This window comes from Cryobacterium sp. CG_9.6, assembly GCF_029893365.1.
Lineage (GTDB): Bacteria > Actinomycetota > Actinomycetes > Actinomycetales > Microbacteriaceae > Cryobacterium.
Genome location: NZ_JARXUZ010000001.1, coordinates 2,935,659 through 3,046,264, shown reverse-complemented (window position 1 = coordinate 3,046,264; position 110,606 = coordinate 2,935,659). Strand labels below are relative to the sequence as shown.

General features: G+C 63.4%; 121 protein-coding genes and 4 pseudogenes (1 of these 125 only partly in view). 103 read left to right on the top strand and 22 right to left on the bottom strand.

From position 1 onward, the window contains the following. Positions 1-501: 501 nt before the first annotated feature. Positions 502-1,305, bottom strand: a complete 804-nt coding sequence (locus H4V99_RS14095) for a LysR family substrate-binding domain-containing protein (protein ID WP_280679318.1) — start codon at positions 1,303-1,305, stop codon at positions 502-504. Between the two features lie 64 nt (positions 1,306-1,369). Here H4V99_RS14095 and H4V99_RS14090 point away from each other — a divergent pair, with 64 nt between their 5' ends. Then, complete coding sequence (locus H4V99_RS14090; protein ID WP_280679317.1) at positions 1,370-1,813, top strand: DUF5997 family protein; 444 nt, start codon at positions 1,370-1,372, stop codon at positions 1,811-1,813. Positions 1,814-2,093: 280 nt separating this feature from the next. Here the strand turns inward: H4V99_RS14090 and H4V99_RS14085 are convergent, their stop codons facing one another. Further along, complete coding sequence (locus H4V99_RS14085; protein ID WP_280679316.1) at positions 2,094-2,744, bottom strand: alpha/beta hydrolase-fold protein; 651 nt, start codon at positions 2,742-2,744, stop codon at positions 2,094-2,096. Between the two features lie 206 nt (positions 2,745-2,950). On the opposite strand from H4V99_RS14085, the gene H4V99_RS14080 reads away from it, so the two are divergent. Beyond that, positions 2,951-3,535 (top strand): NUDIX hydrolase family protein, encoded by a 585-nt coding sequence (locus tag H4V99_RS14080; protein WP_280679314.1) that lies wholly within the window; start codon positions 2,951-2,953, stop codon positions 3,533-3,535. 593 nt (positions 3,536-4,128) lie between these two features. On the opposite strand, the pseudogene H4V99_RS14075 reads toward H4V99_RS14080, so the two are convergent. The 7 genes and pseudogenes from H4V99_RS14075 to H4V99_RS14045 form a co-directional block, all read right to left on the bottom strand. Beyond that, positions 4,129-5,094, bottom strand: a pseudogene (locus H4V99_RS14075) (nucleoside hydrolase). Positions 5,095-5,126: 32 nt separating this feature from the next. Then, complete coding sequence (locus H4V99_RS14070) at positions 5,127-5,621, bottom strand: GNAT family N-acetyltransferase (RefSeq protein ID WP_280679312.1); 495 nt, start codon at positions 5,619-5,621, stop codon at positions 5,127-5,129. Between the two features lie 171 nt (positions 5,622-5,792). Beyond that, on the bottom strand, positions 5,793-7,388 hold the full coding sequence (locus H4V99_RS14065) for a DEAD/DEAH box helicase (protein WP_280679311.1): 1,596 nt from the start codon (positions 7,386-7,388) through the stop codon (positions 5,793-5,795). A gap of 269 nt (positions 7,389-7,657) precedes the next feature. Further along, positions 7,658-9,109 (bottom strand): annotated as a pseudogene (locus tag H4V99_RS14060) (multicopper oxidase family protein). Further along, positions 9,109-9,336, bottom strand: a complete 228-nt coding sequence (locus tag H4V99_RS14055) for an SHOCT domain-containing protein (protein WP_280679310.1) — start codon at positions 9,334-9,336, stop codon at positions 9,109-9,111. Before H4V99_RS14055 ends, H4V99_RS14060 begins: the two are co-directional and overlap by 1 nt. A 142-nt stretch (positions 9,337-9,478) precedes the next feature. Continuing rightward, positions 9,479-10,144: a DUF1684 domain-containing protein gene (locus H4V99_RS14050; protein WP_280679309.1), complete on the bottom strand. Its 666-nt coding sequence runs from the start codon at positions 10,142-10,144 to the stop codon at positions 9,479-9,481. A gap of 51 nt (positions 10,145-10,195) precedes the next feature. After that, positions 10,196-10,717 carry a hypothetical protein gene (locus H4V99_RS14045; protein WP_280679307.1) on the bottom strand — a complete coding sequence of 174 codons (522 nt, stop codon included), beginning with the start codon at positions 10,715-10,717 and terminating at the stop codon, positions 10,196-10,198. A gap of 40 nt (positions 10,718-10,757) precedes the next feature. Between H4V99_RS14045 and H4V99_RS14040 the strand changes: the two genes are divergently transcribed. The 4 genes from H4V99_RS14040 (at position 10,758) to H4V99_RS14025 (ending at position 14,211) form a co-directional block, all read left to right on the top strand. Then, the gene (locus H4V99_RS14040) at positions 10,758-11,198 is read left to right on the top strand and encodes an EVE domain-containing protein (protein WP_280679305.1); all 441 of its coding nucleotides are present in this window, start codon (positions 10,758-10,760) and stop codon (positions 11,196-11,198) included. A 56-nt stretch (positions 11,199-11,254) separates the two neighbouring features. After that, positions 11,255-12,505, top strand: coding sequence for a hypothetical protein (locus H4V99_RS14035; protein WP_280679303.1), 1,251 nt, complete (start codon positions 11,255-11,257; stop codon positions 12,503-12,505). A gap of 330 nt (positions 12,506-12,835) precedes the next feature. Then, a complete protein-coding gene (locus tag H4V99_RS14030; protein WP_280674508.1) occupies positions 12,836-13,198 on the top strand; it encodes a hypothetical protein in 363 nt (120 codons plus the stop codon). Further along, positions 13,171-14,211, top strand: coding sequence for an IS3 family transposase (locus H4V99_RS14025; RefSeq protein ID WP_280674510.1), 1,041 nt, complete (start codon positions 13,171-13,173; stop codon positions 14,209-14,211). The genes H4V99_RS14030 and H4V99_RS14025 overlap by 28 nt, the downstream gene beginning before the upstream one ends. A gap of 91 nt (positions 14,212-14,302) precedes the next feature. Here the strand turns inward: H4V99_RS14025 and H4V99_RS14020 are convergent, their stop codons facing one another. Beyond that, complete coding sequence (locus H4V99_RS14020; protein WP_280679301.1) at positions 14,303-14,971, bottom strand: GAP family protein; 669 nt, start codon at positions 14,969-14,971, stop codon at positions 14,303-14,305. A gap of 123 nt (positions 14,972-15,094) precedes the next feature. Here H4V99_RS14020 and H4V99_RS14015 point away from each other — a divergent pair, with 123 nt between their 5' ends. The 5 genes from H4V99_RS14015 to H4V99_RS13995 all read left to right on the top strand — a co-directional run bounded on the left by H4V99_RS14015 (position 15,095) and on the right by H4V99_RS13995 (position 18,284). Then, a complete protein-coding gene (locus H4V99_RS14015) occupies positions 15,095-15,478 on the top strand; it encodes a YccF domain-containing protein (protein ID WP_280679300.1) in 384 nt (127 codons plus the stop codon). Between the two features lie 227 nt (positions 15,479-15,705). Further along, entirely contained in the window at positions 15,706-16,143 is a 438-nt protein-coding gene (locus tag H4V99_RS14010; RefSeq protein WP_280679299.1) for a hypothetical protein, read from the top strand. Positions 16,144-16,154: 11 nt separating this feature from the next. Further along, entirely contained in the window at positions 16,155-17,297 is a 1,143-nt protein-coding gene (locus tag H4V99_RS14005) for a PQQ-dependent sugar dehydrogenase (RefSeq protein ID WP_280679298.1), read from the top strand. Continuing rightward, the gene (locus H4V99_RS14000; protein WP_280679296.1) at positions 17,290-17,784 is read left to right on the top strand and encodes a SprT-like domain-containing protein; all 495 of its coding nucleotides are present in this window, start codon (positions 17,290-17,292) and stop codon (positions 17,782-17,784) included. Before H4V99_RS14005 ends, H4V99_RS14000 begins: the two co-directional genes overlap by 8 nt. A 113-nt stretch (positions 17,785-17,897) precedes the next feature. After that, positions 17,898-18,284: a RidA family protein gene (locus H4V99_RS13995; RefSeq protein WP_280679294.1), complete on the top strand. Its 387-nt coding sequence runs from the start codon at positions 17,898-17,900 to the stop codon at positions 18,282-18,284. Positions 18,285-18,287: 3 nt separating this feature from the next. Here H4V99_RS13995 and H4V99_RS13990 read toward each other — a convergent pair whose 3' ends face one another. The 4 genes from H4V99_RS13990 to H4V99_RS13975 all read right to left on the bottom strand — a co-directional run bounded on the left by H4V99_RS13990 (position 18,288) and on the right by H4V99_RS13975 (position 21,452). Beyond that, positions 18,288-18,821 (bottom strand): 2-phosphosulfolactate phosphatase, encoded by a 534-nt coding sequence (locus H4V99_RS13990; RefSeq protein ID WP_280679292.1) that lies wholly within the window; start codon positions 18,819-18,821, stop codon positions 18,288-18,290. Positions 18,822-18,961: 140 nt separating this feature from the next. Then, positions 18,962-20,002 carry an IS3 family transposase gene (locus H4V99_RS13985; RefSeq protein ID WP_280674510.1) on the bottom strand — a complete coding sequence of 347 codons (1,041 nt, stop codon included), beginning with the start codon at positions 20,000-20,002 and terminating at the stop codon, positions 18,962-18,964. Continuing rightward, entirely contained in the window at positions 19,975-20,337 is a 363-nt protein-coding gene (locus H4V99_RS13980) for a hypothetical protein (RefSeq protein WP_280674508.1), read from the bottom strand. Before H4V99_RS13980 ends, H4V99_RS13985 begins: the two co-directional genes overlap by 28 nt. A gap of 245 nt (positions 20,338-20,582) precedes the next feature. After that, a complete protein-coding gene (locus H4V99_RS13975) occupies positions 20,583-21,452 on the bottom strand; it encodes a fused MFS/spermidine synthase (RefSeq protein WP_280679290.1) in 870 nt (289 codons plus the stop codon). Between the two features lie 289 nt (positions 21,453-21,741). On the opposite strand from H4V99_RS13975, the gene rpoB reads away from it, so the two are divergent. The 51 genes from rpoB to map all read left to right on the top strand — a co-directional run bounded on the left by rpoB (position 21,742) and on the right by map (position 66,097). Beyond that, complete coding sequence (gene rpoB, locus H4V99_RS13970; protein ID WP_280679288.1) at positions 21,742-25,233, top strand: DNA-directed RNA polymerase subunit beta; 3,492 nt, start codon at positions 21,742-21,744, stop codon at positions 25,231-25,233. Between the two features lie 41 nt (positions 25,234-25,274). Further along, positions 25,275-29,171 (top strand): DNA-directed RNA polymerase subunit beta', encoded by a 3,897-nt coding sequence (locus H4V99_RS13965; RefSeq protein ID WP_280679286.1) that lies wholly within the window; start codon positions 25,275-25,277, stop codon positions 29,169-29,171. 201 nt (positions 29,172-29,372) lie between these two features. After that, positions 29,373-29,783 (top strand): prepilin-type N-terminal cleavage/methylation domain-containing protein, encoded by a 411-nt coding sequence (locus H4V99_RS13960; protein WP_280679284.1) that lies wholly within the window; start codon positions 29,373-29,375, stop codon positions 29,781-29,783. Between the two features lie 138 nt (positions 29,784-29,921). Next, positions 29,922-30,338, top strand: a complete 417-nt coding sequence (locus H4V99_RS13955) for a prepilin-type N-terminal cleavage/methylation domain-containing protein (protein ID WP_280679282.1) — start codon at positions 29,922-29,924, stop codon at positions 30,336-30,338. Position 30,339: 1 nt separating this feature from the next. After that, positions 30,340-30,909, top strand: a complete 570-nt coding sequence (locus H4V99_RS13950) for a hypothetical protein (protein WP_280679280.1) — start codon at positions 30,340-30,342, stop codon at positions 30,907-30,909. Further along, the gene (locus H4V99_RS13945) at positions 30,900-32,354 is read left to right on the top strand and encodes a hypothetical protein (RefSeq protein WP_280679278.1); all 1,455 of its coding nucleotides are present in this window, start codon (positions 30,900-30,902) and stop codon (positions 32,352-32,354) included. Before H4V99_RS13950 ends, H4V99_RS13945 begins: the two co-directional genes overlap by 10 nt. A 16-nt stretch (positions 32,355-32,370) precedes the next feature. Beyond that, positions 32,371-33,414: a type IV pilus assembly protein PilM gene (pilM, locus tag H4V99_RS13940; RefSeq protein ID WP_280679276.1), complete on the top strand. Its 1,044-nt coding sequence runs from the start codon at positions 32,371-32,373 to the stop codon at positions 33,412-33,414. Continuing rightward, positions 33,411-34,076 (top strand): hypothetical protein, encoded by a 666-nt coding sequence (locus H4V99_RS13935; RefSeq protein WP_280679275.1) that lies wholly within the window; start codon positions 33,411-33,413, stop codon positions 34,074-34,076. Before pilM (H4V99_RS13940) ends, H4V99_RS13935 begins: the two co-directional genes overlap by 4 nt. Before the next feature lie 2 nt (positions 34,077-34,078). After that, a complete protein-coding gene (locus H4V99_RS13930) occupies positions 34,079-34,780 on the top strand; it encodes a hypothetical protein (RefSeq protein WP_280679274.1) in 702 nt (233 codons plus the stop codon). 166 nt (positions 34,781-34,946) lie between these two features. Then, a complete protein-coding gene (locus H4V99_RS13925; RefSeq protein WP_280679273.1) occupies positions 34,947-36,617 on the top strand; it encodes an ATPase, T2SS/T4P/T4SS family in 1,671 nt (556 codons plus the stop codon). Positions 36,618-36,633: 16 nt separating this feature from the next. Beyond that, a complete protein-coding gene (locus H4V99_RS13920; protein ID WP_280679272.1) occupies positions 36,634-37,935 on the top strand; it encodes a type IV pilus twitching motility protein PilT in 1,302 nt (433 codons plus the stop codon). A gap of 3 nt (positions 37,936-37,938) precedes the next feature. Then, a complete protein-coding gene (locus H4V99_RS13915; RefSeq protein ID WP_280679271.1) occupies positions 37,939-39,168 on the top strand; it encodes a type II secretion system F family protein in 1,230 nt (409 codons plus the stop codon). 121 nt (positions 39,169-39,289) lie between these two features. Beyond that, positions 39,290-39,712 carry a prepilin-type N-terminal cleavage/methylation domain-containing protein gene (locus H4V99_RS13910; protein ID WP_280679270.1) on the top strand — a complete coding sequence of 141 codons (423 nt, stop codon included), beginning with the start codon at positions 39,290-39,292 and terminating at the stop codon, positions 39,710-39,712. A 133-nt stretch (positions 39,713-39,845) separates the two neighbouring features. After that, entirely contained in the window at positions 39,846-40,280 is a 435-nt protein-coding gene (locus H4V99_RS13905) for a hypothetical protein (RefSeq protein ID WP_280679269.1), read from the top strand. A gap of 1 nt (position 40,281) precedes the next feature. Next, positions 40,282-40,851: a hypothetical protein gene (locus H4V99_RS13900; RefSeq protein ID WP_280679268.1), complete on the top strand. Its 570-nt coding sequence runs from the start codon at positions 40,282-40,284 to the stop codon at positions 40,849-40,851. Further along, complete coding sequence (locus H4V99_RS13895) at positions 40,842-42,305, top strand: hypothetical protein (protein WP_280679267.1); 1,464 nt, start codon at positions 40,842-40,844, stop codon at positions 42,303-42,305. The genes H4V99_RS13900 and H4V99_RS13895 overlap by 10 nt, the downstream gene beginning before the upstream one ends. Before the next feature lie 16 nt (positions 42,306-42,321). Beyond that, a complete protein-coding gene (gene pilM / locus H4V99_RS13890; protein ID WP_280679266.1) occupies positions 42,322-43,365 on the top strand; it encodes a type IV pilus assembly protein PilM in 1,044 nt (347 codons plus the stop codon). Continuing rightward, the gene (locus H4V99_RS13885) at positions 43,362-44,027 is read left to right on the top strand and encodes a hypothetical protein (protein WP_280679265.1); all 666 of its coding nucleotides are present in this window, start codon (positions 43,362-43,364) and stop codon (positions 44,025-44,027) included. Before pilM (H4V99_RS13890) ends, H4V99_RS13885 begins: the two co-directional genes overlap by 4 nt. Then, positions 44,024-44,713 carry a hypothetical protein gene (locus H4V99_RS13880; protein ID WP_280679264.1) on the top strand — a complete coding sequence of 230 codons (690 nt, stop codon included), beginning with the start codon at positions 44,024-44,026 and terminating at the stop codon, positions 44,711-44,713. Before H4V99_RS13885 ends, H4V99_RS13880 begins: the two co-directional genes overlap by 4 nt. A gap of 94 nt (positions 44,714-44,807) precedes the next feature. Beyond that, positions 44,808-45,023, top strand: a complete 216-nt coding sequence (locus H4V99_RS13875; protein ID WP_280679263.1) for a hypothetical protein — start codon at positions 44,808-44,810, stop codon at positions 45,021-45,023. Between the two features lie 79 nt (positions 45,024-45,102). Continuing rightward, positions 45,103-45,933 (top strand): prepilin peptidase, encoded by an 831-nt coding sequence (locus H4V99_RS13870; RefSeq protein WP_280679262.1) that lies wholly within the window; start codon positions 45,103-45,105, stop codon positions 45,931-45,933. 84 nt (positions 45,934-46,017) lie between these two features. Continuing rightward, entirely contained in the window at positions 46,018-47,085 is a 1,068-nt protein-coding gene (locus H4V99_RS13865; protein WP_280679261.1) for a hypothetical protein, read from the top strand. Between the two features lie 59 nt (positions 47,086-47,144). Continuing rightward, positions 47,145-47,633 carry a DUF6121 family protein gene (locus tag H4V99_RS13860; protein ID WP_280679260.1) on the top strand — a complete coding sequence of 163 codons (489 nt, stop codon included), beginning with the start codon at positions 47,145-47,147 and terminating at the stop codon, positions 47,631-47,633. Between the two features lie 26 nt (positions 47,634-47,659). Beyond that, the gene (locus H4V99_RS13855) at positions 47,660-48,331 is read left to right on the top strand and encodes a spermidine/putrescine ABC transporter substrate-binding protein (RefSeq protein WP_280679259.1); all 672 of its coding nucleotides are present in this window, start codon (positions 47,660-47,662) and stop codon (positions 48,329-48,331) included. A 313-nt stretch (positions 48,332-48,644) separates the two neighbouring features. Continuing rightward, a complete protein-coding gene (gene rpsL / locus H4V99_RS13850) occupies positions 48,645-49,019 on the top strand; it encodes a 30S ribosomal protein S12 (protein ID WP_035834602.1) in 375 nt (124 codons plus the stop codon). After that, on the top strand, positions 49,019-49,489 hold the full coding sequence (gene rpsG, locus H4V99_RS13845) for a 30S ribosomal protein S7 (protein WP_035834603.1): 471 nt from the start codon (positions 49,019-49,021) through the stop codon (positions 49,487-49,489). Before rpsL ends, rpsG begins: the two co-directional genes overlap by 1 nt. A 104-nt stretch (positions 49,490-49,593) precedes the next feature. Continuing rightward, positions 49,594-51,708 carry an elongation factor G gene (fusA, locus tag H4V99_RS13840; RefSeq protein WP_280679258.1) on the top strand — a complete coding sequence of 705 codons (2,115 nt, stop codon included), beginning with the start codon at positions 49,594-49,596 and terminating at the stop codon, positions 51,706-51,708. Positions 51,709-51,843: 135 nt separating this feature from the next. After that, positions 51,844-53,037, top strand: coding sequence for an elongation factor Tu (tuf, locus tag H4V99_RS13835; RefSeq protein ID WP_280679257.1), 1,194 nt, complete (start codon positions 51,844-51,846; stop codon positions 53,035-53,037). Between the two features lie 505 nt (positions 53,038-53,542). Then, positions 53,543-53,851: a 30S ribosomal protein S10 gene (gene rpsJ / locus H4V99_RS13830; protein ID WP_035834607.1), complete on the top strand. Its 309-nt coding sequence runs from the start codon at positions 53,543-53,545 to the stop codon at positions 53,849-53,851. Positions 53,852-53,859: 8 nt separating this feature from the next. Beyond that, the gene (gene rplC / locus H4V99_RS13825) at positions 53,860-54,519 is read left to right on the top strand and encodes a 50S ribosomal protein L3 (protein ID WP_280679256.1); all 660 of its coding nucleotides are present in this window, start codon (positions 53,860-53,862) and stop codon (positions 54,517-54,519) included. Positions 54,520-54,524: 5 nt separating this feature from the next. Next, the gene (rplD, locus tag H4V99_RS13820) at positions 54,525-55,175 is read left to right on the top strand and encodes a 50S ribosomal protein L4 (RefSeq protein ID WP_280679254.1); all 651 of its coding nucleotides are present in this window, start codon (positions 54,525-54,527) and stop codon (positions 55,173-55,175) included. After that, on the top strand, positions 55,175-55,477 hold the full coding sequence (gene rplW, locus H4V99_RS13815; protein ID WP_134172620.1) for a 50S ribosomal protein L23: 303 nt from the start codon (positions 55,175-55,177) through the stop codon (positions 55,475-55,477). Before rplD ends, rplW begins: the two co-directional genes overlap by 1 nt. Positions 55,478-55,501: 24 nt before the next feature. Then, positions 55,502-56,341 (top strand): 50S ribosomal protein L2, encoded by an 840-nt coding sequence (gene rplB, locus H4V99_RS13810; RefSeq protein WP_280679252.1) that lies wholly within the window; start codon positions 55,502-55,504, stop codon positions 56,339-56,341. A gap of 9 nt (positions 56,342-56,350) precedes the next feature. Continuing rightward, positions 56,351-56,632, top strand: coding sequence for a 30S ribosomal protein S19 (gene rpsS, locus H4V99_RS13805; protein ID WP_035834613.1), 282 nt, complete (start codon positions 56,351-56,353; stop codon positions 56,630-56,632). 26 nt (positions 56,633-56,658) lie between these two features. Then, positions 56,659-57,024, top strand: coding sequence for a 50S ribosomal protein L22 (rplV, locus tag H4V99_RS13800; RefSeq protein WP_035834614.1), 366 nt, complete (start codon positions 56,659-56,661; stop codon positions 57,022-57,024). Further along, on the top strand, positions 57,024-57,800 hold the full coding sequence (gene rpsC / locus H4V99_RS13795) for a 30S ribosomal protein S3 (protein WP_280679248.1): 777 nt from the start codon (positions 57,024-57,026) through the stop codon (positions 57,798-57,800). Before rplV ends, rpsC begins: the two co-directional genes overlap by 1 nt. A gap of 2 nt (positions 57,801-57,802) precedes the next feature. After that, positions 57,803-58,222 carry a 50S ribosomal protein L16 gene (rplP, locus tag H4V99_RS13790; RefSeq protein WP_280679246.1) on the top strand — a complete coding sequence of 140 codons (420 nt, stop codon included), beginning with the start codon at positions 57,803-57,805 and terminating at the stop codon, positions 58,220-58,222. Next, positions 58,222-58,566 (top strand): 50S ribosomal protein L29, encoded by a 345-nt coding sequence (rpmC, locus tag H4V99_RS13785; RefSeq protein ID WP_280679244.1) that lies wholly within the window; start codon positions 58,222-58,224, stop codon positions 58,564-58,566. The genes rplP and rpmC overlap by 1 nt, the downstream gene beginning before the upstream one ends. A gap of 2 nt (positions 58,567-58,568) precedes the next feature. Beyond that, entirely contained in the window at positions 58,569-58,868 is a 300-nt protein-coding gene (gene rpsQ / locus H4V99_RS13780; RefSeq protein ID WP_280679242.1) for a 30S ribosomal protein S17, read from the top strand. A 35-nt stretch (positions 58,869-58,903) separates the two neighbouring features. After that, positions 58,904-59,272 (top strand): 50S ribosomal protein L14, encoded by a 369-nt coding sequence (rplN, locus tag H4V99_RS13775; protein ID WP_035834620.1) that lies wholly within the window; start codon positions 58,904-58,906, stop codon positions 59,270-59,272. Positions 59,273-59,274: 2 nt separating this feature from the next. After that, positions 59,275-59,634, top strand: a complete 360-nt coding sequence (rplX, locus tag H4V99_RS13770) for a 50S ribosomal protein L24 (RefSeq protein ID WP_280679239.1) — start codon at positions 59,275-59,277, stop codon at positions 59,632-59,634. Continuing rightward, positions 59,634-60,236 carry a 50S ribosomal protein L5 gene (gene rplE / locus H4V99_RS13765; protein ID WP_280679237.1) on the top strand — a complete coding sequence of 201 codons (603 nt, stop codon included), beginning with the start codon at positions 59,634-59,636 and terminating at the stop codon, positions 60,234-60,236. Before rplX ends, rplE begins: the two co-directional genes overlap by 1 nt. Before the next feature lie 190 nt (positions 60,237-60,426). Then, on the top strand, positions 60,427-60,825 hold the full coding sequence (gene rpsH / locus H4V99_RS13760) for a 30S ribosomal protein S8 (protein WP_280679234.1): 399 nt from the start codon (positions 60,427-60,429) through the stop codon (positions 60,823-60,825). Positions 60,826-60,831: 6 nt separating this feature from the next. Next, positions 60,832-61,368, top strand: coding sequence for a 50S ribosomal protein L6 (rplF, locus tag H4V99_RS13755; RefSeq protein ID WP_280679233.1), 537 nt, complete (start codon positions 60,832-60,834; stop codon positions 61,366-61,368). Positions 61,369-61,370: 2 nt separating this feature from the next. Continuing rightward, positions 61,371-61,742, top strand: coding sequence for a 50S ribosomal protein L18 (gene rplR / locus H4V99_RS13750; protein WP_134172609.1), 372 nt, complete (start codon positions 61,371-61,373; stop codon positions 61,740-61,742). Between the two features lie 56 nt (positions 61,743-61,798). Then, positions 61,799-62,449, top strand: a complete 651-nt coding sequence (gene rpsE, locus H4V99_RS13745) for a 30S ribosomal protein S5 (protein ID WP_280680141.1) — start codon at positions 61,799-61,801, stop codon at positions 62,447-62,449. Next, the gene (rpmD, locus tag H4V99_RS13740; RefSeq protein WP_066597599.1) at positions 62,449-62,631 is read left to right on the top strand and encodes a 50S ribosomal protein L30; all 183 of its coding nucleotides are present in this window, start codon (positions 62,449-62,451) and stop codon (positions 62,629-62,631) included. Before rpsE ends, rpmD begins: the two co-directional genes overlap by 1 nt. After that, positions 62,631-63,200, top strand: coding sequence for a 50S ribosomal protein L15 (gene rplO, locus H4V99_RS13735; protein WP_280679229.1), 570 nt, complete (start codon positions 62,631-62,633; stop codon positions 63,198-63,200). The genes rpmD and rplO overlap by 1 nt, the downstream gene beginning before the upstream one ends. A 114-nt stretch (positions 63,201-63,314) precedes the next feature. Continuing rightward, complete coding sequence (secY, locus tag H4V99_RS13730; protein ID WP_280679227.1) at positions 63,315-64,637, top strand: preprotein translocase subunit SecY; 1,323 nt, start codon at positions 63,315-63,317, stop codon at positions 64,635-64,637. Continuing rightward, positions 64,634-65,248 carry an adenylate kinase gene (locus tag H4V99_RS13725; protein WP_280679225.1) on the top strand — a complete coding sequence of 205 codons (615 nt, stop codon included), beginning with the start codon at positions 64,634-64,636 and terminating at the stop codon, positions 65,246-65,248. Before secY ends, H4V99_RS13725 begins: the two co-directional genes overlap by 4 nt. An 18-nt stretch (positions 65,249-65,266) precedes the next feature. After that, the gene (map, locus tag H4V99_RS13720) at positions 65,267-66,097 is read left to right on the top strand and encodes a type I methionyl aminopeptidase (protein WP_280679223.1); all 831 of its coding nucleotides are present in this window, start codon (positions 65,267-65,269) and stop codon (positions 66,095-66,097) included. Between the two features lie 127 nt (positions 66,098-66,224). On the opposite strand, the gene H4V99_RS13715 is transcribed toward map, so the two are convergent. After that, a complete protein-coding gene (locus H4V99_RS13715; protein ID WP_280679221.1) occupies positions 66,225-68,183 on the bottom strand; it encodes a BglG family transcription antiterminator in 1,959 nt (652 codons plus the stop codon). 204 nt (positions 68,184-68,387) lie between these two features. Between H4V99_RS13715 and H4V99_RS13710 the strand changes: the two are divergent. From H4V99_RS13710 to H4V99_RS13650, 13 genes and pseudogenes are all read left to right on the top strand, one after another. Further along, positions 68,388-68,648, top strand: a pseudogene (locus H4V99_RS13710) (hypothetical protein); the annotation flags it as partial. Positions 68,649-68,729: 81 nt separating this feature from the next. After that, positions 68,730-68,996, top strand: a complete 267-nt coding sequence (locus tag H4V99_RS13705; protein ID WP_280680139.1) for an HPr family phosphocarrier protein — start codon at positions 68,730-68,732, stop codon at positions 68,994-68,996. A gap of 7 nt (positions 68,997-69,003) precedes the next feature. Continuing rightward, on the top strand, positions 69,004-70,749 hold the full coding sequence (ptsP, locus tag H4V99_RS13700; protein WP_280679219.1) for a phosphoenolpyruvate--protein phosphotransferase: 1,746 nt from the start codon (positions 69,004-69,006) through the stop codon (positions 70,747-70,749). Next, on the top strand, positions 70,746-72,224 hold the full coding sequence (locus tag H4V99_RS13695; RefSeq protein ID WP_280679217.1) for a PTS mannitol transporter subunit IICB: 1,479 nt from the start codon (positions 70,746-70,748) through the stop codon (positions 72,222-72,224). Before ptsP ends, H4V99_RS13695 begins: the two co-directional genes overlap by 4 nt. After that, the gene (locus H4V99_RS13690) at positions 72,221-72,658 is read left to right on the top strand and encodes a PTS sugar transporter subunit IIA (protein ID WP_280679215.1); all 438 of its coding nucleotides are present in this window, start codon (positions 72,221-72,223) and stop codon (positions 72,656-72,658) included. The genes H4V99_RS13695 and H4V99_RS13690 overlap by 4 nt, the downstream gene beginning before the upstream one ends. Next, complete coding sequence (locus H4V99_RS13685) at positions 72,655-73,803, top strand: mannitol-1-phosphate 5-dehydrogenase (RefSeq protein ID WP_280679213.1); 1,149 nt, start codon at positions 72,655-72,657, stop codon at positions 73,801-73,803. Before H4V99_RS13690 ends, H4V99_RS13685 begins: the two co-directional genes overlap by 4 nt. A gap of 130 nt (positions 73,804-73,933) precedes the next feature. After that, positions 73,934-74,155, top strand: a complete 222-nt coding sequence (gene infA / locus H4V99_RS13680) for a translation initiation factor IF-1 (protein WP_035834638.1) — start codon at positions 73,934-73,936, stop codon at positions 74,153-74,155. 66 nt (positions 74,156-74,221) lie between these two features. Beyond that, positions 74,222-74,335 carry a 50S ribosomal protein L36 gene (rpmJ, locus tag H4V99_RS13675; RefSeq protein WP_035834639.1) on the top strand — a complete coding sequence of 38 codons (114 nt, stop codon included), beginning with the start codon at positions 74,222-74,224 and terminating at the stop codon, positions 74,333-74,335. 148 nt (positions 74,336-74,483) lie between these two features. Next, positions 74,484-74,858 carry a 30S ribosomal protein S13 gene (gene rpsM / locus H4V99_RS13670; RefSeq protein WP_280679184.1) on the top strand — a complete coding sequence of 125 codons (375 nt, stop codon included), beginning with the start codon at positions 74,484-74,486 and terminating at the stop codon, positions 74,856-74,858. A 45-nt stretch (positions 74,859-74,903) separates the two neighbouring features. Further along, positions 74,904-75,302, top strand: a complete 399-nt coding sequence (gene rpsK, locus H4V99_RS13665) for a 30S ribosomal protein S11 (RefSeq protein ID WP_092107270.1) — start codon at positions 74,904-74,906, stop codon at positions 75,300-75,302. 159 nt (positions 75,303-75,461) lie between these two features. After that, positions 75,462-76,451 carry a DNA-directed RNA polymerase subunit alpha gene (locus H4V99_RS13660; RefSeq protein WP_280679181.1) on the top strand — a complete coding sequence of 330 codons (990 nt, stop codon included), beginning with the start codon at positions 75,462-75,464 and terminating at the stop codon, positions 76,449-76,451. A gap of 48 nt (positions 76,452-76,499) precedes the next feature. Next, positions 76,500-77,012, top strand: a complete 513-nt coding sequence (gene rplQ, locus H4V99_RS13655) for a 50S ribosomal protein L17 (protein ID WP_280679179.1) — start codon at positions 76,500-76,502, stop codon at positions 77,010-77,012. A 92-nt stretch (positions 77,013-77,104) separates the two neighbouring features. Further along, complete coding sequence (locus tag H4V99_RS13650; protein WP_280679177.1) at positions 77,105-78,148, top strand: GNAT family N-acetyltransferase; 1,044 nt, start codon at positions 77,105-77,107, stop codon at positions 78,146-78,148. A gap of 3 nt (positions 78,149-78,151) precedes the next feature. Here H4V99_RS13650 and H4V99_RS13645 read toward each other — a convergent pair whose 3' ends face one another. Continuing rightward, the gene (locus H4V99_RS13645) at positions 78,152-80,038 is read right to left on the bottom strand and encodes an acyltransferase family protein (RefSeq protein ID WP_280679175.1); all 1,887 of its coding nucleotides are present in this window, start codon (positions 80,036-80,038) and stop codon (positions 78,152-78,154) included. Positions 80,039-80,107: 69 nt separating this feature from the next. On the opposite strand from H4V99_RS13645, the gene H4V99_RS13640 reads away from it, so the two are divergent. The 4 genes from H4V99_RS13640 (at position 80,108) to glmM (ending at position 83,561) form a co-directional block, all read left to right on the top strand. After that, on the top strand, positions 80,108-81,022 hold the full coding sequence (locus tag H4V99_RS13640; RefSeq protein WP_280679173.1) for a tRNA pseudouridine synthase A: 915 nt from the start codon (positions 80,108-80,110) through the stop codon (positions 81,020-81,022). A gap of 171 nt (positions 81,023-81,193) precedes the next feature. Continuing rightward, positions 81,194-81,640 carry a 50S ribosomal protein L13 gene (gene rplM / locus H4V99_RS13635; protein ID WP_280679171.1) on the top strand — a complete coding sequence of 149 codons (447 nt, stop codon included), beginning with the start codon at positions 81,194-81,196 and terminating at the stop codon, positions 81,638-81,640. A 48-nt stretch (positions 81,641-81,688) separates the two neighbouring features. Then, positions 81,689-82,174, top strand: a complete 486-nt coding sequence (rpsI, locus tag H4V99_RS13630) for a 30S ribosomal protein S9 (RefSeq protein ID WP_052542615.1) — start codon at positions 81,689-81,691, stop codon at positions 82,172-82,174. Positions 82,175-82,199: 25 nt separating this feature from the next. Next, positions 82,200-83,561 (top strand): phosphoglucosamine mutase, encoded by a 1,362-nt coding sequence (gene glmM, locus H4V99_RS13625; RefSeq protein ID WP_280679167.1) that lies wholly within the window; start codon positions 82,200-82,202, stop codon positions 83,559-83,561. Positions 83,562-84,249: 688 nt separating this feature from the next. Here glmM and H4V99_RS13620 read toward each other — a convergent pair. Further along, positions 84,250-84,909, bottom strand: a complete 660-nt coding sequence (locus tag H4V99_RS13620; protein ID WP_280679165.1) for a class I SAM-dependent methyltransferase — start codon at positions 84,907-84,909, stop codon at positions 84,250-84,252. 718 nt (positions 84,910-85,627) lie between these two features. On the opposite strand from H4V99_RS13620, the pseudogene H4V99_RS13615 reads away from it, so the two are divergent. From H4V99_RS13615 to H4V99_RS13605, 3 genes and pseudogenes are all read left to right on the top strand, one after another. Further along, positions 85,628-86,944: pseudogene (locus tag H4V99_RS13615) on the top strand (IS1380 family transposase); the annotation flags it as partial. Positions 86,945-87,120: 176 nt separating this feature from the next. Continuing rightward, on the top strand, positions 87,121-87,813 hold the full coding sequence (locus H4V99_RS13610) for an SDR family oxidoreductase (RefSeq protein WP_280679163.1): 693 nt from the start codon (positions 87,121-87,123) through the stop codon (positions 87,811-87,813). A 23-nt stretch (positions 87,814-87,836) separates the two neighbouring features. After that, positions 87,837-88,838, top strand: a complete 1,002-nt coding sequence (locus tag H4V99_RS13605) for an acetamidase/formamidase family protein (protein WP_280679161.1) — start codon at positions 87,837-87,839, stop codon at positions 88,836-88,838. Positions 88,839-88,944: 106 nt separating this feature from the next. On the opposite strand, the gene H4V99_RS13600 is transcribed toward H4V99_RS13605, so the two are convergent. Further along, positions 88,945-89,544 carry a MarR family transcriptional regulator gene (locus H4V99_RS13600; RefSeq protein ID WP_280679159.1) on the bottom strand — a complete coding sequence of 200 codons (600 nt, stop codon included), beginning with the start codon at positions 89,542-89,544 and terminating at the stop codon, positions 88,945-88,947. Positions 89,545-89,632: 88 nt separating this feature from the next. On the opposite strand from H4V99_RS13600, the gene idi reads away from it, so the two are divergent. From idi to H4V99_RS13565, 7 genes are read left to right on the top strand one after another with little or no spacing between them, the layout of a single operon-like run. Beyond that, on the top strand, positions 89,633-90,190 hold the full coding sequence (gene idi, locus H4V99_RS13595) for an isopentenyl-diphosphate Delta-isomerase (RefSeq protein ID WP_280680137.1): 558 nt from the start codon (positions 89,633-89,635) through the stop codon (positions 90,188-90,190). Continuing rightward, positions 90,187-91,257: a polyprenyl synthetase family protein gene (locus H4V99_RS13590; protein WP_280679157.1), complete on the top strand. Its 1,071-nt coding sequence runs from the start codon at positions 90,187-90,189 to the stop codon at positions 91,255-91,257. The genes idi and H4V99_RS13590 overlap by 4 nt, the downstream gene beginning before the upstream one ends. After that, positions 91,254-92,141, top strand: coding sequence for a squalene/phytoene synthase family protein (locus H4V99_RS13585; protein ID WP_280679155.1), 888 nt, complete (start codon positions 91,254-91,256; stop codon positions 92,139-92,141). The genes H4V99_RS13590 and H4V99_RS13585 overlap by 4 nt, the downstream gene beginning before the upstream one ends. Before the next feature lie 4 nt (positions 92,142-92,145). Further along, a complete protein-coding gene (crtI, locus tag H4V99_RS13580; protein ID WP_280679152.1) occupies positions 92,146-93,717 on the top strand; it encodes a phytoene desaturase family protein in 1,572 nt (523 codons plus the stop codon). After that, entirely contained in the window at positions 93,714-94,043 is a 330-nt protein-coding gene (locus tag H4V99_RS13575) for a lycopene cyclase domain-containing protein (protein ID WP_280679150.1), read from the top strand. The genes crtI and H4V99_RS13575 overlap by 4 nt, the downstream gene beginning before the upstream one ends. Beyond that, positions 94,040-94,369 carry a lycopene cyclase domain-containing protein gene (locus H4V99_RS13570; protein ID WP_280679149.1) on the top strand — a complete coding sequence of 110 codons (330 nt, stop codon included), beginning with the start codon at positions 94,040-94,042 and terminating at the stop codon, positions 94,367-94,369. The genes H4V99_RS13575 and H4V99_RS13570 overlap by 4 nt, the downstream gene beginning before the upstream one ends. Further along, entirely contained in the window at positions 94,359-95,243 is an 885-nt protein-coding gene (locus tag H4V99_RS13565) for a prenyltransferase (RefSeq protein ID WP_280679147.1), read from the top strand. Before H4V99_RS13570 ends, H4V99_RS13565 begins: the two co-directional genes overlap by 11 nt. 53 nt (positions 95,244-95,296) lie before the next feature. Here the strand turns inward: H4V99_RS13565 and coaA are convergent, their stop codons facing one another. Beyond that, a complete protein-coding gene (gene coaA / locus H4V99_RS13560) occupies positions 95,297-96,253 on the bottom strand; it encodes a type I pantothenate kinase (protein ID WP_280679145.1) in 957 nt (318 codons plus the stop codon). 33 nt (positions 96,254-96,286) lie between these two features. Between coaA and glmS the strand changes: the two genes are divergently transcribed. The 10 genes from glmS to H4V99_RS13510 all read left to right on the top strand — a co-directional run bounded on the left by glmS (position 96,287) and on the right by H4V99_RS13510 (position 103,546). Further along, complete coding sequence (gene glmS, locus H4V99_RS13555) at positions 96,287-98,137, top strand: glutamine--fructose-6-phosphate transaminase (isomerizing) (protein WP_280679143.1); 1,851 nt, start codon at positions 96,287-96,289, stop codon at positions 98,135-98,137. 9 nt (positions 98,138-98,146) lie between these two features. Then, positions 98,147-98,500: a holo-ACP synthase gene (locus H4V99_RS13550; RefSeq protein ID WP_280679140.1), complete on the top strand. Its 354-nt coding sequence runs from the start codon at positions 98,147-98,149 to the stop codon at positions 98,498-98,500. After that, positions 98,497-99,027 carry a tRNA (adenosine(37)-N6)-threonylcarbamoyltransferase complex ATPase subunit type 1 TsaE gene (gene tsaE / locus H4V99_RS13545; protein WP_280679138.1) on the top strand — a complete coding sequence of 177 codons (531 nt, stop codon included), beginning with the start codon at positions 98,497-98,499 and terminating at the stop codon, positions 99,025-99,027. Before H4V99_RS13550 ends, tsaE begins: the two co-directional genes overlap by 4 nt. A 9-nt stretch (positions 99,028-99,036) precedes the next feature. Continuing rightward, complete coding sequence (locus tag H4V99_RS13540; RefSeq protein ID WP_280679136.1) at positions 99,037-99,918, top strand: sulfite exporter TauE/SafE family protein; 882 nt, start codon at positions 99,037-99,039, stop codon at positions 99,916-99,918. Between the two features lie 2 nt (positions 99,919-99,920). Further along, complete coding sequence (tsaB, locus tag H4V99_RS13535; protein ID WP_280679135.1) at positions 99,921-100,553, top strand: tRNA (adenosine(37)-N6)-threonylcarbamoyltransferase complex dimerization subunit type 1 TsaB; 633 nt, start codon at positions 99,921-99,923, stop codon at positions 100,551-100,553. Continuing rightward, positions 100,554-101,057: a ribosomal protein S18-alanine N-acetyltransferase gene (gene rimI / locus H4V99_RS13530; RefSeq protein ID WP_280679133.1), complete on the top strand. Its 504-nt coding sequence runs from the start codon at positions 100,554-100,556 to the stop codon at positions 101,055-101,057. Between the two features lies 1 nt (position 101,058). Beyond that, positions 101,059-102,126 carry a tRNA (adenosine(37)-N6)-threonylcarbamoyltransferase complex transferase subunit TsaD gene (gene tsaD, locus H4V99_RS13525; RefSeq protein ID WP_280679131.1) on the top strand — a complete coding sequence of 356 codons (1,068 nt, stop codon included), beginning with the start codon at positions 101,059-101,061 and terminating at the stop codon, positions 102,124-102,126. 82 nt (positions 102,127-102,208) lie between these two features. Then, positions 102,209-102,589, top strand: coding sequence for a DUF4190 domain-containing protein (locus H4V99_RS13520; protein ID WP_280679129.1), 381 nt, complete (start codon positions 102,209-102,211; stop codon positions 102,587-102,589). A gap of 63 nt (positions 102,590-102,652) precedes the next feature. After that, positions 102,653-103,111, top strand: coding sequence for a DUF4190 domain-containing protein (locus H4V99_RS13515; RefSeq protein ID WP_280679127.1), 459 nt, complete (start codon positions 102,653-102,655; stop codon positions 103,109-103,111). 30 nt (positions 103,112-103,141) lie between these two features. Next, a complete protein-coding gene (locus H4V99_RS13510; RefSeq protein WP_280679125.1) occupies positions 103,142-103,546 on the top strand; it encodes a hypothetical protein in 405 nt (134 codons plus the stop codon). Positions 103,547-103,561: 15 nt separating this feature from the next. Here the strand turns inward: H4V99_RS13510 and H4V99_RS13505 are convergent, their stop codons facing one another. Next, positions 103,562-104,764 carry a class I SAM-dependent methyltransferase gene (locus H4V99_RS13505; RefSeq protein ID WP_280679123.1) on the bottom strand — a complete coding sequence of 401 codons (1,203 nt, stop codon included), beginning with the start codon at positions 104,762-104,764 and terminating at the stop codon, positions 103,562-103,564. Positions 104,765-104,893: 129 nt separating this feature from the next. Here H4V99_RS13505 and groES point away from each other — a divergent pair, with 129 nt between their 5' ends. From groES to H4V99_RS13485, 4 genes are all read left to right on the top strand, one after another. Next, positions 104,894-105,190 carry a co-chaperone GroES gene (groES, locus tag H4V99_RS13500; protein ID WP_035840685.1) on the top strand — a complete coding sequence of 99 codons (297 nt, stop codon included), beginning with the start codon at positions 104,894-104,896 and terminating at the stop codon, positions 105,188-105,190. A 141-nt stretch (positions 105,191-105,331) separates the two neighbouring features. Further along, on the top strand, positions 105,332-106,294 hold the full coding sequence (gene rarD / locus H4V99_RS13495) for an EamA family transporter RarD (protein WP_280679120.1): 963 nt from the start codon (positions 105,332-105,334) through the stop codon (positions 106,292-106,294). A gap of 41 nt (positions 106,295-106,335) precedes the next feature. Further along, the gene (locus H4V99_RS13490) at positions 106,336-107,046 is read left to right on the top strand and encodes an ABC transporter substrate-binding protein (protein ID WP_280679118.1); all 711 of its coding nucleotides are present in this window, start codon (positions 106,336-106,338) and stop codon (positions 107,044-107,046) included. 134 nt (positions 107,047-107,180) lie between these two features. After that, complete coding sequence (locus H4V99_RS13485) at positions 107,181-108,479, top strand: ABC transporter substrate-binding protein (RefSeq protein ID WP_280679116.1); 1,299 nt, start codon at positions 107,181-107,183, stop codon at positions 108,477-108,479. A 216-nt stretch (positions 108,480-108,695) separates the two neighbouring features. Here the strand turns inward: H4V99_RS13485 and H4V99_RS13480 are convergent, their stop codons facing one another. Together H4V99_RS13480 and H4V99_RS13475 are read right to left on the bottom strand one after the other, a co-directional pair. Further along, positions 108,696-110,444, bottom strand: coding sequence for a glycerol-3-phosphate dehydrogenase/oxidase (locus tag H4V99_RS13480; protein WP_280679114.1), 1,749 nt, complete (start codon positions 110,442-110,444; stop codon positions 108,696-108,698). A 102-nt stretch (positions 110,445-110,546) separates the two neighbouring features. Further along, on the bottom strand, positions 110,547-110,606 hold the final stretch of the coding sequence (locus H4V99_RS13475; protein WP_280680136.1) for a GuaB3 family IMP dehydrogenase-related protein. Its footprint extends 1,059 nt past the window's final position; the window shows 60 of its 1,119 coding nt (coding positions 1,060-1,119); its start codon lies beyond the right edge, outside the window — the gene reads right to left on this strand; the stop codon is at positions 110,547-110,549.

Below are 110,606 nucleotides of genomic sequence, written 5' to 3'. Positions count from 1 at the left end.
ACAAAACGAGTGCCGCGAGCGTGCCTGGCATCCTGCGGAGTACTGCTGCACAGCTGGCGCGGCTGCACCTGGGCCGCTCCATCTGGGCCGCGGCACTCGTTTGACTGCCCGGCACGTGTTCAAACGAGTGCCGGCCCACTGAACGAGTGCCGCGAGTGTGCCGCGTCCACAAAACGAGTGCCGCGAGAGTGCCGGGCATCCTGCGGAGTGCCGCTGCGCAGCGTGGACGGCTGCACCTGTGCCGCCCCATCTGTGCCGCGGCACTTGTTTGACTGACCGGCACGTGTCCAACCGAGTGCCGGTCCGCTAAACAAGTGCCGCGAAAGGGCCGCGTCCACTAAACGAGTGCCGCGAGCGTGCCGTGCATCCCGCGGAGTACTGCCGCACAGCCGGCGCGGCTACACCTGGGCCGCTCCACCTGGCTCGCGGCACTCGTTTGCCTGCCTGGCACGTGTCCAACCGAGTGCCGGCCCGCTAAACGAGTGCCGCGAGGCCGAGCAGTCAGCGACCGCGGCGCTTACCGCTCTTGGGGTTGCGGGTGGGGCGCGTGCGTCCGGGCGCCGACTCGGACTTCTTCTTCACGGCCGGCTTAGCCTGCGCTGCAGCCACGCGTAGGGCCTTCGCCGCAGCCTTGGCCTTATCGGTTTTCTTGGGCTTGCGCGGCGGTCGCGCACCCGCTTCGGTCACCTCTTCAGGCACCGTGGCGCGGGACGACGCACTCGAGCGCCCCCGCACGATGCCAATGAACTCCTCCACATCGTCGGTCGTCTCCGCGGTGATCCACGCCAGCGCAATCTGCGTCTCGGGAACCCCGTCAACCGGCCGCGAAATCACATCTTTGCGACCATACAACCGCGCAATCGAGTGCGGCACAATGATGATGCCCACGCCGGCCGCCACCTGTTCCATCACCTCGTCCATGTCCTTCATCACGGGCAATGCCCGGCGGATGCCGCTGGCCACCTCGGTGGCAACGTCGCGCCACGCGGGCACCTCGTCGGGATCCTGCAGGAGGTGCTCGTCGGCGAGGTCTGCGAGGGACACGAGTTCGGCATCCGCTATGGCATGGCCCTTGGCGGCGACGACCACCGGCACCTCGCTGTAGAGTCCGATGACGCTGAGCTGGGTCTCGTCGATGGGCAGACGCACGAGGCTGACCTCGGCGCGACCGTCGAGGAGAACGCTCACCTGCTCGTGGGTTTCGGTGCGAAAAACCTCGAGTGGAACGTCGGGTCGACGTTCGGCCCAGATGCGCGTCCACTTGGTGGGCGTCACACCGGCGACGAAGGCAATGGAAAAGCTCACGGCATCCTCTTCTAGAGCACGGAAAAGCCCCAAAGGGGGTGCTCTCAGGCTATACGCTTAGAAGATGACGTCCGTAAAGAAGCCCCAGACCATGAAGCCTGCCACGGCGGCCCAGAAACTCGGGATTCTGCTCGACGCGGCACCCGCTGAGTTTCAGACCGCGCTGGTGACCCGCACCGAGCTCGCCGCCCTGATGGAGACCCCGCCCGAGTGGCTTGTGGAGCTGCGCGCCAACGGACCGCACCCCAAGCAGGTTGTCGCCGCCAAGCTCGGCGTGTCGATTTCGGGACTCGCTCGCAGCGGCGCCACCGAACCCCTCACCACCGCTGAGATCAGCGCGCTGCTGCAGGCACCGCCCGCGTGGCTCGTGCTTGAGCGTTCGACTCAGGCCGGCGTTCGCGCCGACCAGATCGTGGTGAAAGAGCGCGATGCGCAGCGCGCCGCGAAGAAGGCGCACGTTGAGCGTCAGGCCGCGCAGGAACTCGCGAAGGAAAACCGCAAGAACTAGCCGGTTGTGCGCGGGCGACGCGCTGCCCCGGATGCCGAGCAGATGTCGCACCTGACGCGTCCGGCCACGCAAGAGCAGCCAGTCGCACGCGAACGGGCCAACCGCGATGCCCAGCGTGCCGCGAACATGGCGCAGGTGACGCGGTAAACAGCGCAGCAACTTGCGAAAAAGCTGCAAGACGCGGCCGGTTGTGCGGGTTCGACGCGTGCACCGACGCAGTGACGGCATCCGTGCGCCGGGGCTGGGTGAGGGCGTCTGTCGAGGTGCGCCGCGGCATCCGCTAGTAATGGGTGCGGAGGAACGCCACCACATCGCCGAGCTCGGCCTGCGAAACGGTGTGGCCCATGCCCTCGTAAATGCGTTCGGTGAGCGTGCTGTGGCCCGGAAGCCAGGCCTGAGTGCGGTTGACGTCGGCGGCGGGAATGATGGGGTCGGCCGTGCCGCGCCCCCAAAACACCGGCGGACGTCGCTCGGCCAGGCGCTCATCACCCGCGGCCTCGCCCGTGGATACGAATCCGGAGAGCTGCACGGCAAACGTGAAGCGGTCGGGTGCGCGACGCAGCAATTGCAAGGCCATCGCGCCGCCCTGCGAAAAGCCAAGAAGCCCCACGGATGCCGGTGGCTCCGCCAGCGCATCCAGCCACGTCAGGATGGCGGTCGCCGCCGCGTTCACGGCGGCATCGACCGCGGCAGGGTCGGCGTTCGGGTCGCGCATCGGGAACCACGCCCAGCCGCCGCCGACCGGGATCGGCGCACGGAGGGCAGCGATCACCGGCTGGAGCGGCAGATGCGGGGCGAGCGAGAAGAGGTCGCCTTCGTGCGAGCCGTAGCCATGCAGGATGAGCAGGAGCGGTCGGCCCACGCGGTCGGCGCCGGCGGCGGACCAGAGTACGGCGTTGGCGTCAATCGGCGCGACGTTATTATTCTCCATTGATAGCCTCCCGCTGTAAATGCCGCATGTGCGGCACTGCTGGAGTCAATCCTTTCATTGCCGGCGCGGGTGCGCGGCATCCGCTCGGGGGAGGTGGCGGACTTTGCACGTTTGTGGCGCCGGGGAAGGTGCGTTTGGTGCCAGCCGAACCGCGCTGGCCGACGGTGCCGTGCGCAATGTGCTCTCGGGTGCGCAAGAATGAAACTATGAGCGTGCGCACACCTGACCCCGATCCGGACTGGCTGCCCAAGGGTGACTCCAGTGTTCCGAATAGCAACCCCGCGTGGTTGAAAGACGTGGAACTTGCCGAAATTCGGCGCCGCCTGCCCATTCTTTATATCGAGGCTGTGCCCGTGCGGGTTGATGGCCTCGGGCAGGTTGTCGAGGTCGGCGTGCTCCTGCGGGCGCGCTCCACCGGCGAAATGACGCGAACTCTCGTGTCGGGGCGGGTCATGTTTGGCGAGACGCTGCGCGATGCGCTGTTCCGCCACCTCGAAAAGGACCTCGGGCCGATGGCGTTCCCGCAACTTCCCGCGAGCCCGGTGCCGTTCACCATCGCAGAGTATTTTCCGATGCCGGGAATCTCCGCTTTCACCGACGACCGGCAGCACGCGGTGTCACTCGCCTACGTCGTGCCGGTCACTGGCACGTGCGATCCCCGCCAGGACGCCCTCGAAATCACCTGGATGACGCCGGACGAAGCCGTTTCCCCGGGCGTTTCCGCTGAGATGGAGGGCGGTCGTGGCGCGCTCCTCCGCTCCGCCATGGCTTCTGTGGGCCTGCTGCGCTGACTCGGTTTCGTGCTGAGTGGCGCCAAGCGTAGGTCGGCACTCATCTGCTCGGTCGGCACTGATTCACACGAGTGCCGCGCCTGCAGACGAGTGCCGGCCGGTGGTTCGGTGGCGCATGCCGGGCGTCGGCCTGCGGGTCGTGCGTGTGGCGGCACTCATTTGGCCGCGCGGCACTCATTCAGACGAGTCCCGGGCAAACAAACGAGTGCCGGGCGCGCAAACTAGTGCCGCGAGGCGGAGCCCGCACGCAGACGAGTGCCGGGCTTGCAGACGAGTGCCGGGCTTGCAGACGAGTGCCGGGCTTGCAGACGAGTGCCGGGCGCGCAAACGAGGGCCGGTCGTGTGAACGAGTGCCGGCCGCCTAAACGCGTGCCAGCCGGTGGTCATTGGCGGTGTGCCGGGGGTGGCCAGGAGGGGTGCACGTGTGGTGGCACTCATTTGGTTGACTGGCACTCATTCAGACGCGTGCCGGGCGTGCAGACGAGTGCCGCGAGGCGGAACCCGCGCGCAGCTGAGTGCCGGGCGCGCAAACGAGGGCCGCGAGGTGGAACCCGCGCGCAGGCGAGCGCGGCGAGGGCGCCGGACGGCCCGCGTCAGCGGAGGCCGAGGGTGTTGAGGAACAGGCGCTCGTAGCGCGCGGCATCCACGTCGAGAGCCACCTCGACGGCGGCCCACTCCTCGTGCAGCCCGTGCACGATGTCCTCGCCCGGGTGCTGGCGCAGGTCAACCAGAGTCTGGCCGCGACCGTACCCGGCGAGTTGCACGCGCACCGGACGCAGCTCGGTGCGGAGGGCACCCGGATCCACGAGGGCACACACCGCGCCCGCGTCGCCGATCAGCCCGGAGTATTCGCTGGCCCGGTCGGCTCCGAGCACGATGCGGTTGGTGAGCAACGCCCCCACCACCTGGCCCAGCGGCGAGTCGCCTTTCGCCAGAGCGGATGCCGTGGACTCGGCAATCCCCACCTGGTTGAACACGTCCAGGCCGTACATGAACGTGGGGATGCCGGCATCCAGCACGATCGCAGCGGCCTCGGGGTCGTGCCACACGTTGAATTCGGCGACGGCGGTGGCGTTGCCGACACTTGCCGAACCTCCCATGAACAGGATGCGCTCGATGTTGTTGGCCAGATCGGGGTACTGACGCAGCAGCAGCGCAAGGTTGGTCTGCGGAGCGAGTGCCACGAGCGTGACCGGGCGGGGGCTCGCCTCGATGAGGGAACGCATCAGCTCGATGGAGCTGCCTGCCACCGCGGTGCGGTCGCTCGGGGGGAGGCGCAGCGTGCCGAGTCAGCCCTCGCCGTGCACGTGCGAGGCCGAGCGTGCCGGCTCCAGCAGCGGGCGGCGCGCTCCGGCAGCCACGGGAATGTCGGGTGCACCGGCCACGTCGAGGATGCGCAGCGTGTTCTCGACCACCCGCTCGAGCGAGGCGTTGCCGGCGACGCAACTGATTCCGAGCACGTCGATACCCGGGTGGGCGACGGCAAACAGAATGGCGAGGGCGTCGTCAACGCCGGTGTCAACGTCGAGGATGACCGGGATGGTGGGTGCGGTAGGCATCCGTTCAGCCTAGTTCGCACCCGCCCCCACGGTTAGCGAACGAGGCGGACCTCGTGCAGCTGCTCGCCGAGCACCTCTTCAACCTTTTCGTGCCCATCGGGTGCGTAGCCGTTGCGGGCGTAAAAGGCGTGCGCTCGGGGATTGTCGGCGGCCACCCAGAGAATGGACGTGCCGGGATCGACGACGGCATCAAAGAGACGCTGGCCCACGCCGGTGCCCTGATATTTCTTGAGGAGGTACATGGTCTTGAGTTCACGCGTACCGGCAGGCTGGTCCTGATCATCAGTGGGAGAGCTGCCGGCGAAGCCCACAATCTCGCCGTCATCAATGGCCACAACCTGGCGGTAATCCGGTCCGCGCTTGGTGATGCCGTGCCACATGGTGGCGAGGCGCTCGGGCCGTAGCTTCGACAGGGCTGCGGCGGTCAGCAGGTGATCGTAGGTCTCGTGCCAGCAGGCCGCGTGCACGCGACCCAGGCTGTCGGCATCCGCTTCTTCGACGGGCCGAACGACAACAGTGGTGTTCATAAAAGCGACCCTACCGGCGTTTGGGCAGGGCCTTTTACCCGGGCATGCAAAACGGGCCGGCCTCGTGAGAGACCGACCCGTTGATAGGTAGCGAAGCGGATGCCTACGCGAAGCGGATGCCTACGCGAAGCGGATGCCTACGCCGCGCGGATGCCTAGGGCAAGCGGATGCTTAGCCCTGCGACCGACGCGGAGCCGAGCGACCTGCTCCACCGGTGCTGGAACCGCGAACGAGTCCGCCCACCTGGAGGCTGCCCACGCGGGGCCCGCCGGAGCGTCCGGCTGCGGTGCCGGCGGGAGCGTTCTGGCTGCGGCCGGCCGAGGCCGGACGCGAGGAGCGACGAGCGCCACCGGCCGAGGCCGAGTCGCTGCTGGAGCGTGCGCCGTCGCGTCCACCCGAGTCACGGGCGCCGTCGCGTGAACCGCGGCCGCCACCATCGCGGTCACTGCGCTGACCGTGACCGCCTTCTGAACGCCCACCCTCTGAGCGCCCGCCTGAGCGGCCACCCTGCGAACGGCCGCCCTGTGAGCGACCACCCTGCGACTGGCGCTGCTGCTGCGGCTGCTCAACGCGCGGCGCCGGCTTCACATACGCGGCCACGTCGCCCACGAGGGCGTCCACGGCGGCCGAACCAGCATCAACGCGCTGCGGGGTCACCTTGATGGCGGCCTTGCGCAGCAGAGCGTCGGTGTCGCGCTTCTGCTCGGGGAGAACCACGGTCACCACGTCACCGGCGCTGCCGGCACGGGCGGTACGGCCCGAACGGTGCAGGTACGCCTTGTGCTCGGCGGGCGGGTCAACGTGAATCACGAGCTCAATGTCGTCCACGTGCACGCCGCGAGCCGCGACATCTGTTGCTACGAGCACCTTCACGTCGCCGGCGCTGAACGCGGCGAGGTTACGGTCACGCGCAACCTGCGAGAGGTTACCGTGCAGGTCGACGGCGGGAATGCCCGAGTCGGTGAGGCTTTTGGCGAGCTTCTTGGCCTGGTGCTTGGTGCGCATGAAGAGGATGCGTCGTCCGCTGCCCGAGGCCAGCTTCTGAACGAGGTCCTTCTTCGCGTCGGTGCCGGTGACCTCGAACACATGGTGGGTCATGGCCGACACGTGGCTGTTGGCCTCGTCGACGGAGTGCATCACCGGGTCGTGCAGGAAGCGGCGAACGATCTTGTCCACGCCGTTGTCGAGCGTTGCGGAGAAGAGCATGCGCTGGCCGTCGCCGGGCGTCTTGTCCATGATGCGCGTCACGACGGGGAGGAAGCCGAGGTCGGCCATGTGGTCGGCCTCGTCGAGCACGGTGATCTCGATGGAGTCGAGGTTCACGAAGCCCTGCTTCATGAGGTCTTCGAGGCGGCCGGGGCACGCCACCACAATGTCGACGCCGCTCTTGAGGGCGGACACCTGACGGTTCTGCGAGACGCCACCGAAGATGGTGGTCGTGTTGAGGCCGTAGGCCTCGGCGAGCGGGGTGATGGCATTGGTGATCTGCGTGGCGAGCTCGCGGGTGGGCGCAAGAATCAGGCCGAGCGGGCGACCCGGGCGGCGCTTGCCACCGGCGAGCTTGCCGCCGAGGCGGGACACCATGGGGATGGAGAAGGCGAGGGTCTTGCCCGAGCCGGTCTTTCCGCGGCCGAGAACGTCGCGGCCCTTGAGGGTGTCGGGCAGCGTGTCCACCTGAATGGGGAAGGCGCTGTCAATGCCCTGCGACGAGAGAACCGTTACGAGGGGGGTGGGCACGCCGAGCGCGCTAAATGCAATTTCAGTCAAGAGTGGTGCCTTTCAGGCATCAGACTCCTCGCCCGAACCGAGGCCGCGCATGCGGCTGCCGGAACCAGGAGGATTCACATGGCGAAGGTGCCGAAGGGCACATCCGTTCGCCGTAAGAATGTTTCATTCCGAAATCGGGCTAGCCCTGGGGGCTGCCGCGATAAGAAGAGGGCGTTCTACGACGCAGCAAGCGCAACTACGCACTCGCAAGTACCCTCACTGTACCGTACGAATGGCTTTCCGGTGTCGCGGGCCAGTCAAACAGGGGTTTAGCGTGCCTGAATGATGCCCATCATGCCGGCATCCTCGTGATCGAGAATGTGGCAGTGATACACGGTTCGTCCGCTGAAATCGTCGAAGGCAATGCGCACGCGCGTCGTGCTGCGAGCGGGAATGTTCACGACGTCCTGTTAGATCACGCTGTCCACAGCCTGGCCGTTCTGCTCCACAATTTGCATGGGCCACACGTGCAGGTGAAGCGGATGATCAAGGTTGCTCGTATTGGTCAGCAGCCACTCCTCCACGCTCCCGAACTGAACCGTCTCATCGTCTCGCGACGCATCAAACGCGCGCCCGTTAATGGTCGGTGACATCATTCCGCCACCCATGCCGCCCATACCCATGGCGAAAACGAGCTCGCGCCGCGCGGTCACGGCGGCGCTCCGCAGGTCCCGCGGCGTGCGTTGACGAGGAATTGCACCCGACTCTGCCGCCACCTCACCGGCCACGTTCAGTGTGGCCAGGGTCGTGTCGGCCGTGCTGGTGGACCCTCCGCCCATCATTCCGCCGGCGTTTCCGCGGTCATACGCGAGCGTGTGTAGAGCGGATGTCCCCTCGGCTGCGGTCACGAGAACATCGGCTCGGTTTCCGGGGGCCAGCACAATCTCCGCCACCTCGCGAGGGGAAGCGAAGCGGCCGGAGTCGATGCCGAGGAGAGACATCTGCTGCCCGTCGAGGCGTAATCGCAGGTAGCGGGAGACGCAGGCGTTCACGATGCGCCAGCGTTCGCGGTCGCCGGGTTGAGCCGTGAGGCGGGGGCTGAGCTGTCCGTTCACCAGAACGAGTTCGCCTTCGCGGCCGGACATTTTTTGCATGGCTGTTGCGGTGGCAACGGTTCCGCCTGCGGTGAGGGTGACGTCGGAGATGATGAGAACGCGCTCGCGGGTGGCGGGGATGGGGTCGGGATCGTCCACGATGATCGCACCGAATAGGCCGCCGAACACCTGATCAGTGACGAAACCGTGGTGGTGCGGGTGATACCAGAATACGCCCGGGGGGTGGTCGGCCGGCAGGGTGTATTCGTAGTCGAAGGAGTCGCCGGCCGGCACGGTGACGAACATGTTGTCGCCGTTATTTTCGGGGGAGACGTGCAGTCCGTGCACGTGCAGATTGCTGGGGTCGGTCAGGCCGTTGCGGAGGCTCACGTTCACGGTGTCGCCCGCTCGCATGCGCAGGGTGGGCCCGGGTGTGCCGCCGTTGTAGCCGAGGGCCTGCACGGTTCGTCCCGCCACGCTTAGCTGGCCGGCCGTCGCCTCGAGATCAACGGTGAGTGCGCCGCCGGAGCTTCTCAGCTCGGTCGGCTCTGTGAGTTCTGCGCCGCCGTTCAGCTCCGCGGGCAGCAGCGTGGATGCCTGCAGAGTCAGACCCGTCGCACCCACGGCCACACTGGCTGCCCCCACTCCGCCAAGGAGGAGGGCCGTGCGGCGGGTGATCGGGCGCATTATCGATCGTCCGCCAGTGTTCGCCGGTGTTCGCGATACTGTTCCTCGGTGAGTTCCCCCCGAGCAAAGCGTTCATCGAGAATGAGCCGCGCGCCCGACTGCGGGGCGGCCTTCGTGGGGCGACCCGAGAACACCCGCACGAGCACGTAGATAATGAGGGCCACGCCGACGATCACGAGCAGTCCGAATCCCCAGGTCCACCCCATGCTTGACGCGCCCCACATCATGACAGTCTCCATTCGCCGGCCGAATCAGTCGGTCGGCCGTTTCTTCCAGCCTAACCCCTTTATACCCGGTGGGGTATCAGCAGTGCCGGGAGTTCGCCGGGAGCACAGCGGGAGCGCACCGGTAACCACACGCGGACGCGCGTCAGAACCCGGCAGAGTCGGACCCCTCGCCGAAGCTGTCACCGTTGTAGAGCTCGCCCACCGGCACCTCCACGTCGATGGTGTTGCCCGGTTGGGCGAGCGGGCAGGCCCACATGGGGTCATAGGCGCACGACGGGTTATAGGCAAAGTTGAAGTCGAGAATGAGGGTGTCGTCGTCGACGCCGGGGCCCAGATCGGCGCCCTTCACCGTGTCGAGCAGGTAGCGGCCACCCCCGTAGGTGCCGCCGGGCTGACCGGCGAGTGCGTCTTTCACCGGGAGAAACAGGCCGCCGCCGTAGTTGCCGAGGTGCCACACGTCGAGCGAGCCGAGGTAGGGGAGTCGCACGGTGCCCACCAGGTCGAAGGGCACGGTGCCGTCGGTTCCGGTGTCCACGCTGATGCGCAGCGGGTGCTCCGCGCGGTGCACCTCCACCTCGAAGCGCCAGTCCGGGTCGTACGCTGCGATCGGCAGCCCGGTGAAGGCGGCCCGATCGTCCGGCAGCAGCGGCGACGACGGATGTCCCGCAAACAGTTCGTCCCGTCCCGACCGCCACAGTTCGTGCCCGGACTCCGGACTCTGCACGCTGAGCTGACGCACGCCCGCATAGAGTCCGAACACTCGACGACGCCAGTCAGCGATCTGTAATGCTCCAAGGGAAGAAGTCATGCCAACAGAGTAGCGCCGACAACCGACAGACTCCCCTCGCCGCGACCGTTCTTACGCCGCGGTGTCCGAAGATGCAGGCGCATCGACGCCCACATCGTGACGCCAGGTGGGTGCGAGCTGCTGGAGGCGCAGCATCCGGATCTGCCAAAACGCCCAAAAGCTGGGCCAGAGGGCGATCGTGCCGAGTCCCGCCTTGAAAATGAGCTGGTCGCGGTAGAGCGTCTTGCCCGTGCCGGCGGGATCGGGTGCAATGGCCATGCGGTGGTCCCAGAGCGTCACGGCCGCGAGGGCACCCGACACGCCGTAACCGGTGTCCCGCAGAATACGCACCCCATCAGCACGTTCGTTCTCCTCAGCGAGTCGAATCACCTGTGTGCCCATCGGAACGAGTCCCAGCATGCGAAACGTCGCCGGGTGGTCGCCGGGCGCCCACATGGTGGGAAACCCATTGGATTCGAGGGAATCCACCGCGAGGAGCGGCGAACTGACCTCTCGAAAAACCGCGGGGCTTCGAATGGCCCGCCAGGCGGCATCCGGTTCACAATCAAGGACTTTCTTCAGTAATACGCGCATACTCCCAGTCTGGACCACGCGCATGTTGTACAACTGAAGAGTGGCAATTCGTTTCTGGCTGGGGGTCGCCCAGCGCGAGCAGGTGCTGCGCAGCGTTCACCAGGGCATGGCCCAGGCGAGCCAGGCCGCGCGCGCGACGCTCGCTGGCATGGGCGAATCTGACGGCCTCGTGTATTACTCGCCGAAGACCGCATTCGAGGGTGAGGTGTTGCGCGAGTTCACCGCGATTGCCCGCATCACGGATGCCGCCCTCGCCCCCATCGGTGACCCTGGCAGCGAGTTCCAACCCTGGCGCCGGCGGGCCGACTACGACCCGCACGCTGTGGCCACGTCGATTCGGCCGCTGCTGTCGGTGCTGGAACTCACCCGGGGCAACCCGAACTGGGGATATCAGCTGCGCCGTGGCCTGATCGAGATCTCCCGTCACGACTTCGAGATGATCCGCCAGCAGATGCGTCGTCCCAGCGCCGACGACCTCTAGCGCGCTTCCCGGCGCCGCGCACAGATCGCCCAGCGTGCGGTCAGTAGACTCAGAGAATGGACGCGTTCTTGCCCTCGCTGGTGGTTTTAGGAATCGTCGTTGCCGGCATCCTCGTGCTCGTTGGGCTGAGTCGCCGTCGCACCCGGGCGCGTCTGAAGATCGAAACCGATGCTGCCAGAGCGCTCGCCCAGCAGGCCGCGGTCAGTCTCGTTCGAGCGGATGACCTCGTGCAAGACGCGACCGACGAACTTGACTTCGCCAGCGCGCAGTTTGGCGAGAATTCCACGCGGGAGTTTGCCAAGGCCCTCACGTTGTCGCGGCGCCAGCTCACCGAGGCGTTTGCGCTGCAGCAGAAACTCGATGACACGGTGCCGGATTCGGCCGAGGAGATTCGCCGCTGGAACGAGCAGATTCGAGCCATTGCCGACGAGGCCACGCAGCGCCTCGAGGCTCAGACCCGGAACTTTGACAAGAAGCGTGGCGTGGAACGCACCGCCCCGCAGATGCTCGAGCAGCTCATGCGCCGCCTCGACCGCACCGCCGACCGGGTGGTGGGCGGCACCCGCACCCTGGACCGGCTGGCCCTCAGCTACACCGCACACGCTCTCGCGCCCATCAGCACCAACGTCACCCGCGCTCAGGTCGCCCTCGAAAACGCCCGCCGCGCTGGCGCTGAGGCCGCCGCCCGTCTCGCCGCCTCAGAACCGGTGGGCGAGCAGATGAGCGCTGCCGAACACGGTCTGTTCACCGCCACGCAGCTGCTCGACGCGATCGAGAGCGGTGAAGACGAACTGCATATTGGATTCGCGAACCTCGGGCGCGCAACCGATGCTGCCGCCGCCGAACTCGCCGAGGCCCGGGGGCTGCGCGACGCGCACGACGAGGCCGACACCAGCGCCAACCTGAACAGCGTGATCGTGGCGGCCAGCACGGAGCTTGCCCAGTTGCGTGAACCCCAGCGCCTCAGTGACCCGGCCGTCGATCTCGCTCATCTGCGCGAGGTGATGGACGGCCTCGATGTGATGCGCTCCGAAGCCCGCAATCGGCAGTTGCGCCTGGAGAATGCGCGCACCGCTCTGGCTGGTGCGCTGCTGACCGCGCGCAGTCAGCTCTCGATCACCCGGGATTTCATCGCCGCACATCGTGGTCGCGTGCAGGCTGGTGCTCGTACTCGGCTGTCCGAGGCCGAGCGGCAGTTGTCTCTGGCCGAGGTGGAGGCCGACCCGGTCATCGCCCTCGACAATGCTCGCCGGGCCATGACGCACGCCACGGATGCCGACGCCCTGGCTCACTACGACGCCCGCTGAGCCGCTCCCGTTCCGCCCCGCATTGCCCCCTCTCGTTGGTCGGCGCCCCTCTCGCTGGTCGAGGCCCGTCGAGACCTAGTGACCCTGCCCTGAAAGCGCCCGCATCTCGCTGGTCGAGCCCCGTCGAGACCCCGTGACCCCTCGTCGCGCCCCAGATGGGGCGGCGCTACGGTAACCCGTTAGTTGCCATGATGGTCGTGAGACATCGTGGTGACGGACGCTGAATCGGAGCAGGACATGAATGATATGGCGATAGGTCGAACGAGAAATGGTGGGCGGTCGTTTCCGTTGGCGTTTCGGATTGAGTACATACGCCGCTGGGATGAGTGCGTGGAACGAGGCGCGAAGGTGCGGTTACTGCGCGAGTTCGACTTGGCAAAGGGCACGGTGAATCGTTGGCTGAGGGCTCGCGACGATGGAGAATGGACGGCATCGATGGTCGCAACGTCAGAGAGGTCACCACAAAGAATGGACAATCGCGATCGTGCGGAGTTGGCGCGGCTGCGGATGGAAAACGAGGCTTTGAAGAAGAAGGTCGCGCAGTCCGAAGCAGCACAACAAATCTTGGGAAAAGCATTCGAGCTCTTGGACGGGATCACCACCCGCTCGAACGAGGAACAAACACCGATCCCACCAGCGTTGATGAGCGCGGGCGAGTACGCGGCGTGGCTGAAACGAAGCAAGCTGTCCTGACCTTGACGGTCACGGCACTGGCCCAAGAAATGGCGATGCCGATCGTGGACGCATGTCGTCTGGTCGGGATGCCACGGTCAACGTATTACCGGCTCAGCCGTGGCTACCAGCACTACCGCCCCGTGGCTGAGGCGATCCCGCACCGCGAACGCCGGCAACCCGCAGCCTTGGACACGCACGAGCGCGCCACGATACTCTCCGTGCTCTGCGAGCCGAAATATGAAGACAAATCGGTGGTGCAAACGTACTGGCACGCCTTCGACGCCGGGACTCTCGCGTGTTCGCAGCGCACGTTCTACCGGGTCGCCAACGCTCACCGCCTGGTCGGGGATCGTCGACGCACCCGAACCCCGCGCTCCCCGTCACCGCGCACTCCGGCCGTCGCGACGCTCAAGCCCGGGGATTTGTGGTCGTGGGACATCACCGAATTGAACGGACCCAGCTACCACGATCGGTACTACCTTTACCTGATCATTGACGTGTTCTCGCGTTACCCCATTGGCTGGTGCATCGAGACTTACATCTCGAAGAAACGCGCTGTGACACTGTTCACCGACGCGATCGCCACCCACGGCGCCCCCACAGTCGTGCACTCCGACAACGGGTCCTCCATGCGCTCCACAGACCTCATCAACGCCCTCGAGAGCAACGGCATCATCACCTCGTACTCTCGCCCCCGGGTCAGCGACGACAACCCCTTCTCAGAATCACTGTTCAAGACCATCAAGTACGACCCCAGCTCCCCGGACCGATTCGATCACCGCGATCACGCCCGCCAATGGACCAAGGACTTCTTGGACCTGTATGCCACCCAACACCGCCACAGCGGTCTCGGCCGGCACACCCCAGCATCCGTCTTTGACGGCACCGCCCACCTCATCCACGCGCAACGACAACGGGCACTGGACGCCTACTACGCCCAGCACCCCACACGCTTCCGCCAACCACCCACAGCACCACCACTACCCCAACCCACAGGCATCAACACCCACCTACTGTCTCAAGCAGGTTGACAACTACCGAACGGGCGTAGCGGCCCCCGAATTCGGGCGCGACGACGGATGCCGCGGCGAGTTCAGCCGGGCGGGGCAGCGGATGCGTGCGCTACAGCAGCGCGCCGAGGCCCGCGGAGAGGACCAGCAGCCCGAGCAGCAGCAGAACGGCGGCGATGATGAGGTCGCTGTGGCGCGCGAACCAGTCCACGAAGCTGTGCAGCGGAGCGGCCGCGCGATCACCCCGCATGCGAAGTGCTACCGCGGGCGCCACCACACCGAGACTGGCCACCACCACGAAAACGAAAAGGCCCACGAACTGCTCCACGACGGCGCTGCTCGCATTCACGATGGCCGCCACGGCCGCCAGCACGATCAGAGCGTTCTTGGGATTGATGGAGCCGAGCAGAAACGCCACCCCGAAGGCGCGACCCGGGCGAATGTTCTGCATCACGGGCACCCACTTTGGCTCCGTTCGTTCCTCGCCGCGGCGTGCACGGGTCACGAAACGGCGCACGCCCAGTGCGACCAGCGCGGCGCCGAGAACGACGCGCAACCACGAGGCCCAGGCGACGGAGTCCGTGGCGAGAGTGACGGCACCCGTGAGAACAAGCGCGAGCACCCCCGTGGTGAGAAGCCCCGCAAGCCAGCCCGCTGTGAAGCTTCGCAGCACGGGTCGAAAGTTGAGGGTGGCGATCACGGCCGCCATGGCGACGACCGGAAGAGAGGCGACGAGCGCTCCGAGCGCGAACGGCAGCACGGCAACGAGAACATCGAGCATGGGCAGGCGACCTCTCCGAATGGCGTTCGCCGAAAGCTGCACGAACTGGCGCCCAGAGTAGCCTGACCGCGGCGCTCAGGGAGGCCTCGTCAACCTCGCAACAGGCTGGCATGATGGAACATTATGAAGACGATCCTCAACATCATTTGGCTCGTGCTCTCCGGTTTTTGGCTCTTCCTCGGATACATGCTTGCCGCCGTCATTATGTGTGTTCTCATTGTCACGATTCCGTGGGGGATCGCGGCGGCGCGCATCGGTATTTATGCGCTCTGGCCGTTCGGGAAGACGATTGTGGACAAGCCGACCGCCGGCATCGGCTCGGCCCTCGGCAATGTGGTGTGGGTGATTCTGGCCGGCTGGTGGATTGCGCTCGAGCATATTCTGAGCGGCATTGCGCTGTGCCTCACGATCATCGGCATTCCGTTTGGAATCGCAAACTTCAAAATGGTGCCAGTGGCTCTGCTGCCGCTCGGTAAGGAGATTGTCGATACGTCGGGGCGCGGGTAGGGCCGCGCGAGGCATCCGTTCTGGGGTGGCGAATTCCACTCACGCCGAGGGATCTCACGCACAGGGACCGGCGACGGGGATAGGCTGAAGAGTCCGAATTTCCCGCGGCTTCGGCCGCCGTCTGTCAGGAACACCCCCTGAGCATCATCATCGGTTACGACGCACTCACGCTGCGTGAAAAAGTCGACCTGCCCGCCGCCAGCGAGCGTCTCGACGCCCTCGGCAACATGCGCAGCCTGTCTGCGCTTAACGAAAAGGTGAGTCTGCTGCGTCTGCTCGGGCGCCTGGACGAAGCCTGGGAAATCGCGAACGAGGCTTGGCGTTTGTCGCGCTTCACCGGGGATCGCGAGCAGGCCGTGGCCAGCCGCATTCGGCGCGCGCAGGTTCTGCAGTATCAGGGCAAGCTCGACGAGGCTCAGGCCGAGCTGAACCACTGCATTCTCGACGCCGAGACGCACGAGTGGACGACGTCCGCCGCCGAGGCCCGCCAGAATCGCGGCAAGGTTCACTTCGATCGGGGCGAGCTCGACGCCGCTCTCACCGACTTCACCGCCGCAGTTTTTCTGCGCGAGAAAGACGGGGCCACCGCCAAGGAGCTCGAAGGCTGCCTCGTTGCCGTGGCCGTGGTCGAATCCTTCATCGCTGAGCGCAAGCCGCGCATCTGAGCGAGACGCCGATGACTGCACGCACGCGACTGGCCACCGGCAGCCTCGCCCTGGCGGCTGTGCTCCTGCTCGGCGCCTGTTCCGGCACGGGCGGAAACGACCCGCGGGCGGCACCACCCACGTCGACTCCCGGGTCTGACACCTCCGCCGCGCCCACCGGCACCGTGCGCCTGGTGGGAGACCCGGTCGCGATCACCAGCGGCCTCGACGCACCGTGGTCGATTCTGCGCGTGCCGGGCGGCGGCACCCTTATCAGCGAGCGCGACACCACGCGGGTGCGCGAATTACTCCCCGACGGCGGACTGCGAAACGTGGGCACGGTCACCGACGCTCGCCCCTCCGGCGAGGGCGGCCTGCTGGGCCTCGCCTACTCCGACGACTGGGTGTACGCCTACCTCACCACGGCCACCGACAACCGCATCGAACGGATGCCGCTGCTCGGCTCCGCGGGCGGCCACACCCTCGGGGCGGCCGAGACCGTGCTGGACGCCATCCCGCGGGCATCAAACCACAACGGCGGACGCATCGCGTTCGGCCCCGACGGCATGCTCTACGCCACCGTGGGAGATGCCGGCAACACGGCCCAGTCGCAAAACCTCGATGCGCTCGGCGGCAAGATTCTGCGCCTGACCCCCACCGGTGCTGTTCCGGCCGACAACCCCTTCGGCACTCTCGTGTATTCCTACGGCCACCGTAACCCGCAGGGCATCTCGTGGGACTCGAGCGGACGCCTATGGGCAAGCGAGTTTGGCCAGAACACCTGGGACGAACTCAACCTGATTGAGCCCGGCAACAACTACGGCTGGCCGGTGGTGGAGGGACGCGGCGACAACCCCGACTACACGGACCCCGTGCAGGAATGGGCGACCTCCGACGCCAGCCCCAGTGGAATCGCGATCGTGGGCGACACGCTCTTCATGGCCGGTCTGCGCGGCGAGCGCCTCTGGAGCGTTGATGTCTCGCCCAACATCGACTCCTCCACAGTGACCCCCATCGCCTATTTTGTGCGCGACTATGGCCGCCTCCGTGACGTAGTGCCCGGACCTGGTGGCACAGTGTGGTTCATGACAAACAACACGGATGGACGAGGTACTCCCAGCGCCGGCGATGACCGGCTTTTTGAAGTTCGCGTCGAAAGTGCCGCCGGTGGCTGATCTCGTGCGGGTGCGACACTGGGCCCACGCGCTCATGGCGCTTCACCTCGACCCGAGCTGGTCGTTCGCCTTTGACAACGCTAAGAAGCGGGCGGGGCAGTGCAACTTCACGCACAAACGCATTAGCGTGTCTCGGTACCTCGCCTCCCGGTATGACGACGACGATGTGCACCAGATTCTGCTGCACGAGGTGGCGCATGCCATGGCGGGTCCGCGCGCGGGGCACGGCCCGCGCTGGAAGAAGCTGGCGCACGACCTCGGCTACGACGGCAAGCGCACCCACGACGGCGAGATCGCCGACGAACTCGCTCCGTGGGTAGGGTCGTGCCCGGCCGGACACACGCATTACCGGTATCGCAAACCCACCAGGCCCCTGAGCTGCGGGCTCTGCGGGCGCGGTTTCCGCACCGAAAATGCCATCACCTGGGCACATCGGGAAATCACGGCGGCAGCGCGACGCCGAGCTGCGGCATCCGCTGGTCAATGATGCGTTCAGCGGTGTTGCAGACGTGTAAACACTCCGTACGGGGTCTTGCTGCGCGCGACGAACCCGAGTTCACTGAGAGGAGCGCAGCGCGCGTGAGGGAGAGGGATACCCCCATGGTGGTCATAAAAATCAACACAGCATCCGTGCACCGCAACGTGGCGTTCGCGCAGGGAACCCTAGTGGATCCGGGCCGCCGCCTCATGTTTATCGGCGGCCAGAACGGCGTCGACCAGCGCGGCAGGATTGTGGGCGCCGACACCCTCAGCCAGACGCGTCAGGCGCTACGCAACCTGCTCGCCGTGCTCGCCGAGGTGGGAGCGACGCAGGAAAACGTGGCCAAAATGACGGTGCATCTCACCGAAAGCGCCGACCTGAGTGAGGCATACGCGGCCTCGGCGTCGGAATGGGGTCAGCATCCCACCGCCGTCACGGTTTTGCGCGTGGCCGGCCTCGCGAACCCCGAGTTTCTCGTGGAGATCGATGCGGTCGCTGCGCTCTAATCGCTAGTTGGCGGCCACGTCTGTCGTGATATCGAGCTGGGCAGCAAGGCGCACCTCGGCGTCGCGGCCGAGAGCCACGAGCGCCTGACCGCTCTCGGACGCGCTCACCAGGTGCCGCACGGCCTGCTTCAGACCCACGAACGAAGCGGATGCTGCCGCCGCCTCGGGCGAACAGTGATCGATCCCGAGCTCAATGAGCGCATCGATTGCGGCGCCGCTGGCCAGATAGTCTTCGACCGCGAACCGCAGAGTGCCATCGTTGCGCAGTCCCCCGGCCGCAATGACAGCCACGGAGAATCGGTCACCCTTTTCGGCCTGGCGGGCCACGACCCACTCCGCCACGGCACTGCGATTGCCGAAACCGGCCGCGATCACCCGCGTGCCGGGGGGCACGTGCATGACGGGCGCCGAGGCATCCGGTTCGGAGAGAACGTCTACGACCACGACCACGTCGGCGAGCGGGGCGAGGGCGTCGCACCCGGCCTGACCCCAGTCGAAGCGAACCTGGTACTTCTGCTGCGAGGGTGCGTTGCTCATTGCTTCAGGGTATCGCGGCGTGGGTGGCGGGTGACCCCGTCGGGCCTGCACCCGTGGCCGCGCCCGAAATCGGTGGGCGCGCCGGTTCTCGCGCGCCGCCGCGCCCCACATCGGTGGCCGCTACGCCGGTTCGGTAGTTGTCAACCTGCTTGAGACAGTAGGTGGGTGTTGATGCCTGTGGGTTGGGGTAGTGGTGGTGCTGTGGGTGGTTGGCGGAAGCGTGTGGGGTGCTGGGCGTAGTAGGCGTCCAGTGCCCGTTGTCGTTGCGCGTGGATGAGGTGGGCGGTGCCGTCAAAGACGGATGCTGGGGTGTGCCGGCCGAGACCGCTGTGGCGGTGTTGGGTGGCATACAGGTCCAAGAAGTCCTTGGTCCATTGGCGGGCGTGATCGCGGTGATCGAATCGGTCCGGGGAGCTGGGGTCGTACTTGATGGTCTTGAACAGTGATTCTGAGAAGGGGTTGTCGTCGCTGACCCGGGGGCGAGAGTACGAGGTGATGATGCCGTTGCTCTCGAGGGCGTTGATGAGGTCTGTGGAGCGCATGGAGGACCCGTTGTCGGAGTGCACGACTGTGGGGGCGCCGTGGGTGGCGATCGCGTCGGTGAACAGTGTCACAGCGCGTTTCTTCGAGATGTAAGTCTCGATGCACCAGCCAATGGGGTAACGCGAGAACACGTCAATGATCAGGTAAAGGTAGTACCGATCGTGGTAGCTGGGTCCGTTCAATTCGGTGATGTCCCACGACCACAAATCCCCGGGCTTGAGCGTCGCGACGGCCGGAGTGCGCGGTGACGGGGAGCGCGGGGTTCGGGTGCGTCGACGATCCCCGACCAGGCGGTGAGCGTTGGCGACCCGGTAGAACGTGCGCTGCGAACACGCGAGAGTCCCGGCGTCGAAGGCGTGCCAGTACGTTTGCACCACCGATTTGTCTTCATATTTCGGCTCGCAGAGCACGGAGAGTATCGTGGCGCGCTCGTGCGTGTCCAAGGCTGCGGGTTGCCGGCGTTCGCGGTGCGGGATCGCCTCAGCCACGGGGCGGTAGTGCTGGTAGCCACGGCTGAGCCGGTAATACGTTGACCGTGGCATCCCGACCAGACGACATGCGTCCACGATCGGCATCGCCATTTCTTGGGCCAGTGCCGTGACCGTCAAGGTCAGGACAGCTTGCTTCGTTTCAGCCACGCCGCGTACTCGCCCGCGCTCATCAACGCTGGTGGGATCGGTGTTTGTTCCTCGTTCGAGCGGGTGGTGATCCCGTCCAAGAGCTCGAATGCTTTTCCCAAGATTTGTTGTGCTGCTTCGGACTGCGCGACCTTCTTCTTCAAAGCCTCGTTTTCCATCCGCAGCCGCGCCAACTCCGCACGATCGCGATTGTCCATTCTTTGTGGTGACCTCTCTGACGTTGCGACCATCGATGCCGTCCATTCTCCATCGTCGCGAGCCCTCAGCCAACGATTCACCGTGCCCTTTGCCAAGTCGAACTCGCGCAGTAACCGCACCTTCGCGCCTCGTTCCACGCACTCATCCCAGCGGCGTATGTACTCAATCCGAAACGCCAACGGAAACGACCGCCCACCATTTCTCGTTCGACCTATCGCCATATCATTCATGTCCTGCTCCGATTCAGCGTCCGTCACCACGATGTCTCACGACCATCATGGCAACTAACGCGTTACCGTAGCGCGCGCCCATGTCGGTGGCGGCGGCGGCCCGTCTGGGGCGCGGCCACCCGTTTCGGTAGCGGCCAGGGGGGCCAGGCCGGCTAGTGCCCGATCTGAAAGACCGTGCGTCCCGGCAACGGAGACTGCGTGGAGGTATCGTCCGTGGCCACCAGCGATCCGGCCATGAACTGTGCAAGCTCCGTACCCTCGATCACCTTGGCCGGATGCGGCCCGTTGGCCAGCAGCTGCGGAATCCAGTTCAGGTCAATGGGTGTGTGCGCCGCGATGAACACGATATTGCCAAACCGACGCCCCTTCAGCACCTGCGTCTCGGCGAACCCGATCACGTGCTCGAATACGGCCGACAGCGTCGCGGCCTGTCCGCGCGCGAACGCCAGCCCCGGCCCGTCGGCCACATTCACGGCCACCACGCCGCGCTGCGACAGCAGAGGAGAGGTGAGCGCAAAGAATTCCCGGCTGGTCACGTGCTTGGGCGTGCGTGCTCCCGAAAAAATGTCCACCACCACGAGGTCCACGGTTCCGTGCAGGCCGGGGGGCAGCTTTCCAAGCACCTCGCGGGCGTCGCCGTGACGCACGCGCAGCTGGGCGCGCTTGTCCCACGGCAGCTCGGCGCGCACGAGGTCGATCAGGTCGCTCTCGATCTCCACCACCTGCTGGCGCGATCCGGGCCGCGTCGCCTCCACGTAGCGGGGGAGGGTCAGCGCCCCCGCACCCAGGTGCACGGCGGTGATCGGCTCGTGCGGGTCGCCCAGCAGGTCGATCACGTGCCCGATGCGCTGAATGTACTCAAAGAACAGCTCATCGGGGTGCTCCAGGTTCACGTGCGACTGCGGCGTGCCGTCCACCACCAGTTGAAAGCTGCCCGGGGTGAACCGGTCGGGTTCAATCACGGCCAGGTGTCCGCTCAGCTTCAATACGACCGACGGATGCTCCGCCTCGCCCCTACTCATTACGCTCGCTACTCATACCCCCAGTCTGCGCCCTCCCGCAACGGAGCAGAAACTGGGTTATACCCGAGAATCCAGAAAAGGTCAACAAAGGAGTAGACATCACGTGGACAGGCCCGTATAGTTGACCCTTGCGCTCCCAGACTAAACTCTGCCTTCATATTGCGGTCGGCTTTGCGTGCTCAAGCCACCTTGCGGCACATTCCTTGCAAAGATTTATTGCACAGGGTCTGTTGGAGTCCTCACCCAATAACAGTAACTAGACCTGACGGGGTCCACGGAGGTTATTTCCTTGGCTGCTGCGCGCAACGCAACCACCAACTCACCCAAGAACGGCCGCTCAGCTGAGCGTCTTTCGTTCGCGAAGATTAGCGACCACCTCACTGTTCCGGACCTGCTTGCCTTGCAGACCGAGAGCTTTGACTGGCTCGTTGGCAACGACATCTGGAAGAAGCGCGTCGCTGAAGCCCAGAAGGCCGGACGCCAGGACCTGCCCAATCGCACCGGACTCGATGAGATCTTTGAAGAGATCTCTCCCATCGAGGACCTCGGCGAGACGATGCAGCTCTCCTTCACCAACCCGGAGCTTGAGCCGGAGAAGTACACCATTGATGAGTGCAAGGAAAAGGGTAAGACCTACTCCGCACCCCTCTATGTGAACGCCGAGTTCATGAACCACCTCACCGGTGAGATCAAGACTCAGACCGTGTTCATGGGCGACTTCCCGCTGATGACGCCCAAGGGCACCTTTGTGATCAACGGCACCGAGCGTGTCGTCGTGTCGCAGCTGGTGCGTTCGCCCGGCGTGTACTTCGACCGCCAGCAGGAGAAGACGTCCGACAAGGACATCTACTCCGCTCGCGTGATTCCGAGCCGTGGTGCATGGCTGGAGTTCGAGATTGACAAGCGCGACCAGGTTGGTGTTCGCATCGACCGCAAGCGCAAGCAGTCCGTCACCGTCTTCCTCAAGGCCCTCGGCCTCACGAGCGAAGAGATTCTCGAAGAGTTCAAGGGCTTCGCGTCCATCGAGCTCACCCTTGAGAAGGACAACATCCTCACGAAGGAAGAAGCCCTCAAGGACATCTACCGCAAGCTGCGCCCCGGAGAGCAGGTTGCCGCCGAGGCTGCCCGCGCTCTGCTGGACAACTTCTTCTTCAACTCGAAGCGTTACGACCTGGCCAAGGTTGGTCGTTACAAGATCAACCGCAAGCTCGGCCTTGAGGCTCCGCTCAGCGACTCCGTACTGACGCTCCAGGACATCCTGGCCACCATCAAGTACCTGGTGTCGCTGCACGACAACCGCAACACCATTGCTGGTGTGCGCGAGGGCAAGCAGACCGACATCTCGATCGACATCGACGACATCGACCACTTCGGTAACCGTCGTATTCGTGCCGTGGGCGAGCTCATTCAGAACCAGGTTCGCACCGGTCTGTCCCGCATGGAGCGCGTCGTTCGCGAGCGCATGACCACGCAGGACATCGAAGCGATCACCCCGCAGACCCTGATCAACGTGCGCCCCGTCGTCGCTGCGATCAAGGAGTTCTTCGGTACCTCGCAGCTGTCACAGTTCATGGACCAGAACAACCCGCTCGCAGGACTGACGCACAAGCGTCGTCTGTCTGCGCTGGGCCCGGGTGGACTGTCCCGTGACCGCGCCGGCGTCGAGGTGCGAGACGTTCACCCCTCGCACTACGGCCGCATGTGCCCCATTGAGACCCCGGAAGGCCCGAACATTGGCCTGATTGGTTCGCTCGCCTCGTTCGCGCGAATCAACGCCTTCGGTTTCATCGAGACGCCGTACCGTCGCGTTGTGGCCAACAAGGTCACCGAGACGATCGACTACCTCACCGCCAGCGAAGAGGACGACTTCATCGTCGCCCAGGCCAACGCCCCGTTGACCAAGGACTCGCACTTTGCGGAAGACCGCGTTCTCGCCCGTAAGAAGGGTGGAGAGGTTGACCTCTTCCCCGCGGAAGAGATCGGCTACATGGACGTGTCGCCGCGCCAGATGGTGTCGGTTGGAACCTCGCTCATTCCGTTCCTCGACCACGACGATGCAAACCGCGCACTCATGGGTGCCAACATGCAGCGTCAGGCTGTCCCGCTGCTCATCAGCGACAGCCCGCTCGTGGGAACCGGCATGGAGGGCTACACAGCCATCGACGCCGGTGACGTGCTCACCGCCGACAAGGCCGGTGTGGTTGCTGAGGTATCGGCAGACGTCGTCACCATTCAGCTCGATGAGGGCGGAACGCAGACGTACTACCTGCGCAAGTTCTCGCGCTCCAACCAGGGCACGAGCTTCAACCACCGCGTCATCGTGAACGCTGGCGAGCGCATCGAAGCTGGCGAGGTCATCGCTGATGGCCCGGCAACGGACCAGGGCGAGGTTGCACTCGGAAAGAACCTTCTCGTGGCATTCATGCCGTGGGAAGGCTACAACTTCGAGGACGCCATCATCCTGAGCCAGAACCTGGTCAAGGACGACACCCTCTCCTCGATTCACATCGAAGAGTACGAAGTGGATGCCCGCGACACCAAGTTGGGTAAGGAAGAGATCACTCGCGACCTTCCCAACGTCTCGCCGGACTTCCTCGCCGACCTCGACGAGCGTGGCATCATTCGCATCGGAGCCGAGGTTCGCCCCGGCGACATCCTCGTTGGCAAGGTCACGCCCAAGGGCGAGACCGAGCTGTCTGCTGAGGAGCGCCTGCTGCGTGCCATCTTCAACGAGAAGAGCCGTGAAGTTCGCGACACGAGCCTGAAGGTTCCCCACGGTGAGCGCGGCACGATCATTGGTGTCAAGGTCTTCGATTCGCAGGATGGCGACGACGAGCTCGGCTCGGGCGTCAACCAGCGCGTTGTGGTCTTCATTGCCCAGAAGCGCAAGATCACCGAGGGTGACAAGCTCGCCGGTCGTCACGGTAACAAGGGTGTCATCTCCCGTATTCTGCCGATCGAGGACATGCCGTTCCTCGCCGATGGAACCCCGGTTGACATCATCCTGAACCCGCTGGGTATCCCGGGACGAATGAACTTCGGTCAGGTTCTCGAGACCCACCTCGGGTGGATCGCGAAGCAGGGCTGGAACGTCGAGGGTAAGCCGAAATGGGCTGCTCGCCTTCCCGAGCACGCCTTCAGCGCCGCACCCGGCACGAAGGTTGCAACTCCGGTCTTCGACGGTGCGCTCGAGATCGAAATCGAGGGCCTTCTGGAATCCACGATCCCGACCCGCGATGGCGAACGCCTCATCGGTTCCTCAGGCAAGACCCAGCTCTTCGACGGCCGCTCAGGTGAGCCGTTCCCGAACCCGGTCTCTGTCGGCTACATGTACATCCTGAAGCTCCACCACCTCGTCGATGACAAGATTCACGCTCGTTCGACGGGTCCGTACTCCATGATCACGCAGCAGCCGCTGGGTGGTAAGGCGCAGTTCGGTGGACAGCGTTTCGGAGAGATGGAGGTGTGGGCGCTCGAAGCATATGGAGCTGCTTACGCACTTCAGGAGCTCCTGACGATCAAGTCGGACGATATTCTCGGCCGCGTCAAGGTGTACGAAGCCATCGTCAAGGGTGAGAACATCCAGGAGCCCGGTATCCCCGAGAGCTTCAAGGTGCTCATCAAGGAAATGCAGTCGCTCTGCTTGAACGTCGAGGTTCTCTCGGCCGATGGCACCGCAGTGAGCCTGCGCGACACGGATGACGAGGTCTTCCGTGCAGCGGAGGAGCTCGGAATCAACATTTCCACCCGGTTTGAGTCGTCATCCATTGACGACATCTAAGCCCGGCCACCGAGACTCGAATACTTTCCAAGGGAGAGAAATTGCTCGACGTAACAACATTTGACGAGCTTCGCATTGGCCTGGCTACGGCAGACGACATCCGTCGTTGGTCGCACGGTGAGGTCAAGAAGCCCGAAACCATCAACTACCGCACGCTCAAGCCCGAGAAGGACGGCCTGTTCGGCGAACAGATCTTCGGCCCCTCGCGGGACTGGGAATGCTCTTGTGGCAAGTACAAGCGTGTTCGCTTCAAAGGCATCGTCTGTGAGCGTTGTGGCGTAGAGGTCACGAAGTCGTCTGTGCGCCGTGAGCGCATGGGCCACATCGAGCTCGCTGCACCCGTCACCCACATCTGGTATTTCAAGGGTGTGCCGTCTCGCCTCGGTTACCTGCTCGACATGGCTCCGAAGGACCTCGAAAAGGTCATCTACTTCGCTGCCTACATGGTTATCTCGGTTGACGAAGATGGCCGTCACCAGGACATGCCTGGTCTCGAGAACGAGCTGCGCCTTGAGCTCAAGACCCTTGAGAACAGCCGTGACTCGCGCATCGCTGACCGCCTGCAGCGCCTCGAAACTGACCTCGCAGCACTGGAGGCCGAAGGCGCCAAGAGCGACCAGAAGAAGCGCGCGAAAGACGCCGCCGAGAAGGAAATGGGCCAGGTTCGCAAGTCCCTGGACGAGCAGATCGCGCACCTCGAGCGCGTGTGGGAAGACTTCCGCACCCTCAAGGTCGGCGACCTGAAGCCCGAAGACTCCGTCTTCCACGAGCTTCAGGACCGCTTCGGCATGTACTTCGAAGCCTTCATGGGCGCCGAGGCCATCAAGAAGCGCCTTGAGGCCTTCGACCTCGTCACCGAGAGCGAAAACCTGCACCTGCAGATCGCTGAAGGTAAGGGTCAGAAGAAGATCCGCGCCATCAAGCGTCTGCGCGTGGTCAACGCGTTCATCATGACCGGCAACTCGCCGGCGGCCATGGTGCTCGACGTTGTGCCGGTCATCCCGCCCGAGCTGCGCCCGATGGTGCAGCTTGACGGTGGCCGTTTCGCAACCAGCGACCTGAACGACCTCTACCGTCGTGTGATCAACCGCAACAACCGTCTGCGTCGTCTGCTTGACCTCGGTGCTCCCGAGATCATCGTGAACAACGAGAAGCGGATGCTGCAGGAAGCCGTTGACGCGCTGTTCGACAACGGTCGTCGTGGTCGCCCGGTCACCGGTACCGGTAACCGCGCCCTCAAGTCCCTGAGCGACATGCTCAAGGGTAAGCAGGGTCGTTTCCGTCAGAACCTGCTCGGCAAGCGCGTGGACTACTCTGGCCGTTCGGTCATCGTCGTCGGCCCGCAGCTGAAGCTGCACCAGTGTGGTCTGCCCAAGCAGATGGCGCTGGAGCTCTTCAAGCCGTTCGTGATCAAGCGCCTCATTGACCTGAGCCACGCTCAGAACATCAAGGCCGCCAAGCGCATGGTTGAGCGTTCACGTCCGCAGGTCTGGGACGTGCTCGAGGAGATCATCCGCGAGCGTCCGGTTCTGTTGAACCGTGCGCCCACCCTGCACCGTCTGGGCATCCAGGCCTTCGAGCCTCAGCTCGTTGAGGGTAAGGCCATCCAGCTGCACCCGCTCGTCTGTGCGGCGTTCAACGCCGACTTCGACGGCGACCAGATGGCTGTGCACCTTCCGCTCTCGGTCGAGGCCCAGGCCGAGGCACGCATCCTGATGCTCGCCTCGAACAACATCCTGAAGCCGTCTGACGGTCGTCCGGTGACCCTGCCCACACAGGACATGATCATTGGTCTGCACCACCTCACGACGATGAAGGAGGGCGTGATCGGCGAAGGCCGTGCCTTCTCCACCGTCTCCGAGGCAATTCTGGCCTTCGACCAGAAGTCGCTTGACCTGAACGCCAAGGTTCGCATCCGCTTGACCGACAAGTTCTTCACCGAGGGCACACAGCCCGAGGGCGTCGAGCTCGTGGACGGTCAGGCTGTCGGAACCGTACTGGTCACCACCAGCCTGGGCCGCGCCATCTTCAACGAGGCGCTTCCGGTTGACTACCCGTACTTCGAGCAGGTGGCCGACAAGGTCACCATGTCGACGATCGTCAACGACCTGGCCGAGCGGTACGTGAAGGTCGAAGTGGCCGCCACGCTTGACCGCATCAAGGACGCCGGTTTCTACTGGGCTACGCGCTCCGGTGTGACCGTTGCTCTGAGCGACATTCTGACGCCTCCGAACAAGAAGGAGATCGTCAGCGGTTACGAGAAGATGGCCGCGAAGGTTCAGGCGCAGTTCGAGAAGGGTCTCACGACCGACCTCGAGCGTCGTCAGGAACTGATCCAGATTTGGACCAAGGCAACCGAAGACGTTGCCGCGGCCATGCAGGCTAACTTCCCGACCGACAACACGATCAACCGAATGGTCACCTCTGGTGCTCGTGGTAACTGGCTGCAGGTGCGAAACATCGCCGGCATGCGAGGCCTCGTGAACAACCCGAAGGGTGAGATCATCCCTCGCCCGATCATCTCGAGCTACCGCGAAGGCCTGTCCGTCGCCGAGTACTTCATTGCTACTCACGGTGCTCGTAAGGGACTGGCCGACACCGCTCTGCGTACCGCCGACTCGGGGTACCTCACCCGTCGTCTGGTGGACGTGTCGCAGGACGTCATCATTCGTGAAGACGACTGTGGTACCACCAAGGGTCTTGAACTGCCCATTGGTGAGCGCGACTCCACTGGCGTGCTCGGCGTTCACCCGAACGTTGAGAACGCGGTTTACGCTCGCAGCCTCGCCGCACCCGCGGTCGACGCTGCAGGTGTTGTTGTTGCCGAGGCCGGCGCCGACGTGGGAGACGTGCTCATTGCACAGCTCATCTCGTCTGGCATCGAGACCATCAAGGTTCGCTCTGTGCTCACGTGCGAGTCTGCTGTGGGTGTGTGTGCGGTCTGCTACGGCCGTTCGCTCGCTACCGGCCAGCTCGTGGACATCGGTGAGGCCGTCGGTATTATTGCCGCACAGTCCATCGGTGAGCCCGGTACCCAGCTGACCATGCGTACCTTCCACACGGGTGGGTCGGCATCCGCTGACGACATCACCCAGGGTCTGCCGCGTGTTCAGGAGCTCTTCGAAGCTCGTACCCCCAAGGGTGCGTCGCCCATCGTTGACTCTGCCGGACGCATCACCATCGAGGACACGGACAAGGGCCGAAAGGTCATTCTCACGCCCGACAACGGTGACGAAGCGATTGCCTACCCGGTGCTCAAGCGTTCAACCCTCCTCGTTGAGGATGGTCAGCACGTTGACCTCGGACAGCAGATCATCATCGGCGCCGTCGACCCGAAGGAAGTTCTTCGTGTCAAGGGTGTCCGTGCGGTGCAGAAGCACCTCGTGGGCGGCGTGCAGGACGTTTACCGTTCGCAGGGTGTCCCGATTCACGACAAGCACATTGAGGTCATCGTTCGTCAGATGCTCCGCAAGGTGACTGTCGTTGAGCACGGCGACACCGGTCTGCTTCCGGGCGAGCTCGTTGACCGGTTGAAGTACAACGACCTCAACCGCACCGCGCTCACCGAGGGCAAGAAGACCGCCTCGGCTCGTCAGGAGGTCATGGGTATCACCAAGGCATCACTGGCAACCGAGTCCTGGCTGTCGGCCGCTTCCTTCCAGGAGACCACCCGGGTTCTCACCCAGGCGGCCATGGAGGGCAAGAGCGACCCGCTGATGGGCCTCAAGGAGAACGTGATCATCGGTAAGTTGATCCCCGCCGGAACCGGCCTGCCGCGTTACCGCGACGTCAACGTCGAGGCGACCGAGGAAGCCAAGGCTGAGCGTTACCCGAACCGCATCTTCACCGAAGATGCCACGTTCGCTGAGGGTGACCTGAGCTTTGTTGACTTCGACAGCTTCTCGTCGGACGACCTGACTCCCGGTACGTACAACTAACACCTGATACACGAAAAGGCCCTCATCTTCGGATGGGGGCCTTTTTGTGTCCGTCCTGCGGCTGTGACGGCATCAAATAGAAATTGCCCCCTTTTTTGGGGCTTTTTATTTAAGGATTCCTCACGTTTTCGGCGGCGAGTGCGTAGGCTCGAACTAGGTGGGCGGGCGCTCACCGCCAACACTCACAGAAGGACCCCCCGCATGTTCAGTACGTTCACCGGACCGCTCGCCCGCAAGCGTGCGTCCCTCAACAAAGAAGACCAGGGGTTCACGCTCATCGAGCTACTCGTTGTTGTGATCATCATCGGAATCCTGGCCGCGATCGCCATCCCCATCTTCCTCAGCCAGCAGGACCAGGCCAAAGATGCCGGCGCCAAGTCCGACCTCGGCAACGCCAAGGTGGCGTACGTAAGCTACCTCGTGGATACTCCCGCGGGCACATCCACGGTCGTTGCCACCGCTCTCACCGCCTATGGTTTCTCCGGCACGTCCGGCGTGACCATGACTATCCCCACCGGCGGAACTAGCTTTTGCCTGAACGCCGTGAGCTCCACCACCAACGCCTTCCACATCCTGTCGACCGGCGGCGCCGTGGCCGGCGCGTGCCCCTAACGCCTGAGGCCAATCTCGGTTAGTGGCCTGCCCGAACGGGCTCTCACCGGGTTTCACCAACGTGGGGTGTCGCACAGGCGGCACCCCACGTGTGCCCCTCGCATTTCCAGCTACCGAACGGCCCACAGGGGGTGTGACGTGATTGACCGTAGGACCGATCGAACCCTGTCAGGGCAGACAGGTTTTGGTCTGATCGAGATTGTTGTTGCTATGTTCTTACTGGCCCTTTTGGCCGTGGCCTTTCTCCCTTTTCTCGTGCGGGGGATCACGCAGTCCAGTGTCAACAGCACTCTCGCGGCAGCCACTGCGCTCGTGAATCGTGAAATGGAAAATGCGCGGGCGCAAACCACCTGCTCGGCACTCACCGCAACAACATATTCCGTTCCTGATGCCCGCGGCGTCACCCTTCAGGTCACCCGCACCGTGGGAGCTGCCTGCCCGGCGTCACTCTCCTCGTATCCGCTCACGGTTCCGGTGGGGGTTACCGTGGCACGCACCGACACGGGCGGCGTTGTGTCCTCGGCCACAACACTCATTTTCGTGACGACGTTCTGACATGCTGCCCCAGCGTGACGCGAGCACCGACACCGGCTTCACCCTGATTGAGCTCCTGGTCTACAGCGCGCTCCTCGTGGTGGTGGGGTCAGTCGTCGTCGGTCTATTCCTGAGCGGACAGACAACGGTGGCTCGTGTTCGTGACGTCACGCTGGCGGCCAACTCCGCCCAGGTGGTGGCAGACTCGGTGGCAACGAACATTCGCAATTCCACGGACTTCAGTCTCTCCATGCCGTCGGGCACCGACCAGTTTTTAGTTGCTCGCACCGCCCAGCGCGACGACCCTCTTACCTGGGGCTGCGTGGCCTGGTACTACTCGTCCGTCGGTTCGGGAAGCATCTATTTTCGGCAGTCCTCGACGGCCATTCTGAGCCCCACCACCGCTGAACTTGCTACCTGGTTGCTCGTGGATGGCGGGGTCACGCCCGTCTCTGGCACCAGGATCTTCACCGCGAGTGGCCAACAACTCAGCATGGGTTTCGTGAGCCGGGCGGGTACGCACCCGCCAGTCGTCATCTCCAGCGCAGCCACGAGCCGCGCCGGCGCATCGGGGAACCTGACATGCTTCTGACCCGCCTCACAAACCGGCTCGGCACCGTGATGTTCGGAACGGAACCCCAGCGAGGCTCCGCCCTCGCCGCCGTGCTCGGCATGATGGCCATCGGGCTCATCTTCGTGTCGCTCATTACGACATCCATCGTGGGCTCGTTCGTAGTGAGCACGTCGATTCGAGCCGGTGTTCAGTCGGGTGCCGCCGCCGAAGCGGGAATCGCCGCCGCACGTCGCGGGCTCTACGTGAGTGGCAGTTGCGCCGCACAGCCAACTCCCGGACGGTACGTGTCCACCGTTGCGCCGGTGTACAGCGCAACCGTGGAGTATTTTGCGGGCAGCAGCTGGTCACCGGGGTGCCCGGTACCCAGCGCTACCCGGGTGCGCGTGGTGTCCCGGGGAACCGCCCAGTCAGCTGGTATCACCGGGTCGGTCGTGGGTAACACCACCTCGGTTGAGGCGGTCTTCACGTACGTCTCCCCGGGGATCGGGCCGAGTGGAACCGCCCTCTACCTCTACGAGGGTGGTGTCGTTGAATCAAACTCCAGCTTTGATATGACCGAGGCTACGGGGGCGGGGCTCATGGTGAAAAATGGCGACTTTGGCTGCGCCAAGAACAACTCCGTGATCAACGGGAGTCTCAGCGTGGCGGGCAACCTCACGTTCACGGGATCCTGCACGGTCAATGGCAGTGCGTGGGTCACCGGCACAGCCACCCTCGGCTCCGGCGGCATCCGCGACAACCTCACCGCGGGTGCGGTGAGCCCCAACCCGCCGGGCAACCACGTGGGTGGTCTCTACAACCCGCCGGTTCCGCCCGCTCCCGTGCCGCCCACCGTGCCGCCGTGGACAGAGCAGGGGTACAACCCGGCAGCCTGGGTGGACTCGGCGGGAACAGCGTATGAGGTGAGGACCTTGCTTACCGCACTCGAGTGCACACTCCCTAATGGCACTCTGGGCGGAACGGTGGCGGGGGCGCCGGTGATTATCAACGCGCTGGGTTGTGTGGGCGGGCCCACGGCAACAAACAACACGACGGTGCGGCTCACCAGCGACGTGGTCATCTTCGCGAACAGATTCAGCTTTGCGAACATCAACGCACTGCGCTTCTCGTCATCGACCAGTGCGCCGCATCGGCTCTGGTTCATCACGCCGGACCTGCAGGTGAACGCACAGCCCAGCTGTGACGCCGCCACGCAGGGGGATTTTTCGGTCAAGAACGGCTTCGCCATCAGTGACCCGATCGACGCTCTGCTCTACACGCCCTGCGCGTTCTCGGGGATCAACGGGTTTACCTGGTCGGGTCAGATCGTGTCGGGTCAATACAGTCAAATCAAGAACAACCCCACCTTCACCTTCGTGTCCATAGGTTTGCCGGGTGTCAACCTCGATACCGGTGGCAGTAGCTCCAGCGTCACCACCCCGCAGCCCGGGGCGGTCATATCGTGGCGAGAGATAACGGGCTGATGAAGGGCACGCCAACATGACCGGGAACATTGTGGGTGTCGATATCGGTACCGCCGGCATCCGCGCCGTTGAAGTAGCGGATGCCGGCAAGCCGTCACCGACACTCGTGCGGTACCACCAGGTGGCGCTGCCCGCCGGGGCGGTGGACCGGGGCGAGGTTGCGGAGCCGAACACGGTGGCGGGGGCGCTCAAGAGTCTCTGGTCAGAGGGGGAGTTTAAGAGTAAACGCGTGGTTTTGGGCATCGGAAACCACGGGGCGTTGGTGCGGGATCTGACCGTGCCCACGATGTCGATGAGACGAATTCGTGAGACCCTCCCCTTTCTGGTGAACGACATGCTTCCCGTTCCGGCCTCTGACGCGCTCCTCGATTTCTACCCGCTCTCCGAGGCAGAGGGGGAGAACGGGCCAGAAATTCGAGGGCTGCTGATCGCCGCCGTGAAAAAGGCCGTGCAGGGCAACATCGCGGCGGTTCAACTGGCCAAACTGTCGGTCGTGGAGGTTGATCTGCTTCCGTTCGCGCTGAGTCGAGCCGTGTGCCGCGGGTCGACGTTCACGGGTGCGGTGGCGATCATCGACGTGGGACAGGCCACCACCTCGGTGATGGTGCTTCGGGAGGGCATTCCCGAATTTGCGCGCCTGATTCCCGCTGGCGGAGGCGACGTGACGCAGGCTTTGATGCTCGGTCTCTCACTCGACGAGGCGGCGGCGGAGACGGTGAAACGAACCACCGGACTCGTGCCTTCCCCCGCCACGGCTGGCCCCGCGGCAGTGATCATTGCGGAGGCCACAAACGAACTGATCAGCAGTCTGCGCAACACCGTGAACTATTTCGTAAACACCCGTGAGCACCGACCGATTTCCGCAATCGTGCTCACCGGCGGTGGAACCCACCTGAATGGATTCTCGGCCGCCCTCGGAACGTTGACCCGGCTGCCCATTCTGGCGGCAGACCCGATGACTGCGGTGACGCTGGGTCGCGGAGTGGACGCATCCGCTCTGAACAAGGACACGGGCGCTTACGCGGTGGCGCTCGGCCTCGCGCTCGGGAGCACGGCATGAACACGAAGCAGTTGGCCGACCAGGTGCGCTTTGGCGCGGAACCGCGGATGGATCTGCTCCCGCCCGAGGTGCGGATTCAGAAGAAGATTCGAGCAACACGTCGACGACTGGCCGCGCTGTTAGTGATCGCCCTCCTTGCCGTGGGAACGGGCGTGGCCGCATCCACCGGGCAGGCGCTGCTGAGCCAGGAGCGCCTGGCCGTGGCGCGGGAGCGCACCGCGGAGCTTGTGGCCGCCCAGGCCCAGTACTCGGAGGTGCAAGAGGTGCAGAACGCCCTCGATACCACTCTGGCAGCGCAGCAGTTCGGTGCATCGACGGAGATTGACTGGAAGGCCTATCTGGCCCAGATTCAGGCGCTGTTGCCGAGCGATGTGGGGGTGGCGTCGTTCACGCTTGATTCCGCCACACCCTTTGCCGTCTACGACCAGCCCACCAGCCCACTCCTGGGCTCCCGGCTGGCCACAGTCAACATGCTCTTCACCAGCCCCTCGATCTCGGGACTTCCAGACTGGTTGCAGGCTATGTCGGCACTGCCCGGTTACGCCGATTCGCACCCCACGCTGATCTCCCGCACGGTGGACGGTACCTACACCGTGGCCTGGGTCCTTCATCTCAATCAGGGGGCGCTCTCTGAGCGTTTCTCGGCAGCGAACGGTAACTGATCGTGGATAAGAACAGGCTCTGGGTGATCGGCGCGGTGATGCTGATCGGTGCGATCGTCGTGCTCGGTTGGGTGCTGGGCATTGCTCCCAAGCTCGCCGAGGTGGCGGTGGCTGAGAGCGATCTTGCGGGGGCCGTGGCCCAAAACGCAGCATATGAGGTGCAGGGCGCAGCGTTCAAGAAGCAATTTGAGAACATGGATGCGCTCAAGGAGGAGCTCGCGGCGGTGCAGGAATCGGTGCCGTTATCGCCCGAGATTCCGCGCCTGATCGCCGAGCTCAGTTCGGTAGCGGATGCCAGTGGTGTTGTCATCTCGAGCTTCACCCAAAACGATGCGCAGGCCTATGACCCGATCGTGGCGGGCGTGATACCGCCCGTATCGGATGTTCCCACGGATGTCGCCGATTCCGCGGCAGCGACGGCTCCGAGCACACCCGCTGAACCAGCAGGAGGGCTGCCCGCCCCCGTGGCGGATTCGCGTATCACCGCCGCAAACTTCACCGCCATTCCGGTCACCGTCATCGTGGAGGGGACTGCCGGAGCGGTGCTCGATTTCGTGTCGGGCCTGCAAAAGGGCGTGCGGCTCATCGTGGTGAACGCCATCTCCACGGCCGAGCCAGCGACGGAGACCGGACTCGTCACCGGCACCATTTCCGGCTACGCCTTTGTACTCGCCGACCCGCCTGATGCCTCACGACCACAGTGACACCGGCCACCGGAAATGGCTGGTCTCCACACTCGTCGTCGTTGTGGCCGCCGGGGCAGACGGGGAGATAAGATCACAGATACGACTCGACGAACTATGGATTGAGACAAAACATTTTAGCTCCTGATTGTGCGTTGAACCAGTACCTCGTCCGGGGGAGGCCCGTGTGGCAACCCTGACGGAGATTCTCATTTTGCACGGTTTGTTACCCATCGAAGTGCTCGATACGCTCCTTGCCGGAGACCCGGCCGATGAGGGCGCGGTTCGCGCCCTGGTGGCCCGCGGTGTGATCACCGAGGTGCAGTTTGCCAAGGCGCGCGCGCAGCAGGCCAATCTGCCCTTCGTGGAGCTGGTGGACTATCCGGTGGACCGCTTGGCCGTTGCACTGGTGACGCCGATGGTGTGTCGACGCCACGAAGTGCTGCCGATTGCCATTATTGATGGTCGGCTGCTGGTGGCGATGGTCGACCCCGGAAACGTGTTTGCTCTGGACGACGTGCGGGAGGCATCGAGGCTCCCCGTCAACCAGGTGGTCGCCGAACGGACTGATTTACTCGCTGCTATTGCGCTGTATCACCGTGCTGACGATGAGCTGACCAACCTCACCACCACGTTGGAGGAGGAGAACGCGCCGGTTGAGGCATCCGCTTTCGGTGTGTCAGACTCCCTCGACGATGATGCGCCAATTGTGCGGTTCGTGAATTTGTTGGTGAGCCAGGCGATTCAGGACCGGGCGTCGGACATTCATATTGAGCCGGCCGAGGACAGCCTGGGGGTGCGATACCGCATTGACGGCGTGTTGCATGAGATGCAGCGGGCGCCGAAGAGTATTCAAAACGGTGTGATTTCGCGGTTGAAGATTATGAGTGATATCGACATTTCGGAGCGGCGGAAGCCTCAGGACGGCCGGATGTCGGTCAGTTATGGGGGACACACGATTGACCTGCGGGTCGCCACGTTGCCCACGGTGTGGGGCGAGAAGATCGTCATGCGAATTTTGGACAATTCGACGACGAAGATGAGCCTGCGGGATTTGAACCTGTTGGAGGGCAATTTCAATTCGTACCGGGCGGCGTATACCAAGCCGTACGGGATGATTCTGGTGACGGGGCCGACAGGGTCGGGGAAGTCGACCACGTTGTATACAACCCTGAACTCAGTGGCGCGGCCGGAAATAAATGTGATCACCGTGGAGGATCCGGTGGAGTATCGCATGAAGGGCATCAACCAGGTGCAGGTGAATCCGAAGGCGGGGTTGACGTTTGCCAGTGCGCTGCGCTCTATTTTGCGTTCGGATCCGGATGTGGTGCTGATCGGTGAAATTCGGGATCATGAGACGGCGTTGATTGCCATTGAGGCGGCGTTGACCGGGCACCTGGTGCTGTCGACGCTGCACACCAATGATGCGCCGAGTGCGATTACACGTTTGACCGAGATGGGGATTGAACCATTTTTGGTGGGGTCGGCATTGGATTGTGTGGTGGCGCAGCGGTTGGCGCGGCGGCTCTGTGATCGGTGCAAGGCGCCAGATGATCGTGATGTGGATGATCTTCGGTTGTTGAATTTTCGCGTGGATCCGGATCTGCCGTCGCCGCGTATTTTTGGGCCGGTGGGGTGTGCAACGTGTTCGAAAACGGGGTATCGGGGCCGGATTGCGTTGCATGAAGTGATGACGGTGTCGGAGGAGATCGAGCGGCTGACGGTGTCGCGGGCCTCCAGTGCGGAAATTGCGCGGGCGGCCCGGCAGCAGGGCATGATTTCGCTGCGTGAGGACGGCTGGGCCAAGGTCTTGCTCGGTTTGACATCTATCAATGAGATTTTGCGCGTCGTCGCCTAGGTTCAAGGACAGGAACATGAGCAATCCGATTTACGAAATCCCGGTCATTCCCGGCAACTCGCAGCTGCCCCCCGTTGGCTTTGATGCATCGGATCCGGTCACGTCTGAGGTACACGAGCAGGAATACCTCACCTCCCCCGACGAGAACGCCCACCGTCACCGCTTGACTGATGTTCCGCTGAATCCCGACAAAGACCTCCTGCACGCGCTGAAAATGGTTCTGGAACTTGACGCGTCTGATCTTCACATCACCGTGGGTGCGCCCCCCAATATCCGAGTGGATGGTGCTCTCAGCCCGATGGAGGGGGCGCCGAAGTGGTTTGGTGACAAGGTGACATCGGCTCTTTATAGTCTGTTGACGAGTGCTCAGCGGGAGGAGTTCGAGCGTGAGTTGGAGCTCGACTTTGCCTACACGGCTAGCGGCGCTCGTTTTCGGGTGAATTACTACCTGCAGCGCAATTCCATTGGTGGGGCCTTTCGGTTGATCCCGCGGGAGATCAAGCAGCTGGCGGAGCTGGGGGTGCCGGAGTCAGTGGCGAGGCTTGCGCAGTTGGCGCGTGGGTTGGTGTTAGTGACGGGGCCCACGGGTTCGGGAAAATCGACCACGTTGGCGGCGCTGATTGATCTGGTGAATCGCACGCGGGCCGATCATATTGTGACGGTCGAAGACCCCATTGAGTTTTTGCATCGGCATCAGAAGTCGCTGGTGAATCAGCGTGAGGTGGGTCATGACACGCATAGTTTTGCCGCGGCGCTAAAGCATGTCTTGCGGCAGGACCCGGACGTGATTTTGATTGGTGAGTTGCGGGATTTGGAGACGGTGTCGGTGGCGTTGACGGCCGCGGAGACCGGGCATCTGGTGTTTGCGACGCTGCACACGCAGGATGCGGCGCAGACGATTGACCGCATGATTGATGTTTTTCCGCCGCATCAGCAGGGTCAGGTGCGGTCGCAGTTGGCAGCAACGCTGCAGGGGGTGGTGTGCCAGACGCTGGTGAAGAAGGTGGGCGGCGGCCGGGTGGTGGCCACGGAGGTGTTGGTGGCGACATCTGCTATCGCGAACTTGATTCGGGAGGGCAAGACGTATCAGATTCCGTCGGCAATGCAGGCGGGCCGGGCATTGGGGATGCACACGATGGATCAGCATTTGGCTGATCTCGTGAATTCGGGTCAGATCACCCGGCAGTCCGCGGAGGAGAAGGCGCAGGACCTGGAGGGGCTCACGCAGCTTATTCACCATGTGCAGGCGGGGAGTTCCAGCTCGTTATCGTCTGGCGGAATCGACTTTGGCGACTCGTTCTCGCCGCGAGGAAGGTAAGTCATGCCCACCGTTGTTGCGTTTGCATATAAGGGTCGAAATGCCAGTGGCAAGGTTGTGAAGGGGCGACTGGATGCCGCGTCGGAGAGTGCCGCGATGACGCGGGTGCGCACCATGGGGTTGGCCCCGATTTCGGTCACAGAAGTTCCCGTGGGCACGGGCTTGAGCCGGGAGATTCGCATTCCGGGCCTGACCAAGCAGGTGGGTTTGAAAGATTTAGCGGTGATGAGTCGTCAGATGGCCACGATGACGTCGGCCGGGTTGTCACTGCTGCGCACGCTGAATATTTTGTCGGAGCAGACCGAGAATAAGGAACTGGCCAAGATCCTCACCACGGTACGCAATGACGTGGAGTCGGGGGTGTCACTGTCGGAGGCGATGGGGAAGCATCTGAAGGTGTTCCCGCCCATCATGATCAATTTGATTCGGGCCGGGGAGACGGGCGGATTTCTGGAAAATTCGTTGAACTCGGTGGCGGAGAATTTTGAGTCGGAGGGCAAACTTAAAGACACGATCAAATCGGCGATGGCATATCCCACAATCGTGCTGATTATGGCCGTTTTGGCAGTGATCGGGATGCTCACCTTTATCGTTCCGGTGTTTGAGAACATGTTCGCTGACTTTGGTGGTCAGTTGCCGTTACCTACCCAGATTCTGGTGACGCTCTCGGCGGTGATGACGTGGTTACTTCCCGTTTTGGTGGTGGCGGGGATAGCGTTTTCCATCTGGTGGCGGAGCAACAAGAACACCGAGCGGGTGCGCAAGGTGCTGGACCCGATCAAGCTGAAGGTGCCGGTGTTTGGCCCGCTCATGACGAAGCTGGCCATTGCACGGTTCAGCCGCAACTTCTCCACCATGATTGGTGCGGGTGTGCCCATTTTGCAATCGCTCATCATTGTGGGGGAGACCTCGGGCAATTGGGTGGTGGAGGTGGCTCTGCGCAAGGTGCACGAGTCCGTGCGTCAGGGCATGTCTATTGCCGGGCCGCTCTCCCTCGAACCTGTCTTTCCCCCCATGGTGGTGCAGATGATCGCCGTGGGTGAAGATGCCGGTGCGTTGCAGACCATGCTGAGCAAGATTGCTGACTTCTACGACCAGGAAGTGCAGTCCACCGCTGAGCAACTCACCGCGCTGATCGAACCACTCATGATCGCCTTCATTGGTGTGGTCATTGGCGGCATGATCGTGGCGCTCTATATGCCCATGTTCTCAATCTTCGAGTACATCAAATAAAGATTTGCCCTCTAATTGGGGCTTCTTTTGTCAGGATGTCACTTAAGTCTGTATTGCATCAGTAGGCTCGGGTCAGGCTTGGAACGGTTCTCACCGCAGGCCCCGACCAAAGGACCCCGATATGTTCAGCAAATTCACCGGACCGCTCGCCCGCAAGCGTGCATCCCTCAACAAAGAAGACCAGGGATTCACGCTCATCGAGCTGCTGGTGGTTGTCATCATCATCGGAATCCTGGCCGCGATCGCCATCCCGATCTTCCTCAGCCAGCAGGACCAGGCCAAGGATGCTGGGGCCAAGTCCGACCTCGGCAACGCCAAGGTGTCCTATGTCAGCTACCTCGTGGAGAATCCTGGTGGCGATTCCACGGACTCCGCCGTGGCCCTCGCCGCCTATGGCTTCACCGCGACAGACGGTGCGGTGACGACGGTTAGAACGGGGGGAACCGATTTCTGCATCGACGTTCTCAGCGCCACGGAGAAGGAGTTCAGCATCAGGGCCGTGGGTGGTGTCGTCGATGACGCCTGCACCACCACCACCCAGTAACGTCCGAACGCGGACAAGTTTCACCTGAGTCGGTATCCGATTCGAGTTCTACCTCCGGGGGGTGTCGCGTACGCGACGTCCCCCTTTGGGTTCTTGCAGTCCAGATAATTGAGCGGTCGGCAGGAGGTGTGACATGAAACACCGTGGGAACGGCCGAGCTTCCGCAACCGACGCGGGGTTCGGCCTGATCGAGATTGTGGTGTCCATGTTTCTACTTGCCCTGTTGGCGGTGGCCTTTCTTCCCTTTCTGGTGCAGGGAATCACGAAGTCAAGCGTCAACAGCACTCTGGCAGCCGCTACTCAACTCGTGAACCGTGAGATGGAGGGTGCGCGGGCCCAAACCACGTGCTCGGCCCTCACTGCAACGACCTACTCTGTGCCTGATGCCCGCGGTGTAACGCTTCAGGTCAGGCGCACTGTTGGCCCTATTGACACTGTTGGAGCGAGCTGTCCGGCCTCGCTCACGTCCTATCCCGTCACTGTTCCCGTGGGCGTGACCGTGGCGCGCACCGACACCGGCGCCGTCGTGTCGTCGGCTAAAACCCTCATCTTTGTGACGGCGCAATAACGTGGCGGATAGTCGCAGTGATGGGTCTGAGGCCGGCGTCACTCTCATTGAGCTGATTGTCTATAGTGCGCTGCTCGTGGTCGTGTCGACCCTCGTGGTTGGATTCTTTCTGAGCGGACTCACTACGGTCAATCGGGTGCGGGATGTCTCGGCCGCCTCCAATACGGCACAGGTCGTGGCGGACTCGGTGGCGACCAACATTCGCAACTCCACTGATTTTGGGCTGTCGACACCGTCGGGAACCGATCAGTTTCTTGTTGCCCGCACCGCCCAACGCGGCGCCACCCTCACCTGGGGGTGTGTGGCCTGGTACTACTCGGCCGCCGGCGCAGGCACGATCTATTTCAAACAGTCCACGGCAGCAATTCTGGCTCCCACACCGGCCCAACTGGCCACTTGGATACTGGTGGAGGATAGTGTGACACCCGCCTCGGGGACGCGCATCTTCGCCGCGACCGGCCAGCAACTCAGCATGAATTTCGTAAGCCAGGCGGGCGCCTACCCGCCGGTCGTCATCTCAAGCTCGGCCACGAGCCGGGCCGGAGCATCGGGGAACCTCACATGCTTCTAATCCACAGACCACGGGTTATTCGGGTCCATGGGCGCGTCGGCGAATCGGAACACGGTTCCGCCCTCGCCGCTGTGCTGGGCGTGATGGCGGTCGGACTCATCTTTGTGTCGCTTATCACGACATCAATCGTGGGTTCCTTTGGCGTGAGTACCTCTGTTCGCGCCGGTGTTCAGTCAGGCGCCGCCGCGGATGCGGGAATTGCGGCAGCACGCCGGGGCCTCTACACCATCGGTAACTGTGCTGCGCAGCCCACACCCGGCAAGTATGTGTCCACGGTAGCTCCGGTGTATAGCGCGACCGTTGACTATTTTCGTAACGGCGCCTGGACCACAGGCTGTCCGCCTGAGACCGCCAATCAGGTTCGCATCGTGTCACGGGGAACGGCGCAGTCCTCCGGAGTGAACGGAGCACTCGTCGGGGACTCCACCTCAGTGGAAGCCGTGTTTACGTACGTGGTTCCGGGGATCATGCCGAGTGGAACGGCCCTTTACCTCTACAAGGGCGGCATTGTTGAATCAAACTCCGGCTTTGACATGACCGAGGCCCCTGCTGCCGGCCTCATGATCAAGAACGGCAATTTTGATTGCGCCAAGAATAACTCGGTGATCAACGGCAGCATGAGTGTGGCCGGCAATCTCACGTTCACCGGGTCGTGCACCGTGAATGGAAGCGCCTGGGTTGGCGGTACGGCGACACTTGGCATTGGGAGCATTCGCGACAACCTCACTGCAAGGGCCGTGAGTCCCAATCCCCCGGGGTCTCGCGTGGGTGGAATGTACAACCCCCCGGTTCCACCGGCTCCGGCACCGCCCACGGTGCCGCCGTGGACAGATCAGGGCTACAACCCGGCCGCGTGGATCGATCCCGCGGGTACTCCCTACGAGGTTAGGACTCTCAACACCCCGGCCGCCTGTGTTTTGCCCAATGGGAGCTTGGGCGGAACCAGTGCAGGTGCTCCGGTGATCCTTGACGGACGAGGCTGCACCCTAGGGGTGGCGGCAGGAAGTAACACGACAGTGAAGCTCACGAGTGACGTGGTCATTTTCGCTAACAGGTTTGATTTCTCGGGCACAAATTCCCTGACCTTCGCCTCATCGACGAGTACACCGCGCCGGCTCTGGTTCATCACGCCCGATCTCCAAGCGGACGCGCAGCCCACCTGTAACTCAGGCGTCACAGGCACTCAAGGAGATTTCTCCGTTGGTAATGGATTCGCTATCAGCGACCCGGTCACCGCGCTGCTCTACACGCCCTGCGCTTTCAACGGCGTGAACGGTTTCACCTGGCGCGGTCAGATCATCTCGGGTCAATACAGCTCCCTGAAGAACAACCCGAGTTTTACTTTTGCGTCTCTCGGACTCCCGGGCGTGAATCTCACCACCGGTGGCCCCAGCTCAACGATCACCACCCCCCAGCCCGGTGCAGTTATTTCTCGGCGAGAAGTGACGGGCTGATGAAAGAGGCACAGAAATGACACGCAACATTGTGGGTATCGATATTGGTACCGCAGGCATCCGCGCCGTTGAACTCGCGGATGCCGACAAGCCGTCGCCGAGGCTGGTGCATTACCGCGAGGTGGCGCTCCCCACCGGAGCAGTGGTGCGGGGCGAAGTGGTGGAACCCAATACGGTTGCGGACGCGCTCAAGAGCCTCTGGTCTGCCGGTGGGTTCACGAGTAAGCGCGTGGTTCTCGGCATTGGAAACCACCGTGCCCTAGTGCGCGATCTGACCGTGCCCAAGATGACGATCACCCGTATTCGCGAGACGCTGCCGTTTCTGGTGCAGGACCTGCTTCCGGTTCCCGTTGCTGACGCCCTGCTGGACTTCTACCCCATCTCGGAGGTCGACGGTGAGACCGGGCCCGAGGTCAAGGGTTTGCTCATCGCAGCAGTGAAAGAAACGGTGCGGGGTAACATCGCGGCGGTGAAACTCGCAGGACTCACGGTCGTTGAGGTAGACCTCATTCCGTTCGCGCTCATTCGCGCGCTGTGCCGGGGCACCACCTTTGCAGGGACTGTGGCTCTCATCGATGTGGGGATGGCAACCACGTCCGTGGTGATTACCCACGCCGGGATTCCCCAATTTGTGCGGCTGATTCCCGCTGGAGGCGGCGACGTCACGCAGGCGCTCATGAGCGCGCTGGGGATTGATGAGCCGACTGCCGAAGCCGTGAAGCGGGAGACGGGGCTCGTTCCTCTGACTGTAGCCACTTCACCGGCCGCCGTGTCGATCGCCGAGTCCACAGCAGAGCTGCTCAGCAGCCTTCGCAACACCGTGAACTACTTTGCGAACACCCGCCCAGAGATGCCGGTGACCGGCCTTGTGCTCACCGGTGGCGGAATTGAGCTGCAGGGCTTCTCCGCAGCGCTGGAGGTGCTGACCAGGCTGCCCCTTCTCACGGCAGACCCGGTGCGCACGGTGACGCTGGGCCGAGGAATTGATGCCGCGAAGGTGACCGCCCGAGCGGCCACGTTTGGCGTAGCACTTGGCCTGGTACTGGGGAGCGCATTATGAGCACGACGCAATCCACCGACGAGGTGCAGTTCGGTGCGGAACCGCGCGTGGATTTGCTTCCACCGGAGGTTCGGCTGCGCAAGCGCGAACGAATCATTCTGCAGCGTCTGGGGGGAGTTCTCGTGATCGTGTCGCTGCTGGTCGGAGCGGGAATAGCCGCATCCACCTGGCAAGCTGCCGAGGTTCAACGCGAGTTGGTGCTCGCGCAGCAACGCACGGTGGAGCTGCTCGCGGCTCAGGCGCAGTATTCCGGGGTTCAAAAGATGCAGAGCGACCTCGATGGCACGAAGGTGGCCCGCGAATTTGGTGCGTCAACCGAGATCGATTGGAAGGCCTATGTTGCCGAGATCCAGTCTCGACTCCCCGCTGACGTGGGCGTGAGCTCGTACTCGCTGGAGTCCGCAAGCCCGTTGGTGATCTACGAACAGCCCACTGTGCCCCTGCAGGGTCCTCGCACCGCGACGGTCAGGGTCGTGTTTGCGGCACCGACCGTGCCGTCGTTGCCACCCTGGCTGGAGGCGATGGAGAGCCTGCCCGGATATGCAGACTCCTACCCTCCCGTCATCACCCGAGTAGAAGGCGGCACCTACACGGTGGATTGGTTGCTCCATATCAATGAAGACGCTCTCACCCAGCGATTTGCGCTACCAGAAGGGCAGTGACCGTGGACAAGAACAGGCTCTGGGTGATCGGCGCGGTGTTGCTGATCGGCGCAATTGCTGTGCTCGGCTGGGTGCTGGCCATCTCGCCTAAACTTGCGCAGGCGCAGGTGACGGAAGAGAGTCTCGCCGCTGCGGTGTCCGAGAACGCTGCCTACGAAGCGCAGGCTGAAACATTCAAAAAGCAGTTCGAGAACCTGGACGCCTTACAGGACGACCTGGCTGCGGTTCAGGAAGCCGTGCCGAATTCGGCGCAGATTCCGGCCGCCATTGATGAAATCGGTGCGATTGCCGGCGCCAGCCAGGTAAGCATCTCCAGCATTATTCACAATGAGGCACAGGCCTTCGACCCGGTCGCCGTCGGTGCGCCGGCCGCCGTCGCAACGACCGACGCCGCTACCCAGACGGATGCGTCCGCTACCGGCGCTCCCGCGGCGGCTACCGCACCGGTTATCGACCCGCGCATTACGGCAACCACTTTTGCGGCGATCCCGGTTGTGATCGTTGTGGACGGCAGCGGCCCGGCGGGACTCGACTTTGTCTCGGGCCTGCAAAACGCGGCTCGCCTCTTTGCGGTTACGTCCGTGTCTACGGAGCCTGCTGCACCGGAGACAGGGTCTGTAACCACCACCATTTCCGCGCTAATGTACGTCTACGCGGATTCGACCATCCTCACAGCGGTGCAGTAGACCGTCTCGTTTAGCCCCTAAAAAAACCCCTCGTTTGGGGGACAATTCGCGTAGTCTAAGACCAGCGCGTTACGAGAATACAAGGGGTGTGAGCATGACGAAACCACTGCTGGCCCCGGTGGTGTGGGCGCGCGCTGCACGCTCGGTGCACCCTCGTCTGATGCTGGCAGTCATGGGACTTCTTCTGGTGGTGGTGCTGGCCGCTGCGATTGTGACCACCATCACCATCAGCATGCTGGATATCATTCCGCTGTCTAGCGGAGTGTTGCCTCACCGGCCAATCCCCGACGGTGGCGGCCCCGCACTTTAGCCCGTGAAGTCAGGCAGAGCCCCCGCCTTTGCTACCGTTGACTCGATGCGGTTCGAGCCGCCCAGAGCGGGAGGCAATAGTGCTGGTTTTTGTCTGGGCCGTTGCGTTTGCGTTCATCTACGGGCTGGTGATCGGCTCGTTCCTCAACGTGGTGATCTACCGAGTGCCCCGCGGCGAATCCACTGTGTCGCCGCCCAGCGCGTGCCCGCAGTGTGGCACGCGCATTCGGCCGGTGGACAACATTCCCGTGCTGTCCTGGCTGCTTCTCTGCGGACGCTGCCGTCACTGCGGGGAACCCATCTCGCCCCGATACCTTTTTGTTGAGCTGGGCACTGCCCTCACGTTCGCGGCCATCACCTGGTGGGCTCTGCGGAACGGACTGCCGGCGGACACCGCGGGAGTCATCGCTCTGGTGCTCGGCCTGATTGCGCTGCTCTATCTCGCGGCGATCAGTGTGGCGCTTGGCCTTATTGACGCCGCAACCCGTCGACTTCCCAATCGCATTCTCTTTCCGGCATATTGGGTTTCTGCCATCCTCTTAGCCGCCACCGCCCTCGTGGCCGGGGAGCCGGAACGTCTGCTGGGCGCGCTCGGGGGAGGCGCAGCTCTCTTTAGCCTGTACTTCGCTCTCGCCATCATTCGCCCGGGCGGCATGGGCTTTGGTGACGTCAAGCTCGCCGGACTTCTCGGGCTCTATCTCGGTTGGTTCGGGTGGCCGCAACTGATCGTTGGCGCCTTTGGTGCGTTTCTGCTCGGCGGCCTGTTCGGCCTCATCCTGCTGGCAATCAAACGCGCGGGTCGCACGAGCAGCATTCCCTTTGGGCCCTGGATGCTCGCCGGAGCCTGGATCGGCATCCTGTTCGGTGATGCCCTCGCCTACGGCTACCTGAGGCTCTACGGTTTGGCGTGACGCGCCGCGCGCCCCGGCCGCCGTGAGAAAAGGCCTTGGTACTATGGCAGCGTCAGCCACCATTCAGGCCACGAGGAGTGCAGCATGAGCGACACCACACCCAACGACGGCACGAAGAATCCCGAAACGGATGCTGCGACGCCCGTCGAGCCCACAACGCACGGTGCCGATAGCGGCCAGCGCGAGGAAACAGCCACCGACTCTCGCGCGGTCGACCACGAGCGGCTTGAAATCGACTACGCCGCTGCTGCCACCGAGGAACCCGAAAACTTCGCCGGCACGGGATCGCACGCTGCCGCACCGAGCCTCGCCGATGACTACGCGGCACGGAGCGACGCACCCCGAAGCGACGCTGCCCCGACCGAGAGTGCTCGCCAGGCCGACGACACGGCCGTTGTCGCGCCGCTGATTTTGCCGCCTGCCGCGCGCGAGGCCACCCCGGCCGTCATAGCGGAGGCCACTGCACAGCCCGTTGCCGCCAGCTCCGTGGTCGAGCCGGCCTACGTGCCCGTGCCAGTTGCGGAAACAGGGCCAGTTGCGGAAACAGGGCCAGTCGCTGAAACGATACCGGTCGCTGCTCCCGTTGCCCCCACACCTATTTATGTGCAGGCACCGCAGAAGCCCGTGTATCGCAGCAACCGTGGTGGAGGAATCCTTATTGCTCTTCTCGCCACGGCGGTCTTTACTGTGCTCTACTCGATTGCCATCTTCGTGATCGCCGGTGTCACCAGTACCACCCTCTCGGTGGCAGCCACCACGTTCACCGAGTTCGCGGTGCGCCCGGTGTTCTACATTCCGGTCATCTTCTTCTTCCTTGCTCTCTCCATTTTGGTCGCCATCGTGAACCGCGGAGGCTGGTGGGCGTACGTGCTCTTCGGGTTCCTCGTGGCCGTCGTGGTCTACTTCTCCTACATCGGAGGAGCGCTCCTCACCGTGCAGGCCTGGAACCTCTCGCCGGCCGAGGCCGCACGATTTGTCTCGACCCAGTGGCTGAACCCCGGCGCAATCGCTGCCGCGGTCATTGCCCGTGAGGTTCCCATCTGGACTGGTGCCTGGATTGCCCGGCGCGGCAAGAGCGTCACCAAGCGCAACACGGAGGCGCGTGCAGAGTACGATCGCCTGTTGGCTGAAGGCCCACACCTCTCCAAGTAGCACCAGATAGACTCGCGGCGAGGTCGCGGTCGGTACGGGGCCGAACCGAAGGAGACGTCGTGCGCGAGTACCAAAAGTACGCCATCACGCTCAGCATCTTTGCCGCCGTGCTTTTCGCGGCGCTGATCGTGGCGGTTTTCGGGGTGGGCAGTTTGCTCACCAACCGGGAGGTGATTGCCGATCCGCAGGCTGGTCCTCTCGTGGGCCCGAGCATCGTGGTCGTGGTTGTGGTGTTCGTGCTCCTCCGCATGGTGCTGATCGGTATACGCACCCGGCCCGAGAAGCAGCGCGTCATGCTTGGCTACTCAGCAGTCACGGGCATCGCGACCTGGGGTGTTTTTGTGATCGCCGGCGCATTTTTTTTGCTCCTCGCAACGGGTGACACCCGGAGTGCAACCGCGCTCGGTTTTGAGATCCTCTTCGGGCCCTTTGCCGGTGTCACGGGGGTCTTCGCCTTCGCCGTCACCCTCATGTACTCCTGGTTGCTTGCGGCGCAGGTGGGTTCCGGCGGCCGGCCGCTGTGGCCGTGGGAACGACCGGGCGCGTAACACTGTTTTCGCGTATCCTTAGCATCATGGAGCGGTCCGTAGAGGCGCGGGTCAGCCACGAGGTTGATAACTGGTTGCGTTGGCTGCCGCGGTGGCGGCCAGGAACTCATCGCAGTCGCGCCCGCTTATGCCGGCAATGCTTCGGTTCGCCCGTCATTGCCGCCGCCGGCCTCAACGAAGATGTTCCGCACGCGGTGCAGCACGCACTGGCGATGCGCATGAAAATTGTGGTGGACGCATCCGTTGATGAGTACACGGAGAAGAACCTTCCCCTGCTCGCCCATGAACTGCGCCTGGACGAGGCACGACGTGCGCGTCGGCTGTACCGCCCCACCGACGGACTCGAGCCCGAATACACCGGTCTCGAGATTGATCCGCCCACCGTTCCCGGCGCACCGTACCTGTTCACGTTTGGTGAACTTGCTGCGTGGCCGGACGCCGACGAGACCGAGCCGGACCCCGAGCCGGAAGCACCTGCCCCGCCCCTGACCGCGCAACAGAAGGCCGCTATTTTGGCCGAGGTTGCGCTGGCTGACAAGTTCGCCGCCGAGGCTGGACGCCGGTTGTGCGCCGAGCTCGCCGGGCATCGAGAGCGGATGCGTGCGGCCGTCGCCGAGTTCGTCGAACCTCAGGTTCAGGCGCTGCTCGCCGACCTTGAGAACACGATCAACTCGCCGCTGTGGCCCAGTGGTTTCTGAGTCCGCGAGCACGGTTTGCTCTATTTGACCGCGGGGCATCGGCAGGTTACTGTTGCAAGGTGTGCGCTTTGTCGTGCGCCTGAAGTGTGCCTCGATTTACTGCGAACGTGAGTAATGAAGACATGTAGACAGTCGCGGCAGCCACACTGCAGGGTTTGCTCACCGAGCAGCCCCCACGGCATACCCAGCGAACTGTTCAGATGAAAATCTGTGTGGCGCGACGGGTCCAGATGAACTCGATGTTCCGGAGACGGCACGTCGAATGCTAACCATCACAACGCTGTCACCGTGCAGCAATAACAAGGAGTAATTAGTGCCCACCATTCAGCAGTTGGTCAGAAAGGGCCGTAGCCCCAAGGTCACCAAGACCAAGGCTCCCGCCCTGAAGTCCAACCCCCAGCAGCGCGGCGTTTGCACCCGCGTCTACACGACCACCCCGAAGAAGCCGAACTCGGCTCTGCGTAAGGTCGCCCGTGTCAAGCTGTCCAACGGCACCGAGGTCACCGCCTACATTCCCGGCGAGGGCCACAACCTGCAGGAGCACTCGATGGTGCTCGTGCGCGGAGGTCGTGTTAAGGACCTTCCCGGTGTGCGTTACAAGATCATTCGCGGCGCACTGGACACCCAGGCCGTCAAGAACCGCAAGCAGGCTCGTAGCCGCTACGGCGCAAAGATGGAGAAGAAGTAATGCCTCGTAAAGGTCCCGCTCCTAAGCGCCCCGTAGTAGCAGATCCGGTTTACGGTGCCCCCATCGTCAGCCAGCTGGTCAACAAGATTCTTCTCGACGGCAAGAAGGGTCTTGCCGAGCGCATCGTTTACGACGCACTCGCCGGCGTTTCCGCCAAGAACGAGCTGGATGCCGTTGTCACGCTGAAGAAGGCACTCGACAACGTGCGCCCGACCCTCGAGGTGCGTTCGCGCCGCGTTGGTGGCTCCACGTACCAGGTGCCCGTTGAAGTGAAGCCGCACCGCGCCAACACCCTGGCGCTTCGTTGGTTGACCAGCTACGCCAAGGCGCGTCGCGAGAAGACCATGACCGAGCGTCTCACGAACGAGATTCTCGACGCGAGCAACGGCCTGGGTGCCGCTGTGAAGCGTCGTGAAGACACTCACAAAATGGCCGAGGCGAACAAGGCCTTCGCTCACTACCGCTGGTAGTCATCTTCGTTGGTTGATCGTGTCGACACCTTCTGGTCTCGACACGATCAACCGACGAGGGCTTTGTTCCACTCTTTCCACCCCTACCCTTCCGGAGGACCCCTGTGGCACTTGACGTGCTCACCGACCTGAGTAAGGTCCGCAATATCGGCATCATGGCTCACATTGATGCTGGCAAGACCACCACGACTGAGCGCATCCTGTTCTACACGGGTGTCAACCACAAGATCGGTGAGACCCACGACGGCGCCTCCACGATGGACTGGATGGCACAGGAGCAGGAACGTGGCATCACGATCACCTCCGCTGCGACGACGTGTTTCTGGGACAACAACCAGATCAACATCATCGACACCCCGGGTCACGTTGACTTCACGGTTGAGGTGGAGCGTTCGCTCCGCGTCCTCGACGGTGCTGTTGCCGTATTCGACGGCAAGGAGGGCGTTGAGCCCCAGTCCGAAACCGTGTGGCGTCAGGCCGACAAGTACGACGTTCCCCGCATTTGCTTCGTCAACAAGATGGACAAGCTCGGCGCCGACTTCTACTTCACGGTTGACACCATCATCAAGCGCCTCGGCGCCAAGCCGCTGGTCATTCAGCTGCCGATCGGTGAAGAGTCAAGCTTCGAGGGTGTTGTCGACCTCGTTCAGATGCGTGCACTCACCTGGCGCGGAGACTCCAAGGGTGACGTGGAGATGGGCTCGAAGTACGCCATCGAAGAAATCCCCGCCGACCTCGTGGAGAAGGCTGCAGAGTACCGCAAGCTCCTCCTCGAGACCGTTGCCGAGACCGACGATGCCCTCATGGAGCGTTACTTCGCCGGTGAAGAGCTGACTGTCGCCGAGATCAAGGGCGCCATTCGCAAGCTCACCATCAACAGCGAGATCTACCCGGTTCTCTGTGGTTCTGCATTCAAGAACCGCGGCGTTCAGCCGATGCTCGATGCTGTTATCGACTACCTTCCGACCCCGCTCGACGTGCCTGCCATTGAGGCACACGACCCGCGCGACGAGGAAAAGGTCATCATGCGTCACCCGGATGCCGAGGAGCCCTTCACGGCCCTCGCATTCAAGGTTGCGGTGCACCCGTTCTTCGGTCGCCTCACCTACGTGCGCGTGTACTCCGGCCGCCTCGACAGCGGAGCTCAGGTCATCAACTCGACCAAGGGCAAGAAGGAGCGCATCGGCAAGATCTTCCAGATGCACGCCAACAAGGAGAACCCGGTCGGTTTCGTTACCGCCGGTCACATCTACGCGGTCATCGGCCTCAAGGACACCACCACCGGCGACACCCTGTGCGACCCGAACCAGCAGGTCGTACTCGAGTCGATGACGTTCCCTGACCCGGTTATCGAGGTTGCCATCGAGCCGAAGACCAAGCAGGACCAGGAAAAGCTGGGCCTTGCTATTCAGAAGCTTGCTGAAGAAGACCCCACCTTCCGTACCGAGCAGAACCAGGAAACTGGCCAGACGGTAATCAAGGGAATGGGTGAACTTCACCTCGACATCCTCGTCGACCGCATGAAGCGTGAGTTCAACGTGGAAGCAAACGTGGGTAAGCCCCAGGTTGCGTACCGCGAGACGATCCGTAAGGCCGTCGAGCGTCACGACTACACGCACAAGAAGCAGACCGGTGGATCCGGCCAGTTCGCGAAGATTCAGATCGCGATCGAGCCGATGGAAATCACTGCTGAGAAGTCGTACGAGTTCCTGAACAAGGTCACCGGTGGACGTATCCCGCGTGAGTACATCCCCTCCGTGGATGCCGGAATCCAGGACGCCCTGCGCGTGGGTATCCTTGCCGGTTACCCCATGGTCGGCGTTCGGGCGAGCCTGCTCGACGGTGCCGCACACGACGTTGACTCCTCGGAGATGGCGTTCAAGATTGCCGGCTCGATGGGCTTCAAAGAAGCCGTTCGTAAGGCAAACCCCGTTCTGCTCGAGCCGCTGATGAGCGTCGAAGTACGTACCCCTGAGGAATACATGGGTGACGTTATTGGAGACCTCAACTCGCGTCGTGGGCAGATTCAGACCATGGAGGACGCACAGGGCGTGAAGGTAATTCGCGCACACGTCCCCCTCTCCGAGATGTTCGGATACATCGGTGACCTGCGGTCGAAGACCTCAGGCCGTGCCGTGTACTCGATGACTTTCGAGAGCTATGCGGAGGTCCCGAAGGCTGTAGCCGACGAGATCATCAACAAGAACAAGGGCGAATAGCCTTTACGGTGGCCCTCGGGCCGAATCGCTTAGGCCACCTGGCCCGAGTAACATAAGTAGACACATCCAGCGCATCCTCCGATTGTTCACAAAAACAGTCGAGTATTTGCACGCGAGTCCTGAGGAGGACCCACAGTGGCCAAGGCCAAGTTCGAGCGGACAAAGCCGCACGTAAACATCGGAACGATCGGTCACGTTGACCACGGAAAGACCACGCTGACTGCAGCGATCTCCAAGGTTCTTGCCGATAAGTTCCCGTCCAAGATCAACGTTCAGCGCGACTTCGCGTCGATTGACTCGGCTCCCGAGGAACGCCAGCGCGGCATCACGATCAACATCTCGCATGTTGAGTACGAGACCGACAAACGCCACTACGCGCACGTCGATGCTCCGGGCCACGCTGACTACATCAAGAACATGATCACCGGTGCTGCTCAGATGGACGGCGCAATCCTCGTGGTTGCCGCTACTGACGGCCCGATGGCTCAGACCCGTGAGCACGTTCTGCTCGCCAAGCAGGTTGGCGTCCCCACCCTGCTCGTCGCGCTGAACAAGGCCGACATGGTTGACGACGAAGAGATCATGGAGCTCGTTGAGCTCGAAGTTCGCGAGTTGCTTTCCAGCCAGGGCTTCGATGGCGACAACGCTCCCGTTGTTGCTGTGTCCGCACTCAAGGCGCTCGAGGGCGACGAGAAGTGGACCGAGAACATCCTCACGCTGATGCAGGCCGTTGATGACTTCATCCCCGACCCCATCCGCGACAAGGACAAGCCGTTCTTGATGCCGATCGAGGACGTCTTCACGATCACCGGCCGTGGAACCGTTGTTACGGGCCGCGCCGAGCGTGGAACGCTCAAGATCAACTCCGAGGTCGAGATCGTTGGCATCCGTGCCACGCAGAAGACCACGGTTACTGGTGTCGAGATGTTCCACAAGCAGCTCGACGAGGCTTGGGCCGGCGAGAACTGTGGACTTCTTCTTCGTGGCACGAAGCGCGAAGACGTTGAGCGCGGCCAGGTTGTCGTCAAGCCGGGTTCGGTTACGCCGCACACCGACTTCGAGGGCACCGCGTACATCCTCAGCAAGAACGAGGGTGGACGTCACAACCCGTTCTACGCGAACTACCGCCCGCAGTTCTACTTCCGCACCACCGACGTCACCGGCGTCATCACGTTGCCTGAGGGCACCGAGATGGTCATGCCTGGCGACACCACCGACATGAACGTCGCGCTGATTCAGCCGATCGCCATGGAAGAGGGCCTCGGCTTCGCTATCCGTGAAGGTGGCCGCACCGTCGGCGCCGGAACCGTGACGAAGATCCTCAAGTAACACCCCTTTCTGCCGGCTCGCTCGTCGAGCCAGTGTGAAGTAAGAAAAGGGCCGCATCCTTCGGGATGTGGCCCTTTTTTGTGCCTGGACATAGGAAAGGGCGCGATCTACCGATTCCGACACGCGCGGGTTGCATGCGGCCCCGGTATGTGGCAGAATCATCTAGTTCAGTATTTTCGGGCGTCGCGTCCGCGCGGCCCGGAATCACTACCAGGCAGTGCATAGCCGCGTCTCGTTCCCTTCACCGGGAGATGGGGGCTCAGGTTAGGCCGTGGGTAGCAGAACGCAGCCTAAATCAACGTTCTGAGCGGTGTGATTTTCATGCCGTTCCCCAGGTTCTGCTCTGGGAGTCGGCGGTGATCGGCTCGGGTCAATTTATTGGCGTGGGTCGAAATTGACATATGAACAGTGGTGCGATCAGCAGCAGTGCTACTACGGCGTCCAATGCAACCTCTGCACATCCTGCAGTTGTATGTAAGACGCCTCAACAGAGAGAGAGTTCGACATGGCGGGACAGAAGATCCGCATTCGACTTAAGTCGTATGACCACGAGGTCATCGACATTTCGGCGCGCAAGATCGTCGACACAGTGACCCGTGCGGGCGCTACGGTCGTCGGCCCGGTGCCGCTTCCGACCGAGAAGAACGTGGTGTGTGTTATCCGTTCTCCGCACAAGTACAAGGACAGCCGGGAGCACTTTGAAATGCGCACCCACAAGCGTCTGATCGACATCATTGACCCGACTCCGAAGGCCGTTGACTCGCTTATGCGCCTCGACCTTCCGGCCGACGTCAACATCGAGATCAAGCTCTAGGGCCCGCGATGTCTTACTCCGATACCAAGACCACCAAGGGTCTCCTCGGCAAGAAGCTCGGCATGACCCAGGTGTGGGACGAGAACAACAAGCTTGTTCCCGTGACCGTCATCGAGATCGCGCCGAACGTTGTCACGCAGATTCGCACCAAGGCCGTCGACGGCTACAACGGCGTTCAGATCGCCGCCGGTGCCATCGACCCGCGCAAGGTCAATAAGCCCCTTGCCGGTCACTTTGACAAGGCTGGCGTCACGCCTCGCCGTCACATCACCGAGCTCCGCACCGCGGATGCCGCTGACTACTCCCTGGGACAGGAGCTCACCGTTGACGGTGTGTTCGCTGCCGGTACCAAGGTTGATGTCATGGGCACCAGCAAGGGTAAGGGTTTCGCCGGTGTTATGAAGCGTCACAACTTCAAGGGTGTCTCCTCCTCTCACGGTTCGCACCGCAACCACCGTAAGCCCGGTTCCATCGGTGCTTCGTCGACCCCCAGCCGTGTCTTCAAGGGCATGCGCATGGCCGGTCGTATGGGTGGCGAACGCGTTACCGTGCTGAACCTCAAGGTGTACTCGGTTGACGCCGACAAGGGCGTCATGCTCGTCAAGGGCGCCGTTCCCGGTGCTCGTGGCCGACTCGTATTCGTCCGCAACGCAGTGAAGGGAGCTTAGTTAATATGACTACTGCACTCGACATCCTCGACGCCAAGGGCGCGAAGGCCGGCTCTGCTGAGCTGCCCGCCGAACTCTTTGACGTCGCGGCCAACATTCCGCTCATCCACCAGGTCGTTGTTGCGCAGCTCGCTGCCGCACGTCAGGGAACCTCCAAGGTCAAGCGCCGTGGAGAAGTTTCCGGTGCTGGTCGCAAGCCGTTCAAGCAGAAAGGAACCGGTCGCGCTCGTCAGGGCTCGATCCGTGCTCCTCAGATGACCGGTGGTGGCATCGTCCACGGACCGACGCCTCGCAGCTACGACCAGCGCACCCCGAAAAAGATGATCGCCGCAGCCCTCAAGGGTGCACTGTCCGACCGCGCACGTGGCGGCCGCCTGCACATCGTTGAGTCGCTCTTCACGGGCGAGACTCCCCACACCAAGACCGCTCAGGCCCTGCTCACGCAGATCGCCAGCACCAAGCACGTTCTTGTTGTTCTCGAGCGCACCGACGAGATGACGCTGCGAAGCATTCGCAACCTCCCGACGGTTCACATCCTCTCGTGGGACCAGCTCAACGCCTATGACGTTCTCGTCAGCGACGACATCGTCTTCACCAAGGGCGCCTTCGACGCGTTCGTGGCGAGCAAGACCAAGAAGGAAGAGGTGTCCGCATAATGGCTACCGCGATTAACAAGGACCCCCGCGACATCATCATCGCTCCGGTCGTCTCTGAGAAGAGCTACGGCCTGATCGACGAGGGTAAGTACACCTTCATCGTTGATCCCCGTTCGAACAAGACGGAGATCAAGCTCGCGATCGAGTCCATCTTCAAGGTAGAGGTCGCTTCGATCAACACCCTGAACCGCGTGGGCAAGACCCGTCGCACCAAGTTCGGAATGGGCAAGCGCAAGGACACCAAGCGTGCCATTGTCACGCTCAAGTCCGGCTCCATCGACATCTTCACGGCCGTCGGCTAAGCGGCGCGGACAAGAGGAACAGAAATGGCTATTCGTAAGTACAAGCCCACGACCCCGGGTCGTCGCGGTTCATCCGTTGCCGACTTCGCGGAAATCACTCGCTCCACCCCGGAGAAGTCGCTTCTGCGGCCGCTCTCCAAGACCGGTGGACGTAACAACCAGGGGCGCATCACGACGCGTCACATTGGTGGTGGCCACAAGCGCCAGTACCGTGTGATCGACTTCAAGCGCAACGACAAGGATGGCGTCAACGCTCGCGTTGCCGAAATCGAGTACGACCCGAACCGCACGGCGCGCATTGCGCTGTTGCACTTCGTTGACGGCACGAAGCGTTACATCATCGCGCCGAACAAGCTCAGCCAGGGCGACATCATCGAGTCGGGAGCCGGGGCTGACATCAAGCCCGGTAACAACCTGCCGTTGAAGAACATCCCCACCGGTACCATCATTCACGCGATCGAGCTGCGTCCGGGTGGTGGCGCCAAGATGGCCCGCTCCGCTGGTTCGTCGGTTCGTCTCGTCGCGAAGGAGGGTGTTTACGCCCAGCTTCGTCTGCCGTCCGGAGAAATCCGTAACGTCGACGCACGCTGCCGCGCAACGATCGGCGAGGTCGGCAACGCCGAGCAGTCGAACATCAACTGGGGCAAGGCCGGCCGTATGCGCTGGAAAGGTGTTCGCCCGACAGTTCGTGGTGTAGCCATGAACCCGGTCGACCACCCGCACGGTGGTGGAGAGGGTAAGACGTCCGGTGGACGTCACCCGGTCACCCCGTGGGGCCAGAAGGAAGGGCGCACCCGCCACCCGAACAAGGAAAGCGACAAGCTCATCGTTCGTCGCCGCACCGTCGGCAAGAAGCGTAAGTAGGAGTAGACGATGCCACGCAGTCTTAAGAAAGGCCCATTCGTTGACGACCACCTGCTCCGCAAGGTTGTCACGGCGAACGAGGCCAAGAGCAAGAACGTAATCAAGACCTGGTCGCGCCGCTCGATGATTATCCCCGACATGCTCGGACACACCATCGCAGTGCACGACGGTCGCAAGCACATCCCGGTGTTCGTCACCGAGAGCATGGTTGGGCACAAACTCGGTGAGTTCGCCCCCACGCGCACCTTCCGTGGACACGTGAAGGACGACAAGAAGGGCCGTCGCCGCTAGCGCGGTGACGTGAAGGAGGAGAAGAAATGGTGGAGTCGATCGCACGCGTGCGTCACATCCGCGTTACCCCCCAGAAGGCTCGTCGCGTTGTCAACTTGATTCGCGGCAAGCAGGCGCACGAAGCGCTGGGCATTCTGAAGTTCGCACCCCAGGGTGCGTCCGATCCGGTATACAAGCTGGTGGCCTCGGCCATCGCCAACGCCCGGGTCAAGGCAGATGCTGCGAACACGTATCTGGACGAGCAGGACCTGTTCATCAGCCGGGCATTCGTTGACGAGGGTACGACCCTCAAGCGCTTCCAGGCTCGTGCACAGGGTCGCGCTTTCGAAATCAAGAAGCGCACCAGCCACATCACGGTTGTGCTCACCACTCCTGAGGAGGGTACGAAGTAATGGGTCAGAAAGTAAATCCCTATGGCTTCCGTCTGGGAATCACCACCGACCACGTGTCGCGTTGGTTCTCCGACAGCACGAAGCCGGGCCAGCGTTACAGCGACTTCGTCGCTGAAGACGTCAAGATCCGCAGCCTGTTGAGCACCAGCCTCGACCGTGCCGGCGTTTCTCGCATTGAGATCGAGCGCACTCGCGATCGTGTCCGTGTTGACATTCACACCGCCCGTCCGGGCATCGTGATTGGTCGTCGCGGCGCCGAAGCCGAGCGCATCCGCTCTGACCTCGAAAAGCTCACCGCCAAGCAGATCCAGCTGAACATCCTCGAGGTCAAGAACCCCGAGCAGGATGCACAGCTTGTTGCTCAGGGCATTGCCGAGCAGCTCTCCGCTCGTGTGGCTTTCCGCCGCGCGATGCGTAAGGGCCTGCAGGGTGCCCAGCGCGCCGGAGCCAAGGGTGTTCGCATCCAGGTTTCCGGTCGTCTCGGTGGCGCTGAGATGAGCCGTTCGGAGTTCTACCGCGAAGGACGTGTGCCTCTGCACACGCTTCGCGCGAACATCGACTATGGCTTCTACGAGGCCAAGACCACCTTCGGCCGTATCGGCGTGAAGGTCTGGATCTACAAGGGCGACATCACCAACAAGGAACTCGCTCGCGAGCAGGCCAACGCTAAGTCGTCCCGCCCCGAGCGTCGTGACGACCGACCACGTCGTGCTCCTCGCGCTGAGGCGCCGGCGGCAGCGGCAGCGGCTCCGGCCGCAGCAGGAGTTGAGGCATAACCATGTTGATTCCACGTAGAGTCAAGCACCGCAAGCAGCACCACCCCGGCCGTACCGGCCACGCAACCGGTGGCACCACGGTGTCGTTCGGTGAGTACGGTATCCAGGCGATGACCCCCGCTTATGTGACCAACCGTCAGATCGAGTCCGCTCGTATCGCCATGACGCGTCACATCAAGCGTGGCGGAAAGGTGTGGATCAACATCTACCCTGACCGTCCGCTTACGAAGAAGCCGGCCGAAACCCGCATGGGTTCCGGTAAGGGTTCTGTCGAGTGGTGGGTTGCCAACGTCAAGCCGGGTCGCGTTCTTTTCGAGCTGAGCGGTGTCACTGACGCCGTTGCTCGCGAGGCACTGACCCGCGCTATTCACAAGCTGCCCCTCAAGGCACGCATCATCAAGCGCGAGGAGGGCGACGCATAATGGCGATCGGCACCAAGGAGCTCGCCCCAGTCGAGCTCGATACTTTTGAAAATGAGCGACTGTTCGAAGAGCTGAAGAAGGCCAAGGAAGAGCTGTTCAACCTGCGCTTCCAGTCGGCCACCGGCCAGCTCGAAAGCCACGGCCGCCTGCGCGCCGTGAAGCGCGACATCGCTCGCATCTACACCGTTCTCCGCGAACGTGAGCTGGGCATTCGTGCCACTCCCGTTGCAGTCGAGGCTCCGGCCAAGGCTGAAAAGGCTGAGAAGAAGACCAAGAAGGCCAAGGCAGCAGTGGAGTCCACCGACGACGCCGCCGCCGAGACCGTCGACACGAAGGAGGCCTAGTCATGGCGAAGACTGACGATAAGGTCGTCGCAGCCGAGACTGAAGCTCTCGTTCGCGGTTACCGCAAGACGCTGCGTGGCTACGTGACCAGCGACAAGATGAATAAAACCATCATTGTCGTGGTCGAAGACCGCGTGAAGCACCCGCTGTACGGCAAGGTCATCCGCCGTACGTCCAAGCTGAAGGCTCACGATGAGGCGAACACCGCCGGCATCGGTGACCTGGTCCTGATCAGTGAGACCCGTCCGCTGAGCGCCTCCAAGCGCTGGCGCCTGGTCGAGATTCTTGAGAAGGCCAAGTAAGCCTCGCGCTTACTTGACTACAGAGGAGTAACAAAATGCTTCAGCAAGAATCACGCGTCAAGGTTGCCGACAACACCGGTGCCAAGGAACTCCTGACCATCCGCGTTCTCGGAGGCTCCGGCCGTCGTTACGCCGGACTGGGCGACGTCATTGTCGCCACGGTCAAGGACGCCATCCCGGGCGGCAACGTCAAGAAGGGTGACATCGTCAAAGCTGTCATCGTTCGCACCAAGAAGGAGACGCGTCGTCCAGACGGCTCCTACATCAAGTTCGATGAGAACGCTGCAGTGATCTTGAAGGCTGACGGTGACCCTCGTGGCACCCGAATCTTCGGACCGGTCGGTCGCGAGCTTCGCGACAAGAAGTTCATGAAGATCATTTCACTGGCACCGGAGGTTATTTAATCATGGCCAGAATCAAAAAGGGCGACCTCGTCCAGGTCATCACCGGCCGTAGCCAGGCTCGCGGCGGAGACCGTGGCAAGCAGGGCAAGATCATCTCTGTTGACGTCGAGAAGAACCGTGTCCTCGTTGAGGGCATCAACTTCGTGACCAAGCACGTTCGCGTTGGCCAGACCCAGCGCGGCACCAAGACCGGCGGCATCGAGACGTTCGAGGCACCCATTCACGTGTCCAACGTTGCGATCGTTGACCCGGAGACCAAGAAGCCGACACGCGTTGGCTTCCGCACCGAAGAGGTAACGCAGAACGGCGTCGCTAAGACTGTCCGCATTCGTTACGCAAAGAAGTCGGGTAAGGACCTCTAATGACTGACTCCGCAGTAGCAACAGAAGCTGCGGCTCCGGCTGGCAAAATCCAGCCGCGGCTCAAGCAGAAGTACACGAGCGAGATTCGCGCTCAGCTTTCCGCTGACCTTGGATTCACGAACGTTCACCGCATCCCCACGCTGACAAAGATTGTTGTCAACATGGGTGTCGGAGAAGCAGCTCGCGACGGCAAGGTGATGGATGGTGCGGTTTCTGACCTCACCAAGATCACCGGCCAGAAGCCGCAGGTCACCAAGGCTCGCAAGTCCATTGCGCAGTTCAAACTGCGTGAGGGCCAGCCCATTGGCGCGCACGTCACCCTTCGTGGCGACCGCATGTGGGAGTTCCTGGATCGCTTGCTGAGCCTCGCTCTTCCGCGTATCCGCGACTTCCGCGGCCTGTCGGACAAGCAGTTCGATGGCGCGGGAAACTACACGTTCGGTCTCACGGAGCAGGTTATGTTCCACGAGATCGACCAGGACCGTATCGACCGTGTTCGCGGAATGGACATCACTGTTGTGACGACCGCCCAGAACAACGACGAGGGTCGCGCGCTGCTCAAGGCGCTCGGCTTCCCGTTCAAGACGGCCGAAACCAAGTAGTCAACAAACCAGTCGTCAAATTCGACTAGTGTTGGGAGCTTGCGCTTAGTAAGGATCTCAACTTGTTGAGGACTTCAGGTCCAGCGTAATAACTTCACCTCGGGGGCCGGTCATCCGACCGGCCCCCTCACCACCACAGGTCGTCATCCGTGTAACGGGTGAACGAAACCAGGCGAGAAAGGCACCACAAATGACAATGACAGATCCGGTCGCAGACATGCTGACCAGACTGCGCAACGCTAACTCGGCGTACCACGACACCGTGTCGATGCCGAACAGCAAATTGAAAGCGCACATCGCTGACATCCTCAAGGCACAGGGCTACATTTCAGCCTGGACCGTAACGGACGCTCGCGTTGGCCAGACCCTCACCCTCGACCTTAAGTTCGGTCCGAACCGTGAGCGCTCCATCGTGGGCATCAAGCGGGTTTCCAAGCCCGGGCTGCGCGTGTACGCAAAGTCGACTGAGATCCCCACGGTTCTCGGCGGCCTCGGCGTTGCCATCCTGTCCACCTCCAGCGGTCTGCTCACCGACCGCCAGGCTGAGAAGAAGGGCGTAGGCGGAGAAGTTCTCGCCTACGTGTGGTAACCCGCAATGTCACGTATTGGAAGACTCCCCATCCCGATCCCCGCTGGGGTCACGGTTGTGGCTGACGGCCAGGCCGTCTCCGTCAAGGGCCCGAAGGGTGAGCTTGCGCTCGTCGTCGCCAAGCCCATCGAGGTCAAGATCGAGGACGGTCACGTTCTCGTCACCCGTCCGAACGACGAGCGCGTCTCGCGTTCGCTGCACGGTCTGACTCGCACCCTGATCAACAACCAGATCATTGGTGTCACCGTTGGTTACACCAAGGGCCTCGAAATCGTTGGTACCGGTTACCGTGCAGCCCAGAAGGGCACCTCTGTTGAGTTCGCCCTCGGCTTCTCGCACCCGGTCGTCGTCGAACCCCCCGTGGGAATCGTTTTGACCGTTGAGAGCGTCAACAAGCTCACGGTCAGCGGTATCGACAAGCAGGCTGTCGGCGAGGTCGCCGCCAACATTCGTAAGATTCGCAAGCCTGAGCCTTACAAGGGCAAGGGTGTGCGTTACGCCGGCGAGATTGTTCGCCGCAAGGCCGGAAAGAGCGGTAAGTAGCCATGGGACTGGGAACTAGAGGCAAGAGCAAGTCTGCTGCCCGCGGACGCAGGCACACACGTCTTCGCAAGAAGGTCGAGGGAACGGCGCTTCGCCCGCGCCTCGTAGTCACGCGTTCGGCACGTCACGTATTCGTTCAGGTCGTTGACGACAGCAAGGGTTTCACCCTCGCGTCGGCATCCACTCTTGAGACTGACATGCGCACCTTCGATGGTGACAAGACCGCCAAGGCCCGCAAGGTCGGCGAACTTGTTGCTGAGCGCGCGAAAGCCGCCGGGATCGAGTCCGTTGTATTTGACCGTGGTGGCAGCAAGTACGCGGGTCGCGTCGCAGCCATCGCTGATGGAGCTCGAGAGGGTGGATTGAACCTGTGAGCACTGAAACCAGCAAGACTGAAACCACTGCACCCGCTGCAGTCGCCGAAGCACCGGTGGAAACCGCTGCTTCCACGGCACCCGCACAGAACGAGCCCCGCGAGGCTCGTCGTGGTGGCCGTGAGCGCAACCCGAACAAGGACCGCGGAAGCCGCGATGCCGACAAGAGCCAGTTCCTGGAGCGCGTCGTCACCATCAACCGCGTGTCAAAGGTCGTCAAGGGTGGTCGTCGCTTTAGCTTCACCGCACTCGTCGTCGTTGGCGACGGTAATGGCCTAGTCGGCGTTGGATACGGTAAGGCCCGCGAGGTCCCGACCGCTATCTCCAAGGGCGTCGAAGAAGCGAAGAAGAACTTCTTCCGCGTTCCGCGCGTTGGCCTGACCATCCCGCACCCCGTGCAGGGTGAGGCCGCAGCCGGCGTTGTTCTGCTTCGTCCGGCCGCAGCAGGTACCGGCGTTATCGCCGGTGGCCCGGTTCGCGCCGTACTGGAGTGCGCTGGCATCCACGACGTGCTGAGCAAGTCGCTCGGTTCGTCGAACACCATCAACATCGTGCACGCCACCGTTGCAGCACTGCACCAGCTCGAAGAGCCGCGTGCGGTTGCCGCTCGTCGTGGCCTCGCATACGAGGACGTGGCCCCGGCCCGTTTCCTCCGTGCCGATGCCGCCGCAGCAGCTGCTGCAGCAACAGCAAAGGCAGGTGCCTGATGGCTCAGCTGAAGATCACACAGATCAAGTCCAAAATTAGTGAGAAGCAGAACCAGCGCGACACGCTTCGCAGCCTGGGTCTTCGACGCATTGGCGCCGTCACAATCCGCGAGGACAACTCGCAGAACCGTGGCTACGTCAACACCGTCGCTCACCTCGTGAAGGTCGAGGAGATTGACTAATGGCTGACGAGAAGGAAGCTACCAAGACGGTAGCCGACAAGCCCGCCACGAAGAAGGCAGCAGCTCCTAAGGCTGCCGCTAAGAAGGCCCCCGCTGCTGCTGCAGTGAAGGCCGAGCCGACGGAACCCCGTGAGCACGTGCTGAAGGTACACCACCTTCGCCCGGCTCCCGGAGCCAAGAAGGCCCGCCAGCGCGTGGGCCGTGGTGAAGGATCCAAGGGTAAGACCGCGGGTCGTGGAACCAAGGGTACGAAGGCACGCTACAACGTGCGCATCGGCTTCGAGGGTGGGCAGATGCCTCTGCACATGCGCACCCCGAAACTGCGTGGATTCAAGAACCCGTTCCGGGTGGAGTACCAGGTTGTAAACCTGGGCCGTCTGGAAGAGTTGTACCCGACCGGAGGAGATGTCACCATCGCCGACCTGGTTGCCAAGGGTGCAGTCCGCGACAACGAAAAGGTAAAGGTTCTCGGCGACGGGGACATTACAGTCAAGCTGACCGTATCGGTCGACAAGGTCTCTGGCTCAGCACTGCAGAAGATCGTCGCCGCTGGTGGATCTGTAAAGTAATTCCTTAGTCACACCAGTCGAGCCTGTCGGAGCTACCAATCGAAAATCATTGGTGGATCGCGGCAGGCTCGATCTGCGTTAAGCTCGATTTACGTTACAAACTGGAGGCCTTCGTTGTTTAGCGCCATTGCGCGGATTTTCCGCACGCCTGACCTTCGCAAGAAGATCGGCTTCACACTGGGCATTATTGCCTTGTTCCGTCTGGGCTCGTTCATCCCCGCCCCCTTCGTGGACTTCGGTAATGTGCAGGCTTGTCTTGCAGCCAACCAGGGAGCCAGCGGCCTCTACGAGCTGGTGAACCTCTTCAGCGGTGGCGCGCTGCTCCAACTTTCGGTGTTCGCACTCGGCATCATGCCGTACATCACCGCATCGATCATCGTGCAGCTCCTGCGCGTGGTCATCCCACACTTTGACACCCTCTATAAAGAGGGTGCCTCGGGCCAGAGCACTCTGACCCAGTACACGCGTTACCTCACCATTGCGCTCGGTATTTTGCAGTCGACCACGCTGATTACCGTGGCCAGGAGCGGCGCCCTCTTCGGGACATCCGCTAGCGCCGAGTGCACGCAGCTCATCACCAACGACGCCTGGTACGCCATCATGCTCATGGTGATCACCATGACGGCCGGAACCGGCGTCATCATGTGGATGGGCGAGCTCGTCACCGAGCGCGGCGTGGGCAACGGAATGTCGCTGTTGATCTTCACGTCCATCGCGGCACTCTTCCCCACCTCGCTTGCCTCCATCGGTAGCACGCAGGGCCTCGACGTCCTCCTCATCGTGATTGCGGTCGGATTGCTGGTCGTGGCCGCGGTGGTGTTCGTGGAGCAATCGCAGCGCCGCATCCCGGTGCAGTATGCCAAGCGGATGGTAGGACGCCGCACCTACGGCGGCAACAACACGTACATTCCGATCAAGGTCAACATGGCCGGCGTTATCCCGGTGATCTTTGCGTCGTCGCTGCTGTACCTGCCCGCGCTGATCGCTCAGTTCAACCAGCCGGCAGCCGGCACCGAGCCCATCCCGTGGGTGGTGTGGATCTCCAACAACCTCACTGGTGGCGACCAGCCGCTGTACATGGCCATGTACTTCCTCTTGATCATCGGCTTCACCTACTTCTATGTGGCAATTACCTTCAACCCCGAAGAAGTTGCCGACAACATGAAGAAGTACGGCGGATTCATTCCGGGTATTCGCGCCGGTCGCCCCACCGCGGAATACCTCGATTTCGTCCTGACCCGCATCACGCTCCCGGGCGCGATCTACCTCGGACTTATCGCGCTTCTTCCTCTCATTGCTTTCTCGGTAATCGGGGCAGATCAGAACTTCCCCTTCGGCGGCGCGAGCATTCTGATCGTGGTCGGCGTGGGGCTCGAGACGGTCAAGCAGATCGACTCGCAACTGCAACAGCGACATTATGAGGGACTCCTTAAATGACCCGACTGCTCTTGATCGGTCCGCCCGGTGCAGGAAAAGGTACGCAGGCCACTCGCCTGGCTGAAGCCTTTGCTGTTCCCGCGGTCTCCACCGGCGACATCTTTCGTTTCAACGTGAAGAATGAAACCGCACTCGGACTGCAGGTGAAGGCCTTCATCGACGCCGGTGCGTACGTTCCGGATTCGTTGACCAATGCCATCGTGAAGGATCGCCTCGAGGAAGCGGATGCCGCCGCCGGTTTTTTGCTCGACGGCTATCCGCGCACCACGGATCAGGTTGCCGAGCTGGATCGTCTGCTTGAGGCGGAGGGTACAAAGCTTGATGCCGTCGTGCTCATCACCGCGGACACCGACGAGGTCGTTTCTCGCCTGCTGAAGCGCGCCGAGGAGCAGGGCCGCGCCGATGACACTGCCGACGTGATTCGTCACCGCATGGGCGTCTACGCGGAGCAGACCGCTCCGCTGATCGATATATACAGTGCTCGCGGTGTCGTTGTCACCATTGACGGCCTCGGTGCCGTGGACGTTGTCACCGACCGGATCCTCGCGGCGCTTGCCGACCGCGGATTGCACGCTTCCAACACCATCGAAAAGGCTGCGAACGCTTCGTAGCTAGTCTGTAGGAATTCTGTGAGCTTTCGTCGCTCAATTTACAAAAACCCGGCGCAACTGCGCCTCATGGTCGCACCCGGTCTGGCCACGGCGGCGTCGCTCGCTGCGGCCCGGGCCGCAGCGGTCCCCGGCGCCACCACCCTCGACCTGGATGCAGCGGCCGAAGCCGCGATCGTGGCTCTGGGCGGACTGCCCAACTTCAAGCTTGAAGAGGGTTACCACCACACGGTGTGTGCCTCCGTCAATGATGAGGTCGTTCATGGTATCCCGACCGGCCGGGTGCTGCTGGCCGGCGACATCGTCTCCATTGACAGCGGAGCCATTATTGACGGGTGGAACGGCGATGCCGCGTTCACCGTTGTGATCCCCGACGCATCCCGGCCCGACGTGGTGGCCGAGCGTCAGAAGCTCTCTGACGTCACGGAGCAGTCTCTGTGGCACGGCATCGCCGTGCTGGCAACCGGCCGCTGGCTCAATGAAGTGGGCGACGCGATTGAAGACTACGTGGAGAGCCAGGGTTCCTACGGGATCCTGACGGACTACGTGGGTCACGGCATCGGCCGCTCGATGCATGAAAACCCGCCGGTGTTCAACTACCGGGTGAGTTCTCGCGGCCCGCAGATCAAGCCGGGACTTGTGGTGGCCATTGAGCCTATGGTGGTGATGGGATCCATCGAAACGAACGTGCGTCCCGATGACTGGACCGTCGCCACGGCGGACGGCATGGCCGCGGCGCACTGGGAGCACAGCATTGCCGTGCACAATGACGGCATCTGGGTGCTCACTGCCGAAGACGGCGGAGCAGCCGGTCTCGCGCAGTTCGGCATTGTGCCCGTCCCCATTCCGTAAATCGCGTCCGCCGCACCGCAGCCCGGGCACAAACCGTCGCGGCACTCGTTTGGTCGCGCGGCACCTGTTCACACACGGGCCGCGCGGCCAAACGAGTGGCGCGAGGCGGATGTCGGCCCGACGGTACCTATTTGTCCATGAGCTGCACGAGCGCGTCGATGAAGGACGGAAAGTCCACAGACCGCTTGATCAGCTGCTGCACGTCGGCGCGCTCAGTGAAAACCTCCACGAACTGGTCGAAGACAGCCTGGAATGAGGCTCGTCCGTCGGCGCTGAACGCAATCAGCGCCACGACGGTGACGCGGCTGTCACCCCAGTCCATGGGGGAGTCGTTCACGACGATGGCGATCGACGTGCGCTCTGCGGTCATGGCCATGGCGTGGGGAACGGCGAGATTGTCGGTGAATGCCGTGGACGACATCCGCTCCCGTTCGAGCGCGCCGTTCACGTAGGCCTGGTCGATCACCCCGTGCTGCACCATGCGCGCGCCCAGATGACGAATCATGGACTCTTCGTCGGGCGCGGAAAAGTTGCGGAGGAACAGTGATTCGTGGAAGAACTGCAGCAGGTCATCTCTGATCTGGGCTCGGCGGCGCAGTCGACGTACGCGAATGGCCGCCTGCCGAATGCGGTCAATGTCGCCCTCGGTGAGGAACGGCTGAATGACGATGACACCCTCGCCCGGCACCGGCGGTTCGATGGTGGTGAGCACGAGGTCTGCGCGCAGGTCTTTCCAGTGCACGTCGCTGCGGGTGATCTGCGCAATAACCACGAGGTCGTCACCCAGCACCCGCTCGATGCGCTGGCGTAGTTGCACGTGCATCGTGTAATAGTTCGGGCACACGATGATGCAGGAGAGGCGCTCGGCGGTGTGCGACTGCTGTTCCAGATGCGCCCCCACATGCATGGCGATGTAGGCAATCTCGTCATCGTTGATGAGGATCTGCTCCTGCCGCTGCAGCTCACTGGCAATGAACACGGCGAGCTCATACGTCATCGGGTAGGAGGTCTTGATCGATCGCGTCAGCGGATTGCGTGCAAACTCGCTCACCTGGGCCCGGTCAATGAGGTTGCGCACGTGCAGGGTGAGGCGGGTGATGAAGTCCTCGTCATCGAGTTCGACGAGATATTCCTCGCTCGCCTGGCTCACAATGCGACGCACAACGGCCAGGTCATCGGGACGGGCGAACGTTTGTGCCAGCACGTCGGCAACGTGATCGTTTCCCGGAGTGACCACCCGGGTCTTCAGCAGCGCCACCAGATACGCGATGTCGGGCGCGCCCAGCACCACCGCAAAGTGGGTGTCAATAAGCTCCGCGAGAGCTGTGTGCATGGTGGCGGAGAGTGTCGAAGCGGATGCGTCGTGAGCGTCACTCGCACGCCCCACCTCGGGCGCGCCCGGTGCCACACCGCCGGCGGTGCGCTTGCCCACCCGATCCACGGCGATGGCAACATGCAGCAGCACGTTGTTCGTGCCGAACTCGTTGACGAAATATCCCTGAGTGTCGAGCATCTCGATGAGATCGGTCTTGAACGCTTCCAGGCTCGTGGACGCGAATTCGCGCTGAATTTCCGCGAGTTCAAGAAGACCCCGTTTGCTCTCCTCGCGAAACATGCGGCTGAGGAGGCGGCGGCGATCGGTCTCCGACCCCACGAGGGACACGACGCTCCCGTGCCGAGTGAGGCTGAGCCCGGAGTCGGGCAGAAGCGCGCGAACACGACCGAGGTCCGCTTCGATGGTGGAGTCGCTCACAAACATGTCCGCCGCGAGCTCGTAGACGTCGAGCCCGGTGGCCGCGTCGGTGAGTCGCCGAATGAGTTGGTACTGCCGATTCTGCGGCGTATCGCTGTCCACCGGCTGACCCGGTGTCGCTGCACGAAAAGCGGAGTATGCCTCGCGATTGAGCAGATATCCGGCGGGACCCGAGTCAATCAGGGGGAGTGGGTGCGCTGCCGCCTTCACGTTGGTGACGTAGCTGCGCACGCTCCGCGGAGTGACGCCCAGGTGGTCGGCGAGCTCGCCGGCCGTGACCCAGCCGGGGGAGCGCTGCAGATAGTCGAGCATGCGCGATTGCTTGCTACTCATGCTGGCGCCCCGCAGTTTTCGCACTCACGGCTGTTTCCTGCGAGTTCCATAAGTTTGATCGTACCCACCTCGGCTGCGCCTTTATGGTGTGCCCGCGTGCAGTTGCCCCCGTTTCCGGGGGAGCGGAAAAGTGTCTGGTGGCCCTCGAAAACGACCGGGCGCACACTGTAAGAAGCCTAAAGCGAGCCGAGGAAGGGCGAATCGATGAGGATTCATGTTGTGTGTGGTGCCGGTGCCTCCAGCACCTTCGTGGCACTACGACTTCGGCGCAGCGCTGCTCAGCGTGGCGTTGTCGTCACGGTCACGGCGGGAAGCGAATCAGACCTTGAGACCACCCTGCCCGTGACCGACGTGCTGCTCGTCGGTCCGCACCTGGCCGCACAGTTCGCGGCCATGTCGGAGCAGGCGCGCGCGGAGGGAGTCACAGCGCGGCTCCTGCCGGACACCGTCTTCGCTGTCCGCGATGGTGACGCCGTGCTTGACCTTGTACTCGCCACCACCCTTGACCAGGACTCAGATTCACTGCACGACACGAAAGGCTTCACCATGCTCGAACGAACGGTCCAGATCGGTTCCACCCACGGACTGCACGCCCGCCCCGCCAAACTCTTCAGCCAGGCCGCCGCGGCCGCCGGCACGCCCGTGACCCTCTCGAAGTCCGGTGGCAAGACCGTGAACGCCGCCAGCATTCTGGGCGTCATCTCCCTCGGAATCAACCACGGTGACGAGGTGACTCTCGCCGCCCAGGGGGAGAACGCCGAGACCATTCTTGACGAGCTCTCCGCCCTGCTGCTGACCGACCACGACGCCTAGAGCACCGATGCGCGCACTCACCGACATTCAGGGAATCGGCATTGGCCGCGGCATCGCGGTTGGCCGCGTTGTTCGCATGACCGAGCCGCTTCCCGAACCTGCCACCACGCCGAGCACGCGTACGCCACAGGAGGAGGGCGCCCGCATGACCGGTGCCCTGCAGAGCGTTGCCGCTGACCTCGTGGCGCGTGCCGAGCGAGCCGGTGGCACGGCCGGTGAGGTGCTCGAGGCTCAGGCCATGATGGCTGAGGATCCCACTCTCGTCGACGATGTTACGGACCGCCTCGCAGCCGGGGTCACGGCCGAGCGCGCCGTGTTCGAAGCCTTTGCCGCTTTCCGCGACATGCTCACCGACCTCGGCGGCTACATGGCCGAGCGCGCGGGCGACCTCGACGACGTGTCCCAGCGGGTTATCGCGAGCCTCTCGGGCGTGGCCGCACCCGGAGTGCCCGACCCGGGGCATCCATTCATTCTGGTTGCCCGTGATCTGGCTCCGGCCGACACGGCAACCCTCGACCTGAACCACGTGCTGGGCCTCGTGACCATCGACGGTGGCCCCACCTCGCACACCGCCATTCTGGCGCGGGAGAAATCGATCGTGGCACTCGTGGGTGCCACGCTCGCCGCCGACCTTTTCGAGGGTACCGAGGTGATTCTCGACGCGGCGAACGGTGTGGTCATCGCCTCGCCCACCGCCGAGCAGCTCGCCGAAGCGCACGCGCGGATCGCCGCCCGTGCAGCATGTGCCGAGGCGCCCGTTTTGCCCGGTCAACTGGCCGACGGCACCCCCGTTCCCCTGCTGGTGAACCTCGGTTCGGCCGACGGTGCCGAGCAGGCCGTGGCTCTGGGTGCCGAGGGCGTGGGCCTGTTCCGCACCGAATTTCTCTTTCTCGACTCCGTGACAGCCCCCACCGTGGGCGAGCAGGCCACCGAATATGAGCGGATGCTCCGCGCCTTCCCCGGCAAAAAGGTGGTCGTTCGTGCCCTCGACGCCGGTGCTGACAAGCCACTCGCCTTTCTGAACAGCGCCCGCGAAGAAAACCCCGCGCTCGGACTTCGCGGGCTGCGGGCTCTGCGGGCGTCCGAGGCGATTCTCCGCGACCAGCTCACCGCTCTGGCCCAGGCGGATGCCGCCACCGACGCCGACCTGTGGGTGATGGCCCCGATGGTGGCCACCGTGGAGGAGACCCGGTACTTCGTGACGCTCGCCCGCGAGCTCGGCCTGCGCACCGCCGGGGTGATGGTGGAGGTTCCCGCCGCAGCCCTGCTGGCGGACCGAATTCTCGCTCACGCCGATTTTGCCTCGATCGGTACGAACGACCTCACGCAGTACACGCTGGCTGCCGATCGCATGCTCGGCACGGTGGCCGCCTACCAGGACCCGTGGAACCCCGCGGTTCTCCACCTGGTGGGCGAGGTGGGTGCCGCCGGCGCCGCCCTCGCCAAGCCCGTGGGCGTGTGCGGGGAGGCCGCGGCGGACCCGCTGCTCGCCGTGGTACTCGTGGGGCTCGGCGCCACGAGCCTGTCCATGTCGGCCTCCGCTCTCGCCGATGTGCGGGCCAGTCTCGGTCTTTTCACCCGGGATCAGGCCCACGCCCTCGCGCGCCTTGCCCTCACAGCGGATGACGCCACATCCGCTCGCCTGCTTGTCACCACTGCCGCAGCCCGGCTCACCGAACTTCACCCGTCTGACACCACCACGACACCCCTCGCAGAAACCCCAGCAGAACACCCTAGAAAGGTCCTGAAATGACGACGACGTCAACCGATGCCCCACGCGCGGGCACTCGCGTGCACGTGCAACGCTTTGGAACATTCCTCAGCGGCATGGTCATGCCCAACATCCCCGCCTTCATTGCGTGGGGACTGATCACCGCCCTCTTCATCCCCACCGGGTGGACTCCAAACGCCACCTTCGAAACGCTCGTCGGCCCGATGATCGTGTACTTACTACCCCTGCTGATCGCCAACACCGGTGGCCGCATGGTCTACGACGCCCGCGGTGGTGTGATCGGAACCATCGCCACCATGGGTGTGATTGTCGGTAGTGACATCCCCATGTTCATCGGCGCCATGATCGTGGGCCCGCTGGCCGCCTACCTGCTGAAGAAGGTCGACAGCATCTGGGATGGCAAGATCAAGGCCGGCTTCGAGATGCTCGTGAACAACTTCACGGCCGGTATTCTCGGCGCCATCCTCGCCCTCGGTGCGTTCCTCGGCATCGCGCCGCTCGTGACCGCCCTCAGCAACGCCCTCGAAGCCGGTGTGGACTTTCTCATCAGCAACGGCCTGCTGCCCCTCGCGAGCATCCTGATCGAGCCCGGCAAGATCCTCTTCCTCAACAACGCCATCAACTTCGGCGTTTTGACCCCGCTGGGTATCGGCCAGGCCGAATCCACCGGCAAGTCGATTCTCTTCCTGCTTGAGGCTAACCCTGGCCCCGGACTCGGTATCCTCCTCGCGTACACCTTCTTCGGTGTGGGCATTGCCCGTGCCAGCGCTCCCGGCGCCATTGTCATTCAGTTCCTCGGCGGTATTCACGAGATCTACTTCCCGTACGTGCTCATGAAGCCGATCCTCGTTCTTGCTGCCATCGGTGGCGGTATGACCGGTGTGGCCATCAACGTGGCGTTCAACACCGGCCTGCGTGCCCCCGCCTCGCCGGGCAGCATCTTCGCCGTGCTCTTTCAGACGGCGCCCGGCAGCTACGTGGGCGTGATCCTTTCGGTCATCGGCGCGGCCGGTGTGTCATTCTTCATCACTGCCCTCATTTTGCGGGCCAGCCGCAAGCGCGACCTCGCTGCCGGCGCCGACCTGGACCTCATCGCCGCCGTCGCCAAGACCGAAGCCAACAAGGGTAAGTCCAGCTCGGTTCTCGGTGGCCTCCTCGGTTCCTCCGAAGCGGATGCCGCGGCGCCCGTTCGCCCGCTGTCCAACATCGTCTTTGCCTGCGACGCGGGCATGGGTTCCAGCGCCATGGGTGCCTCCGTTCTGCGGAACAAGATCAAGAAGGCCGGTATCGAGGGCATCACGGTGACCAACCAGGCCATCGCGAACCTCGACGGTTCAGCTGATCTCGTGATCACGCACCAGGACCTCACGGCTCGGGCCCGGGCTAAGTCCCCGGCATCCGAGCACGTATCGGTGGATAATTTCATGAATAGCCCCAAGTATGACGAGGTCGTGGGCATGCTTGCGGCCCAGGCCCAAGAAGGAGTCACTCGATGAGCCAGATCCTCGAACCCCGCAACCTTATTCACGAGGGAACCGCCCGCACCCGGGACGACGCCATCCGTGAAGCCGGTGCGCTTCTGGTGGAGTCCGGCTCGGTGAGCGCAGACTACGTGGCGTCAATGTTCGAGCGGGAGGCATCCGTTTCCACCTATATGGGAAACTTTCTGGCCATTCCGCACGGCACCAACGACGCGAAAGAGTCGATCCTGCGCTCGGCGCTCTCGCTGGTGCGGTACGCCGAACCAATCGACTGGAACGGTCAGCCGGTGCGTTTCGCGGTGGGAATCGCGGGGCTGAACAACGAGCACCTCGAGATTCTCTCGAAGATCGCCATCGTGTTCTCCGACGAAGACGAGGTTGCCAAGCTGATTGACGCGGGTTCGGCCGAGGAAATCTTCGCCCTGCTCGAGGAGGTCAACGCAGAATGAAGGCTATTCACTTCGGCGCAGGCAACATCGGACGTGGCTTCGTCGGACTCCTGCTCCATGAGGCCGGGTACGAGGTTGTCTTCGCCGACGTGAATTCGGCCCTCATTGAGTCGCTGCAGACCGCGGCAACCTACGAGGTACGCGAACAGGGCGAAGGTGCACGCGTGCATGTCGTCGACAATTTTCGGGCCATCAACAGCGCCACCGACACGGAGACGCTGATTGACGAGATTGCCACAGCCCAGGTGGTCACCACGGCGGTGGGACCCAACGTGCTGAAGTTCGTGGCACCGGTGATTGCGGCCGGGCTCGCCCGCCGGTTGGCCGAGTTGCCCCCACTCTCGGTCATCGCCTGCGAAAATGCGATCAACGCCACCGATCTGCTGGCCGAGCACGTGCACAGCCACGTGACGGAGGCCGACTGGCCGCACATTGCCGCCCGCGCGGCGTTCGCCAACACGGCCGTTGACCGGATCGTGCCCAACCAGGCTGCCGATGCCGGCACCTCGGTGACGGTGGAGGCCTTCTACGAGTGGGTGATCGAACGCGGTGCCTTCGCCGGCGCCGAACCGATCATTCCCGGCGCAACCTTTGTCGACAATCTCGGCCCCTACATTGAGCGCAAGCTCTTCACGGTGAACACGGGCCACGCCACCATCGCCTATCTGGGCCAGCAAGCCGGCGCAACGAGCATCGCTGAGGCTCTGCAGATTCCGGCGGTCGTGGCTGCCGCCCGCAGCGTGCTCGAGGAGACGTCCGCCCTGCTGGTGAGCAAGCACGGACTCGACGAGGCCGCCCAGCGCGCGTATCGCGAGAAGATTCTCACCCGGTTCAGCAACCCCGCGCTGCTGGACACCACCCTGCGCGTGGGGCGCGAGCCGCTGCGCAAGCTCAGCCGTAACGAGCGTTTCATTGGACCGGCAGCCGAAATTGCCGAGTCGGGAACCACGCCCGTGGCGTTGCTGGCCGCGATTGGTGCCGCGCTGCGCTTCGCGGTTCCTGCCGATGAGCAGAGCGTAGAATTGCAGCGCCTGCTGCGGGCAGAGAGCGCCGAGCACGTGGTGCAGCAGGTCTGCGGGCTTGCGTCAGGGCATCCGCTCTATGCCCACGTGGTGCACGAAGTCCGCGCCGCGCAGGGATTATAGGACGGAATTGGCAAAAAGCAATTACGTACCATAGGATAGACCCTTGGTGTGCGGTAGCGTCTTTTGCGGCGTGTCCGAACATCACATCCACGCATGACCAGCAATCAATACAAAGAGCGACAGTGAGGCTATGGCCAAAAAAGACGGTGTCATCGAAATCGAGGGCGCGGTAGTCGAAGCTCTGCCCAACGCGATGTTTCGCGTTGAGCTGTCCAACGGCCACAGAGTTCTTGCCCACATCTCGGGCAAGATGCGTCAGCACTACATCCGCATCCTTCCAGAGGACCGCGTGATCGTTGAGTTGAGCCCTTACGATCTGACCCGAGGCCGGATCGTCTACCGCTACAAGTAACGGATGCTGTAAGTAACGGCTTCCGGCATCCCGGGGGTACGAAGACAGCGAGAACAAGGAATCACCATGAAGGTTAAGCCCAGCGTCAAGAAGATCTGTGACAAGTGCAAGGTCATCCGCCGTAATGGCAATGTGATGGTCATCTGCGAGAACCCTCGTCACAAGCAGCGCCAGGGTTAGTCTCAGCGGACTCGCAAGAGTCCGTTGATGTTCTGCCTCAGTAACTAAATATCGATAGCAGGTCCGGGAACCCGTGAGGGTGACACCATCGGTTGGAGGCCGGTGTACAGGAGCTGCTACAGACCTCCAATCACTAACAGGAGACACAATGGCACGTCTAGCCGGCGTCGACATCCCGCGCGATAAGCGCGTGGAAGTTGCATTGACTTACATTTACGGTGTTGGCCGCACGAGGGCTATCAAGACCCTCGCCGACACCGCCATCGACGGAAACATCCGAGTCAAGGATTTGAGCGACGACCAGCTCGTCCTTCTCCGTGACTACATCGAGGGAACCTTCAAGGTTGAGGGTGACCTCCGCCGTGAGGTTGCCGCTGACATCCGCCGCAAGGTCGAAATTGGCAGCTACGAGGGAATCCGTCACCGCAAGGGCCTGCCCGTGCGTGGACAGCGCACCAAAACCAACGCTCGCACCCGCAAGGGCCCGAAGCGCACCGTAGCCGGCAAGAAGAAGGCGCGCTAGGCCTCGGCCTAGTTCGCTAACGCCTTTAGGATTCAGGAGAAATTCATGGCACAACCCAAGTCGGCCGTACGGAAGCCGCGTAAGAAAGAGAAGAAGAACGTTGCTGTGGGCCAGGCCCACATCAAGAGCACCTTCAACAACACGATCGTTTCGATCACCGACACCACTGGTGCCGTTATCAGCTGGGCCTCGTCGGGCCAGGTTGGCTTCAAGGGTTCACGTAAGTCGACCCCGTTCGCCGCGCAGCTCGCTGCCGAGTCGGCCGCGCGCCAGGCTCAGGAGCACGGCATGAAGAAGGTTGACGTCTTCGTCAAGGGCCCCGGATCGGGACGCGAAACTGCGATCCGTTCACTTCAGGCCGCTGGCCTCGAGGTGGGTTCGATCAACGACGTCACTCCTCAGGCGCACAATGGTTGCCGCCCGCCGAAGCGCCGCCGCGTTTAATTCCTTGTGCTGATGGGGCTTGTCGTTCGTCGATGAGGCCCATCAACCTCAGGCCGGGCGCCAGGTGAAAACCTGACGCCCGGCTTCGACCCTTTCAGAATTTGTAACCACGTCATTGCAAGTGTCATATAGCGGACACTTAGCCGAAAGGAATTAACAGTGCTTATTGCACAGCGTCCCACGCTCACCGAAGAGAACATCTCGGAGTTCCGGTCCCGGTTCATCATCGAGCCGCTCGAACCTGGCTTCGGTTACACCCTCGGGAACTCACTTCGCCGCACCCTGCTCTCCTCGATCCCGGGAGCTGCTGTAACCAGCATCCGTATCGATGGCGTGCTGCACGAGTTCAGCACCGTTCCCGGTGTTAAAGAAGATGTCACCGAAATCATCCTCAACATCAAGGGCCTCGTTGTCTCCAGCGAGCACGACGAGCCCATCACCGCGTACCTGCGCAAGCAGGGTGCCGGTCAGGTTACCGCCGCGGACATTTCGGCTCCGGCCGGGGTCGAGATTCACAACCCCGAGCTGGTTATCGCAACCCTCAACGACAGTGCCAAGTTCGAACTTGAACTGACCATTGAGCGTGGCCGTGGTTACGTGTCCAGCGCCCAGAACCGCAACGAGTTCTCCGAGGCCGGCCAGATTCCGGTCGACTCGATCTACTCGCCCGTTCTCAAGGTGACCTACCGCGTCGAGGCAACTCGTGCCGGTGAGCGTACCGACTTCGACCGCCTCGTCGTTGACGTGGAAACCAAGTCGGCCATCTCGCCTCGCGACGCCATCGCATCGTCCGGTCGCACGCTGACCGAACTGTTCGGTCTGGCCCGCGAGTTGAACACCGCAGCCGAGGGCATCGAGATCGGCCCCGCGCCGGTTGACGCCGTGCTCTCGACCGAGTTGTCGATTCCGATCGAGGACCTGGACCTGTCGGTTCGTTCGTACAACTGCCTCAAGCGCGAAGGCATCAACAACGTCAGTGAACTGGTCGCCCTCTCGGAGACCCAGCTGATGAACATCCGTAACTTCGGACAGAAGTCGGTTGACGAGGTGAAGGACAAGCTCGTTGAGCTCGGCCTGTCCCTGAAGGATTCGGTTCCCGGATTCGACGGAGCGCACTTCTACAGCGGCTACGAAGAAGAGACCAACTAAGGCTCGTCTTCGCGACTGCCTTTCGATTTTTGATACTGGAGAATAACAATGCCTAAGCCCACAAAGGGGCCCCGTCTCGGTGGCGGCCCGGCGCACGAGCGCCTCATGCTTGCGAACCTGGCTGCTGCCCTGTTCACGCACAAGTCGATCAAGACGACCGAGACCCGTGCCAAGCGCCTGCGTCCGCTCGCCGAGCGCATGGTGCAGTTCGCCAAGCGCGGCGACCTGCACGCCCGTCGTCGCGTTCTCGCGACGATCACCGACAAGTCCGTTGTGCACGAGCTGTTCACGGTCATCGCCCCGCAGGTCAACGAGCGTCAGGGCGGTTACACCCGCATCACGAAGCTCGGTTTCCGTAAGGGTGACAACGCATCCATGGTTCAGATGGAGCTCGTTCTTGAGCCCCTGACGCCCAAGGTCAAGCACTCCAAGACCTCCACGGTGACGGCTGAGAAGCCCGTCGTTGAAGAGGTTGTTGTTGCTGACGCCGCTGTGGACGAGCCCGTTGAGGCTCCCGCCGAGGTTGCTGCCGACGCAGCCGCCGAGACGGACGCCAAGTAGTTAGAACCACCCGCACCACCCGCAGTACATGAAGGGCCCGACTTCGGTCGGGCCTTTCGTGCGTGTGGGGTCATCGCGCATAGGCTTGTTTCATGACTGAGACCCTGCGACCCCTGAACGAACGCGTTCTCGCTCCCGCGTCGCTCGCCCTGCCGATCCACCCCGATGTGGCCGAATGGCGCCCGGCCACCGAGAGTGACATCGACGGCATCTGGCAGTTGCGTGAAGCCATGGGCCGCCTCGATCACCCGAACTACCTCACCACCCGCGGCGCAATTGCCGCGGACTTCGGCTACTCACACGTAAGCGCCGAACGGGATTCCCTCGTGGGTCTCGACTCCGACGGTCGCATTGTCGCCAACGGCATGGTGCTCTGCCCGCCGCGCCAGGAAACACTCGTGCGGTCCATTCTGATTGGCGGCGTGCATCCCGAGCTTCGCGCCAGGGGAATCGGCCGTCAGCTACTCGCGTGGCAGGTGGGACGGGCGAAGCAGCAGCTGGCCGCGTCGACAAAACGTCTGCCGGGCTGGATCTTCGCCTACGCCGACGAGCGTGCGCCGCAGAGTGCGCGCCTGTTCGACCGAGGCGGGCTGGGCCTGGCCCGGTACTTCCTGTCGCTGGAGCGGCCGCTGACCGAGCCGATTCGGTCTGTTGAGCCGGCCGCCGGCATCCGCCTCTCTGCCTTTACGGTCGACGACTCGGAGCGGGTGCACGCGGCGCGCGACGACGCCTTCATGGACCACTGGGCGAGCCAACCGATGAGCGACGAGAACTGGGCAGCCTTTGTGAACGGCCGCTGGTTTCGACCCGACCTGTCTTTTGTGGCCTACGGCACGGACAGCGCCGGTGTGGAGCAGGTCGTGGGCTTTGTCTTGTCGACCGCAAACGAGAACGTGTGGCAGACGCAGGGGTTCACGGGAAGCTACATTGACCTCGTGGGTGTCACAAGCGGATGGCGCGGCCGTCACATTGCGCAGGCACTCCTGGCCGCCCAGCTGGAGGCCGGGCGCGCACTCGGACACGACCGCGTGACTCTGGCGGTGGACTCGGATAGCCCCACGGGAGCCGTGGGTCTCTACACCGGCATGGGCTTCGTACCGAGCCACCGCAAGATGGCGTACACGCTCGAGTTCTAGGCGCTACCGCGAGGACGGGCGGCGAGTGGGCAGGTTGGCGAGACGCTGCACGGCCGCGGTAACGGCATCCGTGTAGAGCTGGCCGCCGTCCGTGCCGGGGTGCACGCCATCGCCCGCGAGCAGGTCGGTGCGCGGTGCAATGGCATCATGCCAGTTGGCCAGTTCAACGAGACGGTTGCTCGCAGCGAAGGAGGCGAGCGATGCGTTCACGCCCTCGGTCCAGTCCCTGTCGGCGTATGCATTCACGAGAATGAGCTTGCGGGTGGGGCCGATGGCGCTTTTCACCGCATCCAGCTCCGCCGCCGTGATCGGGCCATTGGTGCCGAGGCCCACAACGACCACCGGTCGCAGCGTGCCGGCTTGATTGAGCTCCTGTAATATTCCGGCAGCGGAATGCATGCCGCGGGATACCGCAGCATCGATGGAGATGCCGGGAAATGCGGTCTGCAGCTCCGGCGCCGACGCCAGCATGACGGAGTCGCCGACCGCGGTGATCGTTGCGCCCTCGGGGAGGGCAGCAGGTGCGGCGGCGGCCACACGCGCGGCAGCAGCCTCGGCACGGGCCGCTGCTTTCGCGGCGGCATCAATCGCACGTTGACCACGTGCAATCTCGATCTCGGCGGTGGTGAGAACGGGGGCGGTGACCAGGGCGGCCGCTGTCCCGCCGGACGTCAGAACGAGAACCGCGACGAGGGCGACCACAAGCGAGCGTCGTCGCAGGGGTAACCGCCAGACGGTCATCAGGCGGCTGATGGTGCCGCGAACGCCGTCGCGCCGCACGGGAGTCTCCAGCCAGCGATAGGACGCCACTGACGCACCGAGCGTGATCGCAGCAGCGAGCACACCAAGGAGCAGCACGTGCCACACGGACGGTGTTCCCGGCAGCCCCACCTGGAGCAGCACGAGAACCGGCCAGTGCCAGAGGTAGATGCCGTAGGAGCGCTCACCGACGTATCGCAGGGGCGTGGCGTCGAGGAGTTCGCCGAACCGACCGCCGCGCACGCCGGCCCAGATGGCCACGGCGGTGAGGACGCTGACGAGTGCCAGGCCACCACGGTAGGTCGCGGCTCCGTCTTCCGGCAACCACAGTGCTGCCGCCGCAATGCCGAGCAGCGCGGCACCGCCCAGCCACGGACGCAGGCGGGGGAGCTCATTACGGGCACCTGCGGGTCGCCGCAATAACAGGGCGAGACTGGCGCCGGTAAACAGGCCGAAACTGTGGGTGTCAGAGCCGTAGTAGGCGCGGGTGGGGTCCACGCCCGGCTGATAGAGGCCCGCCATCCACAGCATCGACGCCACAGCCAGGGCGGCTACGAGCGCCAGCCGCATCCACGGTTTGCGCAGCAGCAAGATGGCGAGGAGGAGCAGGGGCCAAATCACATAAAACTGCTCCTCAACCGCCAGCGACCAGAGGTTTCGAAACAGCTCAGGCTGATCAACGGCAAAGTAGCTCGCGTCATTGGCAATGGAGACCCAGTTGTACCCGAAGGTCACGGCCCCGAGGAGCTGAGCGCCGATGCCCACCAGAACATCGCCGCCGATCAGCCACGCTGCGGTGCTGCACGCAAGGAGCAACGGCACGAGCGGCGGCACCAGACGGCGGGCTCGACGCTGCCAGAAGTTGCGCAGCGACACCCGACCGGTGCGGGTGTGCTCGGACACCAGTAGCCCGGTGATCAGAAAGCCACTGATCACAAAGAACACGTCGACACCGATGAAACCGCCCGGCAGCACATCGGGAAAGAAGTGGTAGATCACCACGGCGACCACGGCGATGGCGCGCAGGCCGTCGAGTCCCGACAAGCGACCGCTGACCCGCGGTGAGTGTGGAGCGGTGGCCACGGGGGGAGAGGCGACCAGACTGGTCTGCGATGTTTGCGTTGGCTTCATAATTGCTCGGTGATTCGGAGCTAACCGAACAACAAAGATAACCCTACCCAGCCGCCTAGGCTGGTAACTGTGAATCTCTTAGCGCCTCGTGTCGGCCCACCCTGGCCCGCGGCCACGCGCATCCGCCTCGACATCGCCTATGACGGCACAGATTTCGCGGGTTGGGCGAGCCAGCCCGGCTTCCGAACCGTGCAGGCCCAGATCGAAGAGGGCCTCGCGACCATTCTGCGCCGGTTCCCGCCGCACCCCACCCTGATTGTGGCCGGCAGAACGGATGCCGGTGTGCACGCGCGCGGGCAGGTCGCCCACTTCGATCTCACGCCCGAACAGGCCGACGCGCTCGTGCGGGCTAAGCGGGGCACCGGCGATCGCCCGCCCCTTCCGCTCGCCGTCGCGGTGCAGCGCCGTCTCAGCGGTGTGCTCGTGACGCAACCCGACATTGTGCTGCGCCGGGCCACCGTGGTTCCCACCAGTTTCGATGCCCGGTTCTCTGCGCTGTGGCGACGGTACGAGTACCGCATCTCCGATCTGCATGCACTGCGTGACCCGCAACAGCGTCTGCGCACCACGTGGCATCCGGGAAAGCTTGATGTCGACCTGATGGATGCCGGTGCGGCCAACCTGGTGGGACTGCACGACTTTGCCGCGTACTGCAAACCCCGGCCCGGTGCCACGACCATTCGAACGCTGCAGGATTTTCAGTGGCGTCGAGACGACGACGGGGTGCTCATTGCCACCCTCACAGCGGATGCCTTTTGCCACAGCATGGTGCGCGCCCTCGTGGGTGCGTGCGTGTCGGTGGGGGAGGGCAAGCTCGACGCCGCACGACTCGTGAATCTGCACATTGAGCGGGCACGCATCACGGAGTTCAAGGTGATGCCCCCCGAAGGCCTCACGCTGATGGACGTGGGCTACCCCGAGGACGCAGCCCTCGGCATCCGCTCGCTGGAGACCCGTAATCGGCGCGCGCTTCCCACCCTCTGAGCGTCGACTTGCACTAGGTTCGGCGGGCGCGTAGTGTTGACCCTTGATGTCTGCGCGTTGCAGCGCGACATACGAACGTGAGCCCTCCATCGACAGTGTTTTCATCACGAAAACACGCCCGGAGCGGGATTCACGAACACCTCCGTTCGAAAAGAAGAAAGCAGCACAATAGTGACGCGCACTTACACCCCCAAGGCAAGCGAACTCCAGCACGACTGGGTTGTCATCGATGCCACCGATATCGTTCTCGGACGTCTGGCCAGCCACGCGGCAATTCTGCTGCGCGGCAAGCACAAGGCAACCTTCTCCCCGCACATGGATGGTGGCGACTTCGTCATCATCGTGAACGCGGACAAGATTGCATTGACCGGCAAGAAGCTCGACCTCAAGATCGCCTACCGCCACTCCGGTTACCCGGGCGGCCTCACGGCAACCAACTACTCCGAGATGCTCGAGAAGCACCCCACGCGTGCGGTTGAAAAGGCGATTCGCGGCATGCTGCCGAAGAACTCGCTCGGCCGTGCACAGCTGACGAAGCTCAAGGTCTACGCCGGCCCCGAGCACCCGCACTCCGCTCAGCAGCCCAAGCCGTACACCCTCGGCCAGGTCGCGCAGTAGCGCTGACCGACCAGACTTCTCGACTCTAGAAAAAGGATTCAACCCATCGTGGCGCAGATCGCAGACCAGATTGACGCAACTCCCGAGAGCTACTCGACCGAGACTCCCGCGGAGACTGTAACCAAGGCGCCTCGCGCCGTCCTCAACGTTCCCGGCGCAGCCGTGGGCCGTCGCAAGCAGGCCATTGCCCGCGTGCGTATCGTCCCCGGCTCCGGAACCATCGTTGTGAACGGCCGCGAGTTCGCCGATTACTTCCCCAACAAGCTGCACCAGCAGCTCATCAACGACCCGTTCAAGGTTCTTGACCTTCTCGGCTCGTACGATGTCATCGCTCGCATCACCGGTGGTGGCCCCTCCGGCCAGGCTGGCGCGCTTCGCCTCGGCATTGCTCGCTCGCTCAACCTGATCGACGAAGAGAACAACCGCGCCATCCTGAAGAAGAACGGCTTCCTGAGCCGCGACGCTCGCGTCAAGGAGCGTAAGAAGGCTGGACTCAAGAAGGCCCGCAAGGCGCCTCAGTTCTCTAAGCGCTAACCCCCACGTCGGATACCCAGACTCTATGTCTCGACTATTCGGCACGGACGGCGTTCGGGGCCTGGCCAACCGTGATCTCACGGCTGGCCTGGCCCTGAGCCTTGCCCAGGCCAGCGCAGCAGTATTGACCACCGGTCGTCGTGCCACCGCACGCCTCGCCGAGGGTCGCCGCCCGGTAGCAGTGGTCGCCCGCGACCCCCGCATCTCCGGAGAATTTCTGACGGCCGCAGTCTCGGCCGGACTTGCCAGCAGTGGCGTCGATGTTCTCGACGCCGGGGTCATCCCCACCCCTGCCGCAGCCTTTCTGATCGCCGACATCGGCGCCGACTTTGGTGTGATGATTTCCGCCTCACACAATGCGGCCCCCGACAACGGCATCAAGATCTTCGCCTATGGCGGAACCAAACTTCCCGACGATGTCGAGGACCGCATTGAGTCCTACATCGGCCGCGACACGCTTATGCCCATCGGTGGCGATGTCGGCCGCGTGCGCCGGTTCGCCGACGCCGAGGACCGCTACGTCGTGCATCTGCTCGGCACCCTGCCGAACCCGCTTGCTGGCATTCACGTGGTGCTCGACTGTGCTCACGGCGCCGCTGCCGGAGTGTCACCCCAGGTTTTCACCGATGCCGGCGCTCGCCTCACGGTGATCGGCGCCGACCCCGACGGCCTCAATATCAACGACGGCGTGGGTTCGACTCACCTCGACAACCTCGCCAGGGCCGTGCTTGAACACGGGGCAGACATCGGCATCGCCCACGACGGCGACGCGGACCGCTGCCTCGCCGTTGACCGCGAGGGCAACATCATCGATGGTGACCAGATCATGGCCATTCTCGCCGTGTCCATGGCTGAGCGTGGAGTGCTGAAAGACCGCACCCTCGTCGCCACGGTCATGAGCAACCTCGGCCTGCGTAAGGCCATGGCCGAGAACGACATCCGTGTCGTGCAGACCAAGGTCGGCGACCGGTACGTGCTCGAGGAACTCAACGCACACGGCTATTCCCTGGGCGGCGAGCAGTCCGGACACGTCATCATGACGGAGTTCGCCACGACCGGCGATGGCATTCTCACCGGGCTGCACCTCGTTGCCGAAATGGCGCGCACCGGCAAAACAATTGCCGAGCTCGCCTCGGTGATGACTGTCTACCCGCAGATTCTCGTGAATGTGCGTGGCGTCGACCGTTCGGCTCTCGTGTCGGACGACGTGATTGCCGCGGCCGTCGTTGCCGCCGAGGCGGAACTCGGCGACACCGGACGTGTGCTGCTTCGGCCCTCGGGCACCGAGCCCATGGTTCGCGTCATGGTTGAGGCTGCCGATCAGCCCACCGCGGACCGCCTTGCGCAGCAGCTGGCCGCGCTCGTTCTCGAGCGCCTCGCGAACTAGCTCTGCCCGGCTGCTCGCCTCCCGCCGTTACTGGGCGTTTTCAGCGGCGTCTGTGTCGCTAGTTCAGGAGATCCGAGTGCTTTTGGCTGGGGGCTCCCGGAAACACGCGGGAGCCCGCCGGTGTTCTGCCGGTTCTCCTGAACTAGCAGCCGGGCACCCGAGCCACCGGCGGTCGTGAGCCGGCGTGGCGCTGCGTCTCGTCGCGCCGAGTGGATGCGTCGCCTGGCGCTCGGGCACGATCAGTCTGCGGCGGTGTCTGTCGCTAGTTCAGGAGATCCGAGTGCTTTTGGCTGGGGGCTCCCGGAAACACGGGGGAGCCCGCCGGTGTTCTACCGGTTCTCCTGAACTAGCAACGGGGTGCCCGAGCCACCGGCGGGTATGAGCCTCCGCCGAGGACGGCCGGGCCGGGCTGACATCGAGCCGAGGCTTCGCGTGGCCCGTGGCATCTGGAGCAGTGCAGTCTGCGGCGGTGTCTGTCGCTACTTCAGGAGATCCGGGTGCTTTCGGCTGGGGGCTCCCGGAAAGACAGGGGAGTCCGCCGGTCTTCTACCGGATCTCCTGAACTAACAACGGGGCACCCGAGCCACCTGCGGGCACGAGCCTCCGCCGAGCCGGGCCGGGCGCGGCATCCACCTGTGCTGTCTCGACGCTTCCCGACCACCTGCGCTTTCCGGCGACTCCGAGCCGCTCAAATAGCAGATGGTCGCCGCTGGGCGCGAAGTACCGCGTCGTGGATGGTCGTGGGCGCACCGTCAGTGCCGACGACAGTGCGTGCACGGGCGTCGGTCACAAGAATCTCCCACTGCGCCGGGTCGAGGGTCTCGGCGATGCTCTCCGGGGTGAAAAATAGGTCGGCGCGCGGTGGGCGATGCACCCCGGACTCCATGTCCGACGGATGATGGCCCACGATCAGCAGAGTGCCGCCCGGCGCAACGGCTGCAGCCAGGCGTGCGAACAGGACCACTCGTTGAGCGCTCGGCAGATGCATGAACTGCGAGGTGATGAGATCGAATGTGGCCGGGGGTGGCGTCCAGTCCACGATGTCCTGTTGCAACCACTCGATGCGAGCAGCGATGTCCGGGTCCGCGGCGCGCGCTCGGTCGGCGGCGCGATCGAGGGCGACATTGGAAATGTCGACGGCGGTGGTGGCCCAGCCTCGGGCGGCGAGCCAGATGGCATCCGCTCCCTCGCCGCTGCCGATGTCGAGGGCCCGACCGGGCGCGAGTTCGGCGGCCTCACTCACGAGGACGGGGTTCGGGTTGCCACTCCACACCGAGGTGCTGTCGCGGTAACGGGTGTCCCAGTAGGCGGCATCGAAGGCGGGCTCATCCATGTGGTGTTCAGTCATAATGTGCTCATACTCCATCGTGGATCATGTCGGCCCCGATTGCCAAGCTGCGGGCGCGACCGGGCTGCGCGCAGGAGCTCGTGTGCTCTCGCTACCCGGAGCGTTGGGCCGCAGCGCCGTGCAGCTGGGAGCTTGGCTGACCGCCCGGTCTTTGTTGGGCCGCCGGTTGCTAGTTCAGGACATTGCCGGTTGGAGCGGGGGCGGGCCGCGTGTTTCCGGGGGTGAGCGGATGCCAGGGGGCCGGATCTCCTGAAGTAGCAACACGCGAGTGCGCGCACCAGGCCAGGGCACTGGATAAGCGCACCGGGCGGGCAGGTGTTTGTGCCCTGGGACGAGCTGGGCCGTGTCGCGGGCCGCCGGTTGCTAGTTCAGGACATTGCCGGTTGGAGCGGGGGCGGGCCGCGTGTTTCCGGGGGTGAGCGGATGCCAGGAGGCCGGATCTCCTGAAGTAGCAACACGCGAGTGCGGGCACCGGGCGGGCACCGGGCGGGCACCGATCGCGCACCGCGCGGGGACGGCGGGCAGGTGCGTCTGGCAGTATGACGTCATGGACCTCAAAATCGCAGGCAAGACCGCACTCGTCACCGGTGGCACTAAGCCTCGATCCACCGGTCGAGTTAGGGTCGTAGCGGCGCGTTAAACAGAGAATGCCACTCGGATCAGGAAAAATAGAACTTACTTAGGGTTCATTTCAACCGATTCGAGAGGCATCTCGTAGATGCAACTTTTCCACAGTTCCAGCCGCTTGTCAGCCACCTTCGACGACACGAATCTCGTGTCGTCCGCGGGGCTTGTCCCCGCGATGGCGTTGGCGGTGAAAACCGGCCTCAGCGACCTCGCCGATGCATGGCTGACCTTGCCGGGGTACTTCGGCGCGAACTCGGGGTTGAAAGTCACCGCGTTGGTCGCGGGGATGCTCGCTGGTGCCGATTCGATTGATGACATGGCGTTGCTGCGGCACGGCGGGATGAAGAAACTCTTCGTCGGGACGTATGCCCCGTCGACGTTGGGGTCGTTCCTGCGGTCGTTCACGTTTGGTCACGTCCGTCAGTTGGACGCCGTCGCTTGGCGGTGGCTGGTCAACGTCGCCGCACACACCCCGATCGTGGCGGGCATCGACGACTATGCCCTTGTGGACATCGACGACACGATCAAGGAAGTCCACGGATATCAGAAGCAAGGCTCCGGTTACGGCTACTCCGGAGTGCGCGGCTTGAACGCTCTGATCGGCATCGTCTCCACACCCCAGGCGGCACCGATCATCGTCGGCTCCCGGCTGCGGAAAGGCGCGGCCGGTTCCCCGCGCGGCGCGGGAAAGTTCGTCGGGGATGTCCTCGCCACCGTGAAACGCCTCCGCAGCCAGACGGCCACCGGCCTCGTGCTGCTGCGCGCGGACAGCGCGTTCTATGGGCACGCGGTCGTCGCCGCCGCGCACCGGGCTGGCGCAAAAGTGTCCATCACGGCACGCATGGACCCGGCCGTTAAGCGCGCCATCGGCACGATCACCGATGACCAATGGACGACCATCAACTACACCGATGCGATCCGGGACGAGGCCACCGGCGCGTGGATATCGTCCGCCGAGGTCGCGGAAGTCGTGTTCACCGCGTTCAGCTCGCGCAAGAAGGCCGAACGCATCGTGGGGCGCCTGGTCGTGCGCCGGATCCCGGAACTGAATCAGAAGGCGACCGAAGGGCAGCCGACCCTGTTTGACACGCATCGGTTTCATGCGTTCTTCACCACCAGCGACCTGGACACTGTCACCGCGGACCAGACCCACCGGCAGCACGCCATCATCGAGCAGATTAACGCCGACCTTAAGGACAGCGCGCTGGCGCACCTGCCATCAGGTGTGTTCACGGCCAACGCGGCCTGGCTCGTGCTGGCCACGATCGCCTTCAACCTTTCGCGCGCCGTTGGTTCGCTGGCCGGCAGCGATCTCGGCAAGGCACGCAGCGGCACCATTCGTCGCAAACTCATCAGCATCCCCGCCCGCATCTCCACCTCGGCACGCAGGATCACCCTGCACCTCCCCGCAAACCGCCGCCACCTAACCACCAGCCACCCGGCGAACGAAGACTTGGAACACCACCGGCAGCAAGGTCGGCAGCCTCGCCCTGCCCGCCACCAAAAACCACGATCTGAATTCAGTGACGCCGATCAGTCAAGGCAGACCGGTGGATCGAGGCTAAGGGAATCGGCCGAGCCATTGTGAATACGTTCGTGGCCGAGGGCGCGAACGTGGCATTTTGCGCACGGAGTGCCGAGGAGGTGGCGGCCGTTGAGGCGATCTTCGCCGACAGCCCCAGCACCGTGATCGGGTCCGTGCTGAATGTGCGCGACGCCGTCGCTCTCACGGCCTGGGTGGACGCCTCCGCGCAAAAATTCGGCGGCGTCGACGTGATTGTGGCCAACGTCAGCGCGCTGGCCATTCCCGACACAGCCGAGAACTGGGTCGACTCGTTCGAGGTTGACGTGATGGGAACCGTCAATCTCGTGAAGGCGGCCCTGCCGTACCTCGAGAAGAGCGACGCGCCCTCCATCGTGGCCATCTCCAGTGTGTCGGGGCGCGAGGCCGACTTCGCGTCGGGTCCCTATGGCACGGCCAAGACGGCGATCATCGGCTACATCGGAGGCCTGGCGCTGCAGCTGGCCCCGACCGGAATTCGGGCCAACACGGTGTCGCCGGGCAACACCTACGAGCCCGGCGGCGTGTGGTCGAGCATCGAGACCGGCAACCCGGACCTGTATTCCCTCGCCCTCGGCTTGAACCCCACCGGCCGGATGGGCACGGCCCAAGAAATCGCCTCCGGTGTCGTCTTTCTCTCCAGCCCCGTGTCGAGCCGCACCACGGGCACGAACCTGCTGATCGACGGCGCGCTCACCCGCGGCATTCAGTTCTAAACAGCGAGAGAAAGGGTCACGACATGGACATGATCGAGTTCACCCCGGAACGCTCGCAGTTCGTCTACACCTTTGGTGGTGCCGAGCCGGTAATGCGCGTGCACCCGGGAACCGCCCTCGCCCTGTGGTCAGAGGATGCCTACAACCACGCCCTCCGCTCGGTCGACGACCTCGCGAGCAAGAATCTCGACGTGCGGTATCTCAACCCGCAGACCGGCCCGTTCTATATTGTGGGAGCGGAACCGGGAGACACCCTCGCCGTGCATATCGTGAGTCTCACGCCCGCTCGTAGCTGGGGCGCATCGGCGACGATTCCGTTCTTTGGCGGCATGACCAGCACCGACCGCACGGCCATGCTGCAGCCGGCCCTGCCGGAAGCCACCTGGATCTATGAGGTGGACTCCGTCGCCGGAACCGTGGGCTTTCAGTCGCGCTTCGGCAATTTTGAGGTGGCCCTGCCGCTGGCCCCCATGCTCGGAACCGTGGGCGTGGCACCCGCGGGCGGCGAGGTGCGCTCGTCCCTCGTTCCCGAGCGGTTTGGCGGCAACATGGACACGCCCGAAATGCGCGCGGGAACCACCGCCTATTTCGGCGTCAACGTGGAGGGCGCGCTGCTCTCCATCGGCGATGGTCACTACCGGCAGGGTGAGGGCGAGGCCTGCGGCACCGCCGTGGAGGGCGCCATGAACTCGGTGATTGTGGTCGAGCTGATCAAGGGGCACGCGCCACTGTGGCCGCGGCTCGAAAACGACGACTACTGGATGGTCGTTGGGTCGTCGCGCCCGATGGAGGATTCGTGGCGCATTGCTCAGCTAGAAATGATCCGCTGGCTCTCCGAAATGTTTGACCTCCACGAAATGGATGCCTACCAGCTGCTCAGCCAGACCTCCGAGTCTCCCATCGCGAACGTCGTTGATCCGAACTACAGCGTCGTGGTGAAGGTGCGGAAGTCGTACTTCACCACCGGCACGGCCTTTGACGGTTTGCACCAGGAACTGCGCTCCCGCGCGAAAACCCTTCGGTGAGATCAGCTCACTCCGCCTGCTGAGTCGCGGCACGGACGGTGCCGTGGCAGCACTCGACCTGAACGCTCTGTTGTGGGTAACCGGCGGCAGTGTGATCCTGAACCGGTCACCGCTGTACTGTCGGCCCCGGCATGTTCGGTCTCAGTGTGCTCGGCTTTAGTGTGCTCGGCTTCAACGTACTCAGGTCGTTCAGGAAGCGGATGACCACCTCACGTTCGGCAGGTGTCAGCCGGGCGACCGCATCGAAACGCTGGGCATGGTTCCGGCCGATTGTTTCTCGCACCTGCTTGTGTGTGCGTTTGGTGACGGTGATCATCAGAGCCCGCCGGTCTGAGGGGTGTGGTGAGCGCTCAATGTGGCCGCCCGCGGCCAATCGATCTAAGAGCTTGGTCGTCGACGCCGTGGAAATAGTGAGGTGCTCAGCCAGTGCGCCGGGGGTGACAGTGACATCATGTTTCTGCGACACCACGAGAAAGCGGAGCGCTCGCATGTCGGTCTCATTGAGTTGCATCAGGCTTCGCGACTGAACGCTCAGGCTCTGCTCCGAGTCGCGCCAGTGGCGGATGCCGAGCAGAACACGAGTGACCTGTGCGATCTCCGCGTCGTCCATAGTGGAGTAGTCCGCGAGGTGCTGATGCGGGTCATTGACCCGCGGCTGCAGCGAGACATCAGTAACCAGTTCAGGCCTGGGTCGCGGCGCGGGCATAGTGTCATCGTAGAACCTCTCACATCTCTTTCCAATCTATTTACTTGCTAAGATCATTGAAGTTATTAAAGGAGGTGCGGTGGCAAAGGTGACCGACGTAGAAGAGGTCGTTTTGCTCAGTACCGATGGTCAGCCGATCGGCGTTGCGCCGAAGGCTACCGTGCATGACACTCAGACTCCGCTCCATCTGGCGTTCTCCTGTCACGTGCTGAACGACGCCGGGGAAGTGCTCGTTACGCGTCGTGCCCTGTCGAAGCGCGCCTGGCCGGGGGTCTGGACGAATTCCTTCTGTGGCCACCCGCAGCCCGGCGAATCGAGCATGTCCGCGGTCAGCCGTCGTGCCGACTTCGAGCTCGGTCTGACCCTGGCCGACCTCACCCTCTCGCTTCCCGACTTTCGCTATCGGGCCGTTGATGCCTCGGGTGTTGTGGAGAATGAGATCTGCCCGGTTTACCTGGCAACAGCTGCGAGCCCCATTCGCGCACATCCGGACGAGGTGATGGACCATGCCTGGGTGGATGCCGCCAAGCTGGGTGAGTCGATTCGGTTGTCTCCGTGGGCTTTCAGCCCGTGGTTGGTGCTGCAGGCGCAGGAGCTCCCCCTTCTGGGCGGCGTACCGGTGTCACGTGAGGACGTACTGCGATGACCGAAAAAGTATCGCTGTTCAACGTTTCCACGTCTGTGGCCGAGGTCACGACGCGCATGACGGAATTCTTTGACGAGAAGGAACGACTGGCGGCCTCGCTGAGCGGTCAGTATGCCGAGCTCTGGGCGGCAGCACGCCAATCGAGTGCGGGAGGGAAGAAATTCCGTCCGGCCCTGGTGGTCAACTCCTATCAGGCTCTCGGCGGCACTGACCATAACGCTGCCGTTGTGGTCGCCACCGCTTTTGAGCTTCTGCACACGGCTTTTCTCCTGCACGACGATGTCATCGACGGCGACACCATGCGGCGCGGGCAACCGAACCTCGCGGGGTCATTCTCGGCGCAGGCTGCCGTTCGCGGCGTTCGGGCGGGTTCAGCAGCCACGTGGGGTGAGGCATCCGCTATTTTGGCTGGTGACCTGCTTATTTACGCGGCTCAGTCCCAGGTAGCCCGACTGAATGTGGCAGAGCCCATTCGGGTGGCCCTGCTGGATCTGCTGGAGGAGTGCCTGTTCGTCACGGCAGCGGGTGAGCTGGCCGACGTGTCGTTCAGTACCAGTGTGCAGTTCCCCGAGCTCTCCGAGATCGTGTCCATGACCCAGTGGAAGACGGCCCACTATTCCTTCCAGGCTCCCTTGCAAGCCGGCGCGATTCTTGCCGGGGCCGATCATGAGACGATGCGTGCCCTGAGCGAGTACGGTCGCAACATTGGAATCGCTTTTCAGTTGCGTGACGACATTCTGGGGGTCTTCGGAACAGAGGACGTCACCGGAAAAAGTGCCATGAGCGACCTGCGAGAGGGAAAGATCACCCTCCTCATGGGTTACGCGCTTCAGCGCAGCGGTACCGACGAGCTTCGTGAGGTCCTCACTCGCGAGCATGTCACCGAGTCCGACGCTCACCGGGTGCGGGAGCTGCTCGACAGCACCGGCGCACGGGATTTCATTGAGAATCTGATTTCGGACTACGCGCTTTCTGCCCTGGCCGCACTTGAATTGCCTTCCATCCCCTCCAGCTTGCGTGAGCAACTGACGGAAGTGGCGAACAAGGCCTGTGAACGTTCCGCATGACCATTTCCCACAACGACGCCGCTGACGATCTGCGGCTGTACACGCTTGCGGCGCACAAAAGCTCAGCCGGAATCATCCGCGAGTATTCCACGTCGTTTGGGATGGCCACCCGACTACTCGGTCGAGCCATCAGACCGCATGTGGAGAACATCTACGGACTGGTCCGAATCGCCGACGAGGTTGTGGACGGGGCCGCCGGTGCGGCGGGACTGGATGTGGCCGCCCAGCGTGCTCTGCTCGATGACCTCGAGGCCGAAACCGAACGTACCCTGGCGAATGGGTACAGCACCAACCTCACCGTTCACTCATTTGCTATGACGGCGCGAGCCGTGGGCTTCGGAACGGAGTTGACGCGCCCGTTCTTCGCGTCGATGCGACGCGACCTTGATCCGTCGGACTTCACGGTGGAGCAGGTTCGCGACTATATTTATGGATCTGCCGAAGTCATTGGACTCATGTGTCTGAGCGTCTTCCTGCACGGCGTGCCGTGTTCTCCCGAGCAGCGTGCTCGGCTTGAGGCTGGTGCCCAGCGACTTGGCTCGGCCTTTCAGAAGATCAACTTTCTGCGAGACCTCAGCGTTGACTGGCACGAGCTTCATCGCAACTACTTTCCCACCATCGATCCCGATCGTCTCACCGAGCTGCAGAAGCGTGAACTCGTTGCCGACATCGAGCTAGACCTTGACGCTGCTGTGGCGGTCATCCCCGAATTACCTCAGAACTGCCGCGTCGCAGTTGCCGCTGCACATGGCCTGTTCGCCGCGCTCACCGACCGCGTGCGGGCAACTCCGGCATCAGACCTGCTCGCGATACGCATCCGCGTGCCCAATGCAGGAAAACTTCGTATTGTAATGGCGGCGACGACCCGCAGACGGGTGCGCTGAACTCATGACCGAACACAAGAAGACTGCCGTTGTCATTGGTGGCGGCATTGCGGGTCTGGCCACCGCAGCACTTCTGGCTAGGGACGGACTCTCCGTCACTCTGCTGGAGGCCAACGCCGACCTGGGCGGTCGCGCGGGAAGCTGGGAAAAAGACGGTTTTCGCTTCGACACCGGACCGTCCTGGTACCTCATGCCGGAGGTCTTCGAGCACTTTTACCGCCTGCTGGGAACCAGTAGTGCCGAGCAGCTCACGCTGTCCCGGTTGGACCCCGGCTACCGCGTCTTCTTCGAGAAGCACTCGGAATCCGTGGATATCGCGGCTGACCGTGCCACCAACCTGCGCACCTTCGAGCGCATCGAACCCGGCGCCGGCGCGGCACTCGAAAAATATCTGCAGTCAGCTAAAGACACCTACACCGTGGCGGTGCGGCGCTTCCTCTACAGCACATTCGAGTCATTCCGCACGCTCCTGGTAGCCGATGTGCTGCAGCGCGTTGCCCGTCTGGCTCGGCTGCTGTTGCAGCCGCTCGATCGTTTTGTCGCTAAGAGGTTCACCGACAACCGCCTGCGGCAGATTCTCGGGTATCCCGCCGTCTTCCTCGGTTCGGCTCCGTCGCTGACCCCGAGCATGTACCACCTGATGAGCCACCTCGACATGGATGACGGTGTCTACTATCCCGATGGCGGTTTCACCGAGGTCATTGCCACGTTTGCGCGGCTCGCCGAGAAGGAGGGCGTAACGATTGTCACCGGGGCACGCGCCACGCAGATCTCCACGAGCGTCACCGACGGTCGCGCGAGTGTGAGCGGTGTTCGGTACACGTCCACAAACGGCGTCACGGGGCACGCGCCCGCCGACGTGGTGGTCTCCGCTGCCGATCTGCACCACACCGAAACCGAGCTCCTGCCCGAGGAGTTACGCACCTATCCGGAGAAGTGGTGGACCACCAAGGTCGCTGGCCCCGGAGCTGTTTTGGTGTACCTCGGTGTGAGCGGCGCGCTTCCCGAGCTCACCCATCACAGCCTGTTCTTCACCGAGGACTGGGCCGATAACTTCGGTCGCATCTTCAGCAAGCCCACCAGCATCCCTGACCCCGCATCAATCTACGTCTGCCGTCCGAGCGCCACCGACGCCAACGTGGCGCCCGCCGGGCATGAGAATCTCTTCATCCTCGTGCCGGTACCGGCGGATCCCACCATCGGTTCCGGTGGCGTGGATGGTGCCGGCGATGCCGTCGTCGAGGGTGTTGCAGACACCGTCATTGCGCAGATCGCCACCTGGGCAAAAATCCCGGACCTCGCGGAACGCATTGTCGTGCGCCGCACGCTGGGCCCGGCCGACTTCGAGCGCGACCTCAACTCGTGGAAGGGCAGTGCCCTTGGCCCCGCCCACACGCTTCGCCAGAGCGCGTTCCTCCGTGGCAAGAATGTGTCCGCAAAGGTTGACGGTTTGTTCTACGCCGGCGGCACGACGGTTCCCGGGATCGGGCTCCCCATGTGCCTGATCAGTGCTGAGCTGGTCATCAAGCGACTGCACGGTGACACCACAACAGAGGCGCTGCCGGAGCCCTTGTGAGCGTCAGTTATCTGCTGATTCTTCTGGTCGTGATCGGCTGCATGGCCCTGATCGATCGAAAGTTTCGGTTGTTTTTCTGGAAGGATCCGCGGCGCGCGTCGATTGTCATGGCGGTGGGCCTGGTGTTTTTTATCGCCTGGGACCTGCTCGGAATCTACCTCGGGATCTTTTTTCGCGGTGAAACGTCGTACATGACAGGCATTCTGCTGGCCCGGGAACTGCCACTCGAGGAGCCGTTCTTCCTCGTGTTTTTGAGTTACCTGATCATGGTGCTCATCACCGGCATCGAACTGACCATGCGTCGAGTGCGGGAGCGCCGTTCATGACCTACACGTGGTTGAGTCTGATTTTTCTGGCCATTGCGGCCGGGGTACTCGTTGTGGCGCTGGTGTCGTGGCGTGCGCCACGCGGAGAGCTGCTGGCCCGCTGGCGGTTTCCGGTGATGGGGGCCGGTATCGTGGTGATGGTGTTGACGGCAGCCTTTGACAACGTGATGATTCAGAGTGGTCTCGTGGACTACTCCTCCGAAAACATTTCCGGACTGTATGTGGGGGTGGCGCCCGTGGAAGACTTCACGTACCCGCTCGCCGGGCTGATGCTGCTCCCCGCGCTGTGGCTGCTGCTCGGAAGGCGTGGTGCGAATGAAAACTAGCAGCCCTCGCCAAAAAGTCGGCGCACTCTTCCTCGCCTCTCGCCCGGTCAGCTGGATCAACACCGCATTCCCCTTCGCTGCCGCCTACCTTCTCACGGGCCAGCAGGTTGATGCCGCCCTCGTGGTGGGCACACTGTTCTTTCTGGTTCCCTACAACCTGGCGATGTACGGCATCAACGATGTGTTCGACTACGAGTCTGACCTCGCGAACCCTCGCAAGGGTGGCCTCGAGGGTGCCATCCTGCAGCGCTCCGACCACCGCATGGTTCTCACCATTGCTGTGCTGAGCACCGTGCCCTTCATCATCGCCCTGGTCATCCTGGGCAATCCACTGTCGTGGTTGGTTCTGGCCGTTAGTCTATTTGCGGTCGCCGCGTACTCCGTTCCCGGGTTGCGGTTCAAAGAGAGACCGTTTCTCGACTCGATCACAAGCAGTACGCACTTCGTTTCTCCGGCCGTGTATGGTCTCGTCCTCGCCGGTGCGACCATCACACCGCAGCTGCTCTCGCTCCTGATCGGTTTCTTCCTGTGGGGGGTGGCCAGCCACGCTTTCGGAGCCGTGCAAGACGTGATTCCGGATCGGGCCGGCAACATTCACTCCATTGCCACCGTCATGGGTGCACGGTGGACGGTGCGCTTCGCCATGTTGATGTGGATTGTTGCGGGAATTCTGATGCTCTCCACCACCTGGCCAGGACCGTTGGCCGCCGTGTTGGTGCTGCCGTACGTTGCAGCCGCCTTCCCGTTCCGGTCCATTTCAGACGACGATTCCGAGCAGGCCAATCGCGGTTGGAAACGGTTCCTGTGGATCAATTACACCGTGGGTGCTTTCGTGACCATGCTGATGATCTCCTACGCCATGACCCACACCTGACGCTGAACGTCGGTCAGTGCCCGGACACAGGCTCGGCCTGAGATCGGGCCCGATCACACCTTCCGCAGCAGCACCGTGGAGACGAGGTGGGTCGGGTCCTTGCGCAGCACCAGCGTGGCACGGGATCGGGTCGGGCGAATGTTCTGCAGCAGGTTCGGCTCGTTGATGCTCGTCCAGATGCTGCGTGCCTTTGCGCGGGCCTCATCCGGGGTGAGCGAGGCGTAGCGGTGAAAATACGACTTCGGGTTGGCGAAGGCACCGCGCTGAAGCTTCAGGAACCGGTCCTCGTACCAGCGGGCAATGTCCTGCGTGCGGGCATCCACGTAAATGGTGAAGTCAAACAGGTCGCTCACTGCCAGACCGTGGCCAGCCCCGGGCGGTTGCAGCACATTGAGTCCTTCGACGATGAGGATGTCGGGTTGCCGCACGACAATTTGTGCGTCGGGAACGATGTCGTAGCTGAGGTGTGAATAGAACGGCGCGCGCACCTCGGCGGCCCCGCTCTTGATGGCGCTGACAAAGCGCAACAGCGCCCGGCGGTCGTACGACTCGGGAAAACCTTTGCGATCCATGATGCCGCGGCGGGCGAGTTCGGCGTTCGGAAACAGAAAGCCGTCGGTGGTGACGAGTTCCACCCGGGGAGTGTCGTCCCAGCGAGCCAACATTTCACGCAGCAGGCGAGCCACCGTGGATTTACCCACCGCCACCGAGCCGGCAACACCGATGACGAACGGGGTTCGCTGGGCCCGTTCGCCCAGAAAGTCGCTCGTGGCCCGGTGAAGTTGGCGTGCTCCGCCGGCGTAAAGGTTGAGGAGCCTGCTCAGCGGGAGGTAGACATCCGTTACCTCGGTCACGTCCAGCGGCTCGCCGAGCCCGCGCAATTGCACGAGTTCGGTTTCTTTCAGCGGCAGTTTGGTGGTGGGCGCGAGGGCCGCCCAGTCGGCCCGATCAAGCTCCACGAAGGGGGTTGCGTGACCGGTATTGCGCACGCTGAACATCGGGTCGGACATTCCCCCAAGCTTAGTCCGACTAAAATCAAGCCCATGTGCGGAATCGTAGGTTATGTCGGTAACAGTAAAAGCGTCGAGGTCCTTATGGGCGGTCTGCGCAGACTCGAGTATCGGGGGTATGACTCAGCAGGCATCGCGGTTATTGACGATGACGGTGCGCTCACCACGGTGAAGCGCGCCGGCAAGCTCAAGGTTCTCGCCGACGAACTCGCGGCGCACCCGATCACCAACGGTGCCACCGGCATCGGCCACACCCGTTGGGCCACGCACGGTGGCCCCACCGACGAGAACGCTCACCCGCACCTCGGCGACAACGGCAAGCTTGCCCTCATTCACAACGGCATCATTGAGAACTTCGCGCCGCTGCGCGACGAGCTTTTGGCCGAGGGATACACCTTCCTGAGCGAAACCGACACCGAGGTGGCCGCCGTCCTGCTCGGCCGCGAATACCAGCGCGTCGGCGACCTGGGCGAGGCCTTCCGCGCCATCGTTAACCGCCTTGACGGTGCCTTCACACTTCTTGCCGTGCACCAGGACCAGCCCGGCGTCGTCGTGGGTGCCCGCCGTAACTCCCCGCTGGTGATCGGCCTCGGCGACGGCGAGAACTTCCTCGGCTCCGACGTTGCAGCGTTTGTCGAGTACACCCGCCGCGCCGTGGCCATCGGCCAGGACCAGATCGTCACCATCACAGCGGATGCCGTGACCGTGACCGACTTCGACGGCGTGAGTGTCGAAACCGAAGAGTTCGACATTGCCTGGGACGCCTCCGCGTCAGACAAGGGCGGCTGGTCCAGCTTCATGGCCAAGGAAGTCTCCGAGCAGCCCGACGCTGTGGCCAACACGCTGCGCGGTCGCATCCACGAGGGCCACGTGGTGGTTCCCGAACTCGTTGCTTTCGGGGACGACGTGCTGGCGGGCATCCGCCGTATCGTCATCATCGCCTGCGGAACGGCCGCCTACGCCGGACAGACCGCCAAGTACGCCATTGAGAAGTGGGCGCAGGTTCCGGTGGATGTGGAACTCAGCCACGAATTCCGCTACCGCGACCCGGTGCTCTCCGCGGACACGCTCGTGATCTCGATCAGCCAGAGCGGCGAGACCATGGACACGCTGATGGCCGTGAAATATGCCATGTCCCTCGGCGCCAAGACCATCTCCATCTGCAACACGCAGGGCGCCACCATTCCGCGCGAGTCCGATGCCGTGATCTACACGCACGCCGGCCCCGAGGTGGCCGTGGCGTCGACAAAGGCCTTCGTGGCTCAGATCTCGGCGCTCTACCTCTTCGCGCTGCACCTGGCGCGCGTTCGTGGCACGCTGAGTGACGCGGAGCAGCAGGAGCAGGTTGCCGAGCTGCAGGCCATTCCGGAGAAGATTGCCACCACCCTGCTCGCCGAGGACGCCGTTCGCCAGCTGGCCCGCTACATGTCCGACACCCGAGCGGTGCTCTTCCTCGGTCGCCACGTGGGCTTCCCGATCGCCCTCGAGGGTGCGCTGAAGCTCAAGGAACTGGCCTACATTCACGCCGAGGGCTTCGCTGCCGGCGAGCTCAAGCACGGCCCGATCGCTCTGATCGAGCCCGGCCAGCCGGTGTTCGTGGTGGTGCCGAGCCCCCGTGGCTCTGCGCACCTGCACCCGAAGGTGGTCTCCAATATTCAGGAGATTCGTGCCCGCGGCGCCCGCATCATCGCCATCGCCGAGGTGGGCGACGCCGCGGTGCTGCCCTTCGCCGACACCGTGATTCACATTCCGCTCGCGGCACCGCTGTTCGAGCCGCTGCTCGCCGTTGTTCCGCTGCAGATGTTCGCCATGGAACTGGCCATCGCGAAGGGCCTTGACGTGGACCAGCCGCGCAACCTGGCGAAGTCCGTCACGGTCGAATAGCACGAACGGATGATCCGGGGTATTGGTGTCGACATCGTCGACCTGGCGCGATTCACGCGTCAGGTCGAGCGCACCCCCGGGCTCATCCCGCGACTGTTCACCGAGGCCGAGCGTGGTCTGCCCGTGCACTCTCTGGCGGCGCGTTTCGCTGCCAAGGAGGCGCTCATCAAAGCCCTCGGTGGAAGTGCCGGCACCACCTGGCAAGAGATGGAGATCGTCTCCGATGATCTGGGCAACCCGGGTTTCGTGGTGCACGGCGCACTCGCGCTGCTGCTGGCGGCCCGGAATATCACCAGCGTGCACGTCACGATGACGCACGATGCGGGCGTGGCGTGCGCCTTCGTGGTGGCCGAGGGCGCATGAGCGAGCACAGGGTTGCAACCCCGGAAGAGATGCACCGGTTCGGACTCGACCTCGCCACGCACCTGCAGGCCGGTGACCTGGTGGTACTGACCGGCCCGCTCGGAGCCGGTAAGACCACTCTCACGCGTGGGCTCGGTGCGGGGCTAGCGGTGCGCGGGGCGGTGACGAGCCCCACGTTTGTGCTGGCACGCACTCACCCCAGCACCGTGGGTGGCCCACCGCTCGTGCACGTGGACGCCTATCGGCTCGGCAGCGCACTGGAACTCGACGACCTCGACATCGATTTTGCCCGGTCTATTGTGGTGGTCGAATGGGGTCGCGGCATGCTGGACGGAATCACTGATTCCTGGCTGGACATTGAGATCGAGCGACCCACGGGCGCATCTGCTGTGGAGTCGGCTCTCGGTGCGGCGTCGCCCGCAACCGACACGGATCTCGATCTTGATCTTGATCTCGACGAGCCCCGCACAGTGACACTCACCGGCCACGGGCCGAGGTGGCGCGCCGCAGGGTGGCCCGCACCTTAGGCTGAACGAATGGCTGACGACACTGCATCGATAGATTCCGTGAAACCCCGCAGGGGTGCACGCTACTGGATTGCGCTCGCGATCATCGGTGTGATCGGGGGGCTGCTATCCGGCGCTTTCGGTGTGGGTGGCGGTATCATCATGGTTCCGCTGCTCATCACCTTCGTGCACATGGATCAGCGCCGGGCCGGTGCCACCTCTCTCGTGGCCATCATTCCCACCGCCCTCGTGGGATCTCTCACCTACTACTACAACGATCAGATCGACCTCGCGGCCGCCGGCATCATTGCCGCCGGTGCCGTTGTCGGCGCGGTAATCGGCAGCATGCTGCTGCGTCGCATTCCTCTGGTGTGGCTGCGTTGGATGTTCATCGTGCTCATGCTCCTCGTGGCCGTTCGCATGGTGCTCCTCGTTCCCGAGCGTGGTGCCGAGGTAGACCTGAGCGTACCCGTCATCTTCGGCTACATTGCCCTGGGCCTCATCATGGGTATCGCCTCCGGCCTCTTTGGTATCGGCGGTGGCGTGATTGCCGTGCCGGCCCTGGTGGCCATCTTCGGGGTCAGTGACCTCATCGCCAAGGGCACGTCCCTCCTCGTACTGATCCCCACCGGGATCGTGGGCACCATCGCCAATCTGCGCGGCCACGTGGTGGATCTCCGTGCCGGCGTCGTGGTGGGTATCGCTGCTGTCGCGGCATCCGTTCCCGGTGTTCAGCTCGCGCTTCTCATGTCGCCGCGCGTGTCCAGCATTCTGTTTGCCGCGCTGCTCCTGGTGGCTGCACTCCAGCTCTCGGTGAAGGCTGTGAAAGCGCAGCGCAAGGATCGCGCCCCGCGCGAGAAGCGCGCCCGACGCCAGAAGCGCACCGCACGCACTCCACGTGTGAAGGGCTAGCAGTGCTTCTGGCCATTGATACCTCTGCCGGCACGAGTGTGGCCGTCGTTGACCTCGATCGCGGGGTGATCAGCGAACGCCGTGAGGCTGACACCATGCGCCACGCCGAGGTGATCGGTGGCATGATTCGAGAATGCCTCGACGAGGCGGGGATCACGGCCCACGACCTCTCCGGTGTGGTGGGTGGCATGGGCCCCGGCCCTTTCACGGGCCTCCGCGTGGGCATTGCCGCCGCTCGCGTTTTTGCACTTGGCGCCGGTAAACCCCTGGTGCCAGTGGTCAGTCACGATGCCGTCGCCTTCGGCGCCTATCACAGCGGCCATCAGGGTCCTCTTCTCGTGGTCACCGATGCGCGCCGGCGTGAGGTGTACTGGTCGGCCTACAGTGAAGCGGATGCTCACGGTGTGCCTCGTCGCATCGGCGCACCCGGTCTCGCCAAGCCTGCTGAGCTGCTCGAGACGTCTTTTGAGCACGTGGCTCTGGCGCGTCTGGACGCGGCAACGGTCTCGGCCGGTGACCTCGGTATGGTCGCTGAGTTCTCCTTCGCCGCCGGGCTACCCTTCGCGGCCGACGCCCCGCTGTACCTCCGGTCGCCCGATGTCACCATGCCCAACGGGCGCAAGCGGGTGAGCTGAGTGACCTGGCAACTGCGCCGAGCGACCGAAGCGGATGTTGACGCGATCATGGTGCTCGAAACGGGCATCTTCGACAACGATGCCTGGTCAACGGAGATGATGGCCCGGGATGTTGCCGACCCCGCCTGCTACTACCTGGTTGCGTTTCCCCCCGACGAACCCACGAACATTCAGGCCTATGCGGGTCTGCTCGCACCGCGGGGCGCCACCGAGGGTGATATTCAGACCATCGGGGTGTCCGCCGCGGTGCGCGGGCGTGGCCTCGGTCGCGTTCTCATGCTGCGCCTCATTGCCGAGGCGCATGCGCGCGGCTCCCGGCAGGTCTTTCTTGAGGTGCGAGCCGATAACCCCTCCGCTCAGGGGCTGTATCGGTCCCTGGGGTTTGAGGAGCTCGGCATCCGCCGCGGGTACTACCAGCCCGACAACGTGGACGCCCTTGTGATGCGTCTGCAGATCCCCGAGCCCACCGCTGCGCTCGCCACAACCGACATCAGCGAGGTCTGATATGAACCGCACCGAACCCCTCGTGCTCGGCATCGAAACGTCCTGCGATGAGACCGGCATCGGCATTGTGCGCGGCACGCGTTTGCTCTCCAACACCATCGCGAGTTCCATGGACGAACACGCCCGCTACGGCGGTGTTGTTCCCGAGGTCGCTGCCCGGGCGCACCTCGACGAGCTCGTTCCGGCCATCACCGCGGCGGTCGCCGAGGCCGGAATTCGCCTCGAAGACGTGGACGCCATCGCCGTCACGAGCGGTCCAGGGCTCTCCGGGGCGCTCATGGTGGGCGTCGGCGCCGCGAAGGCCCTCGCCCTGGCCCTCGACAAGCCTATTTACGCCGTCAACCACCTCGTGGGTCACGTGGGCGCCGATCTGCTGCGCACCGGGGCCGACGACGCCGAGGAACCCCTCGAATACCCCACCATTGCCCTGCTCGTCTCCGGCGGCCATACCTCGCTGCTGCTCGTGCGTGACCTCACGAGTGATGTCGAACTGCTGGGGGAGACCATCGACGACGCCGCGGGGGAGGCCTTCGACAAGGTGGCCCGCATCCTCGGCATGCCCTATCCCGGCGGCCCGCACATCGATGCCGCCGCCCTCACGGGTGACCCCACCGCCATCCGCTTTCCGCGGGGACTCAGCAAGCAGAAAGACATGGCGGAGCACCGTTACGACTTCTCTTTCTCGGGGCTCAAGACATCCGTTGCGCGTTGGGTTGAACAGCACGAGGATGCCGGACAGCCGGTACCCATCAACGATGTGGCGGCAAGTTTTCGGGAGGCCGTCGTGGACATTCTGCTCACCAAGGCCGTGGCGGCGTGCGTGGCCTACGACGTGCCTCGTCTGTTGCTCGGGGGTGGCGTGATCGCCAACCGGCGTTTGCGCGAGGTCGCCACCGAACGAACGGATGCCGCGGGCATCGTGCTGCGCATCCCGCCCCTCTCGCTGTGCACCGACAACGGCGCCATGATCGCGGCGCTCGGAGCCCAGCTCATCATGGCCGGACACGAACCGTCATCGCTGGATTTCGGGGCGGATTCCACGCTTCCGGTGAGCGAAATCCAAGCATAAATGGCGTCTCACCGAGCTAAATTCTGCAGAGCGCGATATTCTGGGACAGCTTCTACGTGTCTTTTTTCTGAGGAGGTCTCACATGTCTGATCCCACCAACAGCGTTCCCCCGGCCAACCCGCTGGGTTCGCCAGCGGCGCCCGTCAGTGCGCAGCCCGTACCCGGGTATGCCCCGCCGCGTCCGGTCTCCGGTCAGCCGGCAGGGCCCGGCCCCGACACCTTCAATGTGCTGGCGATCGTGTCGTTTGTCAGTGCCTTTGTGGTCTCGCTCGCGGCCATTATCTGCGGCCACATTGCGCTGTCGCAGATCAAGAAGACCGGGGAGAAGGGGCGTGGCCTTGCGATCGCCGGCTTGGTGCTCGGCTATGTCGGATTAATCGGTGGCATCATCGCGGGCATCATCCTCACACTGTCCTTCCTGGCTCTGGCGTCGAACCCGGAGATGCGCCCGCCGGGCTTGTAGTCATCCGGCTGCCGCAGCACCCGCACCATCAGCTCCCGCACCAAGTGAAAAGGAACCAACGCCATGAGTGACCCCACGACCCCGCAGGTCCCCGACGTTCCCCAGTTGCCCGAGGTGCCTCAGGTCCCCGACGTGCCCCAAGTCCCCGAGGTGCCGCCCGTCGCGCCACCTGCTGCCGCCTACGGAGCGCCGGCCACTCCTTATCAGTCACAGCCATACGCGGGGGCGGCCCTGAAGAAGTCGCCGATACTGAGCATCCTGGCTCTGATCGCTGGTGTCATCGGCGTGATCGGTTCGCCCATCGCCATCATTCCCTTTGTTGGCGGATTCCTCGGGCTACTGTTCCCGGTGGCCGGAATCGTGTTGGGCTTCCTCGGCAAGAAGCGAGAGACCGCAGCGAAAGGCTTCTGGCTCACCGGAATCATCACCGGTTTCATTGGTGTGGGGCTCATGATTGTGAGTTTTGTGCTGTGGGGGCTGCTCTTTTCCCTCGGCAGCGCGTACGACTACGACAACTTTTGATTCACGCACGAGGCACCACGGAGGACTGCAATGAACGGAGCTCACCGCGACGCTGACGCGGTCGACGACGATTACCGGGTTGACCACACGCGCAGGCCGGCACCGTCCGGCGGTGAACTCGCGTGGGAATCCACGATGACCGCGCCCACGGAGTGGGTGCCCTACGTCTTCACCGACGCGGAAGTGCACACGCACACCACCCGTCGACGGCTCTCCCTCACGTCGCTGGTGTGTGGGCTCGTGGGTCTGCTGCTCGGAATCATCGGCGTCTGGGGCATCTTCGTCTCGGTGGCCGCCATCATTCTGGCCCTGATCGCGCGCACTCTGGAGTACCGCGCCAAGGTGCTGTGGATGAGCGGTCTTGTGGCCGGTGTTGTGGGTACCGTGCTCGCCGTCGGCTGGTTTCTCTACGTCACCCAGGTGGTTCTGGCCTGACCTAGGCAAACAGGTCTAGCGCACGCGCTCCACGAGCAGCGCAACACGGTGGCCGGCGGCGCGGGTAAGAATGAGGGTGGCCGATTCCGGTCCCTTGAGCTTCAGGCGGGTGCGCAGCGTGGCCGGGTCCACGTCCACACCGCGTTTCTTGATCTCCAGCGTGCCGATGCGTCGCTCCTGCAACGCCAGCCGGAGCTTCTTCTCGTCCACCGGGAGCGCCTCCAGCACGCGAAACGCGCTCGCAAACGGTGTGTGCACCAGCGTTGGGGCCGTGAGGTACGCAATTCCCTCGCTCAGCATCTCCGCCCCCAGCGTGCGAGCCAGATCGCCGATCAACCGAGCTCGAATGACGGCGCCGTCCGGCTCGTAGACATAGTTGCCGAGTTCGCCCACCGGGGCATCATCACTGTCCGCCGTTGCGGTCATTTCCACGGCTCCCGTGGCGGTGAGGAGCAGGGCCGACCGACGGATGCCGTCGCGAGCGAGAGCGCCGAACCAGAGGCCCATCTCCACGAGTTGGCCCTCCACCGACACCCACTGCGCCTCGGCTTCCACCGGGATGAGATCGCGATCGTGACCCGGCCCGAGTTTCACGCCCACGGGCATCCGTGTGGCTAGGCCAAAGGCCCAGTCCAGGGAGGGGGAGTAGTCCTCGGGGCGGGTGATGCGGGAGGTGTTGGTGTGGCCACCAGTGCGGCGGGCCGGGTCGAGCCAGGCGGCGTCAAAATCGTCGAGAGAGACCTCTTCGGCGGGGGAGTGCTGCACGCTCGCTTGCGGGAACGGAGCCAGGTTGTAGCTGGCCACGGTGGCGGTAACCTCGTCGGCATCAACGGCCGTCACGTCGAGATCGATTGCGGCCATGGCCATGGCGTCGCCGCCGATACCGCAGCCGAGGTCCACGATGCGGGGTGCCCGGCCGAGACCCGGGCGCAGGGCGGCAAACCGGCCGGCGTGCAGGGCCGCGACGCGCAGGCGAGTGGCCTGCTCAAGCCCGGCCTCGGTGAAGAGCATGCGGCTGGCAAACTCGCCAAACTTGGCACCGGCCTTCGCGCGCAACCGGGACTGACTGAGTGCTGCCGCCACGAGACCCGGTGCATGGCCCGCCTTGCGCAGCTCGCTCACCACACGCACGACGTCGATGGTGTCATAGGGCGGAAGGGAGTCCAGCAGGCGTAATCCTTCGGGCGAAAGCAGCTCGACGAGCTCGGTGCGTTCCATTGAATAAACCTATCAATTGCGCTCGGGTCTGGCACTCACGTTGCGTGAGTGCCAGAAGCGCCCTAAGCTCGATTTAGCACTCTCGTTGTGAGTCTGCTAACCCAATCTTCGTAAAGAAAGAGGTCAACCGTGTCGGTCTCCATCAAGCCGCTCGAGGATCGCATCGTCATCAAGCAGGTCGACGCAGAGCAGACGACCGCGTCAGGTCTCGTTATTCCTGACACCGCCAAAGAAAAGCCCCAGGAGGGCGAAGTTGTTGCTGTCGGCCCCGGCCGCATCGACGACAAGGGCAACCGCGTCCCCCTTGACATCGCCGTCGGCGACAAGGTGCTCTACTCCAAGTACGGCGGAACCGAGGTCAAGTTCGGTGGCGACGACCTGCTCGTTCTGTCGGCTCGCGACGTTCTCGCGGTCGTTGTTCGCTAGGTAGCTTTTCGCGCGTGCTCCACCAGTACAACGAACTCCCGAATGGCCTCGCCGTTCGGGAGTTTTCTGTACCCCGTGTGTGTTGCACTTCATATTGCACACTTGCGACTGGCTTGACGGCGCTGTAGACAGGACATTGTTATGACGGATGCTGCACCCACCCCCACGCTGTCGGCTCCCGCCGTCGCCCCGGGCCGATCCGAAAACAGTCGCGGACTGCTCTACGGGTTTCTTGCCTACGGTCTCTGGGGAGTTCTTCCCCTCTACTTTCTGCTGCTGGCCCCCACCGGTGCCGTCGAGGTCGTGGCGTGGCGGGTGCTGTTCTCGCTGGTCTTCTGCCTGCTCCTGATCACCTTCACTCGCAAGTGGGGCGCGCTGCGGCACGTGCTCGGTCAGCGCCGGGTCATGCTCACCATGGGCTTGGCCGGCCTGCTCATCTTTGTGAACTGGCAGACCTACGTGTTCGCCGCGATGACCGGTCACGTGGTGGAAGCAGCGCTCGGCTACTTCATTAACCCGATCGTCACCGTGCTGCTGGGAGTGTTGGTGCTGCGTGAACGGCTGCGGCGCATCCAGTGGATTGCTCTAGCCATCACCGTCGTTGCCGTGATCGTTCTCACGGTGGGCTACGGCACACTGCCGTGGATATCGCTGGTTTTGGCCTTCTCCTTCGGGTTCTATGGCCTCATGAAGAAGCGGGTGGGCACCAGCGTTGACGCCGTCACCGGGCTCACGCTGGAGACGGCCTGGCTTGCACCCGTTGCCATCATTCAACTCGTGGTGGTGGCCAGCCTGTCGGGCCTCACGTTCGGTACGGTATCCACGATTCACACACTGGGGCTGCTCGCGGCTGGTGTGGTGACGGCCGTTCCGCTTTTGCTGTTTGCTGCCGCGGCGCGTCGTCTCCCACTGACTGTGCTCGGGCTTATTCAATTTGCGGCACCCGTGCTGCAGTTTCTGGTGGGTGTCTTCATTTTGAACGAGCCGATGCCCGCGGAGCGCTGGGTGGGGTTCGCCCTCGTGTGGGTGGCGCTGATCATCCTCACGATTGACATGGTTGCCGCGGGCAGGGTTGCACGGCGAGCGTCCCTCGAACCGGTCTGATCCCCCAGTACGCTCGGGGAAGATGTCTAGAGAGGACTTCGATGCCCCGCGCCGTCTTTTTTGCTGCCCTCGTGGCCGCAGTGATTGTCACCGCACTCGCCGGTTGTTCCGCGCCCGAACCGGTGATGCCGTCTGCAACCGCCACGCCCGCGGCCACGGTGCCCACCGGTGACGGTCTGCTGCGTATCGGTACGCTCTTTCCGCTGACCGGTGATCAGTCCGAAAGTGGCGCGGCTCAGGTGGCCGGCGCCGAGGTGGCAGCGCGTGAAATCGACGCGCAGGGTGGGGTTTTGGGCCAACCGATTCAACTGATCCATCGCAATTCCGCCGGGGATGAGGCCGCAGCCCTCGAAAGCCTCGCCGGCCGGGCAGTGGACGCGGTTCTCTGGAACGCGCAGACAGCGGCGCGGGCCGAGCTCGGGGCATCCGTTGCTCCGGCAGCCCTGTTGTCGTTGAACGACCTGGTCAACGGTGGCACACCGCTGGCCGTGAACGAGGACTTCGCCCAGCGGCTGAAGACGGCCGATCCGGGGCTCCGTGACACGGCTGGAGCGGCCGAAGCCTACGACGCCGTGATCGCCACGGCTCTGGCAGCCGTCGTCACCGGTGACGACGGTGCTGCGTCCTTGGAATCCGGCTGGGTCGCCGTGCTGCAGGGGCCGGCGGTGTGCACCTCGTGGGGGGAATGCCTGCTCGCGCTGCAGGAGGGGCAAACAATCGAATATCAGGGCCTCACGGGCAGTCAATCGTAACGATTTGGTCGCTTTACGCAGTTGTAACACGTAATTCATGGAACAAGTCTCCCGGACTGTTTATGGTGTCATAACGGCAGTCACCCGTCTGCCATCAGTACTTCTTTCACATACCCTTACTCCCAAGGAGCAACATGAGTGTTTTCGCGAAGGCACCAGCCTCACGCTCACTTCGTGCCGTATTTACTGGAATTGCCATGGTTGGTGTGAGCGCTTTGATGCTCACTGGATGCGCCTCGGGTGCGAGCACCACTCCCACCGATACGGCGACCACCGCTGAGAGCGGTGACGCCAAGACCGTTGAGGCTGGCACCCGTGACCTCACCCTCAAGATCGGTACCTTGCTTCCACAGAGTGGTGGCCTCGCTTTCCTCGGCCCGCCCGAAGAAGCCGGTGTGCAGCTGGCCGTGAACGACATCAACGACTCCGACCTCGGCATCACCGTTGAGGTCATCAAGCGTGACTCCGGCGACACCACGACGGACACCGCCACCACATCGGTGACCGACCTGCTCTCGCAGGACGTAACCGCGATTGTGGGAGCAGCATCCTCCGGTGTCTCCAAGACCGTCATCGACCAGATCACGGGCGCAGGCGTTGTGCACTTCTCGCCGGCGAACACGTCGGCCGACTTCACCACCTACGCGGACAAGGGCCTGTACTTCCGTACGGCGCCGTCCGACATCCTGCAGGGTGAAGTTCTCGGCACGCAGATCGCCGAGGACGGCAGAAGCACCCTCGGCCTGATTGTTCTCAACGACGCGTACGGAACCGGCCTGGCCGACACCGTTACGAAGACGTTCGAAGAAGCGGGCGGATCCGTCGTTGCGACCTCCCTGTTCAACGAGGGAGAGACCAACTTCACCTCCCAGATCTCCGAGGTCACCGCCGCCAACCCCGACGCGATCGCACTGATCACGTTCGACCAGGCCAAGATCATCACTCCGGCACTCGTGGGCTCCGGTTTCTCGGGCGAGAACCTGTACTTCGTTGACGGTAACCTGTCTGACTACTCCGGTATCTTCGCTGAGGGCCTGGTCACCGGATCCAAGGGCACGCTGCCCGGACTCGACGTGGCCAAGCTCGGTGACTTCACCACGCGCCTCCTCGAGGTGGACCCGTCGCTGAAGGACTTCAGCTACGCGGCCGAGTCGTATGACGCCGTCATCCTGATTGCCCTCGCTGCGTACGCGGCGAACGACACATCAGGTCAGTCGATTGCCGACTACCTCCGCCAGGTTTCCGGTGGAACCGGTGATGGCACCACGGTCACCGACTTCGCAGCCGGTGCTGCCGACCTCACTGAAGGTACGCAGGTCGACTACGACGGCTTCTCCGGTCCGGTCACGTTCGACGAGAACGGCGACCCGACCGAGGCCACCATCGGCGTGTACGAGTACAACGCCGACAACACGTACAAGCGCATCAACTAACATCCGCTCGAACACAAGGGCCTCGGCATTCGCCGGGGCCCTTGTGCGTGCCCTCAGCGCATCGCGAACGCCGTGCGCGCATGACCGCGCCGCAAATGGGTGGCCGCTACGACCGTTACCGTGGCGCCCACCGATGTGGGGGGCGCCGGTCCGCGAGTACCGTAGCGCCTACCGACAACGGGCGCGGTGGTGCTGGGAAGCTCGCGTGTTCGGCGGTTACTGCGTCGCGGAGGTGATGTCCGGCGCTTCGAGCCGCACGCGGTCGGCCGATTCGTCGTCGGGCTGCTGCTGCGACGCCCGCTCCGCAGCCACACGGGTGAGGTAGAACGTGATCTCCCGTTCCACCTGCGCCTCGTCCCAGCCGAGGACGCCCGCCATCAGCCGAGCCGCAACCGGGGCTGCCGAGACGCCGCGGTCCCACGCCTCAATGGAGATTCGGGTGCGCCTGGCGAGAACGTCATCGAGGTGCAGGGCGCCCTCATGCGAGGCGGCGTACACCACCTCGGCACCGATGTAGTCGTCGGCACCCGGTAGGGCCTCGGCGAGTGAGGCATCCGCTCGAATGAGATCGAGCAGCTCGTCGGTGAGGGTGCCGTAGCGGTTGAGCAGGTGCTCCACGCGCACGGTATGCAGGCCGAAGGCACGCGCGATTTTGCGTCGCTTGTTCCACGCTGCCTGGTATCCCTCCGCGCCGAGCAAGGGGATGTCGTGGGTTGCCGACGCCGGAATCTTGCCGTCGAGCGCATCCACGGCCGCATCGACCGCGTCCTTGGCCATGATGCGATACGTCGTCCACTTGCCGCCCGCGATCACCACGAGGCCGGGCACCGAGTGTCCTACGAGGTGCTCGCGCGAGAGCTTGGACGTCTGGTCGGATTCCCCGGCCAGCAACGGCCGCAGCCCCGCATACACGCCCTCCACGTCTTCACGGGTGAGCGGAACGGTGAGCACCGAGTTCACGTGCTCGAGAATGTAGTCGATGTCGGCCGCTGTCGCGGCGGGGTGAGCCTTGTCGAGGTGCCAGTCGGTGTCGGTCGTGCCGATCAGCCAGTGCCGACCCCACGGAATCACAAAGAGCACGCTCTTCTCGGTGCGCAGCAGCAGACCCATGGCTGACTGAAAGCGGTCGCGGGGAACCAGCAGGTGAACGCCCTTGGATGCGCGTACCTTGAACGTGCCACGCTCACCCACCATGCGCTGGGTGTCGTCGGTCCACACGCCCGTGGCGTTCACCACCTGCTTGGCGCGCACGTCGAAGCGCTCACCGGTCTGCAGGTCGTGAGCATGCACGCCCACCACACGTTCGCCCACCTTGATAAAGCCCTCCACGCGCACCCGACTTGCGGCGTGGGCACCATAGAACGAGGCCGTGCGCACGAGGGCGGCCGCGTACCGGGCGTCGTCAACCTGCGCGTCGTAGTAGGTGATCCCGCCGATCAGGGCGTCGTGGGCGAGGCTCGGCATGAGCTTTTGCACCTGCCCCTTCGACAAGTGACGGTGGTGCGGCACACCGGGTGAGCGCCCGCCGGTGTACGAAAAAATATCGTAGAGCAGCATGCCCGCGCCAATGTAGACCCGCTCGGTGACCCGCTTCTTCAGCGGGTAGAGAAAACGCACGGGCTTTACCAGGTGCGGAGCGAGCCGCTGCAGCAGCAGGCCACGCTCGGTGAGTGCTTCGCGTACGAGGCGAAAGTCGAGCTGTTCCAAATAGCGGATGCCGCCGTGCACGAGTTTGGACGACCGGCTGGACGTTCCCGATGCCCAGTCTCGGGCTTCCAGAATTCCGACGCTGAGCCCGCGGGTCACCGCGTCCATGGAGCAGCCCACGCCCACAATGCCCCCGCCCACGACCAGGATGTCAAGCTCTTTGGTCTTCAGCTTCTCGAGGGCGGCCTCGCGCTCCTCGGGACCCAGTTTCGTGGACCGTGTGACTGAATTGCGTGGGACCGATTTCTGCGAGGCCATGTGCGACTCCCTGTCTACCGAAGCGGTGCGTGACTCCTGTGTCACACCGACACTGTGTGTGGACAGTGTCGGTTCCCCTTCGACGTTACTTTACTCCTGCCCTTATTTCACCGGGTAGGGCGCAACAACTACCTCGACGCGCTGGAATTCCTTCAGGTCGGA

What these genes read in the sequence shown, in the direction of transcription:
- H4V99_RS13565 (WP_280679147.1), top strand. Translation starts at nt 94,359, where the DNA reads ATGAAAACTAGCAGCCCTCGCCAAAAAGTCGGCGCACTCTTCCTCGCC.
- H4V99_RS13600 (WP_280679159.1), bottom strand. Translation starts at nt 89,544, where the DNA reads ATGCCCGCGCCGCGACCCAGGCCTGAACTGGTTACTGATGTCTCGCTG.
- rplB (WP_280679252.1), top strand. Translation starts at nt 55,502, where the DNA reads ATGGCTATTCGTAAGTACAAGCCCACGACCCCGGGTCGTCGCGGTTCA.
- rarD (WP_280679120.1), top strand. Translation starts at nt 105,332, where the DNA reads ATGACGGATGCTGCACCCACCCCCACGCTGTCGGCTCCCGCCGTCGCC.
- rplQ (WP_280679179.1), top strand. Translation starts at nt 76,500, where the DNA reads ATGCCTAAGCCCACAAAGGGGCCCCGTCTCGGTGGCGGCCCGGCGCAC.
- H4V99_RS13950 (WP_280679280.1), top strand. Translation starts at nt 30,340, where the DNA reads ATGCTGCCCCAGCGTGACGCGAGCACCGACACCGGCTTCACCCTGATT.
- H4V99_RS13480 (WP_280679114.1), bottom strand. Translation starts at nt 110,444, where the DNA reads ATGGCCTCGCAGAAATCGGTCCCACGCAATTCAGTCACACGGTCCACG.
- rpmD (WP_066597599.1), top strand. Translation starts at nt 62,449, where the DNA reads ATGGCTCAGCTGAAGATCACACAGATCAAGTCCAAAATTAGTGAGAAG.
- H4V99_RS13485 (WP_280679116.1), top strand. Translation starts at nt 107,181, where the DNA reads ATGAGTGTTTTCGCGAAGGCACCAGCCTCACGCTCACTTCGTGCCGTA.
- rplE (WP_280679237.1), top strand. Translation starts at nt 59,634, where the DNA reads ATGACTGACTCCGCAGTAGCAACAGAAGCTGCGGCTCCGGCTGGCAAA.
- rplX (WP_280679239.1), top strand. Translation starts at nt 59,275, where the DNA reads ATGGCCAGAATCAAAAAGGGCGACCTCGTCCAGGTCATCACCGGCCGT.
- H4V99_RS14055 (WP_280679310.1), bottom strand. Translation starts at nt 9,336, where the DNA reads ATGATGTGGGGCGCGTCAAGCATGGGGTGGACCTGGGGATTCGGACTG.
- H4V99_RS13550 (WP_280679140.1), top strand. Translation starts at nt 98,147, where the DNA reads ATGATCCGGGGTATTGGTGTCGACATCGTCGACCTGGCGCGATTCACG.
- rplN (WP_035834620.1), top strand. Translation starts at nt 58,904, where the DNA reads ATGCTTCAGCAAGAATCACGCGTCAAGGTTGCCGACAACACCGGTGCC.
- H4V99_RS13695 (WP_280679217.1), top strand. Translation starts at nt 70,746, where the DNA reads ATGACGACGACGTCAACCGATGCCCCACGCGCGGGCACTCGCGTGCAC.
- rpsC (WP_280679248.1), top strand. Translation starts at nt 57,024, where the DNA reads ATGGGTCAGAAAGTAAATCCCTATGGCTTCCGTCTGGGAATCACCACC.
- rpmC (WP_280679244.1), top strand. Translation starts at nt 58,222, where the DNA reads ATGGCGATCGGCACCAAGGAGCTCGCCCCAGTCGAGCTCGATACTTTT.
- H4V99_RS14090 (WP_280679317.1), top strand. Translation starts at nt 1,370, where the DNA reads ATGACGTCCGTAAAGAAGCCCCAGACCATGAAGCCTGCCACGGCGGCC.
- H4V99_RS13650 (WP_280679177.1), top strand. Translation starts at nt 77,105, where the DNA reads ATGACTGAGACCCTGCGACCCCTGAACGAACGCGTTCTCGCTCCCGCG.
- rplW (WP_134172620.1), top strand. Translation starts at nt 55,175, where the DNA reads ATGGCTACCGCGATTAACAAGGACCCCCGCGACATCATCATCGCTCCG.
- rplD (WP_280679254.1), top strand. Translation starts at nt 54,525, where the DNA reads ATGACTACTGCACTCGACATCCTCGACGCCAAGGGCGCGAAGGCCGGC.
- H4V99_RS13990 (WP_280679292.1), bottom strand. Translation starts at nt 18,821, where the DNA reads ATGAGCAACGCACCCTCGCAGCAGAAGTACCAGGTTCGCTTCGACTGG.
- H4V99_RS13895 (WP_280679267.1), top strand. Translation starts at nt 40,842, where the DNA reads ATGCTTCTAATCCACAGACCACGGGTTATTCGGGTCCATGGGCGCGTC.
- H4V99_RS13865 (WP_280679261.1), top strand. Translation starts at nt 46,018, where the DNA reads ATGAGCGACACCACACCCAACGACGGCACGAAGAATCCCGAAACGGAT.
- H4V99_RS13715 (WP_280679221.1), bottom strand. Translation starts at nt 68,183, where the DNA reads ATGAGTAGCAAGCAATCGCGCATGCTCGACTATCTGCAGCGCTCCCCC.
- H4V99_RS13995 (WP_280679294.1), top strand. Translation starts at nt 17,898, where the DNA reads ATGGTGGTCATAAAAATCAACACAGCATCCGTGCACCGCAACGTGGCG.
- rpsH (WP_280679234.1), top strand. Translation starts at nt 60,427, where the DNA reads ATGACAATGACAGATCCGGTCGCAGACATGCTGACCAGACTGCGCAAC.
- H4V99_RS14005 (WP_280679298.1), top strand. Translation starts at nt 16,155, where the DNA reads ATGACTGCACGCACGCGACTGGCCACCGGCAGCCTCGCCCTGGCGGCT.
- H4V99_RS13915 (WP_280679271.1), top strand. Translation starts at nt 37,939, where the DNA reads ATGCCCACCGTTGTTGCGTTTGCATATAAGGGTCGAAATGCCAGTGGC.
- H4V99_RS13620 (WP_280679165.1), bottom strand. Translation starts at nt 84,909, where the DNA reads ATGACTGAACACCACATGGATGAGCCCGCCTTCGATGCCGCCTACTGG.
- coaA (WP_280679145.1), bottom strand. Translation starts at nt 96,253, where the DNA reads ATGTCCGACCCGATGTTCAGCGTGCGCAATACCGGTCACGCAACCCCC.
- H4V99_RS13705 (WP_280680139.1), top strand. Translation starts at nt 68,730, where the DNA reads ATGCTCGAACGAACGGTCCAGATCGGTTCCACCCACGGACTGCACGCC.
- rplO (WP_280679229.1), top strand. Translation starts at nt 62,631, where the DNA reads ATGGCTGACGAGAAGGAAGCTACCAAGACGGTAGCCGACAAGCCCGCC.
- H4V99_RS13520 (WP_280679129.1), top strand. Translation starts at nt 102,209, where the DNA reads ATGTCTGATCCCACCAACAGCGTTCCCCCGGCCAACCCGCTGGGTTCG.
- H4V99_RS13585 (WP_280679155.1), top strand. Translation starts at nt 91,254, where the DNA reads ATGACCATTTCCCACAACGACGCCGCTGACGATCTGCGGCTGTACACG.
- rplC (WP_280679256.1), top strand. Translation starts at nt 53,860, where the DNA reads ATGTCTTACTCCGATACCAAGACCACCAAGGGTCTCCTCGGCAAGAAG.
- rplF (WP_280679233.1), top strand. Translation starts at nt 60,832, where the DNA reads ATGTCACGTATTGGAAGACTCCCCATCCCGATCCCCGCTGGGGTCACG.
- H4V99_RS14085 (WP_280679316.1), bottom strand. Translation starts at nt 2,744, where the DNA reads ATGGAGAATAATAACGTCGCGCCGATTGACGCCAACGCCGTACTCTGG.
- rplV (WP_035834614.1), top strand. Translation starts at nt 56,659, where the DNA reads ATGGTGGAGTCGATCGCACGCGTGCGTCACATCCGCGTTACCCCCCAG.
- tsaD (WP_280679131.1), top strand. Translation starts at nt 101,059, where the DNA reads ATGAACCGCACCGAACCCCTCGTGCTCGGCATCGAAACGTCCTGCGAT.
- H4V99_RS14020 (WP_280679301.1), bottom strand. Translation starts at nt 14,971, where the DNA reads ATGCTCGATGTTCTCGTTGCCGTGCTGCCGTTCGCGCTCGGAGCGCTC.
- H4V99_RS13905 (WP_280679269.1), top strand. Translation starts at nt 39,846, where the DNA reads ATGAAACACCGTGGGAACGGCCGAGCTTCCGCAACCGACGCGGGGTTC.
- crtI (WP_280679152.1), top strand. Translation starts at nt 92,146, where the DNA reads ATGACCGAACACAAGAAGACTGCCGTTGTCATTGGTGGCGGCATTGCG.
- H4V99_RS13570 (WP_280679149.1), top strand. Translation starts at nt 94,040, where the DNA reads ATGACCTACACGTGGTTGAGTCTGATTTTTCTGGCCATTGCGGCCGGG.
- ptsP (WP_280679219.1), top strand. Translation starts at nt 69,004, where the DNA reads ATGCGCGCACTCACCGACATTCAGGGAATCGGCATTGGCCGCGGCATC.
- rpsJ (WP_035834607.1), top strand. Translation starts at nt 53,543, where the DNA reads ATGGCGGGACAGAAGATCCGCATTCGACTTAAGTCGTATGACCACGAG.
- H4V99_RS13885 (WP_280679265.1), top strand. Translation starts at nt 43,362, where the DNA reads ATGAGCACGACGCAATCCACCGACGAGGTGCAGTTCGGTGCGGAACCG.
- H4V99_RS13605 (WP_280679161.1), top strand. Translation starts at nt 87,837, where the DNA reads ATGGACATGATCGAGTTCACCCCGGAACGCTCGCAGTTCGTCTACACC.
- H4V99_RS14080 (WP_280679314.1), top strand. Translation starts at nt 2,951, where the DNA reads ATGAGCGTGCGCACACCTGACCCCGATCCGGACTGGCTGCCCAAGGGT.
- H4V99_RS13910 (WP_280679270.1), top strand. Translation starts at nt 39,290, where the DNA reads ATGTTCAGCAAATTCACCGGACCGCTCGCCCGCAAGCGTGCATCCCTC.
- H4V99_RS13510 (WP_280679125.1), top strand. Translation starts at nt 103,142, where the DNA reads ATGAACGGAGCTCACCGCGACGCTGACGCGGTCGACGACGATTACCGG.
- H4V99_RS13540 (WP_280679136.1), top strand. Translation starts at nt 99,037, where the DNA reads ATGGCTGACGACACTGCATCGATAGATTCCGTGAAACCCCGCAGGGGT.
- H4V99_RS14045 (WP_280679307.1), bottom strand. Translation starts at nt 10,717, where the DNA reads ATGCGCGTATTACTGAAGAAAGTCCTTGATTGTGAACCGGATGCCGCC.
- tsaE (WP_280679138.1), top strand. Translation starts at nt 98,497, where the DNA reads ATGAGCGAGCACAGGGTTGCAACCCCGGAAGAGATGCACCGGTTCGGA.
- H4V99_RS13875 (WP_280679263.1), top strand. Translation starts at nt 44,808, where the DNA reads ATGACGAAACCACTGCTGGCCCCGGTGGTGTGGGCGCGCGCTGCACGC.
- H4V99_RS13490 (WP_280679118.1), top strand. Translation starts at nt 106,336, where the DNA reads ATGCCCCGCGCCGTCTTTTTTGCTGCCCTCGTGGCCGCAGTGATTGTC.
- H4V99_RS13690 (WP_280679215.1), top strand. Translation starts at nt 72,221, where the DNA reads ATGAGCCAGATCCTCGAACCCCGCAACCTTATTCACGAGGGAACCGCC.
- H4V99_RS13945 (WP_280679278.1), top strand. Translation starts at nt 30,900, where the DNA reads ATGCTTCTGACCCGCCTCACAAACCGGCTCGGCACCGTGATGTTCGGA.
- rpsG (WP_035834603.1), top strand. Translation starts at nt 49,019, where the DNA reads ATGCCTCGTAAAGGTCCCGCTCCTAAGCGCCCCGTAGTAGCAGATCCG.
- H4V99_RS14070 (WP_280679312.1), bottom strand. Translation starts at nt 5,621, where the DNA reads ATGAACACCACTGTTGTCGTTCGGCCCGTCGAAGAAGCGGATGCCGAC.
- H4V99_RS14010 (WP_280679299.1), top strand. Translation starts at nt 15,706, where the DNA reads ATGCGCAGCCTGTCTGCGCTTAACGAAAAGGTGAGTCTGCTGCGTCTG.
- H4V99_RS14050 (WP_280679309.1), bottom strand. Translation starts at nt 10,144, where the DNA reads ATGACTTCTTCCCTTGGAGCATTACAGATCGCTGACTGGCGTCGTCGA.
- rpsK (WP_092107270.1), top strand. Translation starts at nt 74,904, where the DNA reads ATGGCACAACCCAAGTCGGCCGTACGGAAGCCGCGTAAGAAAGAGAAG.
- rplR (WP_134172609.1), top strand. Translation starts at nt 61,371, where the DNA reads ATGGGACTGGGAACTAGAGGCAAGAGCAAGTCTGCTGCCCGCGGACGC.
- H4V99_RS13935 (WP_280679275.1), top strand. Translation starts at nt 33,411, where the DNA reads ATGAACACGAAGCAGTTGGCCGACCAGGTGCGCTTTGGCGCGGAACCG.
- H4V99_RS14015 (WP_280679300.1), top strand. Translation starts at nt 15,095, where the DNA reads ATGAAGACGATCCTCAACATCATTTGGCTCGTGCTCTCCGGTTTTTGG.
- H4V99_RS13590 (WP_280679157.1), top strand. Translation starts at nt 90,187, where the DNA reads ATGACCGAAAAAGTATCGCTGTTCAACGTTTCCACGTCTGTGGCCGAG.
- H4V99_RS14035 (WP_280679303.1), top strand. Translation starts at nt 11,255, where the DNA reads ATGGACGCGTTCTTGCCCTCGCTGGTGGTTTTAGGAATCGTCGTTGCC.
- H4V99_RS13645 (WP_280679175.1), bottom strand. Translation starts at nt 80,038, where the DNA reads ATGAAGCCAACGCAAACATCGCAGACCAGTCTGGTCGCCTCTCCCCCC.
- glmM (WP_280679167.1), top strand. Translation starts at nt 82,200, where the DNA reads ATGTCTCGACTATTCGGCACGGACGGCGTTCGGGGCCTGGCCAACCGT.
- H4V99_RS13505 (WP_280679123.1), bottom strand. Translation starts at nt 104,764, where the DNA reads ATGGAACGCACCGAGCTCGTCGAGCTGCTTTCGCCCGAAGGATTACGC.
- rplP (WP_280679246.1), top strand. Translation starts at nt 57,803, where the DNA reads ATGTTGATTCCACGTAGAGTCAAGCACCGCAAGCAGCACCACCCCGGC.
- rpmJ (WP_035834639.1), top strand. Translation starts at nt 74,222, where the DNA reads ATGAAGGTTAAGCCCAGCGTCAAGAAGATCTGTGACAAGTGCAAGGTC.
- H4V99_RS13855 (WP_280679259.1), top strand. Translation starts at nt 47,660, where the DNA reads ATGGAGCGGTCCGTAGAGGCGCGGGTCAGCCACGAGGTTGATAACTGG.
- rpsM (WP_280679184.1), top strand. Translation starts at nt 74,484, where the DNA reads ATGGCACGTCTAGCCGGCGTCGACATCCCGCGCGATAAGCGCGTGGAA.
- H4V99_RS13960 (WP_280679284.1), top strand. Translation starts at nt 29,373, where the DNA reads ATGTTCAGTACGTTCACCGGACCGCTCGCCCGCAAGCGTGCGTCCCTC.
- H4V99_RS13920 (WP_280679272.1), top strand. Translation starts at nt 36,634, where the DNA reads ATGAGCAATCCGATTTACGAAATCCCGGTCATTCCCGGCAACTCGCAG.
- rpsS (WP_035834613.1), top strand. Translation starts at nt 56,351, where the DNA reads ATGCCACGCAGTCTTAAGAAAGGCCCATTCGTTGACGACCACCTGCTC.
- rpsQ (WP_280679242.1), top strand. Translation starts at nt 58,569, where the DNA reads ATGGCGAAGACTGACGATAAGGTCGTCGCAGCCGAGACTGAAGCTCTC.
- H4V99_RS13725 (WP_280679225.1), top strand. Translation starts at nt 64,634, where the DNA reads ATGACCCGACTGCTCTTGATCGGTCCGCCCGGTGCAGGAAAAGGTACG.
- H4V99_RS13975 (WP_280679290.1), bottom strand. Translation starts at nt 21,452, where the DNA reads ATGAGTAGGGGCGAGGCGGAGCATCCGTCGGTCGTATTGAAGCTGAGC.
- glmS (WP_280679143.1), top strand. Translation starts at nt 96,287, where the DNA reads ATGTGCGGAATCGTAGGTTATGTCGGTAACAGTAAAAGCGTCGAGGTC.
- pilM (WP_280679266.1), top strand. Translation starts at nt 42,322, where the DNA reads ATGACACGCAACATTGTGGGTATCGATATTGGTACCGCAGGCATCCGC.
- pilM (WP_280679276.1), top strand. Translation starts at nt 32,371, where the DNA reads ATGACCGGGAACATTGTGGGTGTCGATATCGGTACCGCCGGCATCCGC.
- H4V99_RS13515 (WP_280679127.1), top strand. Translation starts at nt 102,653, where the DNA reads ATGAGTGACCCCACGACCCCGCAGGTCCCCGACGTTCCCCAGTTGCCC.
- infA (WP_035834638.1), top strand. Translation starts at nt 73,934, where the DNA reads ATGGCCAAAAAAGACGGTGTCATCGAAATCGAGGGCGCGGTAGTCGAA.
- H4V99_RS13685 (WP_280679213.1), top strand. Translation starts at nt 72,655, where the DNA reads ATGAAGGCTATTCACTTCGGCGCAGGCAACATCGGACGTGGCTTCGTC.